At 71.9% G+C, this 114,578-nt stretch carries 99 protein-coding genes, 5 tRNA genes and 2 pseudogenes (2 of these 106 cut by a window edge); 27 read left to right on the plus strand and 79 right to left on the minus strand.

The window, feature by feature from the left end:
- The 9 genes from IE242_RS00220 to rpsB form a co-directional block, all read right to left on the minus strand.
- A protein-coding gene (locus IE242_RS00220) for an ABC transporter ATP-binding protein (RefSeq protein ID WP_189854059.1) crosses the window boundary here: on the minus strand, positions 1-688 show its 5' portion. 371 nt of this gene lie to the left of the window's left edge; 688 of the gene's 1,059 nt are visible here — the first part of the coding sequence; the start codon lies at positions 686-688; the stop codon falls past the left edge of the window.
- On the minus strand, positions 689-2,380 hold the full coding sequence (locus IE242_RS00225; protein ID WP_189854060.1) for an ABC transporter permease: 1,692 nt from the start codon (positions 2,378-2,380) through the stop codon (positions 689-691). It abuts the gene before it with no gap.
- Complete coding sequence (locus IE242_RS00230; protein ID WP_189854061.1) at positions 2,356-3,453, minus strand: thiamine ABC transporter substrate-binding protein; 1,098 nt, start codon at positions 3,451-3,453, stop codon at positions 2,356-2,358. Before IE242_RS00230 ends, IE242_RS00225 begins: the two co-directional genes overlap by 25 nt.
- A 251-nt stretch (positions 3,454-3,704) precedes the next feature.
- A complete protein-coding gene (rlmN, locus tag IE242_RS00235; protein WP_189854062.1) occupies positions 3,705-4,811 on the minus strand; it encodes a dual-specificity RNA methyltransferase RlmN in 1,107 nt (368 codons plus the stop codon).
- A 111-nt stretch (positions 4,812-4,922) separates the two neighbouring features.
- Entirely contained in the window at positions 4,923-6,050 is a 1,128-nt protein-coding gene (locus tag IE242_RS00240; protein ID WP_189854063.1) for a phosphatidate cytidylyltransferase, read from the minus strand.
- Positions 6,050-6,607 carry a ribosome recycling factor gene (gene frr / locus IE242_RS00245; RefSeq protein ID WP_189854064.1) on the minus strand — a complete coding sequence of 186 codons (558 nt, stop codon included), beginning with the start codon at positions 6,605-6,607 and terminating at the stop codon, positions 6,050-6,052. The genes IE242_RS00240 and frr overlap by 1 nt, the downstream gene beginning before the upstream one ends.
- Positions 6,608-6,764: 157 nt before the next feature.
- Positions 6,765-7,523: a UMP kinase gene (gene pyrH, locus IE242_RS00250; RefSeq protein ID WP_189854065.1), complete on the minus strand. Its 759-nt coding sequence runs from the start codon at positions 7,521-7,523 to the stop codon at positions 6,765-6,767.
- A 215-nt stretch (positions 7,524-7,738) separates the two neighbouring features.
- Entirely contained in the window at positions 7,739-8,575 is an 837-nt protein-coding gene (tsf, locus tag IE242_RS00255; RefSeq protein ID WP_189854066.1) for a translation elongation factor Ts, read from the minus strand.
- Positions 8,576-8,761: 186 nt separating this feature from the next.
- Positions 8,762-9,631 carry a 30S ribosomal protein S2 gene (gene rpsB, locus IE242_RS00260; RefSeq protein WP_189854067.1) on the minus strand — a complete coding sequence of 290 codons (870 nt, stop codon included), beginning with the start codon at positions 9,629-9,631 and terminating at the stop codon, positions 8,762-8,764.
- A gap of 274 nt (positions 9,632-9,905) precedes the next feature.
- Here rpsB and IE242_RS00265 point away from each other — a divergent pair, with 274 nt between their 5' ends.
- The gene (locus tag IE242_RS00265; RefSeq protein ID WP_229857920.1) at positions 9,906-10,607 is read left to right on the plus strand and encodes a M23 family metallopeptidase; all 702 of its coding nucleotides are present in this window, start codon (positions 9,906-9,908) and stop codon (positions 10,605-10,607) included.
- A 114-nt stretch (positions 10,608-10,721) separates the two neighbouring features.
- On the opposite strand, the gene IE242_RS00270 is transcribed toward IE242_RS00265, so the two are convergent.
- The 17 genes and pseudogenes from IE242_RS00270 to IE242_RS00350 all read right to left on the minus strand — a co-directional run bounded on the left by IE242_RS00270 (position 10,722) and on the right by IE242_RS00350 (position 23,959).
- Positions 10,722-11,279: a TetR/AcrR family transcriptional regulator gene (locus tag IE242_RS00270; RefSeq protein WP_189854069.1), complete on the minus strand. Its 558-nt coding sequence runs from the start codon at positions 11,277-11,279 to the stop codon at positions 10,722-10,724.
- A 94-nt stretch (positions 11,280-11,373) separates the two neighbouring features.
- Positions 11,374-12,210, minus strand: a complete 837-nt coding sequence (gene whiG, locus IE242_RS00275; RefSeq protein ID WP_189854070.1) for an RNA polymerase sigma factor WhiG — start codon at positions 12,208-12,210, stop codon at positions 11,374-11,376.
- A 272-nt stretch (positions 12,211-12,482) separates the two neighbouring features.
- Positions 12,483-13,691, minus strand: a complete 1,209-nt coding sequence (gene dprA / locus IE242_RS00280) for a DNA-processing protein DprA (protein ID WP_189854072.1) — start codon at positions 13,689-13,691, stop codon at positions 12,483-12,485.
- The gene (locus IE242_RS00285; protein WP_189854074.1) at positions 13,688-15,310 is read right to left on the minus strand and encodes a YifB family Mg chelatase-like AAA ATPase; all 1,623 of its coding nucleotides are present in this window, start codon (positions 15,308-15,310) and stop codon (positions 13,688-13,690) included. The genes dprA and IE242_RS00285 overlap by 4 nt, the downstream gene beginning before the upstream one ends.
- Entirely contained in the window at positions 15,310-15,681 is a 372-nt protein-coding gene (locus IE242_RS00290; protein ID WP_189854076.1) for a YraN family protein, read from the minus strand. The genes IE242_RS00285 and IE242_RS00290 overlap by 1 nt, the downstream gene beginning before the upstream one ends.
- Positions 15,682-15,809: 128 nt before the next feature.
- Positions 15,810-16,118, minus strand: coding sequence for a DUF2469 domain-containing protein (locus tag IE242_RS00295; protein WP_003965949.1), 309 nt, complete (start codon positions 16,116-16,118; stop codon positions 15,810-15,812).
- 55 nt (positions 16,119-16,173) lie between these two features.
- Positions 16,174-16,671, minus strand: a complete 498-nt coding sequence (locus tag IE242_RS00300) for an NUDIX hydrolase (RefSeq protein ID WP_229858292.1) — start codon at positions 16,669-16,671, stop codon at positions 16,174-16,176.
- A 61-nt stretch (positions 16,672-16,732) separates the two neighbouring features.
- Entirely contained in the window at positions 16,733-17,479 is a 747-nt protein-coding gene (lepB, locus tag IE242_RS00305) for a signal peptidase I (protein WP_189854078.1), read from the minus strand.
- 82 nt (positions 17,480-17,561) lie between these two features.
- Positions 17,562-18,572 (minus strand): signal peptidase I, encoded by a 1,011-nt coding sequence (lepB, locus tag IE242_RS00310; protein WP_189854080.1) that lies wholly within the window; start codon positions 18,570-18,572, stop codon positions 17,562-17,564.
- Positions 18,460-19,539 (minus strand): annotated as a pseudogene (gene lepB, locus IE242_RS00315) (signal peptidase I); the annotation flags it as partial. The pseudogene lepB (IE242_RS00315) and the gene lepB (IE242_RS00310), both read right to left, overlap by 113 nt.
- Positions 19,532-20,374, minus strand: coding sequence for a signal peptidase I (lepB, locus tag IE242_RS00320; protein WP_189854082.1), 843 nt, complete (start codon positions 20,372-20,374; stop codon positions 19,532-19,534). The pseudogene lepB (IE242_RS00315) and the gene lepB (IE242_RS00320), both read right to left, overlap by 8 nt.
- 46 nt (positions 20,375-20,420) lie before the next feature.
- Positions 20,421-20,771, minus strand: a complete 351-nt coding sequence (gene rplS / locus IE242_RS00325; protein WP_189854084.1) for a 50S ribosomal protein L19 — start codon at positions 20,769-20,771, stop codon at positions 20,421-20,423.
- A 135-nt stretch (positions 20,772-20,906) separates the two neighbouring features.
- Complete coding sequence (gene trmD / locus IE242_RS00330) at positions 20,907-21,740, minus strand: tRNA (guanosine(37)-N1)-methyltransferase TrmD (protein ID WP_189854086.1); 834 nt, start codon at positions 21,738-21,740, stop codon at positions 20,907-20,909.
- Complete coding sequence (rimM, locus tag IE242_RS00335; protein WP_189854088.1) at positions 21,740-22,303, minus strand: ribosome maturation factor RimM; 564 nt, start codon at positions 22,301-22,303, stop codon at positions 21,740-21,742. The genes trmD and rimM overlap by 1 nt, the downstream gene beginning before the upstream one ends.
- 82 nt (positions 22,304-22,385) lie before the next feature.
- Complete coding sequence (locus IE242_RS00340; protein ID WP_003973401.1) at positions 22,386-22,625, minus strand: RNA-binding protein; 240 nt, start codon at positions 22,623-22,625, stop codon at positions 22,386-22,388.
- A 2-nt stretch (positions 22,626-22,627) separates the two neighbouring features.
- A complete protein-coding gene (gene rpsP, locus IE242_RS00345) occupies positions 22,628-23,053 on the minus strand; it encodes a 30S ribosomal protein S16 (protein ID WP_030577749.1) in 426 nt (141 codons plus the stop codon).
- A 309-nt stretch (positions 23,054-23,362) separates the two neighbouring features.
- Entirely contained in the window at positions 23,363-23,959 is a 597-nt protein-coding gene (locus IE242_RS00350; protein ID WP_189854091.1) for a hypothetical protein, read from the minus strand.
- Between the two features lie 585 nt (positions 23,960-24,544).
- Here IE242_RS00350 and IE242_RS00355 point away from each other — a divergent pair.
- Entirely contained in the window at positions 24,545-25,405 is an 861-nt protein-coding gene (locus IE242_RS00355; RefSeq protein WP_189854093.1) for a class I SAM-dependent methyltransferase, read from the plus strand.
- Between the two features lie 169 nt (positions 25,406-25,574).
- On the opposite strand, the gene ffh is transcribed toward IE242_RS00355, so the two are convergent.
- The 5 genes from ffh to nsdA all read right to left on the minus strand — a co-directional run bounded on the left by ffh (position 25,575) and on the right by nsdA (position 33,389).
- On the minus strand, positions 25,575-27,137 hold the full coding sequence (gene ffh / locus IE242_RS00360) for a signal recognition particle protein (protein ID WP_189854095.1): 1,563 nt from the start codon (positions 27,135-27,137) through the stop codon (positions 25,575-25,577).
- A 158-nt stretch (positions 27,138-27,295) separates the two neighbouring features.
- Positions 27,296-29,749: a [protein-PII] uridylyltransferase gene (locus IE242_RS00365; RefSeq protein ID WP_189854096.1), complete on the minus strand. Its 2,454-nt coding sequence runs from the start codon at positions 29,747-29,749 to the stop codon at positions 27,296-27,298.
- A 32-nt stretch (positions 29,750-29,781) separates the two neighbouring features.
- Positions 29,782-30,120 carry a P-II family nitrogen regulator gene (locus IE242_RS00370; protein ID WP_030577740.1) on the minus strand — a complete coding sequence of 113 codons (339 nt, stop codon included), beginning with the start codon at positions 30,118-30,120 and terminating at the stop codon, positions 29,782-29,784.
- A complete protein-coding gene (locus IE242_RS00375; protein ID WP_189854098.1) occupies positions 30,117-31,502 on the minus strand; it encodes an ammonium transporter in 1,386 nt (461 codons plus the stop codon). Before IE242_RS00375 ends, IE242_RS00370 begins: the two co-directional genes overlap by 4 nt.
- Positions 31,503-31,904: 402 nt before the next feature.
- Positions 31,905-33,389, minus strand: a complete 1,485-nt coding sequence (gene nsdA / locus IE242_RS00380; protein ID WP_189854100.1) for a transcriptional repressor NsdA — start codon at positions 33,387-33,389, stop codon at positions 31,905-31,907.
- A 446-nt stretch (positions 33,390-33,835) separates the two neighbouring features.
- Here nsdA and IE242_RS00385 point away from each other — a divergent pair, with 446 nt between their 5' ends.
- Positions 33,836-34,492, plus strand: coding sequence for a bifunctional DNA primase/polymerase (locus IE242_RS00385; protein ID WP_189854102.1), 657 nt, complete (start codon positions 33,836-33,838; stop codon positions 34,490-34,492).
- A 149-nt stretch (positions 34,493-34,641) separates the two neighbouring features.
- Here IE242_RS00385 and ftsY read toward each other — a convergent pair whose 3' ends face one another.
- The 5 genes from ftsY to IE242_RS00410 all read right to left on the minus strand — a co-directional run bounded on the left by ftsY (position 34,642) and on the right by IE242_RS00410 (position 42,872).
- On the minus strand, positions 34,642-35,841 hold the full coding sequence (gene ftsY, locus IE242_RS00390; RefSeq protein WP_189854104.1) for a signal recognition particle-docking protein FtsY: 1,200 nt from the start codon (positions 35,839-35,841) through the stop codon (positions 34,642-34,644).
- 613 nt (positions 35,842-36,454) lie between these two features.
- Positions 36,455-37,873 (minus strand): sugar porter family MFS transporter, encoded by a 1,419-nt coding sequence (locus tag IE242_RS00395; RefSeq protein WP_189854106.1) that lies wholly within the window; start codon positions 37,871-37,873, stop codon positions 36,455-36,457.
- Positions 37,874-38,189: 316 nt separating this feature from the next.
- Positions 38,190-41,744 (minus strand): chromosome segregation protein SMC, encoded by a 3,555-nt coding sequence (gene smc, locus IE242_RS00400; RefSeq protein WP_189854108.1) that lies wholly within the window; start codon positions 41,742-41,744, stop codon positions 38,190-38,192.
- A 263-nt stretch (positions 41,745-42,007) separates the two neighbouring features.
- Positions 42,008-42,211, minus strand: coding sequence for a hypothetical protein (locus IE242_RS00405; protein WP_030577726.1), 204 nt, complete (start codon positions 42,209-42,211; stop codon positions 42,008-42,010).
- 379 nt (positions 42,212-42,590) lie between these two features.
- On the minus strand, positions 42,591-42,872 hold the full coding sequence (locus IE242_RS00410) for an acylphosphatase (RefSeq protein WP_189854110.1): 282 nt from the start codon (positions 42,870-42,872) through the stop codon (positions 42,591-42,593).
- 151 nt (positions 42,873-43,023) lie between these two features.
- Between IE242_RS00410 and IE242_RS00415 the strand changes: the two genes are divergently transcribed.
- Entirely contained in the window at positions 43,024-44,016 is a 993-nt protein-coding gene (locus IE242_RS00415) for a CAP domain-containing protein (protein WP_189854112.1), read from the plus strand.
- A gap of 82 nt (positions 44,017-44,098) precedes the next feature.
- The gene (locus IE242_RS00420; protein ID WP_189854113.1) at positions 44,099-44,536 is read left to right on the plus strand and encodes a winged helix-turn-helix transcriptional regulator; all 438 of its coding nucleotides are present in this window, start codon (positions 44,099-44,101) and stop codon (positions 44,534-44,536) included.
- On the opposite strand, the gene mutM is transcribed toward IE242_RS00420, so the two are convergent.
- From mutM to recG, 8 genes are all read right to left on the minus strand, one after another.
- Positions 44,509-45,393, minus strand: a complete 885-nt coding sequence (mutM, locus tag IE242_RS00425; RefSeq protein WP_189854115.1) for a bifunctional DNA-formamidopyrimidine glycosylase/DNA-(apurinic or apyrimidinic site) lyase — start codon at positions 45,391-45,393, stop codon at positions 44,509-44,511. The genes IE242_RS00420 and mutM overlap by 28 nt on opposite strands.
- Before the next feature lie 184 nt (positions 45,394-45,577).
- Entirely contained in the window at positions 45,578-46,393 is an 816-nt protein-coding gene (rnc, locus tag IE242_RS00430; RefSeq protein WP_189854117.1) for a ribonuclease III, read from the minus strand.
- Between the two features lie 19 nt (positions 46,394-46,412).
- Positions 46,413-46,586 (minus strand): 50S ribosomal protein L32, encoded by a 174-nt coding sequence (gene rpmF / locus IE242_RS00435; protein WP_003951102.1) that lies wholly within the window; start codon positions 46,584-46,586, stop codon positions 46,413-46,415.
- A 2-nt stretch (positions 46,587-46,588) separates the two neighbouring features.
- Entirely contained in the window at positions 46,589-47,242 is a 654-nt protein-coding gene (locus IE242_RS00440) for a YceD family protein (RefSeq protein WP_189854119.1), read from the minus strand.
- 188 nt (positions 47,243-47,430) lie between these two features.
- On the minus strand, positions 47,431-48,567 hold the full coding sequence (locus IE242_RS00445; RefSeq protein ID WP_189854121.1) for a F0F1 ATP synthase subunit B: 1,137 nt from the start codon (positions 48,565-48,567) through the stop codon (positions 47,431-47,433).
- 98 nt (positions 48,568-48,665) lie between these two features.
- Entirely contained in the window at positions 48,666-49,145 is a 480-nt protein-coding gene (coaD, locus tag IE242_RS00450) for a pantetheine-phosphate adenylyltransferase (RefSeq protein ID WP_189856254.1), read from the minus strand.
- Positions 49,146-49,171: 26 nt separating this feature from the next.
- Positions 49,172-49,759, minus strand: a complete 588-nt coding sequence (rsmD, locus tag IE242_RS00455) for a 16S rRNA (guanine(966)-N(2))-methyltransferase RsmD (RefSeq protein WP_189854123.1) — start codon at positions 49,757-49,759, stop codon at positions 49,172-49,174.
- 90 nt (positions 49,760-49,849) lie between these two features.
- Positions 49,850-52,075: an ATP-dependent DNA helicase RecG gene (gene recG, locus IE242_RS00460; RefSeq protein WP_189854125.1), complete on the minus strand. Its 2,226-nt coding sequence runs from the start codon at positions 52,073-52,075 to the stop codon at positions 49,850-49,852.
- Positions 52,076-52,243: 168 nt separating this feature from the next.
- Here recG and IE242_RS00465 point away from each other — a divergent pair, with 168 nt between their 5' ends.
- The gene (locus IE242_RS00465; RefSeq protein ID WP_189854127.1) at positions 52,244-54,082 is read left to right on the plus strand and encodes an HSP90 family protein; all 1,839 of its coding nucleotides are present in this window, start codon (positions 52,244-52,246) and stop codon (positions 54,080-54,082) included.
- A complete protein-coding gene (locus IE242_RS00470; protein WP_229857934.1) occupies positions 54,079-57,093 on the plus strand; it encodes a tetratricopeptide repeat protein in 3,015 nt (1,004 codons plus the stop codon). Before IE242_RS00465 ends, IE242_RS00470 begins: the two co-directional genes overlap by 4 nt.
- A gap of 45 nt (positions 57,094-57,138) precedes the next feature.
- Here the strand turns inward: IE242_RS00470 and fakA are convergent, their stop codons facing one another.
- Positions 57,139-58,887: a DAK2 domain-containing protein gene (gene fakA / locus IE242_RS00475; protein WP_189854129.1), complete on the minus strand. Its 1,749-nt coding sequence runs from the start codon at positions 58,885-58,887 to the stop codon at positions 57,139-57,141.
- Between the two features lie 309 nt (positions 58,888-59,196).
- On the opposite strand from fakA, the gene rpmB reads away from it, so the two are divergent.
- The 3 genes from rpmB to IE242_RS00490 all read left to right on the plus strand — a co-directional run bounded on the left by rpmB (position 59,197) and on the right by IE242_RS00490 (position 63,764).
- Positions 59,197-59,382 carry a 50S ribosomal protein L28 gene (rpmB, locus tag IE242_RS00480; protein ID WP_003993230.1) on the plus strand — a complete coding sequence of 62 codons (186 nt, stop codon included), beginning with the start codon at positions 59,197-59,199 and terminating at the stop codon, positions 59,380-59,382.
- A gap of 114 nt (positions 59,383-59,496) precedes the next feature.
- Complete coding sequence (locus IE242_RS00485; RefSeq protein WP_189854131.1) at positions 59,497-62,514, plus strand: AfsR/SARP family transcriptional regulator; 3,018 nt, start codon at positions 59,497-59,499, stop codon at positions 62,512-62,514.
- A 35-nt stretch (positions 62,515-62,549) separates the two neighbouring features.
- Positions 62,550-63,764: an FAD-dependent monooxygenase gene (locus IE242_RS00490; RefSeq protein WP_189854133.1), complete on the plus strand. Its 1,215-nt coding sequence runs from the start codon at positions 62,550-62,552 to the stop codon at positions 63,762-63,764.
- On the opposite strand, the gene thiD is transcribed toward IE242_RS00490, so the two are convergent.
- Together thiD and IE242_RS00500 are read right to left on the minus strand one after the other, a co-directional pair.
- Positions 63,730-64,545, minus strand: coding sequence for a bifunctional hydroxymethylpyrimidine kinase/phosphomethylpyrimidine kinase (gene thiD, locus IE242_RS00495; RefSeq protein ID WP_189854135.1), 816 nt, complete (start codon positions 64,543-64,545; stop codon positions 63,730-63,732). The genes IE242_RS00490 and thiD overlap by 35 nt on opposite strands.
- A gap of 32 nt (positions 64,546-64,577) precedes the next feature.
- Positions 64,578-65,543, minus strand: coding sequence for a thiamine-phosphate kinase (locus IE242_RS00500; protein WP_189854137.1), 966 nt, complete (start codon positions 65,541-65,543; stop codon positions 64,578-64,580).
- A gap of 221 nt (positions 65,544-65,764) precedes the next feature.
- On the opposite strand from IE242_RS00500, the gene IE242_RS00505 reads away from it, so the two are divergent.
- Both IE242_RS00505 and IE242_RS00510 read left to right on the plus strand, forming a co-directional pair.
- Positions 65,765-65,998, plus strand: a complete 234-nt coding sequence (locus tag IE242_RS00505; protein ID WP_030577692.1) for an Lrp/AsnC family transcriptional regulator — start codon at positions 65,765-65,767, stop codon at positions 65,996-65,998.
- Between the two features lie 20 nt (positions 65,999-66,018).
- A complete protein-coding gene (locus tag IE242_RS00510) occupies positions 66,019-66,501 on the plus strand; it encodes a DUF3515 domain-containing protein (RefSeq protein WP_189854139.1) in 483 nt (160 codons plus the stop codon).
- A 91-nt stretch (positions 66,502-66,592) separates the two neighbouring features.
- On the opposite strand, the gene IE242_RS00515 is transcribed toward IE242_RS00510, so the two are convergent.
- The 3 genes from IE242_RS00515 to IE242_RS00525 all read right to left on the minus strand — a co-directional run bounded on the left by IE242_RS00515 (position 66,593) and on the right by IE242_RS00525 (position 69,803).
- Positions 66,593-67,750 (minus strand): D-alanine--D-alanine ligase family protein, encoded by a 1,158-nt coding sequence (locus IE242_RS00515; protein WP_189854141.1) that lies wholly within the window; start codon positions 67,748-67,750, stop codon positions 66,593-66,595.
- Between the two features lie 194 nt (positions 67,751-67,944).
- Positions 67,945-68,955 carry an NAD(P)H-dependent glycerol-3-phosphate dehydrogenase gene (locus tag IE242_RS00520; RefSeq protein WP_189854142.1) on the minus strand — a complete coding sequence of 337 codons (1,011 nt, stop codon included), beginning with the start codon at positions 68,953-68,955 and terminating at the stop codon, positions 67,945-67,947.
- A complete protein-coding gene (locus IE242_RS00525; protein ID WP_189854144.1) occupies positions 68,952-69,803 on the minus strand; it encodes a lysophospholipid acyltransferase family protein in 852 nt (283 codons plus the stop codon). The genes IE242_RS00520 and IE242_RS00525 overlap by 4 nt, the downstream gene beginning before the upstream one ends.
- Before the next feature lie 182 nt (positions 69,804-69,985).
- Between IE242_RS00525 and cofC the strand changes: the two genes are divergently transcribed.
- Both cofC and IE242_RS00535 read left to right on the plus strand, forming a co-directional pair.
- Positions 69,986-70,624 carry a 2-phospho-L-lactate guanylyltransferase gene (cofC, locus tag IE242_RS00530; RefSeq protein ID WP_189854146.1) on the plus strand — a complete coding sequence of 213 codons (639 nt, stop codon included), beginning with the start codon at positions 69,986-69,988 and terminating at the stop codon, positions 70,622-70,624.
- 9 nt (positions 70,625-70,633) lie between these two features.
- A complete protein-coding gene (locus tag IE242_RS00535; RefSeq protein WP_189854148.1) occupies positions 70,634-70,837 on the plus strand; it encodes a hypothetical protein in 204 nt (67 codons plus the stop codon).
- Positions 70,838-71,133: 296 nt separating this feature from the next.
- Here the strand turns inward: IE242_RS00535 and IE242_RS00540 are convergent, their stop codons facing one another.
- From IE242_RS00540 to leuC, 4 genes are all read right to left on the minus strand, one after another.
- Complete coding sequence (locus tag IE242_RS00540) at positions 71,134-71,793, minus strand: HU family DNA-binding protein (RefSeq protein ID WP_189854150.1); 660 nt, start codon at positions 71,791-71,793, stop codon at positions 71,134-71,136.
- Between the two features lie 138 nt (positions 71,794-71,931).
- Positions 71,932-72,162, minus strand: a complete 231-nt coding sequence (locus IE242_RS00545; RefSeq protein WP_189854152.1) for an SCO5555 family protein — start codon at positions 72,160-72,162, stop codon at positions 71,932-71,934.
- A 343-nt stretch (positions 72,163-72,505) separates the two neighbouring features.
- Entirely contained in the window at positions 72,506-73,099 is a 594-nt protein-coding gene (gene leuD / locus IE242_RS00550; RefSeq protein WP_189854154.1) for a 3-isopropylmalate dehydratase small subunit, read from the minus strand.
- Positions 73,100-73,105: 6 nt separating this feature from the next.
- Positions 73,106-74,536, minus strand: a complete 1,431-nt coding sequence (gene leuC / locus IE242_RS00555; protein WP_189854156.1) for a 3-isopropylmalate dehydratase large subunit — start codon at positions 74,534-74,536, stop codon at positions 73,106-73,108.
- 223 nt (positions 74,537-74,759) lie between these two features.
- On the opposite strand from leuC, the gene ndgR reads away from it, so the two are divergent.
- Positions 74,760-75,476, plus strand: coding sequence for an IclR family transcriptional regulator NdgR (gene ndgR, locus IE242_RS00560; RefSeq protein ID WP_030577649.1), 717 nt, complete (start codon positions 74,760-74,762; stop codon positions 75,474-75,476).
- Between the two features lie 134 nt (positions 75,477-75,610).
- Here ndgR and IE242_RS00565 read toward each other — a convergent pair.
- The 11 genes and pseudogenes from IE242_RS00565 to IE242_RS00615 all read right to left on the minus strand — a co-directional run.
- Positions 75,611-75,808: pseudogene (locus IE242_RS00565) on the minus strand (monooxygenase family protein); the annotation flags it as partial.
- Between the two features lie 148 nt (positions 75,809-75,956).
- Positions 75,957-76,029: transfer RNA gene (locus IE242_RS00570), tRNA-Glu, on the minus strand.
- 29 nt (positions 76,030-76,058) lie between these two features.
- Positions 76,059-76,130: transfer RNA gene (locus IE242_RS00575), tRNA-Gln, on the minus strand.
- 20 nt (positions 76,131-76,150) lie between these two features.
- Positions 76,151-76,223 (minus strand) — tRNA-Glu (locus IE242_RS00580).
- Between the two features lie 29 nt (positions 76,224-76,252).
- Positions 76,253-76,325: transfer RNA gene (locus tag IE242_RS00585), tRNA-Glu, on the minus strand.
- A 41-nt stretch (positions 76,326-76,366) separates the two neighbouring features.
- Positions 76,367-76,441: transfer RNA gene (locus IE242_RS00590), tRNA-Gln, on the minus strand.
- Between the two features lie 93 nt (positions 76,442-76,534).
- Positions 76,535-77,269 carry an HAD family hydrolase gene (locus IE242_RS00595; protein WP_189854158.1) on the minus strand — a complete coding sequence of 245 codons (735 nt, stop codon included), beginning with the start codon at positions 77,267-77,269 and terminating at the stop codon, positions 76,535-76,537.
- 50 nt (positions 77,270-77,319) lie between these two features.
- The gene (locus tag IE242_RS00600; protein ID WP_189854160.1) at positions 77,320-78,003 is read right to left on the minus strand and encodes a DUF4241 domain-containing protein; all 684 of its coding nucleotides are present in this window, start codon (positions 78,001-78,003) and stop codon (positions 77,320-77,322) included.
- A 134-nt stretch (positions 78,004-78,137) separates the two neighbouring features.
- Entirely contained in the window at positions 78,138-79,613 is a 1,476-nt protein-coding gene (gene gltX / locus IE242_RS00605; RefSeq protein ID WP_189854162.1) for a glutamate--tRNA ligase, read from the minus strand.
- Positions 79,606-80,382, minus strand: coding sequence for a fumarylacetoacetate hydrolase family protein (locus tag IE242_RS00610; RefSeq protein ID WP_189854164.1), 777 nt, complete (start codon positions 80,380-80,382; stop codon positions 79,606-79,608). The genes gltX and IE242_RS00610 overlap by 8 nt, the downstream gene beginning before the upstream one ends.
- A 321-nt stretch (positions 80,383-80,703) precedes the next feature.
- Positions 80,704-80,889, minus strand: a complete 186-nt coding sequence (locus IE242_RS00615; protein WP_189854166.1) for a hypothetical protein — start codon at positions 80,887-80,889, stop codon at positions 80,704-80,706.
- Between the two features lie 600 nt (positions 80,890-81,489).
- Between IE242_RS00615 and IE242_RS00620 the strand changes: the two genes are divergently transcribed.
- From IE242_RS00620 to IE242_RS00655, 8 genes are all read left to right on the plus strand, one after another.
- Entirely contained in the window at positions 81,490-85,443 is a 3,954-nt protein-coding gene (locus tag IE242_RS00620) for a sensor histidine kinase (RefSeq protein ID WP_189854168.1), read from the plus strand.
- 9 nt (positions 85,444-85,452) lie between these two features.
- Positions 85,453-85,866: a roadblock/LC7 domain-containing protein gene (locus IE242_RS00625; RefSeq protein WP_030577622.1), complete on the plus strand. Its 414-nt coding sequence runs from the start codon at positions 85,453-85,455 to the stop codon at positions 85,864-85,866.
- Positions 85,867-85,967: 101 nt separating this feature from the next.
- A complete protein-coding gene (locus IE242_RS00630; RefSeq protein WP_189854170.1) occupies positions 85,968-86,366 on the plus strand; it encodes a DUF742 domain-containing protein in 399 nt (132 codons plus the stop codon).
- Positions 86,347-86,922 carry a GTP-binding protein gene (locus IE242_RS00635; protein ID WP_189854172.1) on the plus strand — a complete coding sequence of 192 codons (576 nt, stop codon included), beginning with the start codon at positions 86,347-86,349 and terminating at the stop codon, positions 86,920-86,922. The genes IE242_RS00630 and IE242_RS00635 overlap by 20 nt, the downstream gene beginning before the upstream one ends.
- 426 nt (positions 86,923-87,348) lie before the next feature.
- Positions 87,349-90,585, plus strand: a complete 3,237-nt coding sequence (locus IE242_RS00640) for a sensor histidine kinase (RefSeq protein WP_189854174.1) — start codon at positions 87,349-87,351, stop codon at positions 90,583-90,585.
- A gap of 10 nt (positions 90,586-90,595) precedes the next feature.
- Complete coding sequence (locus IE242_RS00645; protein ID WP_004983065.1) at positions 90,596-91,009, plus strand: roadblock/LC7 domain-containing protein; 414 nt, start codon at positions 90,596-90,598, stop codon at positions 91,007-91,009.
- 96 nt (positions 91,010-91,105) lie between these two features.
- Positions 91,106-91,687: a DUF742 domain-containing protein gene (locus IE242_RS00650; RefSeq protein ID WP_189854176.1), complete on the plus strand. Its 582-nt coding sequence runs from the start codon at positions 91,106-91,108 to the stop codon at positions 91,685-91,687.
- The gene (locus IE242_RS00655) at positions 91,668-92,258 is read left to right on the plus strand and encodes a GTP-binding protein (RefSeq protein ID WP_189854178.1); all 591 of its coding nucleotides are present in this window, start codon (positions 91,668-91,670) and stop codon (positions 92,256-92,258) included. The genes IE242_RS00650 and IE242_RS00655 overlap by 20 nt, the downstream gene beginning before the upstream one ends.
- 129 nt (positions 92,259-92,387) lie before the next feature.
- Here the strand turns inward: IE242_RS00655 and IE242_RS00660 are convergent, their stop codons facing one another.
- The 4 genes from IE242_RS00660 to IE242_RS00675 all read right to left on the minus strand — a co-directional run bounded on the left by IE242_RS00660 (position 92,388) and on the right by IE242_RS00675 (position 97,608).
- A complete protein-coding gene (locus IE242_RS00660) occupies positions 92,388-92,582 on the minus strand; it encodes an acyl-CoA carboxylase subunit epsilon (RefSeq protein WP_189854180.1) in 195 nt (64 codons plus the stop codon).
- Between the two features lie 58 nt (positions 92,583-92,640).
- Positions 92,641-94,224, minus strand: a complete 1,584-nt coding sequence (locus IE242_RS00665) for an acyl-CoA carboxylase subunit beta (protein WP_189854182.1) — start codon at positions 94,222-94,224, stop codon at positions 92,641-92,643.
- Between the two features lie 154 nt (positions 94,225-94,378).
- Entirely contained in the window at positions 94,379-96,760 is a 2,382-nt protein-coding gene (locus tag IE242_RS00670) for a polysaccharide lyase 8 family protein (protein WP_189856258.1), read from the minus strand.
- Positions 96,761-96,804: 44 nt separating this feature from the next.
- Positions 96,805-97,608: an SDR family NAD(P)-dependent oxidoreductase gene (locus IE242_RS00675; RefSeq protein ID WP_189854184.1), complete on the minus strand. Its 804-nt coding sequence runs from the start codon at positions 97,606-97,608 to the stop codon at positions 96,805-96,807.
- Between the two features lie 177 nt (positions 97,609-97,785).
- Between IE242_RS00675 and IE242_RS00680 the strand changes: the two genes are divergently transcribed.
- Positions 97,786-98,664: a DMT family transporter gene (locus tag IE242_RS00680; RefSeq protein ID WP_189854186.1), complete on the plus strand. Its 879-nt coding sequence runs from the start codon at positions 97,786-97,788 to the stop codon at positions 98,662-98,664.
- A 51-nt stretch (positions 98,665-98,715) separates the two neighbouring features.
- Here IE242_RS00680 and IE242_RS00685 read toward each other — a convergent pair whose 3' ends face one another.
- The gene (locus tag IE242_RS00685; protein ID WP_189854188.1) at positions 98,716-99,996 is read right to left on the minus strand and encodes a glycosyltransferase; all 1,281 of its coding nucleotides are present in this window, start codon (positions 99,994-99,996) and stop codon (positions 98,716-98,718) included.
- Positions 99,997-100,163: 167 nt separating this feature from the next.
- Here IE242_RS00685 and IE242_RS00690 point away from each other — a divergent pair, with 167 nt between their 5' ends.
- Complete coding sequence (locus IE242_RS00690; RefSeq protein WP_189854190.1) at positions 100,164-100,784, plus strand: YceI family protein; 621 nt, start codon at positions 100,164-100,166, stop codon at positions 100,782-100,784.
- Positions 100,785-100,866: 82 nt separating this feature from the next.
- Here IE242_RS00690 and IE242_RS00695 read toward each other — a convergent pair whose 3' ends face one another.
- The 4 genes from IE242_RS00695 to IE242_RS00710 form a co-directional block, all read right to left on the minus strand.
- Complete coding sequence (locus IE242_RS00695; protein WP_189854192.1) at positions 100,867-102,243, minus strand: hypothetical protein; 1,377 nt, start codon at positions 102,241-102,243, stop codon at positions 100,867-100,869.
- 206 nt (positions 102,244-102,449) lie between these two features.
- Positions 102,450-104,054 (minus strand): citramalate synthase, encoded by a 1,605-nt coding sequence (gene cimA, locus IE242_RS00700; protein ID WP_189854194.1) that lies wholly within the window; start codon positions 104,052-104,054, stop codon positions 102,450-102,452.
- 460 nt (positions 104,055-104,514) lie between these two features.
- The gene (locus tag IE242_RS00705; protein WP_189854196.1) at positions 104,515-105,603 is read right to left on the minus strand and encodes a branched-chain amino acid aminotransferase; all 1,089 of its coding nucleotides are present in this window, start codon (positions 105,601-105,603) and stop codon (positions 104,515-104,517) included.
- 306 nt (positions 105,604-105,909) lie between these two features.
- A complete protein-coding gene (locus tag IE242_RS00710) occupies positions 105,910-106,953 on the minus strand; it encodes a 3-isopropylmalate dehydrogenase (RefSeq protein ID WP_189854198.1) in 1,044 nt (347 codons plus the stop codon).
- Between the two features lie 174 nt (positions 106,954-107,127).
- Between IE242_RS00710 and IE242_RS00715 the strand changes: the two genes are divergently transcribed.
- Positions 107,128-108,801: a purple acid phosphatase family protein gene (locus IE242_RS00715; RefSeq protein ID WP_189854200.1), complete on the plus strand. Its 1,674-nt coding sequence runs from the start codon at positions 107,128-107,130 to the stop codon at positions 108,799-108,801.
- 20 nt (positions 108,802-108,821) lie between these two features.
- Here IE242_RS00715 and IE242_RS38500 read toward each other — a convergent pair whose 3' ends face one another.
- The 4 genes from IE242_RS38500 to IE242_RS00730 all read right to left on the minus strand — a co-directional run bounded on the left by IE242_RS38500 (position 108,822) and on the right by IE242_RS00730 (position 112,860).
- The gene (locus IE242_RS38500; protein ID WP_268249413.1) at positions 108,822-108,953 is read right to left on the minus strand and encodes a hypothetical protein; all 132 of its coding nucleotides are present in this window, start codon (positions 108,951-108,953) and stop codon (positions 108,822-108,824) included.
- Positions 108,954-109,240: 287 nt separating this feature from the next.
- Positions 109,241-110,173, minus strand: a complete 933-nt coding sequence (locus IE242_RS00720; RefSeq protein ID WP_189854202.1) for an alpha/beta fold hydrolase — start codon at positions 110,171-110,173, stop codon at positions 109,241-109,243.
- 90 nt (positions 110,174-110,263) lie between these two features.
- Positions 110,264-111,895, minus strand: coding sequence for an L-glutamate gamma-semialdehyde dehydrogenase (gene pruA, locus IE242_RS00725; protein ID WP_189854203.1), 1,632 nt, complete (start codon positions 111,893-111,895; stop codon positions 110,264-110,266).
- A 38-nt stretch (positions 111,896-111,933) separates the two neighbouring features.
- Positions 111,934-112,860, minus strand: a complete 927-nt coding sequence (locus tag IE242_RS00730) for a proline dehydrogenase family protein (RefSeq protein WP_189854205.1) — start codon at positions 112,858-112,860, stop codon at positions 111,934-111,936.
- 163 nt (positions 112,861-113,023) lie between these two features.
- On the opposite strand from IE242_RS00730, the gene IE242_RS00735 reads away from it, so the two are divergent.
- Positions 113,024-114,310, plus strand: a complete 1,287-nt coding sequence (locus IE242_RS00735; protein ID WP_229857935.1) for a PucR family transcriptional regulator — start codon at positions 113,024-113,026, stop codon at positions 114,308-114,310.
- 15 nt (positions 114,311-114,325) lie between these two features.
- Here IE242_RS00735 and IE242_RS00740 read toward each other — a convergent pair whose 3' ends face one another.
- Positions 114,326-114,578 carry the end of a TetR/AcrR family transcriptional regulator gene (locus IE242_RS00740; protein ID WP_189854209.1) on the minus strand. 341 nt of this gene lie beyond the right edge of the window, so only the last 253 of its 594 coding nucleotides appear in the window; its start codon lies off the right edge, out of view — the gene reads right to left on this strand; the stop codon is at positions 114,326-114,328.

Here is a 114,578-nt window from a genome sequence, read left to right on the forward strand (position 1 = left end):
GGGGCGTACCGGACTGGGCGATCCGCCCGTCCCGCATCACCACGACCCGGTCGGCGAGCGCGAACGCCTCTCCCTGATCGTGCGTGACGGCCAGCACGGTGGTACCGAGCCGCCCGAACAACTCCCTCAGCTCCACGACCAGCCGCTCCCGCAGCGACCGGTCGAGCTGGCCGAGCGGCTCGTCCAGCATCAGCAGCCGGGGCCGGGGAGCGAGCGCCCGCGCCAGCGCCACCCGCTGCTGCTCGCCCCCGGAGAGGGACGCGACGCCCCTCCGTGCGGCGCCCGGCAGCCCAACGAGCTCCAGCAAGTCCCGTACGCGGTCGTCCTGTTCCGCGCGCGGGAAGCCGTGCATGCGTAGCCCGAACGCCACATTGCCGTCCACGTCCCGCTGCGGGAACAGCTGGTGGTCCTGGAACATCAGGCCGACCCCGCGCCGGTGCGCCGGCACCCGCGCCTGGTCGCGCCCGTCGAGCGACAAGCTCCCGGAGTCGAGGGGCTGCAGCCCGGCCACCGCCCGCAGCAGCGTCGACTTGCCGCTGCCGCTCGGCCCGAGCACACACACGATCTCGCCCTCGGCGACGCCCAGGTCCACGGCGTCGAGCACGGGCCGCCCGTCGAACCGTACGGTCGCGCGCTCGAGGCTCAGCAGACTCTGCGGGCTCTGCGGACTCTGCCGACTCTGCGTCATCTAGAACTCTCCCGTCGCACCTGCACGAGACGGAACCCGCAGCCGCTCCAGCACCAGCAGCGCCACCGCGCACACCACCATCAGAATCGTCGACAGGGCCATCGCCTGCCCATAGTTGAGATCACCGGGCCGCCCGAGCAGCCGTGCCACGGCCACCGGCAGCGTCGGGTTGTCGGGCCGCGCGATGAACACGGTCGCCCCGAACTCACCGAGCGACACCGCGAAGGCGAACCCGGCCGCGATCAGCAGCGCCCGCCGCACCAGTGGCAGATCCACCTCCCGCCACACCCGCCACGGCGACGCCCCGAGCACGGCCGCCGCCTCCCGCAGCCGCGTGTCCACGGCCCGCAGCACCGGCAGCATGGTCCGTATGACGAAGGGGACGCCCACCAGCGCCTGCGCGAGCGGCACGAGGATCCACGAGCTGCGCAGATCCAGCGGCGGCTCGTCCAGCGCGATCAGGAACCCGAATCCGACGGTCACCGCCGACACGCCGAGCGGCAGCATGAGCAGCGCGTCGAACCCGCGGACCAGCCGGCCCGCGCCCCGGCGGGCCAGGGCCGTGGCGGCGAGCCCACCGATCACCACCGCGATGGCGGTGGCGGCCAGCGCGTACCGCAGCGAATTGCCGACCGCCTCGATCGGCGCCACCAGGAAGATCCCACCGTCGTCGTTCGTCAGGGCCTCGTAGTAGCCGAAGCCGGGCGCGCCGAACGAACGCTCGACGAGCACGGCGAGCGGCAGCACCACCAGCAGGACCACGGTGCCGAGGACCCCGGCGAGCAACGCCCACTGCCCCGCGCCACGCGGCCGCCGCGCGGTCACCGAGGCGTCCACCAGTCGCAGCGCGGTCTCCCGCCGCCGTACGGTCCAGGCGTGCACGGCGAGGATCGCGCCGACGGCCGCGAACTGCACGAGCGTCAGCACGGCGGCCGTGGAGAGGTCGAAGATCTCCGAGGTCTGCCGGTAGATCTCCACCTCCAGCGTGGCGAACGTGGGCCCGCCGAGGATCTGCACCACACCGAACGACGTGAAGGTGAAGAGAAAGACCATGAGCGCGGCCGCCGCCACCGCCGGGGCGAGCGCGGGCAGGGTCACTTTCCGCCAGGCCGCGAACCGGGAGGCGCCGAGCATCCGCGCGGCCTCCTCCTGGCGCGGGTCGAGCTGCGACCAGAGCCCGCCGACGGTACGGACGACGACCGCGTAGTTGAAGAACACATGGGCGAGCAGGATGGCCCAGACGGTGGTGTCGAGCCGTACGCCCCACAACTCGTCGAGCAGTCCGCCGCGCCCCAGCAGTGCCAGGAAGGCGGTCCCGACGACGACGGTCGGCAGCACGAACGGCACGGTGACGACCGCCCGCAGCACCTGCTTGCCCCTGAACTCGAAGCGCGCGAAGACATACGCGCCGGGCAGCGCGATCAGCAGCGTGAGGGCCGTGGAGGCGAGCGCCTGCCAGACGGTGAACCACAGCACATGCCGGACACCGGACTCCGCCAGCACGTCCCCGATCCGCCCGAACTGCCAGACCCCGTCGACATGCAGCCCGCGCGCGACGATCGCGGCGACGGGGTAGGCGAAGAAGAGCGCGAAGAACGCGACCGGCAGGACCATGAGCCCCAGCCGGACCGCGCTCGAACGCGAGACCGCTCTCGCGGCCCGGGACCTCACTTCAGTACGAGCGACGTCCACGCCTTGACCCACTCGTCACGATGCTCGGCGATCACGTCCGGTGCCATGGTCTCCGGGTCGTCGACCTCGACGCTGTACTTCCGGTAGTCCTCCGGCAGCTGCGCGCCCTCCCGTACGGGGTCGACGAACATGTTCATCGGCATGTCCTCCTGGAAGGTCTTGCCGATCATGAAGTCCAGCAGCGCCTTGCCGCCCTCGGGGTTCGCCGCGTTGCTCAGCAGCCCCGCGTACTCGACCTGCCGGAAGCAGGTGCCGGTCGCGACGCCGGTCGGCGCGGTCTTCGGCTGCGGGTCGGAGAAGATCGCCTCGGCGGGCGGCGAGCTGGCGTACGAGACGACGAGCGGCCGGTCGCCCCCGGCCTTCTTCCCGCCGGCGGACCCGGAGAACTCCTCGTTGTAGGCCTGCTCCCAGCCGTCGACGACCTTCACGCCGTTGGCCTTGAGCTTCTTCCAGTAGTCCTGCCACCTCTCGTCCCCGTACTGCGCGGCGGTGCCGAGGAGGAAGCCGAGACCCGGCGAGGAGGTGGAAGCGTTCGAGGTGACGAGGAGGTCCTTGTACGCGGGCTTGACGAGATCGTCGAAGGAAACCGGCGGATCGAGCTCGTGCTCGCTGAAGTACGCCTTGTCGTAGTTGACACAGATGTCGCCCGTGTCGATGGCCGTGACCCGGTGCTTGTCCTGATCGGCACGGTACTCGGACAGAACGGACTCCGCGTCCTTCGCCTCGTACGGCTGGAAGACCCCGTTGTCGAGGGCCCGCGACAGCAGGGTGTTGTCGACACCGAAGAAGACGTCGCCCTGCGGGTTGTCCTTGGTCAGGACGGCCTTGTTGACGGCCTGCCCGGCGTCACCGTCCTTCAGCACCTTGACCTCGTACCCGGACTCCTTCTCGAACTCCTTCAGCACGCCCTCGGAGGCGACGAAGGAGTCATGGGTGACGAGCGTGACGGTCTTGGAACCGCCACCGCTCCCGCCGTCACCTTCGCCGGAACCGGACGACCCGCACGCGGCCAGCGTCGTGACGAGACCCAGGCCGACGACGACGGCCGTGCACGTCCTGGTGGTGATGCTCACTGAATTCTTCCTCCTGGGGGTGACCAGGAAGAGACGCGGCCCTGCCCGGGGACCTCGCGGGTTCCCGGGCAGGGCGCAACAGCTCGAGTGGTGACCGATCTCCCTACCCAGAATGACCTGGGCGAGGTTCAGAGGGTCTGCGGTCGCTCCCGCACTCTCAGCGCTGTGGCGCTCCCCTGTCGGAATATGAAGATGTGTGTACGCCGGTCAGCGTACCCCTTGACCGGACAATGGCTGGTAGTGACTGCTGCCTACCGCTCGGTGGCCGCCAGCTGGCCGCACGCGCCGTCGATCTCCTGCCCGCGGGTGTCCCGGATGGTCACCGGCACCCCGTGGGCGGCGATGGCCTCCGCGAACGCCTTCTCGTCCTCGGGCCGCGAGGCGGTCCACTTGGACCCGGGCGTCGGGTTCAGCGGAATGAGGTTGACGTGCACGGGCTTGCCCTTGAGCAGCCGGCCGAGGCGGTCACCGCGCCACGCCTGGTCGTTGATGTCCCGGATCAGCGCGTACTCGATGGACAGCCGCCGCCCGGACCTGGCCGCGTACTCGAACCCGGCGTCCAGCACCTCGCGCACCTTCCACCGCGTGTTCACGGGGACGAGCGTGTCACGCAGCTCGTCGTCCGGGGCGTGCAGCGAGATGGCGAGGCGGCACTTGAAGCCCTCGTCGGAGAAGCGGTGGATGGCCGGGACCAGTCCGACGGTGGACACGGTGATACCGCGCTGCGACAGCCCGAGCCCGTCCGGCTCAGGATCGGTCAGCGCGCGAATGGCGCCCACGACCCGCTTGTAGTTGGCGAGCGGCTCACCCATGCCCATGAAGACGATGTTGCTGAGCCGCGCCGGACCACCGGGGATCTCGCCGTCCCTGAGCGCCCGCATCCCGTCCACGATCTGGTGCACGATCTCGGCGGTCGACAGGTTCCGGTCGAGCCCGGCCTGGCCGGTCGCGCAGAACGGGCAGTTCATCCCGCAGCCGGCCTGCGAGCTGATGCACATGGTGACCCGGTCCGGGTAGCGCATCAGCACGGACTCGACGAGCGTGCCGTCGAAGAGCCGCCAGAGGGTCTTGCGGGTGGTCTCCTGGTCGGTCGACAGATGGCGGACGACCGTCATCAGCTCGGGAAGCAGTGCCTCCTGGAGCTTGGCGCGGGAGGAGGCGGGGATGTCGGTCCACTGCTCCGGGTCGTGCGCGTACCGCGCGAAGTAGTGCTGTGACAGCTGCTTCGCACGGAACGGCTTCTCGCCGACCGCGGCGACCGCCTCCTTGCGCTCGGCGGGCGTGAGGTCAGCGAGATGCCGCGGCGGCTTCTTGGCTCCGCGCGGCGCGACGAAAGTGAGTTCTCCGGGCTTAGGCATGGCCTTACCAGTGTCGCAGACGAACGCGGAAGGGCCCGCCGCCCTGTGGACAACGAGCCCCTCACCCGACCCTCACGCACAAAAGCGCAGGTCAGACGCCTGCTAAACGGGTCAGCCCGCCCCCACGAAGGCCACCAGCAGCAGCCACACCACCGGAGCCGTGGGCAGCAGTGAGTCGAGGCGGTCCATGATTCCGCCGTGGCCCGGCAGCAGGGTGCCCATGTCCTTGATGCCCAGGTCACGCTTGATCATGGACTCGCCGAGGTCGCCGAGCGTGGCGCTGGCCGCGACCGCGAGGCCGAGGAGCAGGCCCTGCCACCAGGTGCCGCCGTCGATCAGGAACTGCATGGACAGCGCGCCCGCGACCATGGCGAAAGCGATCGCGCCGAGCAGGCCCTCGCGGGTCTTGCCCGGGCTGATGCGCGGGGCGAGCTTGCGCCGGCCGAAGCGCCAGCCGACCGCGTACGCGCCCGTGTCGCTGACGACCGTCAGCAGCAGGAAGACCAGGACCCGCCACGGGCCGTCGTCCGCGGTGAGCATCAGGGCGACGAAGGTGGCCAGGAACGGTACGTAGAAGGCGGCGAAGAGCCCGGCCGTGACGTCCTTGAGGTAGCCCTCCGGAGTCTCCGTCATACGCCAGACGAGAACCGCGAGCGCGGTGAGCGCCATCGCCACCCAGGCGCCGTCCGGGCCCCGTACGTACCCGGCGACGACCATCGCCGCACCGCCCACCGCGAGCGGTACCAGGGGCGCCTTGATGCCCTTGCGCTCCTGGAGACGCGTCGTCAGCTCCCACAGGCCCACCACCACGGCGACCGCTATGACACCGACGAACACGGCCTTGACGACGAACAACGACGCGACGATCACCGCACCGAGTCCCAGCCCGACCCCTATCGCGGCGCCCAGGTCCCGGCCCGCGCTCTTCTTCTGCGGGGCGGGCTGCGGGGCGTCGGGCGGCATGGGCTCCGGCTCCTGCGGCGCCGCCCTGTGGGGCTGGGGCTGCGCCTGCGGCGTGTCGTCACGGAACAGGGGGCCACCCAGCCGGGCGGCCCCCCGGTCGTCATCCTGGTTCCCGCCATGCGCGGGGACGTCGGGCACGATGGGCATGGGCCGAGTCTGCTGGGCGTCATGCGCATCGTACGCGGGACCCGCCGGGGCAGCCCCCTGAACAGGTCCTCGGTCGGACGGCCCCCAGTACCCGGCGTGTGGCGGGGCCCCCCAGGAAGAGTCGTTCATCAGACCTCGAGCAGCTCGGCTTCCTTGTGCTTGAGGAGCTCGTCCACCTGGGCGACGTACTTCGCGGTGGTGTCGTCGAGTTCCTTCTCCGCGCGGCGGCCCTCGTCCTCGCCGACCTCGCCGTCCTTGACCAGCTTGTCGATGGCGTCCTTGGCCTTGCGGCGGACCGAGCGGATGGACACCTTGGCGTCCTCGGCCTTGGTCTTGGCGACCTTGATGTAGTCGCGACGGCGCTCCTCGGTGAGCTCGGGGAACACCACACGGATGATGTTGCCGTCGTTGCTGGGGTTGACGCCCAGGTCGGAGTCACGGATCGCCTGCTCGATATTGCGCAGCGCGCTCTTGTCGAACGGGGTCACGACGGCCATGCGCGGCTCCGGCACCGAGAACGAGGCCAGCTGGTTGATCGGCGTCAGCGCACCGTAGTAGTCGGCCACGATCTTGTTGAACATCGCCGGGTGCGCACGGCCGGTGCGGATCGCGGCGAAGTCCTCCTTGGCGACCACGACGGCCTTCTCCATCTTCTCCTCGGCTTCGAGGAGGGTCTCTTCGATCACCACTTGCTCCTGCGTGTCTTGAGTAGGCCCGGCTGCTGTTCTGAGGTTCAGGGTCGGCGGCCGGCTGCGTCGCGTCTTATTCCTGCACGGTTCCCGACCGGCAGGACATTGTCCATCCCCCGGTCAGGGTCCGTCCCCCGGGCAGGGGGCCAGTCGGTCAGGCCCGGCCGCCCTGGTCGCCCACGAGAGTGCCGATCTTCTCACCCTTGACGGCCCGAGCGATATTGCCCTCCGCCAGAAGCTCGAACACGAGGATCGGCAGCCTGTTGTCCCGGCACAGGGTGATCGCGGTGGCGTCGGCGACCTTGAGTTCGCGGGTGATGACCTCGCCGTAGCCGAGGGAGTCGAACTTGACCGCTTCCGGGTTGGTCTTGGGGTCGGAGTCGTAGACGCCGTCCACACCGTTCTTGCCCATCAGCAGTGCCTCGGCGTCGATCTCCAGGGCGCGCTGGGCGGCGGTGGTGTCGGTGGAGAAGTACGGCATGCCCATACCGGCACCGAAGATGACCACACGGCCCTTCTCCAGGTGGCGGACGGCGCGCAGCGGGATGTAGGGCTCGGCGACCTGGCCCATCGTGATGGCGGTCTGCACGCGGCTGTCGATGCCCTCCTTCTCCAGGAAGTCCTGGAGCGCGAGGCAGTTCATCACCGTGCCGAGCATGCCCATGTAGTCCGAGCGGGCCCGGTCCATGCCGCGCTGCTGGAGTTCGGCGCCGCGGAAGAAGTTGCCGCCGCCGATGACGACCGCGATCTGCGCGCCGTCCCGGACGACGGCCGCGATCTCGCGGGCGATGGCGTGCACCACGTCGGGGTCGACGCCCAGGCCCCCGCCGCCGGAGAAGGCCTCTCCGGACAGCTTCAGCAGAAACCGGCCGCTCACTTTGCCGTCGTCGCTCTTCTGGGCCTTGGTGGTCATGGGAATCTCGCCTCTTTTACGTGTCGCACATACGAAGAAGGCCATTGCCGATGGGGTGTGGTTCGCATCCCATACGCGGCAATGGCCTCCTCGTCAGATCTGCTGTCGTCCGCCACGCGCGCGTGCGCCGCGGCATACGCGAACGGTGCGGACGACTGCTGTCGACGACCCTAGCGGGGTTCCCCCGAGGGTCGTGCGTCGATCGCGGTCCGGACTCAGATGCCGACCTTGATGCGCGAGAAGCGCTTCAGGGTGACACCGGCCTCGTCCAGCACCTTCTGAACGGATTTCTTGTTGTCGAGCGCGTACGGCTGACCGAGCAGCGTGGCGTCCTTGAAGAAGCCGTTGAGACGACCCTCGACGATCTTCGGCAGGGCGGCCTCGGGCTTGCCCTCGGCGCGGGTGGTCTCCTCGGCGACACGGCGCTCGGTCTCGACGACCTCGGCCGGGACGTCCTCCTTGGAGAGGTACTTCGGCGCGAAGGCGGCGATGTGCTGGGCGACGCCCTTGGCGACCTCGGCGTTCGGCTTGTCGAGCTCGACGAGGACACCGATCTGCGGGGGCAGGTCGGGCATGGTGCGGTGCATGTACGCGGTCACGAAACCGTCCGCGAACTGCGCGAAGCGGTCCAGGACGATCTTCTCGCCGAGGTTGGCGTTGGCCTCGTCCACGAACGCCTGGACGGTCTTGCCGGCCTCGATCTCGGAGGCGAGCAGCGCCTCGATGTCGGCCGGGGAGGTCTTGGCGACGTGCTCGGCGATGGCCTGGGCCACGGCCTGGAACTTCTCGCCCTTGGCGACGAAGTCCGTCTCGCACTTCAGCTCGACGATGACGCCGGAGGAGTTGTCGTCGGCGAGGACGGAGACCACGGCGCCGTTCTCGGCGGAGCGGCCCTCGCGCTTGGCGACGCCCTTCTGGCCCTTGATCCGAAGCGCCTCGACGGCCTTCTCGACGTTGCCCTCGGCCTCGTCCAGCGCCTTCTTGCAGTCCATCATGCCGGCGCCGGTGAGCTCGCGGAGCTTCTTGACGTCGGCGGCGGTGTAGTTCGCCATGAGTCTGTGAGTCTTTCTCGAAGTCTGGAAGATCGGAGATCTACGGGGTCTGGGATCCACAGGAAGCCGTGGATCCCTGACACTCCGCCGACCTACAGGTGAACGGCGGGAGCGATGAGCGGAACCTCCCATGCCATCGTGGCGATGGGGACCGTGTCACCGCTCCCGCCGTCAGCACTCTGAGGGTCAGGCCTGCTCGGCGTCGGCGGCCGGAGCCTCGGCGGCCGGGGCCTCGGCCGGCTGCTCGGCCTCGGCGGCCGGGGCGGCAGCCTCGGCGTCCGCCTTCTTCTCGCCCTTGAGCAGGTCGCGCTCCCACTCGGCGAGCGGCTCGCCCTGGGCCTTCTCGCCCTCGCCCTTACCGGCGCCGGAGCGGGCGATGAGGCCCTCGGCGACGGCGTCGGCGATCACGCGGGTGAGCAGGGTGACGGAGCGGATGGCGTCGTCGTTGCCCGGGATCTTGTAGTCGACCTCGTCGGGGTCGCAGTTGGTGTCGAGGATGGCGACGACCGGGATGTTCAGCTTCCGGGCCTCGCCGACCGCGATGTGCTCCTTCTTGGTGTCCACGATCCAGACGGCGCTGGGCACCTTCTGCATCTCGCGGATACCACCGAGGGTCTTCTCCAGCTTGGCCTTCTCACGCGAGAGGACCAGGAGCTCCTTCTTGGTCAGACCGGAGGACGCGACGTCCTCGAAGTCGATCTGCTCGAGCTCCTTCAGGCGCTGCAGACGCTTGTAGACGGTCGAGAAGTTGGTGAGCATGCCGCCCAGCCAGCGCTGGTTGACGTAGGGCATGCCGACGCGCGTGGCCTGCTCGGCGATGGCCTCCTGCGCCTGCTTCTTCGTGCCGACGAACATGACCGTGCCGCCGTGGGCGACGGTCTCCTTGACGAACTCGTAGGCGCGGTCGATGTACGACAGCGACTGGAGCAGGTCGATGATGTAGATGCCGTTGCGCTCGGTGAAGATGAAGCGCTTCATCTTCGGGTTCCAGCGACGGGTCTGGTGACCGAAGTGGACGCCGCTCTCCAGCAGCTCCCGCATCGTGACGACGGCCATGGCCGTTCTCCTTGGGTTTCTCGGTTGTGCCGCGGGTGCCGGACGGCACTCGCGCCTGACGCCCGCGGTGCGCCGAGCCACATAAGGACCGAGGGGCGCGGATACGGGCCACGAAAGCGGCCTCGTACCGGGGCGTGCGAAGTCGACCCGGTGGCCCGGGTCGCCATCAGAAGTGTACGGGACCCGCGAGGCACCGGGTGACGCCGATATCCACAAAGGGCCGGTACTCCACAGATCGCGGCCGTGATCGGTCCGTCCGCGCCACCGTTGTCGCATGCGAGCGAAACGATGTGTGCGAGCGGCGCAGAGGGTGCCGGGCCTGCTGCTGGGCATGGCCGTCGTGGTCCTCGGGGTGTTCCCGCCGGGGGTGACGGACCGGGCGGGCGGGGGTGAGGCCGGTGGTGCACGGGTCCGGGCCGTGGAGGTGGTGGGGAGGGCGGAGGCGGCCGGTCCGGCGGAGCCCGTGCCTCCTGGACCGCCGGGGAACGATGCGGTGGTGCCCGCCGTCGGCCGTGCCTGGCCCGTGGGCGCCGGGGGCCCGCGGCCTCGGGTCGTACGGGGCTGGGAGCCGCCGGCGACGCCGTACGGCCGGGGGCACCGGGGGGTGGATCTCGCGGCGGTCCCGGGCGCCCGGGTACGCAGCGCCGTACCGGGCCGGGTGGCGTTCGCGGGCCGGGTCGCGGGGCGCGGGGTGGTGTCGGTCGAGCTGACGAGGACGGGCGAGCCGCCGCTGCGGACGACCTTCGAACCGGTCCGGGCGTCGGTGGAGAAGGGCGACGAGGTGGCGGCCGGTGACGTTCTGGGCACGCTGGAACCGGTCTCGTCCCACTGCCCGTCGCCCTGCCTCCACTGGGGTCTGCTGAGAGCCGACGCCTACCTGGACCCGCTGTCCCTGCTCCCGCCGTGGCTCCTGCGCGTGGGGCCGTCCCGGTTGCTGCCGGTGGCCGGGGTGCCGGAACCGGCACGTCGGGCGTGACTCCGGCCGACGTGCACGCGGACCGGCCGGACCTGACCGGCCGGACCTGACTGCCCTGACCGACCGACCAGACCCGACCGCCCGGACTGACCGACCAGACCCGACCGCCCGGGCTCAGCCCAGGACCCCCCGCAGGGCCATCGCCACCGCCGCGTCGGTGATCGCCCCGGGGTCCTCCGCCGCGCCGAGCTCGATGCGCCGCACGGCCGCGTCGACCACGCCCTGGAGCAGCATCGCGGCCAGCCGGGGCTGCGCGTGCTCCATGGCCACCAGCGCCTCGACGATCATGGCGACGAGACCGCCGTGGGCCGCGCGGATCTTCTCCCGGGCACCCGCGTCCAGCTCGCTCGCCGAGATCGCGACGACGGCCCGGTGCCGCCGGTCCCCCACCAGGGCCAGCTGCTGCCGTACGTATGCCTCGACCTTGCCCTCGGGGGTGTCCGCCGCCGCCATGGCCGCCTCGACCTCCGCCGCCCAGACGGGGAAGTCGACCTCGCAGAGTTCCTCGACCACGGCGGCCCGCGAGCGGAAGTACTCGTAGACGGACGACCGCGCCAGTCCCGTGCGCTCGGCGAGCGCCGGGAACGTCAACGCCTCCGTCCCGCCCTCGGACAGGAGGGAGCGCGCAGCGTCCAGCAGGGCGGCGCGCTGCATCGAACGGTGCTCGGCCACAGAGGCCGCTCGAATCCTTGGCACGTCAACCACTTTACGGACGGTTCACCGGCGGCGGGAGCCGCCCGGTCCGACGGACCGGTGCCGGGCCGGATCAACGGCCGAAACTCGCCAGCTTCGCGCGTAGCTGGAGCACGGATTTCGTGTGGATCTGACTGACCCGGCTCTCGGTCACCCCGAGCACATTGCCGATCTCCGCGAGCGTGAGGCCCTCGTAGTAGTACAACGTGACGACGGTCTTCTCGCGCTCGGGGAGCGTGTTGATCGCCCGCGCCAGGAACCGCCGCAGTTCCCGGTCCTCGGCGACCTCCACGGGGTTGTCCGCGGCGGTGTCCTCCAGGGTGTCCATCAGGCTCATCCGGTCGCCGCCCTCGCCGCCGACGTGCAGCAGCTCCTCCAGCGCCACGACGTTCGCCAGCGACAGCTGGCTGAACACGGCGTGGAGTTCGTCCACCGCGATGCCCATCTCGGCGGCGACCTCGCTCTCGGACGGGGTGCGCCGCAGCCGCGCCTCCAGGGTCGCGTAGGCCCGCTCGACGTTGCGCGCCTTCTGCCGCACGGAGCGCGGGATCCAGTCGAGCGCCCGCAGCTCGTCGATCATCGCGCCCCGGATCCGGGTGATCGCGTACGTCTCGAACTTGATCTCGCGGTCGATGTCGAACTTCTCGATCGCGTCAATCAGCCCGAACACTCCGGACGACACGAAGTCGGCCTGTTCGACATTGGCCGGCAGACCGACGCTCACCCGGCCCGCGACGTACTTGACCAGGGGCGAGTAGTGCAGGATCAGCTGCTCGCGCAGCCGCTCGTCACCCGTCGCCTTGTAGGAGCGCCACAGCTCGTCGAGCGTCGCGGGGGCCGGAGGGCGCACGTCGACGCGGGCGGCGGGGGGAACTGCCGCCCGATCGGACCCGGAGGTGTGCTGGGGCATTCGTCGCCTTGTGCCGTTCTGCCGTGAACTGGTGATGCCTGCGCGAGGTGTCGGGGTGGTGCCGAGTTGCCGCCTGCGTGGGGATTCACGTGAGCGTAGCGTGACTGGAGCGTCGCGGTGCGCGAAGAGGACGGGAACCCCCGTGCGCAGATTCGTTCCGGCGGGCGCCCCGCAGGCTCACGCCCCTCGCGTTGCGCGACCCCCGTGAAGCGTCAACTCCCGCGAGCCGCCGGGCTGTCGGAGCGGTCGCCCGGACGGCCGAACACGCCCGGTCAGCACCTCCCCCGATCCGATGAGACGGAGATCATGGCCTGGCGTGTCAACTTCCAGCCGTCGCCGTGTCGTTCGACGTAGCCGAGCGAGCGGAGTTCGTACAGTCTCCCGACCGCGTCGTCCAGCGTCGTGCCGGCGCCGCGGGCGATCTCCCCGGCCGCCGCGGTCCGGCGGGCGGGGACCGCTGCGAGCACGTGGCGGGCCTCGGGGTCGAGCAGGTCCCGGGGCAGCACCGGGCCCCGCCGGTCGGGCGCCAACTCACCCATCTCACCGACCAGTTCGGCGATCTCGGCGGCGTCGGTGACCAGCACCGCGTCGCCGCGCAGCAGTTCGTGCACACCCGCCGACAGCCCGCTGGTCGCCGGTCCGGGCACGCCCATCGTGAAGCGTCCCAGCCGCTGTGCCGCGCGGGCCGTGGCGAGTGCGCCGCTGCGGTACGCGGCCTCGACGACCACGGTGCCGCGGGTGAGCGCGGCGATGACCCGGTTCCTCAGGATGAACCTGCTGGGCGTGGGGTGCTCCCCCGGCGGCAGCTCCCCCACCACGAGTCCCTGCTCCGCGATCCTGCCGATCAGCTCGGTGTGCCCACGGGGATAGGACCGGTCCACCCCGCAGGCCAGTACGGCGACGGTGGCGCCGCCGGCGCCCAGAGCCCCGCGGTGGGCGGCCGCGTCCACCCCGTAGGCCCCGCCGGACACGACGACCCAGCCCCGTTCGGCCAGGCCCGCTCCCAGCACCGCCGCCATGTGGGCCCCGTACTCGGTGCAGGCCCTGGCCCCGACGACGGCGACGGACCGCAGGGCCCACATCCGCAGGTTCGCCCGCCCCCGCACCCACAGCCCGATGGGCCGCGTGTCCCCCAGGTCGTCCAGCTGCCCGGGCCACTCCCCGTCCCCGGGACAGACGAACCGTGCGCCGGCCTGCCCCGCCTGTGCCAGGTCCTGCTCCGGATCGGCCCGCCGGGCTCGGGCCCGCAGACCGGCCCACCGCCTCTCCGACGCCCCGGGCAGCGGCCCGTCGTCCCTGGTGAGCCGTCGCACCACCGCGCGGGCACCGAGCTCCCGCAGCCACCGCCCGCCGAGTTCGTCCCCCGGTTCGACGACCCGGGCGAGGAAGATCCGGTCGAGCCGCTCGCCGGTGGGAACGCGGTGGGATGCGGGGCCCTCGTCCCCCGGCTCCTCCTCGCCCGTGCCGGCCGCACGGCTCATGACAGCGCCCCGATCGCCATCGGCACCCCGCGCGGGACCCCGGTCCGCAGTTGCAGGGCGAGCGCGACGTCCACGCTGTCGGGGCGGTCGTGCCCCACGAGGTCCGCGACGGTCCAGGCGACCCTCAGCACCCGGTCCAGTCCGCGTGCGGTCAGCACCCCGCGTTCCAGGCCGCGTTCGGCCTCGTCCATCGCGCCGGGTGCCGCGTGCCACCGACTGCGCAGCTCCCGGCCGGGGATCTCGCTGTTGGTCCGCCAGGGGGTGCCGGCCAGCCGCAGCGCCGCCCGCTCCCTGGCCACCCGGATCCGGTCGGCGACCACCGCCGTGGGCTCACCGCGCGCACCGCGCTCCGTCAGCTGCGCGCGCGTGACACGGTCGACCTCCACCCTGAGATCGACGCGGTCGAGCAGAGGACCGGAGAGCCGCGCCTGATAGCGGCGGACGGACGCGGGCGGGCACTCGCACAGCTCCTCCTTCAGCGAGAACCGGCCACACGGGCACGGATTGGCGGCGAGCACCATCAGGAACCGCGCCGGGAAGCGCACCACACCCGCACTGCGGGCGATCACCACATGCCCGCTCTCCAGGGGCTGCCGCAGCGCGTCCAGCACCTGGCCGCTGAACTCGGGCGCCTCGTCCAGGAAGAGCACTCCACGATGAGCGAGGGACACCGCTCCCGGCCGTGCGATGCCCTGCCCCCCGCCGACGAGCGCCTGCATGGTGGCCGAGTGGTGGGGGGCGCAGTACGGCGGCGTGTCGACCAGCGGCTTGCCCGCGGGCAGCAGGCCCGCCACCGAGTGGACCGCCGTGACCTCCAGCGACTCCTGACGGGTGAGCGACGGCAGGACGGCCGGGAGACGCTCGGCGAGCATGGTCTTGCCCGCGCCCGGCGGCCCCTGCAGCAGCAGATGGTGCCCGCCGGCCGCGGCGACCTCCACGGCGGTCCGGGCCGGGAGCTGGCCGACGACGTCGGCGAGGTCGTGTCCGTGGTCGTGCTGTGCGGCGCCCGCGCTGTGCATGCCCGTGGCGGCACCCACACCGGGCATGCGCAGGCCCGCCATCAGCGGGTCCGGGCGGCCGTCGTCCGGCTCCTCGTCGGGTACCGGTTCGTCCGTGAGTACGGCGATGAGCTGGCGCAGGCTCCGTACGCCCAGCACGGAGACACCGGGCACCAGCGCGGCCTCCGCCGCGGCGCACTCCGGGACCACCACCTGCTCGTAGCCCGCGTCCGCGGCGGCCAGCACGGCGGGCAGGATGCCGCGCACCGGCCGCACCCGGCCGTCGAGCCCCAGCTCCCCGATCATCACGATGTCGGCGAGCACCTTCGGATCGATCCGCTCGGCGGCACCGAGGACGGCGCACGCCACGGCGAGATCGAATCCGCTGCCCGCCTTGGGCACCGACGCGGGGCTGAGCCCCACGGTCAGCTTCTTCTGGGGCCACTCGGCGCCGGAGTTCACCACCGCCGCCCGCACCCGGTCCCTGCTCTCGGTCAGGCTCTTGTCGGGCAGCCCCACCAGGGTGAAGGCCGCGATGCCCGGCTCCAGGTCGGCCTGGACCTCCACGAGCACGCCCTCGACGCCCACGAGCGCCACCGAGCATGTACGGGCGAACCCCATCAGGCCGCCCCCCTGACGTGTTCCACGACGGGCGCGCCGCGGTCGGGGAGCGACACCCCGACGACGTCGACACGGACGCCTCCCGGTGGCGCTGCTCCGTGTTCCTGCAGCCAGCGTTCGGCCAGGCCGCGCAGACGTTCCGCCTTGGCGGGCGTCACCGCGGCCATGGGGTGTTCGAACGATCCCGCCCTGCGGGTCTTGACCTCGCAGACGACCAGCGCGTCACCGTCACGCGCCACGATGTCGATCTCGCCGGTCCGTCCGCAGCGCCAGTTGCGCTCCAGGACCGTCATCCCCGCCTCGGCCAGCCGTCGTGCGGCCAGCTCCTCGCCGTACCTGCCGAGTGCACCGCGTGCCTGGGACGTGTTCATGTCGGCACCACCTCCGGCGCCAACACTGAGGGCTGATCGGCCCACCGTGGGATCTTGGTGGACACGTCAGGGGTTGGGGAAAACTCGCTCACCCATTCGGGTGAAGAGGGCCTCCCCGCGTCAGCCGGTCAGCCGCCCGGCAGCTCCAAATCGCTCTTGTTGAGCTCCTCAATGTTCACGTCCTTGAACGTGAGGACGCGCACCTGCTTGACGAACCGGGCCGGTCGGTACATGTCCCACACCCAGGCGTCCGCCATCGACACCTCGAAGAACACCTCTCCCTGGACCGAGTGCACCTGCATCTCATAGTCGTTGGTCAGATAGAAACGCCGCTCGGTCTCGATCACGTATTTGAACAGCCCGACGACATCTCGGTACTCCCGGTAGAGCTTGAGCTCCATCTCGGTCTCGTACTTTTCGAGGTCCTCGGCGCTCATGGCATGTTCCCCTTCAGCCGTGCGTCCCCCTATTGTGCGTCAGCCCCGTGAGCCCCTAGACGATTTCCGTGTCGAGGATCTCGGGCCTGGCCGGAGGACCGTCGTCGAGCAGCCTGCGCAGCAGCTCGGCGAGTCTGGTTGGATACACCGTCTCATGTGACCGGGTCAGTTCCTGACACGTCCACCAGCGCGATCCCACGACGCTGCGGCGCTCCAGGTCGGTCAGCCCGGCGGCCTCGGTCACGGTCTGGCTGGTACGGGCCAGGTAGTACCACTCGTCCTGGTTCCAGCGGCGTCCCGCGAACGGGAAGGAGCACTTCCGCCGCCACAGCACGGGGCCGAGCTCGACGTCGGTGATGCCGGTCTCCTCGGCGAGCTCCCGCAGGGCGGCCTCCTCCCGTGTCTCGTCGCCCTCCAGTCCGCCGCCGGGGGTGAACCACCAGTCGTCCGCCGGATCGTCCGGCTCGTGCCCGTGCAGCAGCAGAATGCGCTCCCGCGGGTCGAGGAGCACCACCCGGGCCACCTTGCGCACACCGTCCCTGGACGCCTCCAGTTCGGCGGCCGCCTGCTCGGCCCCGGGCCGACCGTCGCCGCCCCCACCCTCGTACGGCACCTCAACGGACACTGGCGGACTCCTTCCGGGTCGCGCGGGCCCGCCCGCCCAGGCGCCCCGCGATCGATCCGTACGCTCCGCCGCCCAGCACGAGCACCGCGCCGACCACGATCGCCACCGTGACCGGTCGCAGCGGCCCGGGAGAGGACAGCGGGCCGAGAACCTCGAAGCCGGCGGGGCGGGCCAGCATGCCGTCCATGGGCCACACGACGGCGTCGACGCGCGCGTCCACGGCGGTGCGCGGCACCGTGCCGCTGCCGGCCTCCGTGAGGTGTGCCGTGGAGTCCAGGGAGCCTCTGCGCTCGTCACCCAGGAGGAACAGCCGCCCCTCGGGGACCGTGATCTCCGGGATGCCCATCACCTCGGCGGCCTGACCCGAGGGGAGATACGGTTCTTCGATCTGCTTGCCGTTGACGGTCAGCTGGCCCTTCGTGCAGCACGCCACCGTGTCACCGCCGACCGCGACGACCCGCTTGACCATGGGCGTGTCGCCCCAGCTCTTCTCCTTGAAGACCACGACGTCGCCACGCCGGATGTCGGCGTCGTCGACGTGCTCGGCCAGGATCCGGTCCCCGGCCGCGATGGTGGGGGCCATGGAGTCGGTCGGGACGGTGTACGGCCGGTAGACGAGTGCGGCCCACCCGAAACCGCCGAGGAAGAGCACACAGCCGAGGGCCACGGCCAGCCCCGACAGCACGCTGCCGAGCCGTCCGCGGCCCTCGTCGTCACGGTGTGTCGTCCCGCTCATCCCAGTGCTCCCCGGTCTCGGAGGATCGACCTCCCCCGCCTCGTACCGGGGGCGTGGAAGATCGGAGATCCGGGACGGCACCCTACCCGGCGGTACCGCTGCCAGAAACCCTCCCGCCGGCGGCGGTGAGGAGGCGGCGCCGACGCCAGAACACCAGCGGCACCGCGCCCGCGAGACCCAGCGCACCGGGGGCGGCGGCGCTCAGATCCTGGTCGAAGGTGTCGGGAACCGGCAGCGTGGCCCAGCGAGTGGGCGGCCAGGCGATCACGATGGCACGGCCCACGACGTTGTCCACGGGCACGAAGCCCTCGTTCTTGTCGCTCTGGTGGTAGCGGGAGTCCAGCGAGTTCTGCCGGTGGTCACCCATGACCCAGATTTTGCCTTCGGGCACCGTCACCTTGAACTGACCACCCTGGTCGTCCACGGTGCACGGAGTGTTGCCCGGGTAGACGTACGACTCGTCGAGCGCCTTGCCGTTGACCTTCAGCGGACCCGTGCCGTTGCACTCGACGGTATCGCCCGCGACCCCGACGACCCGCTTGATCAGGTCCTTCTCCTCGGCGGACGGCATCAGGCCGATCCAGCTGAGCACCCGCTGCACGGGGTTGGGCTGGGGCGTGGGCTCGCCGGCCAGCCATCCGTCGGGGTCGTTGAAGACGACGACCTCGCCGCGCTCCGGCTCGGAGCCGAACCACGGGGTGAGCTTGTCGACCAGGACCCGGTCGCCCTGCTGGAGGGTGTTCTGCATGGAGTCCGAGGGGATGGAGAACGCCTGCACCAGGAACGTCTTGATCAGCAGCGCGAGAACGAGTGCGATACCGATCAGGAGCGGCAGCTCCTTCCAGAAGGAGCGCGGCTTCTTACCGGGTTCCTCCGCCTCCCCGTCGCCCGGGGTGTCCATGGTGTCCGGGGTGTCCGTACCCCCCGGGGGGTTTTTCCCGGAGCCGGGGGAGACGCCCTGGCCACCGGGGCCTTCCGCGCTCCCGGAACTCACGCCGTCCTTCGCGGCCGGGGAAGCCGCTGCGTCGGGCCGCTCCGGCCGCTCCTCGGGGCCATCCTGTCCGGACCGTGCGCCGACCGCCACGTCCCCCACATCCACTCCTCACTCCGTACCGCCGCCCGCGCCGCATCCGGAGCAGGCCCACCACTCCCATAACGAGCGGGAGTTCCGCAGGGGTCGGGAGCGGGATCAATTCGTTCGGATCCGCGGAGGCCACCCTATGCGACGTGCCCAGGGCGGTAGCCGACCCGTCGGGCACGGTCGCGAACGTGTCCCGCTGCTCCAGGCCGCTCCAGTGACCGATCGGCCAGCCGATGTAGACGGCGCGGCCGACGACGGCCTCCTCGGAGACGGTGCCGTTGTACTCGTCGGCGCGGTGGTAGCGGGAGTCGGCGGAGTTGGCGCGGTGGTCGCCCATGACCCAGAGGCGGCCCTGGGGCACCGTCACCTCGAACTTGATCTCCGACGGTACGTTGTCGGAGTGGACGTAGGACTCGTCCAAGGGCGTGCCGTTGACGGTGACGCGTCCTTGGGCGTCGCAGCATTTGACGGTGTCGCCGCCGACCGCGACGACCCGTTTGATCAGGTCCTGTTCGTCGTCGGAGGGAAGCAGCCCGATGAACTGCAGGCCCTCCTTGACCTGCTTGACCACGACGGGGTCGTCCTGGGGGGCCGTCGTCTGGTCGCCCTGGAGCCAGCCGCCGGGGTCCTTGAACACGACGACGTCCCCGCGCTGCGGCTTGGAGCCGAACCACGGGGTGAGCTTGTCGACCAGGACCCGGTCGCCGATCTGGATGGTGTTCTCCATCGAGCCCGACGGGATCACGAAAGCCTGGACGAGAAACGTCTTCAGGACCAGGGCTATGAGGACGGCGACACCGACGAGGAGCGGGATCTCCTTCAGAGCCGAGCGGCGCCGTCGTCGTTTGATCTTGCGGGCGAGCTTGCGCCGTTCGACGCGGCTGGGTCGGGCGGCGCCACCGGCCCGGCGGGAGCCGGTGGGCAGCAGGTTGTCGGCGGGGCCGCTCGCGCTCCCCCGCGGCTTGCCGCGACTACCCATGGGCACCGCCCGGGGCGGGCACGCGCGCGTAGGCGTCGGGACGGTCGATTCCGGTCCAGCGGCCGAGGGGCCAGGCGATCCAGTCGGCCCTGCCGATGACCCGGTCCACGGGGATCATGCCGCCGCCGGGCGACCCCAGATGGTCGCGGGAGTCGCTGGAGGCGCTGCGGTGGTCGCCGAGGACGAACAGGGTCCCGTCCGGCACGACCACGTCGAAGGGCACGTCCGACGGGCTGTCCCCCGGATACAGAAACGCCGACTCGTCGACCGACCGGCCGTTCACCTCGAGCTTCCCCTCCCTGTCGCAGCAGACCACGTGGTCTCCCCCCACGCCGACGACACGCTTGACGTAGTCGGCGTCCCCGAAGCGGCCGGTGCCGTCGAACACGACGACGTCTCCACGCTGCGGCTCAGAACCGAAACGGTACGCCAACTTATTTACGAGGACGCGGTCCCCGATCCTCAATCGGCTCTCCATGGAACCGCTGGGAATCTGGAACGGCTGGAGCACGAAGGTGCTGAACAGCAGCAGGAACAGCAGGCAGACCAGGGCGGTCAGGGTGATCCGCCCGCCCGGGACCCAGTCGGCGACCCGGTCCACCCACGAGAAACGCGACCGTCCCTCACGCGTCCCCGGTCCCGAGGGCTCCTCGGATGCCTCCGAGAAGCCCTCGGGGGCGTCCGAGCCGGTCCCGGGGCCGTCCGAGATGGTCTCGGCACTGCCCGGGTCCTGCTCGGGACCGGCCGTCACCGGCCCGGAGTCGTCCGGGCCGGCCTCGGCCTCAGGGGTGCGGAAGGAGCGGTCGCGCTCCACGTGCTGTGCTTCGGTGTCCATCGGAGCCGCATGCTATCCGGCCCGGCCGGGACACCTGAGCGTGCGCTCAGTTCTCGCGCTTCTCCTTGATCTTCGCCGCCTTGCCGCGCAGCTCGCGCAGGTAGTACAGCTTGGCGCGACGCACGTCACCGCGGGTGACGAGCTCGATCTTCTCGACGATCGGGGTGTGCACCGGGAAGGTGCGCTCGACGCCGACGGAGAAGGAGACCTTGCGGACCGTGAAGGTCTCGCGGACACCAGCGCCCTGGCGGCGGATCACGACGCCCTTGAACTGCTGCACACGGGAGCGGTTGCCCTCGATGACGCGGACGTGGACGTTGACGGTGTCACCCGGGCGGAAGGCCGGGATGTCGTCGCGCAGCGACGCGGAGTCGACGGAGTCGAGCAGGTGAGACATTTCGTCTGCTTTCTTCGCTGATGCCACAGGTCATCAACGGGAACTAGATGTTCGATGAGAGTGTCGTGCGAGTCGGGTCGGGCGTCGTTTCCCCCTGCGGCAGGGGCGCACACCGGACGGACGCACAACAGCGGTCTATTCTTCCACGCCCTCTGGCCTGCGCCAAAATCGGCTGTGCGGCTCCCCCTCGGGGTCCGGTGCCCAGCCCAGGATAGAAAGCATCTCGCGGTCCTTCTTGTCGAACGCCTTGGGATCGCAGCGCTCGATCAGGTCGGGCCGATGGAGGGTCGTACGCATCAGGGCCTGGTCCCGGCGCCAGCGCGCGATCTTCCCGTGATGGCCGCTGAGCAGCACGTCGGGGATACCGCGCCCGCGCCACTCGGGCGGCTTGGTGTAGACCGGCCCCTCCAGCAGATTGGCCATGGCGCCGGGCGCGAAGGAGTCGTCCCGGTGGGACTCGGCGTTGCCGAGGACGCCCGGCAGCAGGCGCGCCACGGCTTCCGTGACGACCAGTACGGCCGCCTCGCCGCCGGCGAGGACGTAGTCGCCGATGGACACCTCGTACACGGGCATACGGGTGGCGTACTCGTCGATGACCCGGCGGTCGATGCCCTCGTAGCGGGCCGGGGTGAAGATCAGCCACGGCCGCTCGGAGAGTTCGACGGCGAGTTCCTGGGTGAAGGGGCGGCCGCTGGGTGTGGGCACGACCAGCACCGGCGTGTGGGAGCCCGTCTCGTAGCCGTCAGCGAGGACGGAGTCCAGCGCGTCGCCCCAGGGGTCGGTCTTCATGACCATGCCGGGGCCGCCGCCGTAGGGGGTGTCGTCGACCGTGTTGTGCCGGTCGTACGTCCAGGCGCGCAGATCGTGCACGTGCACATTCAGCTGCCCGCGCACGCGTGCCTTGCCGACGAGCGAGACGTTCAGGGGTTCCAGGTACTCGGGGAAGATCGTGACGACGTCGAGCCGCATCACGCCTCGTCCCCCGAGGCCTCCGAGGAGTCGCGGGACGAGGCGATCTCCGCGCGGTCGTCGATCAGACCGGGCGGCGGGTCGATCACCGCGCGCTGCTCCGCGAGGTCGATCTCCGTGACGATCTCCTCGACGAACGGCACGTAGACCTCGCTGCCGTCCGGACGCTCCACCACGAACAGGTCCTGCGAGGGCAGGTGGGAGATCTCCGTGATCCGGCCGACCTCCCTGCCGTCCACGGTCACCACGTCGAGGTCCATCAGCTGGTGGTCGTAGTACTCGTCCTCGCCCTCGGGGAGTTCCTCCGGGTCGACCTCGGCGATCAGGAGGATGTTGCGCAGCGCCTCGGCGCCGTTGCGGTCGCGCACCCCCTCGAAGCGCAGCAGGAGACGGCCGCTGTGGACGCGGCCGGTCTCGATGGTCAGCGGTCCGGCCGCGGCCGGGTCGGTGGCCAGGACGGCGCCGGGCGCGAGCCGCAGTTCGGGCTCGTCGGTGCGTACCTCGACGGTGACCTCGCCCTTGATTCCATGGGCACGGCCGATGCGAGCGACTACCAGCTGCACTTGCTCGATTCTCCTGATCTACGACCACGGGCCGGGGACGGCCCAGTGGCCCTCCCCGGCCCGAGCCGGTGCGGTGTTTGCGTCAGCGGACGTGATCCACGTCGACGAGGTCGACACGGACACCGCGACCGCCGATGGCGCCCACGACGGTGCGCAGGGCGCGTGCGGTGCGGCCGTTGCGGCCGATCACCTTGCCGAGGTCGTCGGGGTGGACCCGGACCTCCAGTACACGCCCGCGGCGCAGGTTGCGCGAGGCGACCTGCACATCGTCAGGGTTGTCGACGATGCCCTTCACGAGGTGCTCGAGAGCCTCCTCGAGCATGCTCAGGCCTCGGTCGACTCAGCCGCGGACTCGGCGGCGGCCTCGTCCTTCTTGTCGGCCTTCTTCTTCTGGGTGATGGCCTCACCCTTGCCCTCGTCGTCGCCGCCGAGCGCCTCGAAGGACGGACGGGTCGACTTCGGCTCGGCCACGAGCAGCGGCGCCGGGGCGGGCTCGCCCTTGAACTTCTGCCAGTCGCCGGTCTTCTTGAGGATGGCGAGCACGGGCTCGGTCGGCTGGGCGCCGACACCGAGCCAGTACGCCACGCGCTCGGCGTCGACCTCCATCACCGACGGGTTGTACGTCGGGTGGTACTTGCCGATCTCCTCGATGGCCCGGCCGTCACGGCGGGTGCGGGAGTCGGCGACGACGATGCGGTAGTGAGGCGAACGGATCTTGCCCAGACGCTTCAGCTTGATCTTGACTGCCACGGGAGTGGTGTCTCCTGGTCTTGACGTGGTTGGGCACGGCGGATGCGCCGCGTGGGGTTGCGGTACCCGAGTGCCCGATGGACGCGTCAGCCGGAGGAGAGAGGGATCCTGTGCGGCTGTCGAGTACAGCTAGCCATTGTGCCACATCCCGGCGGCCGGCTCCCGCCGCGGGTGCGCCCACCCATGCCTGACGGGCACCCGGCTCGCCGGGTGCCCGTACCGCCGTGCGTCGCGCGCGGGGACCGTTCCCCGGGTGTCGCGGCCGCGTACGGCTGCCACGAGCAGCCGTCGGTACCGGCCCCGCCGCGCTCAGCCCGCCGCCGCGCCGACCACCTCGGGGATGCGGAACGGCTTGCCGCACCCCCCGCACACGATCGGCGCCTGCGCCAGCACGGACGGGACGACGCGGACGTTGCGTCCGCAGTCGCAGACCGCCTTCACCCGGACTCCGCCCCCGGAGGAGCCGTGCCGGGCGGCCGGGCCGCGGAACGAACGGGCGGTGTCGGCGGCGGTCGCGGCGGTGTGCGCCTTCAGCGCACGCTGGAGCCGCTCGATCGTCGGGCGGTAGCGCCGCTTCGCCTCGGGGTTGAGCGTGACCAGTGAAAAGCCGCTGCTGGGATGCGGTTCCTCGGGGTGGTCCAGGCCCAGCTCCTCGGCGATCGCGAGGAATCTGCGGTTGTGGTACCGGCCGGCGCGGGACGTGTCACGCACCCCGCGCGCGGCGGCGATGCCGTGGACTGCCTCGTGAAGCAGTCGTTCGAAGGAGAGCTCGTGCCCGCACGCGGACGACGACTCCCCGATCAGGGACTCAGGGGCGGCTAGATCCGGCAGCTCGGGGTGGTGCCGCTGAATGTCGGCCCACGCCTGCGCCAGCTCTGCGGCGAGTACAGGTGGTGTCGTGCTCACGTAATGACAACGAGCCTGAGTCCCGCTGTGTTCCTATTCCGGGGCATCTCAAATAATTTGCACGTACCCGTCAGTTGCCGCTGATGCGTCCTGACGAGGGCGGGTGCGCTGATCTGCGGAGAAGCCTCACAGCTCCGCCCAAGGGGGTACGTAGCAGTACGTACGCCCGGCGCGTACGCGGCGCCCGCGCGCGGGGGCGACCGGAAGGGCCGGCTGCGCAAGAGGCGTTTCGGCCGCACTCGCGGCGGAACGGGTCGTGTCGGCCGGTACGCGCCACGACGGCGACGTTACCTGGTGCACCATCGGCCCCCGGCACCGACCCGCCCCGGAAAGCCGTCGGGCCGTCGGCCGGGTGGGGCGACGGGTCCCCGGCATGGCGCGATGGTACGGGTCCACGTTGCCGGAATGTGAATTCTCACTACCGTCGAACCCATAGCAGGCACTTCGCAAACCTCACCCCACAGCCCCTGGACTCCGCGACGGGCACGGAGTTTCCTGGCATACGGGGGAAGTGCGAGCGCACTGCACGGGGGGCTGCGGAACCGGACACAGTGGCAACTCTCGGCCGATTGGGGCGCTTTCGATATGACACCTACGCTCGTGCGGCAGCACTTACCTCGCGCGGGGGCGACGCCCCGCGTGGACCGGTGTGCACGCGCGCGTGACTGGGCCGAAATCCAGGAGCGGATGCTCGTTCCCCTCTACGAGGCCGTCTATGAACGGCTGGAGGTGGGGTCCGGTACACGCCTGCTCGGGCTCGGCTGCGGATCAGGGCTCGCGCTGCTGATGGCGGCGTCCCGCGGGGCCGTGGTCACCGGTGTCGACGCGTCGTCCCCGGAACGGGTGGCGCTCGCGCGGGAGCGGCTGCTGCCGGAGACATGGGGCACGCGCGCGCGGGCGGACGCGCGGATCTTCGACGGCGCCCTGGAGAACCTGGCCGAGGCACCCGGCGAACTCCCGTACAACCTCGTCACCGCCTTCGAGCCGATCGGCTGTGTGGCCGGGGACTCGGAAGGGCTGGGCGAACTGCTCGCCGCGGCGACTCCGCTCGCCGCACGGGGAACGCCGGTGGTCCTGGTGGGCTGGGGCCCGCCGGAGCGGTGCGTCGCGTCCTCGGTGCTCCGCGTCGCCACGAAGCTCGCCGACCCGCTGCGCAGCACCCGGGGCTGGCGCCCCGCCCTCCGGGACGACCTCGAGGAGGTCGCCCAGCGCGCCGGCCTGCGTCCCGACGGCTCCGGACGGGTGGCGTGCCCGTTCGGCTACGCGGACCTGGACAGCGCCGTACGGGGGCTGCTGTCGACGGGGTTCTTCGACGCCGCCATCACGGCCACGGACCAGGCCCAGGTCGACAAGGAGCTGGCCGAGGCCCTGCACACCCACAAGCGGCGCGACGGCACGGTGTGGATGCCGAACGTGTTCCGGTACCTGATCGCGCGGACGCCCTGAATTCCACGGCTTCCCGAGCCCCCTCCCGGGGCCGGACTCCGCCACGCGTCGCGTCACGGAAACGGTCCCGGCCGCCCGTACCGGGACACGTACGGGCGCCATGCGTGCGTACGACGCCGGGGAGCGTCCCCGGCGTCGTACCGGGCCCGTCATGTCCGGGCCGCGGGCATCAGCCCATGAACTTCTTGAACTCGTCCGGCAGTTCGAAGTCCTGACCGCCCTGCTGGCCCGGCAGGCCGAACGCGCCACCGGGAGCACCGCCCTGGGCGGCGGCGGCACGGCGGGCGGCCTCCTCCTGCTCCTGCTGCTTGCGCTTCATCGGGTTGCCGGAGCGCTGCTTGCCCTTGGCCTTCTTCGGCTGCTTCTTGGTGCGGCCGGGACCGCCACCCATGCCCGGGATCCCGGGCATGCCCGGCATACCGCCGCCCTGCGCCATGCGGGACATCATCTTGCGGGCCTCGAAGAACCGCTCCACCAGGTTCTTCACGGCGCTGACCTCGACACCGGAGCCCTTGGCGATACGGGCCCGCCGCGAGCCGTTGATGATCGTCGGGTCCGTGCGCTCGGCGGGAGTCATCGACTTGATGATGGCCGCCGTACGGTCGACGTCACGCTCGTCGATGTTGTTGATCTGCTCCTTGATCTGGCCCATGCCCGGGAGCATGCCGAGCAGCTTGGAGATGGAGCCCATCTTCCTGACCTGCTCCATCTGGGCCAGGAAGTCGTCCAGGGTGAAGTCCTGGCCCTTCTTGGACGCCAGCTTGGAGGCCATCTTCTCGGCCTCTTCCTGGCTGAACGTCTTCTCCGCCTGCTCGATCAGGGTGAGCAGGTCACCCATGTCGAGGATGCGGGAGGCCATCCGGTCCGGGTGGAAGGCGTCGAAGTCGTCGAGCTTCTCACCGTTCGACGCGAACATGATCGGCTTGCCGGTCATGTGGCGGATCGACAGAGCGGCACCACCGCGGGCGTCACCGTCGAGCTTGGACAGCACCACACCGTCGAAGCCGACACCGTCACGGAACGCCTCGGCCGTGTTGACCGCGTCCTGACCGATCATCGCGTCGACGACGAACAGGATCTCGTCCGGGCTGACCGCGTCACGGATGTCCGCGGCCTGCTGCATCATCTCCTGGTCGATGCCGAGGCGGCCGGCGGTGTCCACGATGACGATGTCGTGCACCCGGGACTTCGCGTACTCGATGGAGTCCTTGGCGACCTTGACCGGGTCGCCGACGCCGTTGCCCGGCTCGGGCGCGTAGACGGCGACACCCGCGCGCTCGGCGACCACGCTGAGCTGGTTCACCGCGTTGGGGCGCTGGAGGTCGGCGGCGACCAGCAGCGGGGAGTGGCCCTGCTCCTTGAGCCACCTGCCGAGCTTGCCCGCGAGGGTGGTCTTACCGGCACCCTGGAGACCCGCGAGCATGATCACGGTCGGGGGCTGCTTGGCGAAGCGCAGGCGTCGGGTCTCGCCGCCGAGGATGGTGACGAGCTCGTCGTTGACGATCTTGAGGACCTGCTGGGCCGGGTTGAGGGCCTTGGAGACCTCGGAGCCGAGCGCCCGCTCCTTCACGTTCTTGATGAACGCGCGGACCACCGGGAGGGCGACGTCGGCCTCGAGCAGCGCGATACGGATCTCGCGGGCCGTGGCGTCGACGTCCGCCTCGCTCAAGCGTCCCTTGCCGCGCAGGTTCTTGAAGGTCGCTGAGAGGCGATCGGAGAGGGTATCGAACACGGCGACGTCGGTCCTCGGAGTCGGGGGCGTTTTGGGCTGCCCTCCAGGGTATCCGGCCCCGCAAGCAATTCGTCCCCGCCCGCTGCGTTCAGCGGACGGGGACGGCCGCCACACCCGACGGGACGGGATCCGGCCAACACCTGGCGGTGGCCCCGAGGTCACCCCCGCAACATCTCCTCCAGCCTCCGCGCCACCGCCGCGGCCTCCTCCCCCGGCAGCGGCACGCCCTCGTGGCCGGTGACGTAGAAGGCGTCCACCGCGTTCGCCCCCAGCGTCGACACATGCGCACTGCGCACCCGTACCTCCGCCTCCTCCAGCGCCCGCCCGATGCGGTGCAGCAGTCCGGGCCGGTCCTGGGCGCGGACCTCGATGACCGTGGCGTGCCGGGAGGCGGCCGGGGCGACCGTCACCCGGGGCGGCGGGGCCACGACGCCCCGGCGCCGCGGATACGCCGCGTCGCGCTCGGCCAGGCGCCCGGCGATGTCCAGCGATCCGTCCAGCGCCCGGACGAGGTCGGCGCGCAGCCGGTCGGCCCGGGGCAGGGAGCCGTACTCGGCGGCCACCCGCCAGTTCAGGAGCAGTACGGAGCTGTCGACGGGGTCCGGCAGGTCATGGGCCCTCAGTTCGGCCGTGCGGACGGTGAGCCGGTGCACGGCCAGGACGCCGGCCACCACGGGCAGGACGCCCGGCTGGTCCGGTACCGCGATGAGCAGTTCGACACCGAGGGGCTCCGGTTCGCCGGACGGCTCCTCCTCGTCCTCCCCGGGCGGGTCGGTCTGCGCGCGCAGGGCCAGTACGGGACCGCCGGTGCGGAACGCCTCGACGGCGAGCCGTTCCTGCTCGGCCGTGGGCGCGGTGGCCTCGGGGTCCTCGGGGACGTCGCCGGAGAGTACGGCGGAGACCCGCTTGACCAGGTCGGCCACGAGCGAGGCGCGCCAGGAGGACCAGGCGGCCGGGCCGGTGGCCAGGGCGTCCGCCTCGGTGAGGGCGTGCAGCAGCTCCAGGGTGCCCTGCGAGCCGACCGCCTCGGCGACGGAGCGGACCGTCGCCGGATCGTCCAGGTCGCGGCGGGTCGCCGTCTCGACGAGGAGCAGATGGTGGCGGACGAGCGTGGCGAGCACGGTCACGTCGTCGCGGTCGAAGCCGATCCGGGCGGCCACGTCCTTGGCGATGATCTCGCCGGCGGCGGAGTGGTCGCCCGGCCAGCCCTTGCCGATGTCGTGCAGCAGGGCCGCCACCAGGAGGAGGTCGGGGCGGTGGACGCGGCGGGTGAGCTCGGAGGCCCGTACCGCCGTCTCGATCAGATGGCGGTCGACGGTCCACAGGTGCACGGCGTTGCGCTGGGGGCGGCAGCGCACCCGCTCCCAGTCGGGCAGCAGCCGGGTGATCAGGCCCTCGGCCTCCAGCGCCTCCCAGACCTCCACCGTGGGCCGGCCCGAGCCGAGCAGGGTGACCAGCTGTTCGCGGGCCTCGGCGGGCCAGGGCGTGGGCAGCGGGCGGGCGGCGGCCGCGATCCGGCGCACCGCGTGCAGGGAGAGCGGCAGGCCCGCCTGGGCGGCCGCGGCGGCCGCGCGCAGGGGGAGCACCGGGTCGCGCTCCGGGCGTGCGGTGCGGGCGAGCACCACCTCGCCGTCCTGCTCGACGACGCCCTCGGCGAGCGGGGAACGCTCGGGGACCGGTTTGCCGCCCCCGATCAGGGCGCGCAGTCGCGGCCGCGCGGCGCGCGACCGCAGCACCCGTCCCACCTCGCGCCAGGTCACGTCGCTGGCGTACGAGATGACGCGGGCGGCCTCGTACACCTGGCGCAGCAGGGTGTCGGCGTCGAGGAGGCCGAGTTCGGCGGCGACCTGGTCCTGTTCCTGGAGGGCGAGCCGGTCGGTGGCGCGGCCGGTGGCGAGGTGGAGGGCGTCGCGTACGTCGAGGAGGCGGCGCCGGGCGTCGGCGAGTCCCTCGCGGGGGGCGTCGGCGAGCCAGGAGGCGGCGACGGCGCGCAGGGCCGTGGCGTCTCTGAGGCCGCCGCGGGCCTCCTTGAGGTCGGGTTCCAGCAGGTACTGCAACTCGCCCTGTCGCTCGGCGCGTTCGGCGCACAGCTCCTGGAGCTGGGGGAGGCGTTTGGGGGCCTGGTTGCGCCAGTCGGCCAGGACGGCCGTGCGCAGGCCGGCGGTGAGACCGAGGTCGCCCGCGAGGTGCCGGGCGTCCAGCAGGCCGAGCTGCACCTTGAGGTCGTCGGCGGCGGTCCTGCGGGCCTCGGCGGGGGTGCGCACGGAGTGGTCGAGGGCGAGGCCCAGGTCCCACACCGGATACCAGATGCGGTCGGCGAGGGCGGCGACCGCGGCCGGGTCGCCGCCGTCGTGCAGGAGCAGCAGGTCGAGGTCGCTGCGTGGGGAGAGCTCGCCGCGCCCGTAACCGCCGACGGCGACCAGGGAGACGCCGCGCGGTCCCGCGGCGCCGGCGTCGAAGAGGCCCGCCAGCCAGTCGTCCGTGAGCCCGGAGAGGGCGGTACGGCGCGGCGGCCCGGACCGCGCCCCCTCGGTGAGGAGGCGCAGCCGGGCCGCCGCGTAACCGCCGGGTCCCGAGTCCTCTGTTTCCTTCGTCGTGTCCGTACTCGTCACCCGGCGACTCCCGTCTCTCTCGGACGTCCTGCTCAGAGCGCGTCCGGACCGCGCTCGCCGGTCCGCACCCGGACGGCTGTCTCGACCGGGACCGCCCAGACCTTGCCGTCACCGATCTTGCCGGTACGGGCCGCCTTGACCACGACGTCGATCAGCTGTTCGGCGTCGTCGTCCTCGACCAGAACCTCGATGCGGATCTTGGGGACGAGGTCGACCGTGTACTCGGCGCCGCGGTAGACCTCGGTGTGTCCGCGCTGCCGGCCGTAGCCGCTGGCCTCGGTGACGGTCAGGCCGTGGACTCCGAAGGCCTGGAGGGCTTCCTTGATCTCGTCGAGCCGGTGCGGCTTCACGACGGCGGTGATGAGCTTCATGCGTCCACCTTCTTGCTCGCGGCCTTGTCGCTCCCGGCCTTTTCGCTCCCGGCCTTCTTGCTCTCGGCGTCCACGACCGGGGCCGGGACCGCCGTGCGGGCCGTGCCGCCGCCCGCTCCGCTGAAGTCGTACGCGGTCTCGGCGTGCTCGGTCTGGTCGATGCCCGTGATCTCGTCGTCCTCGCTGACCCGCATCCCGAGCGTCTTGTCGATCAGGAAGGCGAGGACCGCGGAGGCGATGAGGGAGTAGGCGAGGACACCGGCGACACCGGCGCACTGCTTCCAGAACTGGTCGAGGCCGCCGCCGTAGAAGAGGCCGGCCACGTCGGACTGGCCGCCGCCGGTGGCGAAGAAGCCGATGAGCAGGGAGCCGACGATTCCGCCGACCATGTGGACGCCGACGACGTCGAGGGAGTCGTCGTAGTTGAACCGGTACTTCAGGCCGACGGCCATGGCGCACAGCACACCGGCGATGGCGCCGACGGCGATCGCGCCGAGCGGGGAGACCGCACCGCCGGCCGGGGTGATGGCGACGAGGCCCGCGACGGCGCCGGAGGCGGCACCGAGGGTGGTGAACGCGCCGTGGCGGATCTTCTCGTAGGCGAGCCAGGCGAGGACCGCGGAGGCGGTGGCGACCTGGGTGTTGACGAACATCAGCGCGCCGACGCCGTCGTCGTTGCCGAGCCACGAACCGGCGTTGAAGCCGAACCAGCCGAACCACAGCAGACCGGCGCCGAGCATCACCAGCGGGAGGCTGTGCGGGCGCATCGGGTCCTTCTTGAAGCCGACGCGCTTGCCGATGACCAGGATGACGGCGAGCGCCGCGGCACCCGCGTTGATGTGGACGGCCGTTCCGCCGGCGAAGTCGATGACGCCGAGTTCGAAGGCCCAGCCGCCGGCGCCCCAGACCCAGTGGGCGACGGGGAAGTACACGACGGTCGCCCACAGCGCGATGAACAGCGCCCAGGCGGTGAACTTCACCCGGTCCGCGAGGGCGCCGCTGATCAGGGCGGGCGTGAGGACCGCGAACATCAGCTGGAAGACGGCGAAGACGTAGACGGGGATGGTGTAGCCGTCCCAGAGCTCCGTGATGCCGATCCCGCTGAGCCCGACGTAGTCCGAGGACCAGCCGATGAGGCCGCCGGAGTCGGTACCGAAGGCGAGGGAGAAGCCGTACAGCACCCACAGGACGGTGACGATGCCGAGGCTGATGAAGCTCATCATCAGCATGTTCAGGGTGCTCTTGACGCGGACCATGCCTCCGTAGAAGAAGGCCAGGCCCGGCGTCATGAGCATCACCAGGGCGGAGCAGATGAGCATGAATCCCGTATTGGCGGCAGACAGGGTCGGCGTGTCTGCGGCCAGGGTGATGGCTGGTGCCATCGGCGTCTCCTCGTCGTTGGTACGGCCCCGTGCGGGCGAAGCCTCGAGCCGGATGGAGGGGTGGGCCGGTTATGAGCCACGAGACTGTCGCAGCGCCGTTTCGGTCGACGCCCCTCGATGTTTCGCCGCAGTGACGAAGGCGCCCTGTCTGTTACGCGTCGATGAACCGCCGGATGCGGGCGGCGTCGATCGTTATCGTGGCGCAACCTTCGGTGGAGCGCCCGTCGTCACCGGTTCCCGTGCCCCGGCGCAGGGCCGGTCGGGGCAGGGGCGGCGAGGAGCCCGGGGCCCTGTACGACAGGGTCCGGCCGCGGCGGCCATCCGATGACCTGGCGATGGGGGAGCCGAGTCGGGTAGTCGGGATGGCCGGCCGCGGCCGGGGTCTCGGGTCCGGGGACCGGTTCAGACCGCTTCGGCGGTCTCGGGCAGGTGAACGGCGAGCTGGTCGGTGAGCTCCGACACGTCGGCCAGATCGCCGAAGTCGCGCACGGCTGTGTCGACGGTCTTCCGGATACGGGTGTTGACCCGCTCGGAACGTACTTTTTTGGCCTCTGCCATGGCCTGCCGGGCGAGGACGGTGCTCTGCTCGGGCTCGCGCTGCAGCAGGTGCACGGTGGCCATGCCGATGAGGTTGAGCGCGTACGACCGCTGGTGTTCGGCGTCCTGGGCGAACAGCTCGACGGCCCGGCGCATCAGGGGCTCGGCCAGGGAGGCGTACGTGGGGCTGCGGCCCGCCACATAGGCGAGGTCACGGAAGGAGTGGGAGTTCTCCCCGTACAGCTCGGCCTCGGAGAAGAAGCGGATCCAGTCGGGCTCCGGCTCGTCCCAGTCCGCGGCGTCGGCGAAGGTGTCCTCGGCCATCCGGACGGCCCGCTTGCACTTGCCGGGCTGGCCCATGTTGGCGTAGGCGCGGGCCTCCATCGCATACAGCATGGACTGGGTGCGCGGACTCGCGCAGTCGCGGCTGCCGTACTGCGCGAGGTGGATGAGTTCCAGCGCGTCGTCGGGCCGGCCGAGGTGGATCATCTGCCGGCTCATGCTGGACAGGACGTACGAGCCGAGGGGGCGGTCGCCGGCCTCCTTGGCGGCGTGCAGGGCGAGCACGAAGTACTTCTGGGCGGTGGGCTGGAGTCCGATGTCGTAGCTCATCCAGCCCGCCAGCTCGGCCAGCTCGGCGGCGACCTTGAACAGCCGCCGGGTGGTGGCCTCCGGCTGGGGCTCCTGGAGCAGGTCCGTCACCTCGTGCAGCTGACCCACGACCGCCTTGCGGCGCAGGCCGCCGCCGCACTGGGCGTCCCACTGGCGGAACATCACGGTGGTCGACTCCAGCAGGTCCAGCTCGGGCTTGGACAGCTTGCCGGGACGGCGCGAGGCGGATGCGGTCTCGCGGTCCTCGCGCGGTACGGGCGGTGAGGGCACGAGCCAGCGCTGCATCGGCTCGATGAGGGACGGCCCCGCCGAGAGCGCCAGCGAGCTCCCGAGGAAGCCGCGCCGCGCCAGCATCAGGTCGCTGCGCGAGAACTCGCCGATCAGCGCCACGGTCTGCGGGCCCGTCCAGGGCAGGTCGACCCCGGAGGTGGACGGTGACTGGTGGGCGGCGCGCAGTCCCAGGTCCTCGACGGCGACCACACAGCCGAACCGCTCGGAGAACAGCTCGGACAGGATGCGCGGGATCGGCTCGCGAGGGTTCTCGCCGTCGAGCCAGCGGCGCACGCGGGACGTGTCGGTGGAGATGTGATTGGCCCCCAGTTGGCGGGCCCGGCGGTTCACCTGCCGGGCGAGCTCGCCCTTGGACCAGCCGCTGCGCACGAACCACGAGCCCAGGAGCTCGTTGGGGCGCTTGTCAGCGTGTGTGGCGTGTGATCCGCTTCCGCCGTTGCCGCCCACTGGAACGCCCCCATCCCTGAAACCACTTGTGCGCCGTGTGCGCCCAGGCCTACCAGAATGCCGGTCCCCACTGTCTCGCGTCCGGTGGTTCTCACCCCCCGAACGGGAACTCGACTTGCCTCCGGCATACCCGTGAGTGCATGCGTCCCCAGGACTCGAGTGCTCAAAGTAATCCTACGATCACCCCTCCAGCCATGGCGGTTCCGGAAACGCCACCATTCGCCACCCCTTCGAATGAACTCACGATCGCCTCCGCACGATTCACTGGACGCATGACAGCCGGGGAGCGGACGGAGCGACGCACTCAGAGGCGCGCGCACTGCGCCGCACCACCCGGACTACGACCGAGCGCCAGGCGAACGAGCGTTTTCGACGGGAAGAAGACTCTGCGTCACTATTCATCTCCGCTGCGTAACCATCGGCGCGCCGGATCCGTTGGAGGGGGTATGGGCTTCACGATCGTCGGCATCCGGGAGATGCGATCCGGCTCTCGCCGACGCGGCCGCTCGTCGGACTGCACCGCCGTGGCGGAGTTCACCGGACTGTGGGGATGGGACGTCGTGCCCGGCGCACGAGCGGCGACGGGGGTGTGCTCGTGCGGCCGGGCGAACTGCGACGCACCTGGGGCCCATCCCCTCGGCTTCGCCTCCCCGGTGCCCGCGGGTGCCACGCTCGACGAGGTGACGGAGGCATGGCAGGAGGTCCCGGGCGCCTCGATCATGCTGCCGGTGGGCCGCGCGTTCGATGTGATCGAGGTGGCGGAGGCCGCCGGGCGCCGGGCACTGGTCCGGCTGGAGCGCATGGGCCTGCCGCTGGGCCCGGTGATCGCCACCCCGGAGGGCCGCGCCCAGTTCCTCGTCGCCCCGGGCGCCGCGGCCGAGATCGACCAGTTGCTGTACCGCATGGGCTGGGACGACCCGTCCGCCCTCGACCTGCGCGGCCTGGGCCCGGGCACGTACGTCACGGCCCCGCCCTCGGACCGCGGCGGCCTGGGTCCCGCGCGCTGGCTCCGCTCCCCCGCCCTGGACTCGGCCACGAAACCCCCGGCGGCCCGCCTGCTGCTGGGCACCCTGGCGTACGTGGCGCACCGGTCGCGCGCGTAGCCGGTATCCGTGGCGCCGCCGTACCGATGGCGCCGCCGCCGAACTCATCGGCACAGGCCTCGTGCCGCACACACAGCGCGGCGCGCCGTACACAGCGAAGCGCCCGTCCCCGACTGCGTGGGGGGACGGGCGCTCCTCGACGCGCGCGGTCAGTCTCCGATAAGCGCATCCACGAACGCTTCCGGCTCGAACGGCGCCAGGTCGTCGGCGCCCTCTCCCAGACCGACCAGCTTGACCGGCACGCCCAGCTCGCGCTGCACGGCGACCACGATGCCGCCCTTGGCGGTGCCGTCGAGCTTGGTCAGCACGATGCCGGTGATGTCGACGACCTCGGCGAAGACCCGGGCCTGGATGAGGCCGTTCTGCCCGGTGGTGGCGTCGAGCACGAGCAGCACCTCGTCCAGCGGCGCGTGCTTCTCCACGACCCGCTTGACCTTGCCCAGCTCGTCCATGAGACCGGTCTTGGTGTGCAGCCGGCCCGCCGTGTCGATGAGCACGACGTCGGCGCCGATCTCCTTGCCCTCCTTGACCGCGTCGAAGGCGACGGAGGCGGGGTCGCCGCCCTCGGGGCCCCGTACGGTGTGGGCGCCGACGCGCTCGCCCCAGGTCTGGAGCTGGTCGGCGGCGGCGGCGCGGAAGGTGTCGGCGGCGCCGAGCACGACGCTGCGGCCGTCGGCCACGAGGACACGGGCGAGCTTGCCGGTGGTGGTGGTCTTGCCGGTGCCGTTGACGCCGACGACCATCACGATGCCCGGCTTGCCGGTGTCGGGCTCGGTGCGCACGGCGCGGTCCGAGTCGGTGCCGACCAGGGTCAGCAGCTCCTCGCGCAGCAGTCCGCGCAGTTCCTCGGGCGTACGGGTGCCGAGCACCTTCACCCGCTCGCGCAGCCGCTCGACCAGTTCCTGGGTGGGCTGCACGCCGACGTCGGCGGTGAGGAGGGTGTCCTCGATCTCCTCCCAGGTGTCCTCGTCGAGGTGCTCCCGGGAGAGCAGCGTGAGGAGACCCTTGCCGAGCGCGTTCTGCGACCGGGAGAGCCGGGTGCGCAGCCGTACCAGACGGCCGGCGGTCGGTTCGGGGATCTCGATGACGGGGGCGGGCGGCTCCTCCACGGCGACGGGTGCCGTCGCCGTGGCGTCGGGGAGGTCCACCTCCTCGATGGTTCTGCGCGCTTCGTCGCGCGGCGTCTCGGCCTCTTCGCCGACGTGCGGCTCGGCCGGAGGGGCGGTGATGTCGGGCGCGGCGGGCGGCGGCGGGGGCAGCTGCTTCTTTCTGCGGCTGCCGATGACGAGCCCGCTGAGCGCGCCGAGCACGACCACGGCGATGACTACAGCAAGGATGACGATTTCCATAACAGCCCCAGTATGGCGTGGCCGCCCGCTCGGCTGTTCGTTGTACGCGCGGGGTCAGGGCCCGCCGGGCCGGCCTCTCCGGGGAGTGGCACGGGTCGGGGCACCGGGGGACCGGCTGCCGGTCGTCGTTCGCCTGCGCGGACACGCCCGGGGGGCTCGGCGGATGTCCTGCGGCACGCGACGCCGCGTACCCGTATACAGGCCGGGCGGCGGGCGCGCACAGCATGGTCACGCGGTCGGCACGGATCGGTCGCCCCACGTCGCGCTGCGGCCGGACGAGGACATCGCCGTCACCGGCGACGGTGACGGCGGTGGGCGTGCTCTGTTCACGGCGCACCGGGCGCTGGCGCATGCCGGGGCTGCCGCTCCACCCCCGGCACACAGGTGCCGGAACGGTCTGTGGCTCCTGCCAGGAGAGGGTAAGGACCGCCGTGGCCCGGCCGGAGTCCGGTCCGTCGGTGACCCGCGGCGCAGCGAGCACACGGCGGCACCCGGACCGTGAACCGAAAAGGCCGCCGCCCCGGCCCGGTCGGTGCCGGGGCGGGGCGGCGGACGGTGCGAGGAGAGGGGCAGCGGGGACTTGGCCCGTCTCCTCGGGCTCGGTGGACGGGCGTCAGCCCATCTCCTCCAGTGCCTTGCCCTTCGTCTCCTTCACGAACTTGAGCACGAAGGGGATGGAGAGCGCGGCGAAGATCGTGTAGATCATGTAGGTCACGGAGAGGTTCCAGTCGGCCAGCGACGGGAAGCTCGCGGTGATGGCCCAGTTGGCGATCCACTGCGCGGAGGCGGCCACGCCCAGGGCGGCGGCGCGGATCCTGTTCGGGAACATCTCGCCGAGCATGACCCAGACGACCACACCCCAGGACAGGGCGAAGAAGAGGACGAACACGTGGGCGGCGACCAGGGCGACCCAGCCCTGCGTGGCGGGCAGCTTGCCGTCGACCAGGTCGTAGCTGAACGCCCAGGCCTCCAGCGCCAGGCCGATCACCATGCCGACCGAACCGATGATCGCGAGCGGCCTGCGGCCGATGCGGTCCACGAAGATCATCGCGATGATGGTGCCCACGATGTTGATGATCGACGTCGTGAACGAGTACAGGAACGAGTCCGTCGGGTCGACACCGACCGACTGCCACAGCGTCGACGAGTAGTAGAACGCGACGTTGATGCCGACGAACTGCTGGAAGACCGACAGTCCGATACCGATCCAGACGATCGGCTTGAAGAAGAAGGTGCCGCCGAGCAGGTCCTTGAAGGTGGACTTGTGCTCGCTCTGCATGTGGCTCTTGATCTCGTCGACCCGGGCGTCCAGGTCGACGTTCTTGCCCTCGACCTCGGCGAGCACCTCACGGGCGCGCTCGACGCGGCCGACGGAGATCAGGAAGCGCGGCGACTCGGGGATCGCGAAGGACAGCAGCCCGTACAGGATGGCCGGGATGACCATGACACCGAGCATGACCTGCCAGGCCTCGAGGCCCATCAGCTTGCCGCGCTGGTCGCCGCCGGCGGCGTTCAGGATGCCCCAGTTGACCAGCTGGGAGACGGCGATGCCGACGACGATCGCGGCCTGCTGGAAGGAGCCGAGCCGGCCGCGGTACGCGGCGGGGGCCACCTCGGCGATGTAGGCCGGGCCGATCACGGAGGCCATACCGATGGCGAAGCCGCCGACGATCCGCCAGAAGGCCAGGTCCCACAGGGCGAAGGGGAGTGCGGAGCCGACGGCGCTGATGGTGAACAGCACGGCGGCGATCTGCATGCAGCGGATGCGGCCGATGCGGTCGGCGATACGGCCCGCGGTGGCGGCGCCGATGGCGGAGCCGATCAGCGCGATGGCGACGACCTGGGCCAGCGCCGCGGAGCCGATGTCGTAGCGGTCCCGGATGGCTTCGACGGCGCCGTTGATCACGGAGCTGTCGTAACCGAAGAGGAAGCCGCCCATCGCCGCCGCCGCCGCGATGAAGATGACGTGGGAGAGATGTTCGGGGTGTGCGCCCCGGGCTCCTGACTGGGGTGCCTGCGCTGTGCTGGTCACGTGAACTCCTCGGGCCACCGGCAACGCTGCCGGGGTGGGGTGAGCCCTTCGGGTGACGGAGTTGGCGACACCTGAAGGTAAAAGCAACGTTGCAGAGACTATGCCTTCAAGTTTCGAAGTCAAGAGGTTGTGGATGTGACTATCTCGACGACTTACGAAGACATTGTGTTCAAGTCTTGAAGAGATAGGGATCACACAGCTCTCTTGCCAGCCCCGTGTGCCCCTCAGATGCACGGGCAACCGTGCCCAGACCGAGACTTGGTCGAAAGAGTCGAAAGAAGAGACGCCGTACGACGCCGTACAGCCGGAACCGGCGTCAGCGCAGCCGCTGGCTGATGACCTTCGAGACCCCGTCGCCCTGCATGGAGACGCCGTACAGCGCGTCGGCAACCTCCATCGTGCGCTTCTGGTGGGTGATCACGATCAGCTGCGAGGCCTCCTGCAGCTCCTGCATGATCCGGATCAGCCGCTGCAGATTGGTGTCGTCGAGCGCGGCCTCGACCTCGTCCATCACATAGAACGGGCTGGGCCGCGCCTTGAAGATCGACACGAGCAGCGCGACAGCGGTCAGCGACCGCTCCCCGCCGGACAGCAGCGACAGCCGCTTGACCTTCTTGCCCGGCGGCCGCGCCTCCACGTCGACGCCCGTGGTGAGCATGTTGTCGGGATCGGTGAGAACCAGGCGCCCCTCACCTCCCGGGAACAGCCGGCCGAACACCCCCTCGAACTCCCGGGCCGTGTCCCGGTACGCCTCGGTGAAGACCTGCTCGACGCGCTCGTCGACCTCCTTCACCACCTGGAGCAGATCGGCACGCGTCTTCTTCAGGTCCTCCAGCTGCTCGCTGAGGAACTTGTGGCGCTCCTCCAGCGCCGCGAACTCCTCCAACGCGAGCGGATTGACCTTGCCGAGCTGCTGGTACGCCCGCTCGGCGGCCTTGAGCCGCTTCTCCTGCTCGGCGCGGACGAAGGGCTTCGGCCGGTTGCGCGGGTGCTCCGGGTCCTCGGGCAGTTCCTCGCCGTCGGCGGGCGGCGAGGGCGGTACGGGCTGGTCGGGGCCGTACTCGGCGACCAGCCCGGCCGGCTCGACGCCGTGCTCCTCCAGCGCCTTGGTCTCCAGCTGCTCTATCCGCAGCCGCTTCTCGGCGCCGAGCACCTCGCCCCGGTGGACGGAGTCGGTGAGCTTGTCCAGCTCGGCCTTGAGGTTCCGGCCCTCGGTGCGGGCCAGGTCGAGCTCCTGCTCCCGCCGGGCCTTGGCGGCCTCGGCGGCGGTGCGCTCCTCGTCGGCGCGGACGAGCGAGACCTCGACATGGGCGAGCAGCTGTCGGGCGCCGGACGCCACGGCCTGCGCGACGGCCGCCTCGTGCCTCAGACGCGCCCTGCGCTGCTCGGCGCGCGCCCGCGCCTCGCGTTCGGCGCGCGCGGCCCGGTCCAGGGAGTCGGCCCGCCCCACGAGCCCTTTGACGCGCTCCTCGTGCGTACGCACCTGGAGCCGGGCCTCCATCTCCGTCTGCCGCGCGTTGGCGCCGTCGGCGGCGAGCCGGTCCCGTACGGAGGTGTCGGGTTCTTCCTCCACCGGGATCTCCTCGGCGACGGCGAGCCGTTCGGCCAGTTCCTCGGCCTCCGCCACCGCCCGGTCGAGGGCCTCCTGGGCGCGGGCGGCCGCCGCCGTGCCGCGCTCGGCCTCCCCGGCGGCGCCACGGGCCTGCCCGGCCAGCCGCCCGAGCCGCTGGGCCACGGCCGACTTCTCCCGCTCGGCCGCGCGCCGACGCTCCCCCAGCTCCTCGACCAGCGCGGCCCGCTCCCCGCGCAGCTCGCCGGCCCGGGCCTGCGCCTCGGTCAGCTCCGCGCAGCGCACGGCGAGCTCCTCCAGCTCGGCCGCCGCCTCGTCCACGGAGGCCTGCACCTCCAGCAGACTGGGTGCCCCGGCGGACCCGCCGTGCGCGAAGTGCGCGCCGAGCACATCGCCCTCGGCGGTGACGGCGGTGAGCTCGGGCCGCGCGTAGACGAGGTCCTCGGCGTCCTCCAGGGTGCCGACGACGACGATTCCGCGCAGCAACCGCCGTACGGCGGGCATCAGTTCCGACGGACCCCGCACGAGGTCGGCGGCGTAGTGCACCCCGTCCACGGGCGGTTGCGCGGGTACGTCGTCGGGGGCGCCCGCGAGCAGCAGGGCGGCCCGTCCGGCGTCCTGCTTGCGCAACAGGCGAATCGCTTCGGCGGCGGACGACGGTGTCGTCACCGCGACGGCGTCGGCCGCCGCACCGAGGGCCGCGGCGAGCGGGACCTCGTGGCCGGGCGTCACCGTCAGCAGCTCGGCGGCCGGGCCGAGCAGTCCGCCGAGGCGGTCCTTCGCACCCAGCAGCGCGCCCGTGCCGTCCTTGCGGCGCAGCCCCGAGGCCAGGGCCTCGTGGCGGGCCTGGGTGGCGGCCCGCCTGCGCTCCGCCGCGGTGACCGCCTCGCGGGCCGCGGTCAGGGCGGACTCGGCCTCGGCGAGCTCTGCCCTGGCCGCCTCGTGCCGCTCGGCCAGTTCCGCGTCCCCGGCGTCCAGGCCGTCGACCTCCGCCTGCAGCGCCTCGTACTCCTCCTGGGCCGTGACGGCACGTTCCTGCGCCTCGTCGCGGGCGGCGGCGAGGCGGTCGATCTCGGCCTGGGCGGAGGCGGCGCGGGAGCGGGCCGCGCCCACCTGCCCGGTGAGGCGGGCGAGCCCCTCGCGGCGGTCGGCGATGGCGCGGGCGACGTCCTTCAGCCGGCGTTCCTCGGCGGCGAGCTCGCGCTCCAGCTCGGCCCGGTGGGCGACGGTGTCCTCCAGGGCGTGCTGCGCCGCCTCCAGCATCGCTTCGAGCTCGGCCTCCTGCTCGCGGACGCGGGCGGCCTCGCGCTCCAGGTCCTCCGGGTCGCGGCCGCGCCGCTCCTCGGGGGGCGCGGAGGTGGCGCTCTTCACCCGGGCCTCGGCCAGCGAGATCGTGCCGCGCACCCGCTCGGCGAGCTGGGAGAGTCCGTACCAGGTCTGCTGGGCCCGCTGCAGACGCGGGGCCAGCCGCCGTACCTCGTCCTCCAGCTGCGCCTCCCGCTGGAGCGCCTTCCGCAGCTCCGCCTCGGCGGTCTCCTTGCGCTCCTTCAGCGCGGCCTCGTCGGCGATCTCCGCCTGGAGCGCCGTACGCAGCCGTACGAGGTCGTCGGCGAGGAGGCGCAGCCGGGCGTCGCGGAGGTCGGCCTGGATGACGGCGGCCCGGCGCGCGACGGCGGCCTGCCGGCCGAGCGGTTTGAGCTGGCGGCGGAGCTCGTCGGTGAGGTCCTGGACGCGGGCGAGGTTGGCCTGCATCGCGTCCAGCTTGCGCAGCGCCTTCTCCTTGCGCTTGCGGTGCTTGAGGACGCCGGCCGCCTCCTCGATGAAGGCGCGGCGGCCCATCGGGTCGGCGTGCAGCACGGAGTCGAGCTGGCCCTGGCCGACGATGACGTGCATCTCGCGGCCGATGCCGGAGTCGGAGAGCAGTTCCTGGATGTCGAGGAGACGGCAGGTGTCGCCGTTGATCTGGTACTCGCTGCTGCCGCCACGGAACATGATCCGCGTAATGGTGACCTCGGCGTACTCGATGGGGAGGGCCCCGTCGGAGTTGTCGATGGTCAGGGACACCTCGGCGCGGCCGAGCGGCGGGCGCCCGGTGGTGCCGGCGAAGATGACGTCCTCCATCTTGCCGCCGCGCAGCGACTTGGCCCCCTGCTCGCCCATGACCCAGCTCAGGGCGTCCACGACATTGGACTTGCCCGAGCCGTTCGGGCCGACGACGCAAGTGATGCCCGGCTCGAAGCGCAGCGTGGTCGCCGACGCGAACGATTTGAAGCCGCGCAGGGTCAGGGCCTTGAGGTGCACGCCGTCGGACTTTACCTTCCGGCTTCTCGAACGGCGGCGGCTCCGCACGGCACACGCCACGCGTCGCACGTTTACGCGTCGGGTATCAGTCCCTGAACACTCGGTTTCGCGCAGGAACGTGCAGGGCACATCAGACGAAAGGGCGAAGGACACGCGGGGACAAAGAGGAAGGGACGCCGAAGAGGCGTCCCTTGCAGATCTGACAACAACTTAGCGGTTGAATCGAGCCGCCCAACCACTGCTGTCGTTGTGCCATGCAGTGGTCAGGTGAGCGCAGGCTCCGCCTGGTGTGCGTCGATGCTCTCGACAAGCGAGTCGTGAGAAGCGGCAGCCGTCAGCGCGTCGTTCTCCGCCTGGATTCGTACGAGCTCCGATTCCAGGTCCTGTACACGCTGCTGGAGCCGTCGCATCTCGGCGAGGAGTCGCGGGTCGGAGCCGCCGACGTAACCGAGAAGCGCCTTTGCCATGATGGATGGTCCTCCGCACTGAGTGACCGACCGAAGCGGTGTGGGTCGTGAGGGAATCGCACCCGGGGTGCTTGGCACTCTTGAGTTTGCTGCCGTTCATCCATGCCAAACAGCCAAGGTGCGCGGGGCTTTCAGCGTCTCACCAAAAAGTTTGACGGTCAACACGATCACGCCCCGCATTGACGGGCAACCCGGGCGCGCGCGGCCGGAACAGGCGGCGCTGCGTCTCCTGCGGGGCCCCTGGGACCGGGGAGATCGTTCTTCACCGCGGAGCCTGCCACGACACGCGCTTCTTGGCAACCACCAGGCGCTTTTCACTTCGGGCGGATGCCGGGGGCATGTTCCGCCCCCTCCGCCCCGCCGGGCGCGTCGCCGTCGTTCACCGGATGGCGAAGCCTTCGTATCCGCCGCGGGGTGTGTCCCAGATCTCCGTGACCCCGTCCACGCGCCCGGGCGTGTCGTCACCCTGGAGCCAGTCGAGCAGCGCCTCGCAGCTCTCGCGCGGGCCCTCCGCGACCACCTGGACGCGGCCGTCCGCCAAATTGAGAGCAAAACCACTCAGGCCGCCGGTCTCCAGCGCCCTGGCCCGCGTGAACCAGCGGAAACCCACGCCCTGGACGTGTCCGCGTACCCAGGCGACCAGCCGTACATCTTCGTTCATGGCTGCACGTTAACGGGCCAATGTCTCGGGGATCACTCCCTCCCCCTGCGTCATGCTGTACCGTCCGGACGCAATGAATCTCATATGAAACTCACTCATTCGTGTGAGTTCAGTGAAAGACATTGACCGTAAGGTCGAGGAAGGCCAGGACATGGGACGCCACCGACGCTCCGCCGCCGGCCGCGCCGCCACGGGCCGCGCCACCGGGACCGTGCACACCGGCGACGCCCCCGCCCAGGAGTACGGCCCGGAGAACCTGTACGGCTTCGCCCCCGTCCTGGAGGCCGAGCCCGAGCCGCGCGGACGGCGCTCGCACCGTAAGCAGAAGAAGGCCGTCACGCCCGTGCGCACCGGCCTGCTGGGAGTCTCCGCGGCCGTCGCCCTGGGCACTGTCGCGGTGACCACCGGCGTACTGCCCGGCGGCGACACGTACACGGTCAGCGGTGGCGGCACCGCCGACGACACGGTCCAGCCGGCCACCTCGCCGTCGGGTCTGGAGACCCCGCAGGGCGGCTCCCGGGGCTCCGCCGACGACCGTGAGGACGAGTCCGCGAGCAGCCGCGACGGCGAGCGCGAGGCGTCGCCGTCCGCTTCCCCTTCCTCCCCCTCGCAGACCACTCCCTCCTCGGAGCCGTCCGACGAGCCGTCGTCCGAGGCCCCGGAGACCGAGGAGAAGGAGAAGACCGAGAAGCCCTCCGAGAAGGCGACGGGCAAGCCGGAGAAGTCCAAGAAGCCGGAGAAGACCGTCCCGGTCGACACGTCCGCGGAACAGCAGGCCGCGGCCGAGGTGCTCAAGCTGGTCAACGAGGAGCGGGCCACGGCGGGCTGCAGCCCGGTGGCGGCGAACAGCGCGCTGTCGCAGCTCGCCTCCGCGTTCAGCGAGGACATGGCCGCGCGCGACTTCTTCGACCACACCGACCCCGACGGCGACAGCCCCTGGGACCGTGCGGCGGCACTCGGCATAACCGACCTGGGCGGCGAGAACATCGCCCGCGGCCAGGCCACGGCCGAGGCCGTGATGGAGGCCTGGATGAACAGCCCCGGCCACCGCGCGAACATACTGAACTGCGACTTCAAGACCCTCGGCGTCGGGGTGCACATGGGTGAGGGCGGGCCGTGGTGGACGCAGGACTTCGGGTACTAGGCGGACACCTCTGTATGGCATGGCGCTAACCGGCGGTTAGCGCAAACTTCTGGCAAGCGCTGTGCCGCAGTACTCTCACCATATGGACAGCACAGCGCAGGCGGCCGCCCGCCCGGAGGGTGCCGGGAGTAACGACGGTCCACTCGGCGATCCGCTCCCGTTCGACGTGTTCGCCAGGCACTGCCCCTCCCGCGGCACCCTGGAGCACGTGACCGGCCGCTGGGGCGCCCTGACGCTGGGCGCGCTGCACGAGGGCTCTTTCCGGTTCAACGCGCTGCGCCGCCGCGTCGACGGCGTGAGCGAGAAGATGCTCTCCCAGACTCTGCACGCCCTGGAGCGCGACGGCCTGGTGCACCGTGAGGCCCGGCCCACCAACCCGCCCCGCGTCGACTACACGCTCACCCCGCTGGGCCACGAGGTCGCAGAGCGTCTGCTGTCCCTGATCCGCTGCGTGGAGGACCGCATGGACGACGTACTGCGGGCCAGGGAGCGTTACGACGAGACGCGCGGCGGCCGCTGACAGCGCGGGCAGTAGTAGCTTGACCGGTTCATCCACGCCCGCCGCCGCATCGGTGTGGCGCACCTGCGGCAGGGCAGCCCCTCGCGTCCGTACGCGTCGAGCGAGCGGTCGAAGTAGCCCGACTCTCCGTTGACGTTCACATACAGGCTGTCGAAGCTGGTGCCGCCCACGGCCAGGGCCGCGTTCATCACGTCCCGCGCGTGGCCCAAGAGTTCCAGGGTGCGCGGCCGGGTGAAGTTCGCGGTCGGTCGCTCATAGTGGATACGGGCGCGCCACAGCGCCTCGTCCGCGTAGATGTTGCCGACACCGCTGATCAGGGACTGGTCCAGCAGGGCCCGCTTGATGGTCGTCCGCTTGCGGCGCAGCGCCCGGTGGAACGCCTCGTCGTCGAAGAGCGGGTCGAGGGGGTCGCGGGCGATGTGCGCGATGACGTCGGGCAGCCCGTCGGGGGTCGTGTCGTGCAGCGACAGGCCGCCGAAGGTGCGCTGGTCGACGAAGCGAAGCTCGGTGTCGCCCGCGGCGGTAGCCGCTGATGTCAGCGTGTCGGTGAAGCGCACGCGGATGCGCAGGTGCTTCTCGTCGGGCGCGGTGTGCGGCTGCACCAGCAGCTGGCCGCTCATCCCGAGGTGGGCGAGCACGGCGGCACCCGAGTCCTCGACCGGCAGCCACAGGTACTTGCCGCGCCGGCTCGGCTCGCCGATGCGGCGGCCCTTGAGACGGTGCGCGAAGTCATCGGCGCCGGCCAGGTGGCGGCGGATCGCGCGCGGGTGCAGGACCTCGACGTCGGCGACGGTCCGATGGGCCACCCAGCGTTCCAGTCCGCGCCGTACGACCTCTACCTCGGGCAGTTCGGGCACGGGGACTCCTCGGACAGGTGGGGGGTGAGTGGGGTGAGGGAACGACCGGGCGTGCGCGCGGGAGCGCCCTTCGGTGGCCCGCCCTTCGGTGACCGGCTGGAGCGGCACCGCCACGGCACTCACCGGGCGTACGCCGGAGCCCCCGCCGGACGACCGGTCCGGCGGGGGCTCCGCGCAGTGCGGGTCAGGCCTTCGCGGCGCCCGAGGGGGCGTCCGCGGTGCCTTCGGCGCGTTCGGCGGCCTCCGCGGCCGCTTTCGCGCGCTCGTCCGCCGCGGAGCGGATCGCACGCCAGGCGGACTCGGCCGCCTGCTGCTCCGCTTCCTTCTTGCTGCGGCCGGTGCCGGTGCCGTACGAGACGCCTCCGACGCGGGCGGCAGCAGTAAAGGTCTTCTCGTGGTCGGGGCCGGTCTCCGTGACCAGGTACTCGGGCACGCCGAGCCCTTCGGTCGCGGTGAGCTCCTGGAGACTGGTCTTCCAGTCCAGGCCGGCACCGAGGTTCGACGACTTCTCGATCAGCGGGTCGAACAGGCGGTGCACCAGTTCGGAGGCCGCGTCGAGCCCCTGGTCGAGATAGACCGCGCCGATCACCGCTTCGAGGGTGTCGGCGAGGATCGACGCCTTGTCCCGGCCGCCCGTGCCTTCCTCGCCCCGGCCGAGCCGGATGAAGGAGCCGAGTTCGAGCCCGCGGCCCACCTCCGCCAGCGCACGCGAGTTGACCACCGCGGCCCGCAGCTTGGCCAGCTGGCCCTCGGGCAGGTCGGGGTGGGTGCGGTACAGCGTGTCCGTGACCACCAGACCGAGCACGGAGTCCCCGAGGAACTCCAGGCGCTCGTTGGTGGGCAGACCGCCGTTCTCGTACGCGTAGGAACGGTGGGTCAGCGCACGCACCAGAAGGGCGGACTCGACCTGGTAGCCGAGCCGCCCTTCCAGAATCGTGTGGGACGAGGCTGTGTTGTCCGCCCTCTTCCTGGCGCTGGAGTCCGCCTTGGCGTCAGACATCAGACCTCTCACCAGCCACTCAGACTTCGAGGACCTGGCGCTTGTTGTAGGTGCCGCACGACGGGCACGCGATGTGCTGCTGCTTGGGCTCGTGGCAGCGCTCGCACGCAACCAGGGTGGGGACCGCAGCCTTCCACTGCGACCGGCGGTGGCGCGTGTTGCTGCGCGACATCTTCCGCTTCGGAACAGCCACGGCTACTTCTCCTGCTTCTCGTCGACGCCCGCTTCGGCGCCGCTCATCTCGTCCTTCTCGCCGTCTTCGAGTGAACCGGCGAGTCCCTGCAAAGCCGCCCAACGGATGTCGACGGCGTCATGGTGGTGGTCCGGGTCGTCCGCGAGCCGGGCTCCGCACTCGGAGCACAGGCCGGGGCAGTCGTCCTGGCACACCGGCTGCATCGGCAGTGCGAGCACCACCGCATCGCGCAGCACGGTTTCGAGGTCGAACAGGCCGTCCTCGAGAAAGAGCCTGTCCTCGTCTTCTGCGGATCCCTCGGCGTCGTCGGCCGGTTCCGCCTTCACGCGGCCCCGGTCGTCGGCGTCAGGGTACGAGAACATCTCCTGGAAGTCCGCTTCGAGCTCCAGCCCGAGCGGCTCCAGACACCTTACGCACTCCCCCTCGGCCCGTGCACGGGCGGTGCCTGTGACAAGCACCCCTTCCATGACCGACTCAAGGCGGAGTTCGAGCTCCACCGGGGCGCCCTCAGGCACTCCGATGACGTCCTGGATACCGAGATCCTTGGGGGCGTCGACCGTGCGGGCCAGGCGCTGCAGCGCACCAGGACGCCGCCCCAGCTCGTGTGTGTCGAACACGAGGGGATTGCGGTGGTCAAGGCGGGCGTTCAGGGCCATTCCTGCTCTCGGTCTTCGCAGCTCGGTGAAGTACCGCTGCCCCGGTGTCCCGGGCAGCGCTCGATCGCGGGTGTCTTCGCAGGCAGCGTGAACGCACGCGCGACCGAAGAGACAGGATACTGGACCTTTCGCTCTCGGCCCAATCCGGTGCGGGCCGGCCGGTCAGGACAGCGGCCGGCGGACCGTGGTCACTGGCCGCCGCGGCCCTGCTCGTACTGACGCAGCTGCTCGGCACTGATCATGCTGGTGTCGAAGAGGCTCGTCTCGTCGAGCGCGTAGCCCTGGTGCTCCTGTCCCTGGTGAGCCTGTCCCTGGTGGGCCTGTCCCTGGTGGGCCTGGTCCCCCTGCGGGGTCCGGCTCGGGTCGTACGCCGGCTGCTGCGGGTACGCCGCGTACGGGTCGGCCTGCTGGTAGCCGTACGGGTCGGCCTGCCCCGTGTACTGCTGCTGGTAGCCGAACTGGTCCCCGTACTGCTCCTGCTGCTGGTACGCGTAGGCGTCCTGCTGGTGCTGGGCGTACTGCTCCTGGGCGGGGAGCTCCGGGGTCCGGAGCGCGTCCGGGGCTCGGGGCGTGTCCGGGGTCCGGGCGGGCGCGGGGGCGGCGGCGAGCGCGGCGAGGTCGGCCAGGTAGTCGGCGTCGCTGGTGTGCTGCTTCGGGGTGCCGTCGTCGTTCAGGGCGAGGGCGCCGAGGTCGTCGGTGGCGATGCGGCCGTGCAGCTTCTCCCGGCCCCGGCCCACGGCCTCCAGCGTCTTGGCGAGGACCGCCTCGAAGGCGCCGAGCTTGGCGTCCACGTACGCGTCGGCGTCGCGGCGCAGGGTCTCGGGGTCGTGGCTGCGCTCGGGGGCGTCCTCGTCCTCGTACCCGTTCTCGTCTATGCCGGGGCCGGTGCCCAGGAGCTTCTCGCGGCCGCGGCCGACGGAGCCGAGGGTCTTGGTGAGGACGACCTCGAAGTTGGCGAGCTTGGAGTCGACGTAGTCGTCGGCCTCCGCGCGGACCTCCTCCGCCTCCCGGCGGGCCTCGTCGAGGATGCGGTCGGCCTCGGCCTGCGAGCGGCGGGCGACCTCGGTGTCGGAGATCAGGGAGCCGCGCTGGGCGTGCGCGCTCTCGATGATCCGCTCGGCCTCCTGGCGGGCCCGCTCGACCATGTGTTCGCGGTCGCCGATCAGTTCCTGCGCCTCGGCGAGGGAGCCGGGCAGGGCCGCGCGCACCTCTTCGAGCAACGAGAGCAGTTCGGCGCGGTTGACCACGCACGAGGCCGACATGGGCATGCCCCGGGCGCCGGAGACGACCGTGACGATCTCGTCGAGCTTCTTCTGCACGTCCACCGTGTGCTCGCCACTCTCTGCAGATGTGTTGGAGACGGACGGGTCGACTGTACGGCCACTCGCGCCCCGCCCGGCACCGGATGGCCCCTTGCCGGGACTCAGTCCCGGCCGAAGCGCTCGCCCAGGGCTTCCAGGACCACCGGGGGCACCAGGTGGGAGACATCGCCGCCCCAGGCCGCGACCTCCTTGACCAGGGAGGACGACAGGAAGCTGTAGGTCGGGTTGGTGGGGACGAAGAGGGTCTCCACACCCGAGAGGCCGTTGTTCATCTGGGCCATCTGGAGCTCGTAGTCGAAGTCGCTGACCGCGCGCAGGCCCTTGACGATGGCCGGAATGTCGCGCTGCTTGCAGAAGTCGACGAGGAGGCCGTGGAAGGCCTCGACCTGTACGTTCCCGTACTCGGCGGTGACCTGGCGGATCAGCTCGATCCGCTGGTCGATCTCGAACAGGCCCTTCTTGGACTTGTTGATCATCACCGCGACGTGGACGACGTCGTACAGCTTCGCGGCGCGGGCGATGATGTCGAGGTGTCCGTTGGTGATCGGGTCGAACGACCCGGGACAGACGGCGCGGCGCAACTGAGGTCCCTCGCTCTCCGGTCCGGTCATCGTGCGTCTTCGCACGTAGAGGCGGCGCGACCGTACCAAAGCGTTCCCTCGCCGTAGCGACGGGCCCGGAGTGCCTCGAACCCCTCCGGCCACCGGAATTCACCGCCCCTGGTGCTGCGCTCCACGGTGACCAGGGCGTCCGCCGCGAGCCAGCCCCCGGTGCGGAGTGTGAGCAGAATCTCCCGGAGATCGTCGTCCGGGACCGCGTACGGCGGGTCGAGGAAGACGATGTCGTACGGCGTCGCCGGCGCCGGGGTCTGGATGATCTGCTCCGCTTTGCCCGCTCTGACCTCGGCGCCGGGGAGGCCGATGGTGCGGACGTTCTCGCGGACCGTGCGGGCGGCGCGGGCGTCGGCCTCGACGAGCAGGGCGTGGCCGGCGCCCCGGCTGAGCGCCTCCAGGCCGACGGCGCCGGAGCCCGCGTAGAGGTCGAGGACGCGCTCGCCGTCGAGGGGGCCGCCGAGCAGGGACTCCCAGGTGGAGAAGAGGCCCTCGCGCGCCCGGTCGGAGGTGGGGCGGGTGCCGCTGCCTGGCGGGACGGCCAGACGGCGCCCGCCGGCCAGGCCGGCGATCACGCGGGTCATCTTCTCGGTCCTTGTCCGTGTGGTGTGGCGTGGGGCCCTGTCCGTCCCAGTCTGGCAGCCGGTGCCGTGGGAGGGCGCCGTCACCCCTTGTCATCCCTTGTCGAGGTACTGCTCGCGCTCCTCGTCCAGCAGGGCGTCCAGGGCCGTGCGCAGGCCGGGAAGGCGCGTCAGGTCCGGGTCGGCGGCGACCACGGCCGCGGCCTCCTCGCGGGCCTCGGCGATGACCTCCTCGTCCTCGATGACGGCGAGCATGCGCAGCGAGGTACGGGCGCCGGACTGGGCCTGGCCGAGGACGTCGCCCTCGCGGCGCTGCTCGAGGTCGATGCGGGAGAGCTCGAAGCCGTCGAGGGTGGACGCGACCGCGTTGAGGCGCTGACGGGCCGCACTCGCCTCGGGCATCTCGGTGACCAGCAGACAGAGACCGGCGGCGGAGCCGCGGCCGACCCGGCCGCGCAGCTGGTGCAGCTGCGAGACACCGAACCGGTCGGCGTCCATGATCACCATCGCGGTGGCGTTCGGGACGTTGACGCCGACCTCGATGACGGTGGTCGCCACCAGGACGTCCGTCTCGCCCGCGGCGAAGCGGCGCATCACGGCGTCCTTGTCGTCGGGCTGCATGCGTCCGTGCAGGACCTCGACCCTCAGGCCTTGGAGGGGGCCCTTGGAGAGCTGGTCGGCCACGTCGAGGACGGCGAGGGGCGGGCGCTTGTCCGCATCCCCTTCCGGTGGCGACTTCTTCTTTTTCGGGTCGTCCTCCTCGTCCCCGATACGGGGACAGACCACATACGCCTGATGGCCGTTCCCCACTTCCTCCCGCACCCGCTCCCACGCGCGCGCGAGGAAGTGCGGTTTGTCGGCGGCCGGGACGACATGGCTGGCGATCGGCGAGCGGCCGGCGGGCAGCTGGTCGAGGACGGAGGTCTCCAGGTCGCCGAAGACGGTCATGGCGACCGTGCGCGGGATGGGCGTGGCGGTCATGACCAGCAGGTGCGGCGTCCGCCTTTCCCCCTGGGAGTGCCCCTTGCCGCGCAGGGCGTCGCGCTGCTCGACGCCGAAGCGGTGCTGTTCGTCCACCACGACCAGGCCGAGGTCGTGGAACTGCACCTTGTCCTCGATCAGCGCGTGCGTGCCGATGACGATGCCGGCCTCGCCGGTGACGAGATCCAGCAGCGCCTGGCGGCGGGCGGCGGCGCCCATGGAACCGGTGAGCAGCACGACCTTGGTGGCGTGTTCGCTCCCGCCGAGCATGCCTCCCTCGGCCAGCTCGCCCATCATCTCGGTGACCGACCGGTGGTGCTGCTGGGCGAGCACCTCGGTGGGCGCGAGCATGGCCGCCTGGCCGCCCGCGTCGACGACGGCGAGCATGGCGCGGAGGGCGACCATGGTCTTCCCCGAACCGACCTCCCCCTGCAGCAGCCGGTGCATCGGGTGCTCGGTCGCCAGGTCGCCGAAGATCTCCGCCGAGACCTTCCGCTGGCCCTCCGTGAGCGTGAAGGGCAGCTTGGCGTCGAAGGCCGTGAGGAGGCCGTCGGGGGCGGGCCTGCGGGCGACGGCCGGGAGCTGGGCGTCGGCGTGGCGGCGGCGGGCCAGGGCTACCTGGAGGACGAAGGCCTCATCCCACTTCAGGCGGGTGCGGGCGTCCTCGACGTCCGCCTTGGTGTGCGGGCGGTGGATCTTCAGCAGGGCCTCGGGCAGCGAGACCATGCCCCGGCCCTCGCGGAGGGAGTCCGGCAGCGGGTCGATCGCCTCCTGGGCGCTCGGCAGGACCGTCTGGACGGCCTTGGCGAGCTTCCAGGACTCCAGCTTGGCGGTGGCCGGGTAGATCGGGATCAGGGCGCCCGCCCAGCTGTCGACCGTCTCGGCGGCGTCCTCCGTGCCGCCGCGCAGCAGCTCGTACGCCGGGTGGGCGAGCTGGAGGCGGCGGTTGAAGACGGAGACCTTGCCGGCGAAGAGGGCGCGGGTGCCGGGGAGGAGCTCCTTGTGGGGTTTGTGCACGCCGTTGCCGAAGAAGACGAGCTGGAGGCGGCCGCTGCCGTCCGTGATGGTGACTTCGAGGCGCTGGCCCTTGCCCCGTGGGGCCTTGGCCGAGGCGAACGTGTGCAGGCGGGCGTCGGCGACCTGGGCGACCACCGTGACGTGCTCGTCCATGGGCAGGTCGGCGAGGTGGGTGAGCCGGCCGCGCTCCTCGTACCTGCGGGGATAGTGGTGGAGTAGGTCGCCGACGGTGTGCAGGCCGAGGTGCTCGGCCATCACCTTCGCGGTGGCGGGGCCGAGCACCTTCTTCAGTGGTTCTTCCAGTGCGGGCACGAGATCCATTGCACACCACGGCACTGACAATGCCGTATACGTCCGGGGAATCCGCTGGTCAGGCGGGTAGTTCGCGGCCTAGGATGACGCCCTTACGGCCATCCCCCGCGGTCACCGCCCCACCGGCCCGCCCGACCCCGCGCCGTCGACCGTCCCCCAGCCCACGGCGCCGTGACGATGGATTCCCAGACCTCACAGTCATCCCAGGCACCACAGTCACCCCACACGTTCCAGGTCGACCTGCGCGGTCTGGTGGACCTGCTCTCCCATCACCTCTACTCCAGTCCCAAGGTCTACCTGCGCGAACTGCTCCAGAACGCCGTGGACGCGATCACCGCCCGGCGCGCGGAGCAGCCCGGCGCGCCCGCCACCGTACGGCTGTACGCGGAGGACGGCGCGCTGCGCGTGGAGGACTCCGGCATCGGGCTCACCGAGGCGGACGTCCACAGCCTGCTCGCCACCATCGGCCGCAGCTCCAAGCGGGCCGACGGGCTGGAGTCGGCGCGCTCGGAGTTCCTGGGGCAGTTCGGCATCGGGTTGCTGGCGTGTTTCGTGGTCGCCGAGCGCATCCGGGTCGTCAGCCGCAGCGCCCGTACGCCCGACGCGCCGCCCGTGGAGTGGACGGCGAGCGACGACGGTTCGTACACCGTGCGCACGCTCGGCCAGGACGCCCGTACGGAGCCGGGTACGACCGTGCATCTGGTGGCGCGGCCCGGGGCGGCCGACTGGCTCGCGCGCGGGCGGGTCCTCGCGCTGGCGCGGGACTTCGGCTCACTGCTGCCGTACGACGTGCGCGTGGGCGAGGAGGCGGTCACCGCTCTGCCGGCGCCCTGGGACCGCGCCCATCCCTCGCCCACCGCGCGGCGGGTGGCCCTCGCGCGGCACTGTCACGACCTGTTCGGCTTCACCCCACTGGACTCGATCGACCTGGACGTGCCGCTCGCCGGGGTCCGGGGCGTGGCCTATGTGCTGCCGTCCGCGGTGAGCCCCGCCCAGCGCGCGGGCCACCGGGTGCACCTGAAGGGGATGCTGCTCACCGAGCGGGCCGAGCAGCTGCTGCCGGACTGGGCGTTCTTCGTGCGCTGCGTCCTCGACACCGACAGCCTGCGGCCCACCGCCTCGCGCGAGTCGCTGTACGAGGACGAGACCCTGGTGGCCGTACGGGAAGCCCTCGGCGAGCGGATCCGGTCCTGGCTGACCGGGCTCGCGGCGGGCGATCCGGAGCGGCTCGCGGCGTTCCTGTCGGTGCACCACCTGGGCGTGAAGTCGCTGGCGCGGCACGACGCGGAGATGCTGCGCACGATGCTGCCGTGGCTGCCCTTCGAGACGACGGACGGGCGGCTGTCCCTGGAGGAGTTCGCGCAGCGGCACCCGATGGTGCACTTCACGCGGACCGTCGAGGAGTACCGGCAGGTCGCGCCCATCGCGTCCGCGCAGGGCGTCGGCGTGATCAACGGCGGTTACACGTACGACAGCGAGCTGGTCGAGGCGCTGCCGTCGGTGCGTCCGGGGACGGTGGTCGCCGAGCTGGACGCCGACACGGTGACCGCGCACCTGGACGCCGTGGACCCGGCGGAGGAGCTGGCGCTGACGGGTTTCCTGTCCGCCGCGCGGGCCGCGCTCGACCCGCTGGGCTGCGACGTCGTCCTGCGGGCCTTCCATCCGCTCTCGGTGCCCGCGCTGCATCTGGACGACCGGGCGGCCCGGCACGAGCAGGCACGCGCCGAGGCGGAGGAGCAGGCCGACGACCTGTGGGCGGGCATCCTCGGTTCGCTGCGGGGCAGCGCCCCCCGCGCGCGGCTGGTGCTCAACCACCTCAACCCGCTGATCCGCAGGATCGGTTCCCTCAAGGATCCGGAGCTGATCGGCACCGCCACGGAGTCCCTGTACGGACAGGCCCTGCTGATGGCGCAGCGCCCGCTGCGGCCCGCGGACTCCGCGCTGCTGAACCGGGCGTTCATCGGCCTCCTGGAATGGGCCACCCACACCGAGTCCGGGGAGGACGGCCGCCGATGAGCGGGATCAGCGAGATGGGCGGTATCGCCGACTTCGACGAGCTGCGCGGGGCGATGGCGGAGAACTACGAGCAGCCGGAGGGCCCGGCCCGTAACGCGCGCGCGGAGCACCTGCTCGCCCAGGCCGAGAAGCTGGGCATTCCGCTCGCCGTGATAGAGGCGCTCGGGCACCAGCTGAAGGTCTACAACTACAGCTCCGAGAAGGACAAGATGTTCGTCCCCTTCGCGCGTCTGCTGCGCATGTGGGACGAGCGCCCCGAGGACTTCGACGAGTACGAGACCCACTCCCTGCACTGGGTCTTCAAGTGGATGTCGGCCGGCATGCTGAACCAGCCGCACATCCCGCTCGCCTCGATCGAGAAGTGGCTCGGCGAGATGGAGCGCCGCTACCGGCTCGCCGGGCACTCCGAACGGGCCGTGCGCAGCGCCGAGTTCAGCGTGGCCGCGCACATCGGCGACATCGGGCGGGCCGAGCGGGCGTACGCCGCGTGGCTGGCGGCCGACCGGGACAGCATGGCCGACTGCCACGCCTGCGAGCTGCACGGGCAGGGCTGGTGGCAGGTGCGGCGCGGCGACGACGCCGAGGCGCTGCGGCTGTGGGCGCCGGTGCTGGAGGGCGAGTACACGTGCGCCCACGAGCCGCACACGGTGCTGGCGTCCTCCCTGCTGCCGCTGCTGCGCCTGGGCCGCCCGGACGAGGCCCGCGCCCACCATCTGCGCGGCTTCCGGCTCGTGCGGGCCATGGAGAGCATGCGCAGCGCCTACGCGGACCACCTGGAGTTCTGCGCGCTGACCGGCAACGAGGCTCGCGGGCTGGAGCTGCTCGCCCAGCGCCCCACGTACTTCACCGACGGCGGGGACCCCCGCAGCAAGCTGAACTTCATGGCCGTGGTGGCCCTCCTGATGGACCGCCTGGTGGAGCTCGGGCTGGGCGGGCAGACGGTGCCCGGCCCTCCCGGCCGCGCCTGGACGGCACGGGAACTGGCCGACCACGCGCGCGAGGAGGCGCGGAGGCTGGCCGCGCGCTTCGACGAGCGCAACGGCACGTCGTACGTGGGCGCGCGCGCCGAGGAGCGCATGGCCCGGCGGCCGCTGGTGGACCGGCTGCCGCTCGGTGTGCGCTCGTCCGCGCGGGTGCCGGTCCCGGCGCCGAGGCCGCCGGCGCCCGTGGAGTCCACGGGATCCACGGCACCGGATGCCGCCCCGGATCTGCCCGCGCTGCTCTCCGAGGCACGGCAGCTCTCCGGGGTGCTCCACCCGGACGCCGTCGAGGCCTGGGCCGCGGTGGCACGGGCCGCGCGGGCCGAGGGCGCGGACCTGGCCGCGTACGACCGCGCGGAGATCGCCGACCACGAGGCGATGGGCCGCGGCCCCGAGGGGCTCGCCCTCTTCGCGCGCGCGGCCGAGCTGTACGAGGAGGCCGGCGATCCGGGGGAGGCGCTGGCGGCACGCGCGCGCGGGGCGTCCGTCCGGGCCTTCACGGGTGACACCGGGGCGGCCCTGGAGCTGATCTCCGAGCCCTACGAGCGGATCCTCGCGCTGTTCGCCGGGGACGGCACGGGCGTACGGCAGACGGCGTCCGTGCTGATGGCCCGGGCGCGCATCCTGATGCAGCGGCTGGACGACGCCGGGGAGGACGGGGCGGCCGACGGCGAGGGCGCCGTAGCCGCCGCCGAGGAGGCCGTGCGAGAGCTGCTGGCCCTCGCCGAGCCGCACACCGCCGACGTACGGCTGGCCTCGCGGGTCGCCGAGGCGCGGGGCATGCTCGGGGAGCTGGCCGCGCGCACCGGGGACGTGGCGGCCGCGGCGGAGCTGATCGCCGAGTCCGTGCGGACGTACCTGGCGGCCGGGCTGCCCTGGTTCGCGGTGGAGCAGGAGGCGCGGCTCACCCGGGCCGCACGGCACCTCGGGGACCTGGAGACCGCCGAGCGTGCGGCCCGGGACGCGCTGGAGCACGGCGGGCCGTTCCTGGAACCGGCGGGCCACGCCCAGCTCCACCTCCAGCTGGCCGAGGTGCTCGGCGTCACCGGGCGGTTCGGGCCGGCGGCGGAGCACGCCCTGGAGGCCGCGCACTGGGCCGACGAGGCGGGCGAGGGAGCGGCCCTGGGCGCGTGGGCGCGGCACCAGCTCGGTGGCTTCCTGCTGCGGCAGGGGCGGTGGGCCGAGGCCGCGGAGGTGCTGGAGTCGGCGCTGCCCGACCTGACCGCGGTGACGCACGGCGACGGGACGATCGTGCAGACGCAGTGGTGGCTCGGCGAGTGCCTGACCGAGCTCGGGGAGCACAGGGAGGCCGCCGAGCGGTGGCTGCGGGCCGCCGACATCGCCCGGCACTGGCCCGAGCAGCGCGACCACGCCATGCTCGCCCACCTCGCCGCGGAGGCCCTCGGCAACGCGGAACTGCCCGCCGAGGCCGACCGCGCCTACACACGCGCGGGCGACCTGTGGCGCGACCTCGGCAACGTCCCCGGCCTGGTGCGCACCCTGCGTGCGCGGGCGTGGCTCGCGGCGCAGGGCGAGGGCGGCCTCGACCGGGCGCGGGAGCTGATGGCGGAGGCGGTACGGGAGTGCGAGGCCGCCCTGCGGGCCGTGGACGAGCCGGAGACCGTGGCATCCGAGGAGGGCGCGGAGCCCGGGGAGGCCGAGAGCATGCGGCAGCAGCTGCTCGCCGAGCTCGGCCAGTCGCACCGCCAGTTCGGCGACCTGGTCGCCCGCTCACTGCCGGACGACGCGGCCCCCGCCGAGGTCCGGCCGGTGTTCGAGGAGGCCCTGGCCCACATGGCGCGGGCGATCGACGCGTACGGCTCCCTCGGCGAGGTCGCCCGCGACCCGCGCACCGGAGCCGAGCTCGCGGCCGGCCGGCTGGAGGCGGACCTGCGCCGGCCCGCCGAGGCGTCGGCACGCGCGCGTGCGGTGCTGTCCGCGTACGGGGACCGCGACGACGCCGTCGCGCAGGCCCGGCGGGCGGAGGCCGAGCGGCTGCTGAAGCTGATGGAGGGGCAGGCGGAGGCATGACCTGCCGCTGGGGGTGCCCGTCTCTCGAACGAGCGCCCCCGGCGGCTACTCCACCCCGATCAGCAGCAACGCTCCCTGCCGCCCGCCCCGGTACACCACCGTGTCCACCGCAAGGTACGACTCCCGCACCCGGGCCTCCAGACGGTCCGCCACCGTCTCCGGCACCCCGTCGCCCAGAACCAGGGTGACCATCTCGCCGCCGGCGGCGAGCATGCGGTCGAGAACCGTCTCGGCGGTGGCCGTGACGTCGGAGCCGATGACGGCAACGTCGTCGTCGATCAGCCCCAGCACGTCACCGGCCTGGCAGATGCCCACCGACGTCCAGGACTGGCGCTCGGCGACGACGACCTCCGCGTGGCGGGTGGCGCCCGCGGCGGACGTCATGGCGACGACGTCCTCGTCGAAGCGGCGGCCCGGCTCGTGGACGGCGAGCGCGGCGATGCCCTGCACCGCCGAACGGGTCGGGATGAGCGCGACGCGCACGCCCTCCGCGCGCACCTGCTCCGCGGCGGCGGCCGCCGTGTGCCGCAGCTCCGCGTCGTTCGGCAGGATCACCACCTCGCGCGCGTGGGCACGCCGTACGGCCTCGACGAGTTCCCCGCTCGCGGGGGGCTCCCCCGGGCGGGCCGGCACCGCGGTGGCCCCGGCCTCCGCGTACAGCGCGGCCAGCCCCTCCCCCGGCACGACCGCCACGACCGCCCGAGCGGCCCGCTCCCGCGGCGCCCGTGCGGCGCCCGCCACATGCGCGTCCCCGGCCGCGAAGTGCGTGATCGCGATGCGGTACGGGCGCCCGGCCTCCACGCCCGCCTCCACGGCGGCCCCGGCGTCGTCGACGTGCACGTGGACGTTCCACAGCCCGTCCCCGCCGACCACGACCAGCGAGTCGCCCAGCGCGTCGAGCCGCTCCCGCAGCCGGGCCACGGCCGTGTCGTCCGCCTCCAGCAGGTAGATCACCTCGTAGGCGGGACCGCCCCCCTGGGGGCCGCCGTCCTCGCACATCTCATGCCGCGGCTCCGCCACGGCTCCCGCCGCCACCACGCGCGCGTGAGCGTCGGTGTCCACGGGTCCCGGGCCGGACGAGGTCACCGGCCTCGGCACCTCCCCGGTGAACGTCTGCACCAGCGCCGCCAGGACCGCCACCAGTCCCCGTCCCCCCGCGTCGACGACGCCCGCGCGCTCCAGCACGGACAGCTGCCCAGGGGTGGCCGCGAGCGCCGCCCGTGCCCCCTCGTAGGCCGCCCGCGCGACCGCCCCGCAGCCGTCCTCGGCCCCGTTCGCCGCCTCCGCGGCGTCGGCCGCGGCGGAGGCCACCGTGAGGACCGTGCCCTCCACGGGGTGGGCGACCGCCTCGCGCGCGGAGTCGGCCGCCTGACGGAGGGCCGTCCGCAGGGCGGGGCCGTCGATGTGAGGGTTCTCACCGTCGGCCGTCAGCACCTGCGCCATGCCGCGCAGCAGCTGCGCCAGGATCGTTCCGGAGTTGCCCCGGGCCCCGATCAGCGCGCCGTGCGCCATGGCCCGTACGGCCTCGGCGAGCGTGGGCTGCGTCACATCCGGGCCGGTCGTGCCGTCCGGCACTCCCCCGCCCGCGGTCCCGTGCCCCGCGAACACCGCCTCGACCGCCGCGACGGCCGACTCCACGGTCAGGTAGAGGTTCGTCCCGGTGTCCCCGTCGGCCACCGGATAGACGTTGATCGCGTCGATCTCCTCGCGGGCCCGCCCCAGCGCCTCCAGCGCGAGCCCGCACCAGGTGCGCACCGCGAGAGCATCGAGGAATGTCTGCGGCACCTGCGGCACCTGCGCCTCCTTGAGCTGCTGGACTGGACGCAGCGTAGACCCCTGTCAGGTGTCCGCCGGAAGAGGGCCGAAACAAAATGTGGAAGACACGGTGCGGACCGGGGCCGGGGAACGGGGCCGCGGGCGGCCGCCCGGTTCACCGTGGTAGTTTCGTTGTGCGGGAGCAGCCGTTGTATGCTGCTCCGGTTGCCCGATCCGATCGGGCCGTTCCCCTGGCAACGCCACTCAGATCCGATCCCTCAGATCTAGATCTCGATCCCGGCATGCCGGGATTAACCGTAAGTGCATCTGAAGTCTTTGGAGTGACCCGTGGCTGCCAACTGCGACGTCTGCGGCAAGGGGCCGGGCTTCGGCAACAACATCTCGCACTCGCACCGCCGTACGTCCCGTCGCTGGAACCCGAACATCCAGCGTGTGCGTACCGTGGTCGGCGGGACGCCGAAGCGCGTGAACGCCTGCACCTCGTGCATCAAGGCCGGCAAGGTCTCGCGCTGACGCACAGCTAAGCGCGCGGCCACGTCGGTTCGCTGCAGGGCCGGTCCACCTGATGGTGGGCCGGCTTTTTGCTGTACCTGACAAGAAGTGCGCACGCCCTGACAAGCTGGGCTCATGCGCTTCGGCATCCTGGGCCCACTGGAGGTACGCACCGACGACGGCACCCCCGTCGACCCCGGAGGTCCCCGCCCCCGCGCCCTGCTCACCCTCCTGCTCCTCGACGCGGGCCGCACGGTCTCCGTGGAGCACCTCATCGACGGCCTGTACGGCACCGAGCCGCCCGCCGGAGCCGCCAACGCCCTCCAGTCCCAGATCTCCCGCCTGCGCAGACGCCTGACCCCGCACACGGAGATCGAGGCCACGGCGACCGGCTACCGCATCGCCACCCCTCCCGACTCGGTCGACGCTCATCAGTTCGAACAGCTGTCCGCGGCCGGGCACGCCGCTCTCGCCGCCGGAGACCACCGGCAGGCCGCGGCCGTGCTCCGGGACGCACTCGCCCTCCGGCGCGGTCCGGCCCTCCCCGACCTCCCGGACGCGCGCGCCGAGCGGGAGCGGCTGGAGGAGCTCGGGCTCACCGCCGTACAGGACCGCATCGACGCGGACCTGGCGCTCGGCGGCGGCGCCGGACTCGTACCGGAGCTGCGGGCGCTGCTGTCCGGGCACCCGCTGAGCGAGCGGCTGTACGGGCAGCTGATGCGGGCCCTGCACGCGAGCGGGCGGCCCGCCGAAGCGCTCACGGTGTTCGAGGACGCCCGGCGCAGGCTCGCGGACGAGCTGGGCGCCGATCCGTCGCCCGAGCTGTCCGCGCTGCACCTGGAGCTGCTCCGGGGCAAGGGCCCCGGCCGGAGCCGCCTGCCGGTCCAGCTCACCCGTTTCGTGGGCCGGGAGGCCGAGCTGGGCCGGATCACCTCGGCGCTCGACGGCTCGCGCCTGGTCACGCTCACCGGCCCCGGCGGAGCGGGCAAGACCCGGCTCGCCGTCGAGGCGGCGGGCACCGCGACGACGCACGCCGACGTCTGTTTCGTCGAGCTGGCGCCGGTCACCGACGGCACCCGGATCCCGTACGCCGTCCTCACCGCGCTCGGCGTGCGCGAGGGTTTCCGCAGCCCGGCCGCCGACGGCACCGAACGGCTGCTGGCCGCTTTGGAGGACCGCGAACTCCTCCTCGTCCTCGACAACTGCGAGCACGTCGTCGAGGACGCCGCCCGCACCACCGCGCTGCTCCTCGGGGCCTGCCCCGGGGTGCGCGTCCTCGCCACCAGCCGTGAGTCCCTGGGGATCACCGGCGAGGTCCTGGTCCCGGTGCCGCCGCTCCCGCCGGAGCCCGCGGTCCGGCTCTTCCTGGACCGGACCCGGGCGGTACGCCCCGGTTTCGCCGGTCACGCGCGCGTGGGCGACATCTGCTCGGCTCTCGACGGGCTGCCCCTCGCCATCGAGCTCGCGGCGGCCCGGCTGCGCACCCTCACCCCCGACGAGCTGGCCGACCGCCTGGACGACCGGTTCCGCCTCCTCTCCCGCGGCGACCGCTCCAAGGCGCCCCGCCACCGCACCCTGCGTGCCGTCGTGGAGTGGAGCTGGGAGCTGCTGGACGGCGAGGAGCGGAAGCTCGCGGCCCGGCTGACGGTCTTCCCGGGCGGGGCCACCCTGGAGGCGGTCGAGGCGGTGTGCGCGACCCCGTACCCGGAGGACCTGTTGGCCTCACTGGTGGAGAAGTCCTTCTTGGAGGTGTCCGAGGGCCGCTACCGCATGCTGGAGACCATCCGGGCGTTCGCCGCCGGGCAGCGCGCGGACGACGACCGGCTGCGGGACGCCCACGCCGGGTACTTCCTCCGGCTGGCCGAGCAAGCGGAACCGTACCTGCGGGGCGGCGGGCAGCTGCCCTGGCTGGCCCGCCTGGACGCCGAGCGGGACAACCTGGACGCCGCCCTGCGCCACCTCGTCGCCACCGCTCCGGGGGACGCCCTGCGGCTGATGGCCGCCCTGTCCTGGTACTGGCGGCTGCGCGCGCCGCACGGTGAGCAGGTGCCCGTGGCGCGTGCCCTGCTGGCGGCGGTCGGCGGCACTCCGCCCCCGGGGCTGACCGAGGAGTACGCCCTGTGCCTGATGAACACCGTCACGGGCCGCGGTGACGACCCGGGCGAGGCCGACCGCGTCGCGCGCGGGTCCGCGCTCCTGCAGTCCCTGACCGAACCGCTGCGGCTGCCGTTCACGATGGTCCTGTGGTCGCTGGCGAGCGGCCCGCTGTACGCGGTGGACGACGAACTGCTCGTCCGCCAGATCGGTGCGGAGCCGTGGAGCCGTGCGCTGCTGGATCTGGGGCACGCCTACCAGGCGCAGTTCACGGGCGACGCCGTGGCCGCCGAGGCGGCCTTCACGCGCGCGCTGACAGGCTTCCGGGCGACCGGTGACCGCTGGGGCATGGCCAACTGCCTGGATCCGCTGGGCGGTTTCGCGGGCCGGCGCGGCGCGTACGACCGCGCCCTGGAGCTGCTCGACGAAGGGCTGGCGCACGTCCGGGAGCTGGACGCCCCCGAGGAGACCGCGGACCTGCTGCGTTCCCGGGCCACCGTGCTGCTGTACCGCGGTGACACCGAGGAAGCGGTGGCGGACTTCACACACGCCGCGGACCTGGCCCGTGCGGCGGGGGCCCCTGACAAGGTGGCGGCGGCCCGGCGCGGCCTGGGCGACGCGGCCCGGCTGTCCGGCGCCGAAGACACCGCCCACGCGCGCGTGCACTACGAGAGCGCCCTGGAGGCTTGTGCCGCGAACTGGTTCAGCGTCGGCGAGACGGTCCTGATCCTCATCGGCCTCGGCCGCACGGCGGCGGCCGAGGGCGACCTCGACCAGGCCCGGGACTGGTTCGCCCAGGCCCGCGCCCACGCCCTGGAGGTCCCCGACACCCTGGCCCTGGCGGCCGTCGCCGAGGCCCTGGCCTCCGTCGCCCCGCACCCCGAGCGGGCGGCCGAACTGCTCGGCGCCGCCGAGGGCCTGCGGGGCGCCCCGGCCGGGGGCGACCGCGACGTCGTACGCACAGTGGAGGACGTACGCGCGCGACTGTCGCCCGAGGCCTACGACAAGGCGTGCTCACAGGGCCGCGCCCTGCGGTCGGCGGCGGTCAGCGAACGGTAGGGGGACGGTCAGCGCCCGGGCCCAGGCTGCCGTGCATGACGAACACGACGCACCGCCTCGGCCACCTCACCGTCCTGATCTCCGGCGCCAGTGTCGCCGGTCCGGCCCTCGCGCTGAACCTCCTCCGGTACGGCGCCCGGGTCACCGTCGTCGAGAAGGCGCCGGAACTGCGCGGGGGCGGCTTCGCCGTCGACTTCCGGGGGCACGTCCACCGCAGGGTGCTCACCGAGATGGGGATCTGGGACGAGATCCACGCCCGCCAGACCCGTATGGGCCGCCAGATCGTCGTCGCCGCGGACGGCTCCCCGAAGGTGGACCTGCCGTCGGAGATGATGAGCGGCGACGTGGAGATCCTCCGCGGCGACCTCTCGCGGATCATGTACGAGCGCACCAGGGACCGCGTCGAGTACGTGTTCGGCGACTCGATCACCGCGCTCGACGACACGCCCGACGGCGTCGGCGTCACCTTCGAGAAGGGCCCCGCCCGCCGCTTCGACCTGGTGATCGGCGCGGACGGCCTCCACTCGAACACCCGCTCGCTGGTCTTCGGTGACGAGTCCCGCTACCTGCGCTTCTTCGACCACTACGTGGCCGGCTTCGACGTTCCGAACCATCTGGGCCTGGACCGCTCCGGCCGGGTCTACAGCGAGCCCGGCCGCGCGATCGCCCTCGGCAACTCCGACGGCGACCCGGACCGCGCGGGCGCGCTGCTGGTCTTCCGTTCCGAGCGGCTGTCGTACGACCGTCGGGACGTCGCCGGGCAGAAACGGATCCTCGCCGAGCGGTTCGCGGGGACGGGCTGGGAGGGACCGAACGTTCTGCAGGCGCTGGAGGCGGCCGGCGACCTGTACTTCGACGCGATCGCCCAGATTCACGTCGACCGGCTCACCAAGGGGCGGGTGGCGCTGCTCGGGGACGCGGGGTACGGAGCCACGATGGGCGGGATGGGGACCGGCGTGGCGGTCGTCGCGGCCTATGTGCTGGCCGGCGAGCTCGCCCTGGCGGGCGGGGACCACCGCACGGCGTTCGCCGCGTACGAGGCGCGGATCCGGGACTTCGCCAAGGGCTGCCAGAAGACCTCCGGCAACGCGGGCCCGTTCTTCGCGCCGCCCACCGAGCGGCGGATCCGCAGCCGTGACCGGATGTACCGGCTGCTCGCCTCCCGCCCGCTGGCGGCCTTCTTCAAGCGGCTCACCGAGAAGTCGGCGACCGCCATCAAGCTGCCGGAGTACCCGGGGTGCCCGGGGTGAGGGCCCACCCGTGATCCACCGGCCCGATCCCCCCGCCGAGGGCGAACCCGGCCGCGATGGCGCCCGTCACGTACTCCTTGGCCGCCGTGACCGCCTCCGGCACGCTCTGCCCCTTGGCCAGCCCGCAGGCCACCGCCGAGGCCAGCGTGCAGCCCGTGCCGTGGGTGTGCCGGTTGTCGTGGCGGGGAGCGCGCAGCCAGTGCTCCTCGGAGCCGTCGGTCAGCAGGTCGACGGCGTCACCGGCCAGATGGCCGCCCTTGATCAGCGCCCACTGCGGGCCGTACTCCAGCACGGCCGCCGCCGCCCGCCGCAGCTCGCCCTCCGACGTGACCCGGACGCCCGTGAGCTGGGCGACCTCGTCGAGGTTCGGGGTGGCGACCGTCGCCACCGGCAGCAGCTTGGTCCGTACGGAGTCCAGCGCGGACGACGCCAGCAGCGAGTCGCCGTGCTTGGAGACGCCCACCGGATCGACGACGACCGGCGCGTCCGTGCCCGCCAGCAGCTCGGCCACCGTCTCGACCAGCTCGGCCGAGGCGAGCATGCCGGTCTTGACGGCCTGCACCCCGATGTCGTCGACGACGCTGCGGTACTGCGCCCGGACGGCCTCCACGGGCAGTTCCCAGGCGCCCTGCACACCGCGGGAGTTCTGCGCCGTGACGGCCGTGAGCACGCTCATCCCGTGGGTGCCGAGCGCGAGCATCGTCTTCAGGTCTGCCTGGATGCCGGCTCCTCCGCCGGAGTCGGATCCGGCGACCGTGAGCACGCGCGGCGGTGCGGTCATGTCGTCCGTCATCCTCTGCAGCCCTCCCGCTGTCATGACTCGATGTCCCCGAAATGGTCCCAGCCGCCCTGGTGCGTCCAGGATGCCCCGTCGACCGTCACCTGGGGCAGCGCCGAGGGGTGGAGCACCTCGCCGATCACCTTCCAGCGGGCCGGCAGCTTCACGTCCGGCGGGAAGGTCGCCACGATGGCGTGGTCCTCTCCCCCGGTCAGCACCCACTGCATGGGGTCGACGCCGACGGCCTGCCCGATGTCGTACATCTGGGACGGGATGTCGATCGCGCCCGAGCGGATGTCGATGCGCACCTTGCTGGCCTCGGCGATGTGTCCCAGGTCGGCGATCAGCCCGTCGCTCACGTCGCACATCGCGGTGGCGCCGAGTCCGGCCGCGGCGGGGCCCGCGTGGTACGGCGGCTCCGGCCGTCTGTGGGCCTCCACGAAGGCGCGCGGCGAGCGGAACCCGCGCGACAGCACCGTGTACCCGGCGGCGGACCAGCCGAGCCAGCCGATCACGGCCACCACGTCGCCGGGCCGGGCGCCCGCCCTGGTCACCGGCTCGTGGTTGCGCAGGTCGCCGAGCGCGGTGATCGACACCGTGATCGTGTCGCCGCGCACCACGTCCCCGCCGACCACGGCCGCCCCGGCGACCTGGCACTCGTCGCGCAGTCCGTCCATCAGCTCGGTCGGCCAGGTGGCCGACAGTTCGGCGGGGACGACCAGGCCGAGCAGCAACGCGGTCGGCACGGCGCCCATGGCGGCGATGTCCGCGAGGTTCTGCGCCGCCGCCTTGCGCCCCACGTCGTAGGCCGTGGACCAGTCGCGGCGGAAGTGCCGCCCCTCCAGCAGGATGTCGGTGCTCGCCACGACCCTGCGGTCGGGCGCGGCCACCACGGCGGCGTCGTCGCCGGGGCCGACCCGGACCGCCGGGGTGGTGGTGAGCCGCGAGGTGAGCTCCCTGATGAGCCCGAACTCGCCGAGCTCGCCCACGGTGCCCTTCATCGTCGTACGTCCCCTTCTCTGGCCGCCCACTCCCCGTCGCGGGCCCTCGTGGTTCTCGGTGCGTCGCGGTCGGGCCGACCGCCGGCTTCCGTCGTGCGTGTGCCCCGGTGTGTACGCGTGTGTACGCCACGGCCCTCCCGGGTCTCCCCCCGGCGAGCTGCCACGCGATACCGTGGCGTCCCTTTCCCCCACATGATCCTCGTGGCCGCCCTGGAGGTTCCGTGGTACAGGCGTACATCCTGATCCAGACAGAGGTCGGCAAGGCGTCGACCGTAGCCGACACGATCAGTAAAATTCCTGGGGTCGTCCAGGCCGAGGACGTGACGGGTCCCTATGACGTGATCGTGCGCGCGCAGGCCGACACGGTCGACGACCTCGGCCGCATGGTGGTCGCGAAGGTCCAGCAAGTGGACGGCATCACCCGCACCCTGACCTGCCCGGTCGTGCACCTCTAGCCCCCGTCTACCCTTGGCCGGTGAACATCTTGCGTCATCGGCGTACCGGTCTGTCCGCTCTGGTGCTGCTGCTCGCCACGGCGGGCTGCTCCTCGGCGGACGACAGCGCCTCGGTCGCGGTTCCCAGCCCGGGCGCGAAGGCCACCGAGCTGTGCCAGGACCTGGACAAGGCGCTGCCGCGGAAGCTGGACGGTCTCGTCCGGGAGGATCCGGAGCCGCGATCCGCGCTGACCGCGGCCTGGGGAGGCTCGGCGATCATACTGCGCTGCGGCGTGCCGCGGCCCGCCGAGATGCTCGACCCCAAGGCGTCCACGAGCGAGGTGAACGGCGTGGCCTGGCTCGTGCAGGAGCAGGACGACGGCGGCTACGTCTTCACCACGGGTCTGCGGCAGGCGTACGTCGAGGTGCGGTTCAGCAAGGAGCAGGCCGCCACGGGCGCCGGTCCGCTCGTCGACTTCGCCGCGCCGGTGAAGAAGACGATCCCGGAGGGCATCGCCGACTGACCCGCGCCCCGTCACGGGGCGCGGGCGCCGGAGCACCGCGGCCGGCCACGGGGGACCCGCGGCCGCCGACACCGTACGTTCCGCGCAAGCGCTACCGCAGCCCCGTCGACCGGCGCAGCGCGGCCTGGATCAGCCGGTCCACCAGCTCCGGGTAGCCGATCCCGCTCGCCTGCCACATCTTCGGGTACATGGAGATCGGCGTGAACCCGGGCATGGTGTTGATCTCGTTGATGACGAAGTCGCCGTCCTCGGCGAGGAAGAAGTCCGCACGGACCAGTCCCTCGCAGGAGGCGGCCTCGAAGGCCTCGACCGCGAGCCGCTGGACCTCGGCGGTCTCCTCGGGCGTCAGCGGGGCGGGCACGACGCCGGGGGTGGAGTCGATGTACTTGGCCTCGAAGTCGTAGTACGCGTGAGCGTCCGGCGGCGGGATCTCCGCGGGCACGCTCGCGCGCGGGCCGTCCTCGAACTCCAGCACCCCGCACTCGATCTCCCGGCCGCGCACCGCGGCCTCGACGATGACCTTCGGGTCGTGCCGCCGGGCCTCCTCTATCGCGTCGTCGAGACCGGCGAGGGAGTCGACCTTGGTGATGCCGATCGAGGACCCCGCGCGCGCGGGCTTCACGAACAGGGGCCAGCCGTGGTCGCCCGCGAAGTCGACGATCTTCTTGCGGGCGGCGGACTGGTCCCGCTCCCACTCGCGGGGCCGGATCACCACGTACGGACCGACCTTCAGCCCGAACGAGGTGAACACGCGCTTCATGTACTCCTTGTCCTGGCCGACGGCCGAGGCGAGGACGCCCGAGCCGACGTACGGGACACCGGACAGTTCCAGCAGGCCCTGGAGGGTGCCGTCCTCGCCGTACGGGCCGTGCAGCACGGGGAGGACGACGTCGACCTCGCCGAGCGCCTTCGGTACCGCGCCGGGCTCGCTGTAGACGACCTCGCGGTTCGCCGGGTCGACGGGGAGGATCACCCCGCCCTCGCCCTCCTCGGTGAGCTGTTCGACCGTGGGCTGGCGCCGGTCGACGATCGCCATCCGGTCCGGTTCATCGGCCGTGAGCGCCCAGCGGCCGTCCTGGGTGATGCCGATCGGCAGGACGTCGTACTTCGTCCGGTCGATGGCGCGCAGGACGGCGCCGGCCGTGACCACGGAGATCCCGTGCTCGGAGCTGCGGCCGCCGAAGACGACGGCCACGCGCGGCTTGCGGGGCGGCTGCCCGGGGCTCTGGGGGAGGTTCTCGGTGCTCATATCGCGTTGAGAGTACCTGTTGGTAAAGGCCGAGTCAGCGCCACATCGGGCCGGTCGGCCGCGCGTCCCCGGTCGTCGCCCGGCGCCGTACGCTCCCGTCGTCCGGCGCCGTACGCCCTCGTCACCCGGTGTCGTACGCTCCGTCGCCGAGCGTCATGCGGGCGCCCGGCCGGTTCCCGGGCGCCCGGCGCCGGTCAGTGCCGCTCGGGCTTGGCGCTGCGCGACATCAGTTCCTTGACCGCGACGACCGGCGGCTTGCCCTCGTGGACGATCTCGACGACGGTCTCCGTGATGGGCATGTCGACGCCGTACCGGCGGGCCAAGTCCCGTACGGAGGTGCAGGACTTGACGCCCTCGGCGGTCTGCCTGGTGACCGCGATGGTCTCCTGCAGGGTCATGCCCTTGCCGAGGTTGGTGCCGAAGGTGTGGTTGCGCGACAGCGGCGAGGAGCAGGTGGCCACCAGGTCGCCGAGGCCGGCGAGCCCGGAGAACGTCAGCGGGTCGGCTCCCATGGCGAGGCCGAGCCGGGTGGTCTCGGCGAGCCCGCGGGTGATGAGCGAGCCCTTGGCGTTGTCGCCGAGGCCCATGCCGTCCGCGATGCCGACGGCGAGGCCGATGACGTTCTTGACGGCGCCGCCGAGCTCGCAGCCGACCACGTCGGTGTTGGTGTACGGGCGGAAGTACGACGTGTGGCAGGCGGCCTGGAGCCGCTGTGCGACGGCCTCGTCCGTGCAGGCCACGACGGCGGCGGCCGGCATCCGGGAGGCGATCTCACGGGCGAGGTTGGGGCCGGTGACCACGGCGACACGCTCCTGGCCGACCTTGGCGACGTCCTCGATCACCTCGCTCATCCGCATGGCCGAGCCGAGTTCGACGCCCTTCATCAGCGACACCAGCACGGTGTCCTCGGCCAGCAGCGGCGCCCACTCGGCCAGGTTGCCCCGCAGGGTCTGCGAGGGGACGGCGAGCACGGTGAAGTCGGCGCCGGCGGCGGCCTCGGCCGGGTCCGTGGTCGCCCGCACGGTGCGCGGCAGCTCGGCGCCGGGCAGGTAGTCGGGGTTCGTCCGGGTGGAGTTGACCGCCTCGACGAGCTCGGCCCGCCGCGCCCACAGGGTGACGTCGCATCCCGCGTCGGCGAGCACCATCGCGAACGCCGTACCCCACGAACCGGTGCCGAAGACGGCCGCCTTGACCGGCTTGCTCACGCGCCCCGCCCCTCTTCCTGTGCCCGTGGGCCCCTGTCCTGCCCGTCCATCCCGGCGGCGGTCCGGCCGCCGCCCGCGTACCGCTCGGCGCGGCCGCCCCCGCCGTTCCGCGCCGCCTCGGCGGCCCGGCGCCGCTGCTCGATACGGACCTGCTTCGGGTCGTACGGCGTCGCGGGCGCCTTCTCACCGCGGATGGTCTCCAGCTGCGCGGTGATGGCGGCCATGATCACCTCGGTCGCCTCCTTCAGCAGGTCCGGGGTCATCTCCTTGCCGTAGAAGCGCGAGAGGTCCACCGGCGGGCCCACCAGCACCTGGTGCGTCTTCCGGGGACGGATGCTGGGCTTCTTGGCGTACGGCGGCAGCAGCAGGTTGGCACCCCACTGGGCCACCGGGATCACCGGGCACCGGGTCTGCAGGGCGACACGTGCCGCGCCCGTCTTGCCGGTCATGGGCCAGCCGTCGGGGTCGCGGGTGAGGGTGCCCTCGGGGTAGAACGCCACGCACTCGCCGCGCTCCACGGCGTCGATCGCGGCCCGGAAGGCGCTGAGCGCGTCGGTGCTCTCGCGGTAGACGGGGATCTGCCCGGTGCCGCGCATCGCGGCGCCCACGAATCCCTTCTTGAAAAGCCCGCTCTTCGCGAGGAATCGCGGAACGCGCCCGGTGTTGTACTGGAAATGCGCGTACGCCAGGGGGTCCACGTGGGAATTGTGGTTCACCACGGTGATGAATCCGCCGTCGGCCGGAATGTTCTCCATTCCGCGCCAGTCCCGCTTGAGCAGCACCAGCAGCGGCGGTTTGCAGATGACCGCTGCGAAGCGATACCAGAAGCCGATTCTGCGGCGGGGCACGCGGACACCTTCCTCTAGAAATGTGGGGCCGGCGGCCCGGAAGCCGCACAAGTGTGGCCCCGCGCCGACGGTCTGTCGAGGACACCGTACGCCCCGGTGGGGGAACCGCCAGGGTGCCCAGGTCACGTCGCGGCGGGGCGTCCGGGTCACAATGGCCCCGACAAGGGAGGGACGGAGCGCTCGTGCGGTGGACCCTGGTGGTACCCCTGAAGCCCCTGGCTCGGGCCAAGAGCAGGCTTTCGGCGGCGGCCGGCGACGGGCTGCGCCCCGGTCTCGCGCTCGCCTTCGCCCAGGACACGGTGGCGGCCGCGCTGGAGTGCACGGCGGTACGGGATGTGGCGGTCGTCACGGACGACGCGCTGGCGGGCCGGGAGCTGGCCCGGCTCGGGGCGCGCATCGTCCCGGACTCGCCCGGGGCGGGCCTGAACGCGGCGCTGGTGCACGGGGCCGACGTCGTCCGCGCCACCCGGCCGGACTGCGCGGTCGCGGCCCTGAACGCCGATCTGCCGGCGCTGCGCCCCGCGGAACTGGCCCGGGTTCTCGACGCGGCCGCGGAATTCCCGCGCGCTTTTCTCGCGGACGCGGCAGCCGTCGGCACGACCCTTCTGGCGGCGGCTCCCGGTGCTGAACTGCGGCCGGCGTTCGGCGGGCGTTCCCGTGCCCGCCACCACGCATCGGGCGCCGTGGAACTGCTCTCCGACGCGGTGGCCTCCGTACGCCGGGACGTGGACACCGGCGAGGACCTGCGGGCGGCGCTGGCGCTGGGCGTGGGCCCGCGTACGGCGGCGGTGGCCGCGCGGCTGCTGATACCGGAACAGTAGGCTGCGGCCATGCAGGCGACCGCGTACACGTACGACCCCGAGACCCGCAGCGGGCAGGTGCTGCTCGACGACGGCACCCCGGTGTCCTTCGACGCGCCGGCGTTCGACGCGGGCGGACTGCGGCTGCTGCGGCCCGGGCAGCGGGTGCGCATCGAGACCGAGGGTGACGGGGCGTCCCGCCGGATCACCCTGATCACGCTGCAGACGTTCTGAGCTGCCGGCCGCCGCGCGGTGCGGGACTCACGGGTGCCCGCCGGCGCGCTCGGCAGCCCTGTGTATGGCCGGAAAGATCTTTCAGCGCGTGCCGCGGGCGTGTTGAACGGTCCCGCGCGCGACGGCCGCGCCGGCCGGGCCGAAGAGTGCCGCGAATACCGCGGGAAATGATCTGATGCGGGTCCGGTAAGTGCGACTGCAGAGTTTCTCAGGAATTCCCGAAAAACCCTGCGGACACGCCGCGGGCCGGAATCCCGAGGAGTCCGGCCCGGCGCGTGAGTGCCCTGCGCCCCTGCTTACCTGCTGCGGGCGGTGGTCTTCTTGGCGGCGGTCTTGCGTGCCGTCGTCTTCTTGGCGGGAGCCTTCTTCGCGGTGGTCTTCTTCGCCGGGGCCTTCTTCGCGGCGGCCGGCGTCGTCTTCGCCGGTGTGGCCTTCTTCGCCGTGGTCTTCTTCGCGGTCGCCGGCGTCGCCTTCTTCGCCGGTGTGGCCTTCTTCGCCGTGGTCTTCTTCGTGGCGGCGGCCGTCGTCTTCTTCGCCGGTGTGGCCTTCTTCGCAGCCGTGGTGGTGGCCTTCTTGGCGGCGGTCTTCTTGGTCGCGGCCTTCTTGACCGTCGCCGAAGCTCCGCCGGTCAGGCTGCCCTTGGGGGCCTTCCGCACCGCCACGTCGTTCTTCGGGAGCTTCTTCGAACCGCCCACCAGGTCCTTGAAGCCCTGGCCCGCACGGAAACGCGGCACGGAGGTCTTCTTGACCCGAACACGCTCACCGGTCTGCGGGTTGCGCGCGTACCGGGCGGGGCGGTCGACCTTCTCGAACGAACCGAAACCGGTGACCGAGACCCGCTGTCCGGCGACGACCGCGCGGACGATGGCGTCCAGAACGGCGTCCACAGCGTCGGCGGCCTGCTGGCGCCCGCCGAGCTTGTCCGCAATCGCTTCTACGAGCTGCGCCTTGTTCACGTCTTCCCCTTCGGAGACATCGCCAGAACGAATGTGTTCAAGCTTTTTCGCACGTTAGGCAGATATATACCGCAAATCAAACACGAAACGGGCTAATCACCCTTGTGCCGCAACGGACTCGAACCGCCGCGGAGTTCCTCAGCGGTCCTCCTCGGGGAATCGCCCCTCGTCGAGGTCCGTCATGAAGCTCTCCAGACGCCTTGCCGCACCGGCGAGATCGTGCTTGGCCGCGGCCGTAATGACCAGCAGCTTCCGGGTCAGCGCCATCCGTACGCCCTCCGGGACTTGCGATGCGCGCACTCTTGAGTGCGCTTCCTTGAGTTGGTCCGCGACCGCCGTATAGAGCTCGAGTTGGCCGTCGTGTTCCATGCACAGATTGTGCCATCTGGGGCGAGTTGTCGCCTGCGCAGGGGGCAACTGCCCTCTCCCAGAGGCATCTCAGGCACCTCTGTTCACTGTGGCACCGGGACTCGAGTACCCGTACAAGCACCCGCCCAACCAGGGCAGTTGACGAAATTCCCAGCCGTCGACACGCCGTTTCCGGGGCCGGACATGGCTGTACCCCCAACCGTCCACGATTGGGGGTACAGAGGGGTTTGCGGTGGCTGGAAATCATCCTTGTGCCGCAGCCGCCGGGGTCTTCTTCCCGGGGCGTCGCCGGTCAGTCACCGGTCCGGCATCAGCCCGGCACCGGCCCGGCACCGGCCCGTGTTCAGACCCGGAGCGTCCTCGGCTTGTACGAGGGCCGCTTGGCCTCGTACGCGGCGATGTCGTCCTCGTTCCGGAGCGTGATGGAGATGTCGTCGAGGCCGTTCAGCAGCCGCCAGCGGGAGTTCTCGTCCAGCTCGAAGGCGGCCGTGATGCCCTCGGCGCGCACCTCGCGGGCCTCGAGGTCGACCGTCACCTCGGCCTCGGGGTCCGCCTCGGTGAGCTCCCACAGGGCGTCCACGGTCTGCTGCTCCAGGACGACCGTGAGCAGGCCGTTCTTGAGTGAGTTACCGCGGAAGATGTCCGCGAAGCGGGAGGAGATGACGGTCTTGAAGCCGTAGTTCTGCAGCGCCCAGACCGCGTGCTCACGGGAGGAGCCGGTGCCGAAGTCGGGGCCGGCGACGAGCACCGAGGCGCCCTGCCGCTCGGGCCGGTTGAGCACGAACTCGGGGTCCTTGCGCCAGGCCTCGAACAGCCCGTCCTCGAAACCGTCCCTGGTCACCTTCTTGAGCCAGTGGGCGGGGATGATCTGGTCGGTGTCGACGTTGCTGCGGCGCAGCGGGACGGCCCGGCCGGTGTGGGTGGTGAATGCTTCCATGACTGATCAGACTCCAGCGGGCGCGGGGGTGTCGGCGTCGGCGAGGTCGGCCGGGGAGGCCAGATGGCCCAGTACGGCGGTGGCGGCGGCGACCTGCGGGGAGACCAGGTGGGTGCGGCCGCCCTTGCCCTGCCGGCCCTCGAAGTTGCGGTTGGAGGTGGACGCCGAGCGCTCACCGGGGGACAGCTGGTCGGGGTTCATGCCGAGGCACATGGAGCAGCCCGCGTGCCGCCATTCGGCGCCGGCCTCCTTGAAGACCACGTCCAGGCCCTCCTCGACCGCCTGCAGACCGACCCGCGCGGAGCCGGGCACGACCAGCATGCGTACCCCGTCGGCGACTTTGCGGTCCTTCACGATCGAGGCCGCGGCGCGCAGGTCCTCGATGCGGCCGTTGGTGCAGGAGCCCACGAAGACGGTGTCCACCTTGATGGACCTGAGCGGCTGTCCGGCCTCCAACCCCATGTACTCCAGGGCCTTTTCGGCGGCGAGACGCTCCGAGGCGTCCTCGTAGGAGGCCGGGTCGGGGACGGCGGCGGACAGCGGGGCGCCCTGGCCGGGGTTGGTGCCCCAGGTGACGAACGGCGACAGCGAGGCTGCGTCGATGACGACCTCGGCGTCGAAGACCGCGTCCTCGTCGGTGCGCAGGGTCTTCCAGTACTCCACCGCGGCGTCCCAGTCGGCGCCCTCGGGGGCGTGCGGGCGGCCCTTGAGGTAGGCGAAGGTGGTCTCGTCGGGGGCGATCATGCCCGCGCGGGCACCGGCCTCGATCGACATGTTGCAGATGGTCATCCGGGCCTCCATCGAGAGCTTCTCGATGGCCGAGCCGCGGTACTCCAGGATGTAGCCCTGGCCGCCGCCGGTGCCGATCCGCGCGATGATCGCCAGGATCAGGTCCTTGGCGGTCACGCCCTCGGGCAGCTCGCCGTCGACCGTGATGGCCATGGTCTTCGGGCGGGCCATCGGCAGCGTCTGGGTGGCCAGCACGTGCTCCACCTGCGAGGTGCCGATACCGAAGGCCAGCGCGCCGAAGGCGCCGTGCGTGGAGGTGTGGGAGTCGCCGCACACCACCGTCGTACCGGGCTGGGTCAGGCCCAGCTGGGGGCCGACCACGTGCACGACTCCCTGCTCGACGTCGCCGAGCGGGTGCAGGCGCACCCCGAACTCGGCGCAGTTCCTGCGCAGCGTCTCCAGCTGGGCGCGGGAGACCGGGTCGGCGATCGGCTTGTCGATGTCGAGGGTCGGGGTGTTGTGGTCCTCGGTCGCGATGGTGAGGTCGAGCCGCCGCACCTTCCGGCCGCTCTTGCGCAGACCGTCGAAGGCCTGGGGGCTGGTCACCTCATGCAGCAGGTGCAGATCGATGAAGAGGAGGTCGGGCTCGCCCTCGGCGCGCCGGACGACGTGGTCGTCCCAGACCTTCTCCGCGAGTGTCCTACCCATCGCTTTCCCTCCGGCCGGCCTGTCCGCGCCGGCCCAACTAGAGATCTTGGGGTGGCAGCGCCCGTCCCCCTGGGGCCGGTCCGGCCCCGTTCGGTCGAGTCGTCCGTTTCCGGGCGTGTGCCGCCATGCCCGTTCGGTCCTCGGGCCGCTGTGACTTCAAGAGTGGCGTGTTCCACCGAAAATTGAACTTGCGTTTCACAGAGTGAGACGCGAGTATCGTTGCATGGACAACAGTAGCGGCGTCGGCGTTCTGGACAAGGCAGCCCTTGTCCTGAGCGCTCTGGAGTCCGGTCCGGCCACCCTCGCGGGCCTGGTCGGCGCCACCGGACTGGCACGACCCACGGCCCACCGGCTGGCCGTGGCGCTGGAGCACCACCGCATGGTGGCGCGCGACATGCAGGGCCGTTTCATTCTCGGCCCGCGGCTGGCCGAGCTGGCCGCGGCGGCGGGTGAGGACCGGCTGCTCGCCACGGCGGGCCCGGTGCTGACCCACCTCCGCGATGTCACGGGCGAGAGCGCGCAGCTCTACCGCCGCCAGGGCGACATGCGCATCTGCGTCGCCGCGGCGGAGCGTCTGTCCGGCCTGCGGGACACGGTCCCGGTCGGCTCGACGCTGACGATGAAGGCGGGCTCCTCCGCACAGATCCTGATGGCCTGGGAGGAGCCCGAGCGGCTGCACCGCGGTCTGCAGGGGGCCCGCTTCACGGCGACGGCCCTGTCGGGCGTACGGCGCCGGGGCTGGGCCCAGTCCATCGGCGAGCGCGAGCCGGGCGTCGCGTCCGTGTCCGCACCCGTACGCGGCCCTTCCAACCGTGTGGTCGCCGCCGTCTCGGTCTCCGGTCCCATCGAGCGCCTGACGCGCCACCCGGGCCGGATGCACGCCCAGGCCGTCATCGACGCCGCCGCACGCCTCTCGGAGGCCTTGCGCCGCACCGGCTGACGCCGGTCCCGCACCTTCACCCACGCGTCTTCCGTACACCTCGGGGACGGTCGCCTCAACGCCGCGGCGGCCCCTCCCCGACGCACGCGCCCCTCCTCGGAGGGGCGCTTCTCATTTCTCCCGTGTCGTCCATGTCACGCCGGGCTCACGCCGGGCCGATCGGCTGCGCGGTCGCCGCGCCGGCCCATGGGCACGACGCCGGTGGCTCCGCCCAGGCCGTACTCGGGCATGTTCACGTACACCGACTCGTGACTCCCCGCCGGCACGACGTACGTCTCGTGCCAGAAGCCGACCTTCCCCTTTCCCTCGCGCAGCCGCCGGTTGAAGGCGGCCCGCCCACCGTGCTGTACGGACCGGTGCCGCTCAGCCTGCGCCGGCTCGCGGAGGCGGAGGGGTCGCGCCGCCGGTTCGGCGGGAGGTGACCGGGAGGGAAGGGGGACAAAGCGAAGGACCCTCCCGAGGGAGGGTCCTTCCGGTGTGTACCCCCGACCGGATTCGAACCGGCGCTACCGCCTTGAGAGGGCGGCGTGCTAGGCCGCTACACAACGGGGGCGTTGGATCATACGTTTCCGCAGATCCGAGCTGGTCTACCTGGACTCGAACCAAGACTAACTGAACCAGAATCAGTCGTGCTGCCAATTACACCATAGACCAATGTGGTTTAGACCAGTCAGTACCCCCGACCGGATTCGAACCGGCGCTACCGCCTTGAGAGGGCGGCGTGCTAGGCCGCTACACAACGGGGGCCCTAGCAGTTCCGAGGTGATCGGAACCAGTACCCCCGACCGGATTCGAACCGGCGCTACTGCCTTGAGAGGGCAGCGTGCTAGGCCGCTACACAACGGGGGCTTGCGGATGTGATCCGCGGGTGCAGATGCTGGTACATCTGCTGGCTGGCCTACCTGGACTCGAACCAAGACTAACTGAACCAGAATCAGTCGTGCTGCCAATTACACCATAGGCCACTGGAACGCAAGCCCCTGTGGGGATCTTGTTCTAGTTTCACGCTTCCGGGTCTCCGGCCTTTCGGCCCGCTCCCCGGCGGCGCAGAAAGAACATTACCCGAAGGAGGACGGGGCTCCAAAACGGGTATCCGCGCCAAGGATCGTCGGCAGTTCGGCCAGCGAGGCGATCCGGTGTGGTCCGACCGGCGGCACGTCCGGCGTGTACACGCCCGTACGGTCGATCCAGACCGAGAACAGCCCGGCCTCGGCGGCCCCCCGTCCGTCGATGTCCGGGTGGTCGCCGACGTACGCGACCTGGTGCGGGGGCAGGGCGAGCGCCTCGCAGGCGGCGTGGAAGGCCTGGGGGTCCGGCTTGGAGAAACCGAGGTCCGCGGCGCAGAGGATGGCCTCGAAGCGGTCATGGACGCCGAGGACGCGCAGCTTGCGGTCCTGGACGAGGAGGCTGCTGTTGGAGAGCACGGCGTGCCGGTGGCTGGTGGCGAGGGCCTCCAGGACGGGCAGGACGTCCGGGAAGAGCGCCCAGGCGCTCTCGTAGTGCCCGAGGTACCGCTGGAACCAGGCGTCGGCCTCCGCGTCCGTCAGGGCCGGCTCCCCCACGAAGGCCCGTACCCGGTCGCGGCGCTGCTCCTCGAAGGTGGCCTCGCCCGCCGCGAACCGCGCCCACTGCTCGTCGGTGATCTGCCGCCAGCGCGCGAGGGCCTGCTCCACGGTGTCGTACCCGTCGAGCAGGCCCTCGGCGGCCAGGTGCCCGCGCATGCCGGCCCGGTCGGCACTCGTGTAGTCGAAGAGGGTGTCGTCGACGTCCCAGACCACGGCCCGTATGTCCATGATCCGACGGTAGCGCGGGGGTGTGGGGCCCGTCCGCCGATTGCCGCCCGTCAGGCGGGGCTCCCGGTGGTTCCGGACGGGCCCGGGGCCACGAAGAAGTCCGTGAGGAAGCAGGTGACCTCGCCCGCGGACGAGCGGCCGATCCAGGTGGGGTAGGCACCGTCGCCCCAGCCGGATTCGAAGGCGGCCAGGGTGTGCCCGGTGGTGGAGGACGTGACCAGGTACGGGCCCGGGGACCGGTGGCTGCTGTCGAAGGCCCTCCACAGGGGCCCTTCGTCCTCGTGGGCGTCGGGGAAGGCCTCGTCGGCCGAGGCGTCGTAGAAGCAGCCGGTGCCGGAGTCGACGCCGTAGCCGTGGAACTCCTCCGCGCCGAGCGCGGCAGGGTCCTGATCGGAGGAGAGGGCCATTTCCCAGGCGGTGGCGGGCTCGTCGCGGATGACGAGGCGGGCGGCGGCCACCCGCAGGTCGGGCTCGTCGGTCGGGGAGTCGCCGGGCCAGGTGAGGGCCGCCACGGCCGCCTCGACGCGGTAGCGGCCGGGCTCGACCGCCACCGTGAAGGGCTCGGCGTCCCCCGTGCCCAGGTACATGAAGGGGTCGCACGCGGCGACCCGTCCGGTGGGAAGGTCCAGCACTCCGCCGTCGGACACGTGGATCACGCCGGTGGTCCCGTGCCTGCCGGTGAACGTGCTGCCGGGGGTGAACATCCAGGTGTGGTCGCGGGGGGACATCGGCATGACGGCGCCTTCCGGGTCAGGCGCGCGGGGACCTTGCGCGCCGGGTGAGCCGGAACGCTAGTGGGACCCACTGACAGGCGGGCGCGCGTGAGGGGCGGCGGCCGTTGTGGCCACCGCCCCTCACGCGCGCGTGCTTACGCCGTCAGCTTCGCCAGGGCCGCGTCGACGCGGGCCAGCGACTTCTCCTTGCCCAGGATCTGCAGGGACTCGAAGAGGGGCAGGCCGACGGTGCGGCCGGTGACCGCCACGCGGACCGGGGCCTGGGCCTTGCCGAGCTTCAGGCCGTGGGCCTCGCCGGCCGCCAGCACGGCCTCCTTCAGGGACTCGGGGGAGCTCCAGTCGGCCGCGTCCAGCTTCTCGCGGGCCGTGCGCAGCAGGGCGTCCGAGCCCTCCTTCATGGCCTTGGTCCAGGACGCCTCGTCGAAGACCGGCTCCGGCAGGAACAGGAAGTCGACGTTGTCCGTGATCTCGGCGAGGACCTTCAGGCGGGACTGCGCGTGCGGCGCGATGGTCTGCCACTTGGTCTCGTCGAAGTCCTCCGGCGCCCACGGGGCGACCGGCTGCTGGAGCCACGGCCGGCAGCGCTCGGTGAAGTCCTTCACGTCGAGCATGCGGATGTGGTCGGCGTTGATCGCCTCGGCCTTCTTCAGGTCGAAGCGGGCCGGGTTCGGGTTGACGTCCGCGACGTCGAAGGCCGCGACCATCTCCTCGATGGAGAAGACGTCCCGGTCCGCGGAGAGCGACCAGCCCAGCAGGGAGAGGTAGTTGAGCAGACCCTCGGGCAGGAAGCCGCGCTCGCGGTAGAGGTTCAGCGACGACTGCGGGTCGCGCTTGGAGAGCTTCTTGTTGCCCTCGCCCATCACGTACGGGAGGTGGCCGAAGGCCGGGATCTCCTTGGCGATCCCCAGCTCGATCAGCGCCCGGTAGAGCGCGATCTGGCGCGGGGTGGAGGAGAGCAGGTCCTCGCCGCGCAGGACGTGGGTGATCTCCATCAGGGCGTCGTCGACCGGGTTGACCAGCGTGTACAGCGGGGCGCCGTTCGCGCGGACGATGCCGTAGTCCGGGACGTTCTCCGGGGTGTACGTGATCTCGCCGCGGACCAGGTCCGTGAAGGTGATCGTCTCGTCGGGCATCCGGAAGCGGACGATCGGCTCGCGGCCCTCCGCCTCGTACTGGGCGACCTGCTCGGCGCTCAGCTCGCGGCAGTGGCCGTCGTAGCCGGACGGCTTGCCGGCGGCGCGGGCGGCCTCGCGGCGCTCCTCCAGCTCGGTGGTGGTGCAGTAGCAGCGGTAGGCGTGGCCGGCGTCGAGGAGCTTGTCGGCGACCTCCTTGTAGAGGTCCATGCGCTGCGACTGGCGGTACGGGGCGTGCGGGCCGCCGACCTCGGGGCCCTCCTGCCAGTCGAAGCCCAGCCAGCGCATCGAGTCCAGCAGCTGCTGGTACGACTCCTCCGAGTCGCGCGCCGCGTCGGTGTCCTCGATGCGGAAGACGAGAGTGCCCTGGTGGTGCCGGGCGAACGCCCAGTTGAACAGGGCGGTGCGGACCAGGCCCACGTGGGGGTTGCCGGTGGGCGACGGACAGAAACGTACGCGGACGGGTGCGCTAGCCACGCTTGACTACCTTGTTGGTGAGAGTGCCGATGCCTTCGATGGTGACGGCGACCTCGTCGCCGACAGCCAGGGGGCCGACCCCTGCCGGGGTGCCCGTGAGGATCACGTCGCCGGGAAGCAGCGTCATGGCCTCGGTGATGTTGACGATCAGGTCCTCGATGGAGTTGATCATCTCGCTGGTCCGGCCCAGCTGACGCTGCGCGCCGTTGACCGTGCACTGGATCGTGAGGTCGCTCGCATCCAGCTCCGTCTCCACCCAGGGGCCGAGCGGGCAGGACGTGTCGAAGCCCTTGGCCCTCGCCCACTGCTTCTCGCGCTTCTGGACGTCCCGCGCGGTGATGTCGTTGGCGCAGGTGTAACCGAAGATCACGTCCTTGACGCGCTCGCGCGGGACCTCGCGGCACATGCGGCCGATGACCACGGCCAGCTCGGCCTCGTGGTGCAGGTCCTCGGAGAAGGCCGGGTACTGGATGTCGTCGCCGGGGCCGATCACCGAGGTGGAGGGCTTGAAGAAGGCGAACGGGGCGTCGGGCACCTCGTTGCCGAGCTCCTTGGCGTGGTCCGCGTAGTTGCGGCCGAAGGCCACGACCTTGTTGGGCAGCACGGGCGGCAGCAGCCGGACCTTGCTCAGCGGGACCTTGGTGCCCGAGAGCTCGTACTCCGCGAAGGGGATGCCCTTGATGATGTCGAGCACGAGTTCGTCGGGCCGGTCGCCCTCGACCGCGCCGAACGCGACGTTCCCGTCGATGGAGAATCTGGCAATGCGCACGGGATCCCTGCGCCCCTCACTTGAGCCGGCTGGAGTCTGACGCTCCAGGCTAACGCGGCACAGGGTGGCGGCCCCGCGCATTACGGCCGCCCGGCCGCCGGGCGGCCGGCCTGCGCATGACGAAGGGCGCCCTGGACGTCTCGGGTGACGTCGGGGCGCCCTGCGGAGTCGTATGCGACCGATTGTGGTCGGTGCGTGACCGTTAGCCGTCGGTGCGTGACCGGCAGCCGTCGATTTCCGGTAGGACGGCACCGTCCGGGCGTCCGGCCGAGCGGGCGGGCGGGCGCCGCCGGTGCGAGCGGACGGCGGCCCGGAGCCGTACTACTCGGCCGCGAAGGCCTGGACCGGGAGCTCCATGAGGACGGTCCGCCGCGGGTTGGCGGTCCGGGAGGGGAGGTCGACGGAGTGCTCCAACTGCTTCGGCGCCAGCTCGTCGGCGTCGGTGAGGTGGGCCAGGGTCGTGCGCCGCGGGTTGGCTATGGCGCGGAACATCGTCGTCGTCTTCACTGCTGTACGTGACCTCGTGGGTGTGGGCGCCGGACGGGCTCACGAGCCGCCCAGGAAGCGCGGGTTGTCGGATTCGCCATCCCTGTAAAGCGTCAGGCTAAACATCCAATTCCCGGGGCAACTCGTGAAGATGACATGATCACTGTGTGAGTTTCCTCACTTACTAGTGAGCATTTCGGTCAATTCCGACCCTCAAGCCATCCCGGCGTAACGGACATTGCTCCTCTGAAGGGAGCATTCCGCTCCTGATCATGGCGACTGGGACACGTTGCCACCCTGGTCACCTCGTGGGTATACGCCCGTTATGCACAGGATCACCTTCCACACCTGGTGACGCATTCTGTACGTCGTGTCACGATGAGCCCAGGGTGACCCATTGGCCTTGTTGGAGATCCGGCACTGTGCTGGAATTCCACGGACCGCCGCGGGGAACAGCCGGCGCGCGAGGGGCGCAACGCAGCGCCGAGCAGCGGCGGGAAGGGGGAGGCAGCGCCGGTCACTCACGACCACCACGGGTGGCGCATTCAGGGCGCTCCCGACACGCCGACACCGTCTCGCCGTTCACACGGAGGGGCGCCTGGTCCAGAGGTTGCGACGCTAGTGCAGGGACGTTTCAAGAGGGATGGCAGCGCTTCGGCGGACCCGGAGCCGACCGGCGGGACCGACCGCGGTTCCTCGCCCCAGCACGCCCAGGCCCCGGGCGCGGCCGAGGCGGGCGACAGCGGCGAGCGTTCCGGGGCGTCCGGGGGCACGACGCCGTCCGCCGGGCCGAAGAACGGCACCGGCTCACGCATGGCCCTGCGCAACTGGCGCATCTCGACCCGTCTGGTGTCGCTGCTCGCGCTCCCCGTCGTCGCCGCGACCACGCTCGGCGCGATGCGCATCAGCGACAGCGTCGAGGACATCCAGCAGCTCGACAACATGCGGCTGCTGACGGAGATGACCAAGCAGGCGACCGAGCTCGCCGCCGCCCTCCAGTCGGAGCGCGACCTGTCGGCCGGTCCCCTCGCGCACGGCGCGTCGGCGGACGACTACACGGTCAAGGGCGTCCGCGACAAGACGGACACCGCCCGCAAGCAGTTCCTCAAGGCCAGCCAGGAGATCAACGACGCCGCCCAGGACGGCCGGCTCACCGGCGTCAAGGAGAGCCTCGTCGGCGTCGCGAGAGAGCTGATCCAGCTCAACGACATCCGCAGCAGCGCCTACGAGAACGAGAAGAACGCCACGCTCACCGTCGAGGCGTACCACCGGCTCATCAACCAGCTGCTCAACCTCTCCCAGGACATGGCGGAGGCCACCAGCAACCCGGAGATGATCCAGCGCACGCGCGCGCTCGCCGCGTTCTCCACCGCCAAGGAGTACGCCTCGGTGCAGCGCGCGATCATCGCCTCCGCGCTGCCGGCGAACAAGACCTCCTTCGGCGAGCTCTCCGAGAGCGACCGGCAGTACGGTCTCTCCGCGCTCACCAGCGAGGACTCCGAGCTCAACAGCTTCGGCACCATCTACGGCCAGGACGCGGCCGAGGAGCTGATGCGGCCCATCAGCGACGGCAACGCGACCATCAAGGCGGTCGACCTCTACGCCGACCGCGTCCTCAGTACCGAGACCGGTCTGCGTTCGCAGGAGAAGCGCTCCTACAAGGACTGGATCGACGCCGAGTCGGTCAAGATCCAGCAGATGAAGAACATCGAGGGCACGCTCCTCGACGAGATGGAGCAGACCGCCCGCCAGCTGCGCAGCGAGTCCGAGCGCGACGCGATCATCTCCGGTGCGCTGATCCTGCTGGTCCTCGGCATCTCGCTGGTCGGCGCGTTCGTCGTGGCCCGCTCCATGATCCGCTCGCTGCGCCGGCTGCAGGACACCGCGACCAAGGTCGCGGCGGACCGGCTGCCCGAGCTGGTCAAGCAGCTGTCCGAGTCGGACCCGCAGGACGTCGACACCTCCGTGGAGTCGGTCGGTCTGCACTCCCGGGACGAGATCGGCCAGGTGGCCGCGGCCTTCGACGACGTGCACCGCGAGGCGGTCCGCCTCGCCGCCGAGCAGGCCCTGCTGCGGGGCAACGTCAACGCGATGTTCACCAACCTCTCGCGCCGCTCCCAGGGTCTGATCCAGCGCCAGCTGTCGCTCATCTCCGAGCTGGAGTCCCGCGAGGCCGACCCGGACCAGCTGTCCTCGCTGTTCAAGCTGGACCACCTCGCGACCCGTATGCGCCGGAACGGCGAGAACCTCCTCGTCCTCGCGGGCGAGGAGCCCGGCCGCCGCTGGACCCGTCCGGTCCCGCTGGTCGACGTGCTCCGCGCCGCCGCCTCCGAGGTGGAGCAGTACGAGCGCATCGAGCTGGCCTCGGTGCCGGCCACCGAGGTCGCCGGCCGCGTCGTCAACGACCTCGTGCACCTGCTCGCCGAGCTGCTGGAGAACGCGACCTCCTTCTCCTCCCCGCAGACCAAGGTCAAGGTCACCGGTCACGCCCTGCCCGACGGGCGGGTGCTGATCGAGATCCACGACACCGGTATCGGCCTGTCCCCCGAGGACCTCGCGGCCATCAACGAGCGGCTCGCCGCGCCGCCCACCGTGGACGTCTCCGTCTCCCGCCGCATGGGTCTGTTCGTGGTCGGCCGCCTCTCGCAGCGCCACGGCATCCGCATCCAGCTGCGCCCGTCGGACTCCGGCGGTACGACCGCGCTGGTCATGCTCCCCGTCGATGTCGCCCAGGGCGGCCGGAAGCCCGCTCCGGGCAAGCCGGGCCAGGGCGGTCCCGGCGGCCCCTCCGGTGGTCCGGCCGCCGCGCAGGCCGCGGCCGGTGCCGCCGCCGCGCGCCGCGGAGGCGGGCTGCCCGGTGGCGGCGCTCCGGGTGGCAACCGTCTCGCCGGCGCTCCGCAGCGCGGGCAGGTGGGCGCCGGCCAGGGGCCGCGCGCCGCGCTGCCCGGCAGCGACCAGGGCGGGCGTCCGGGCGGGCCGCGCGGTCCGCAGGGCGGACCCGCCGTCCCGCCGCAGGGCCGGCCGGCGGGTGCCGGTGCCGGTGCGTTCGGCGGTCAGGCGCCGGGCGCCCCGCAGGACATGACGGCCGCCGGGACCGGCGCGCCGCAGAACTTCGACGACTCCGGGCGCCAGGGCGGCTTCGCCGGCGGCGGCTCCGGACTGCGCCAGGGCGGTTCCCTCGGCGAGGGCGGCTTCGGCGGGCAGCGCCAGGGCGGTCCGGGCCAGGGCGGTCGCGCCCAGGGTGGCCGGGGCGGCTTCGGTGACAGCGCCCCCGCCGGGGACCGTACGTCCGGGGCCGGCGCCCCGAAGCAGCGCCAGGAACGTTCCGGCAGGCGTCGGCCGCAGTTGCCGGGGCGCGGTGGTCCGCGCGCCGAGCTGCCCGGCGGCAGCGCGCAGCCGCGGACGCCGAGCTGGAGCGACGAGAACGCGCAGCCGCCGGTGCAGCGCGCCTCGCTGGACGCCCCCCGCGGCCACGAGGAGCCCGACGCCACCGCGCAGATGCCGCGGATCGACGACCGCCAGGGCCCGGGCGCGACCACCGAGATGCCGCACGTGGGCAACGACCGGGGTGCCGCCGGCACCGGCGAGTTCCCGCGTCCCGGGGCCGGGGCGCCGCACGCCGGGCTGCCGCAGCAGGGCGACGACGGGCAGTTCCGCCGTTCGGACATCTTCGGCGATCCCGGCGCGTCCCCGGCACAGAGCCGCTACCCCGCGCCCGGCCAGGGCAGCCCGCAGGACACCGGCCAGTACCCGGCAGCCGCTCAGGGCAATCCGCAGGAGACCGGCCAGTTCGCCGCGCCCGGCCAGGGCAGCCCGCAGGACACCGGCCAGTACCCCGCGCCCGCCCAGAGCCCGAACGGCACCGGTCAGTTCGCCGCCGCGGGCTACGGGAACCATCAGGACCCGTCCACCGCGGGCTACGGGAACCACCAGGACCCGTCCGCCACGGGCCAGTTCGAGCGGCCGCAGCCGAACGGCGGCGCCGACTTCGGCGCGCCCGGCCGGCCGGACCGGCAGCGTCCGCCGATGCAGCAGCGGTCCGCGCGGCCGCAGGCTCCCGAGGCCCTGCCGCCCGCGGCGGGTCCGGGCGACGGCCGGACGCCGCTGTACGACACCCTGGAGACCAACTGGTTCCGCCAGAACGGCCGCGCGGCGGACGCCGGGCAGAGCAACAACGGCCATGGCCAGGCCGATGCCGTTCGCGGTGACGCCGGGCAGGCCAATGGCGCGGCGCAGCCGCCGGCCCCCGCGGCCGACCCGCACCCGGCCGGCCAGGCCTCGGCGGGCTGGCGCACCTCCCCCAACGACGAGCTCGTCCGCCAGGCCGAGCGCGTCCGTCAGCCGTCGGCAGGCGGGATCACCACGTCCGGCCTGCCGCGCCGGGTACCGCGCGCGAACCTCGTGCCGGGCACGGCTCAGCAGCAACAGCACCACACCGGTCCGCAGGTCTCGCGCGCGCCAGACGACGTGCGCGGCCGGCTGACCAATCTCCGTCGGGGCATCGCGCAGGGTCGCCAGGCCGGTACCGGCCAGACCGGCAGTTACCCGAGCCCCACTCACCAGCAGGAGCGTTAGTTGAGCCAGATGAGCCAGGCGGCACAGAATCTCAACTGGTTGATCACCAACTTCGTGGACAACACCCCCGGGGTGTCCCACACCGTCGTCGTGTCCGCCGACGGACTCCTTCTGGCGATGTCCGAAGGCTTCCCGCGCGACCGCGCCGACCAGCTCGCGGCCGTCGCCTCGGGCCTCACCTCGCTCACGGCCGGGGCCTCCCGGATCTTCGAGGGCGGGAACGTGGCCCAGACGGTCGTGGAGATGGAGCGCGGCTTCCTCTTCCTGATGTCCATCTCCGACGGTTCGTCGCTCGCGGTCCTGGCCCACCCGGACGGCGACATCGGCCTCATCGGCTACGAGATGGCACTGCTCGTCGACCGCGCGGGCGCCGTGCTCACGCCCGACCTGCGTGCCGAACTGCAGGGCAGCCTGCTGCACTAGCTCCAGCTCGTCCCACGACCCCACACCGTCCGGCCGCCCCCGTCCCCCCACCGGCCCCGTCAGACGGCACGACTGACCCTGCTGTCCCGCCCGGAGGATCCATGACCCCGCCCACCGCTCATCATGATCCGTACGCCGAGCCGTACGGCGACGAGGGCGACCAGCCGCTGGTACGGCCGTACGCGATGACCGGCGGCCGGACCCGGCCGCGCTACCAGCTCGCCATCGAGGCGCTGATCAGCACGACGGCCGACCCCGCGGCGCTCATGGGGCTGCTCCCCGAGCACCAGCGCATCTGCCACCTGTGCCGTGAGGTGAAGTCGGTGGCCGAGGTGTCGGCCCTGCTGTCCATGCCGCTCGGTGTGGCACGGATCCTCGTCGCGGACCTGGCGGAGGCCGGACTCGTCGCGATCCACCAGCCCGGTGGCGACGAGAGCAACGGCGGCGCGCCGGACGTGACACTGCTCGAAAGGGTGCTCAGTGGACTTCGCAACCTCTGACGCGGGGAGGTCGACCACCTCCGCGAAGATCGTGGTGGCCGGCGGCTTCGGCGTGGGCAAGACCACGTTCGTCGGCGCCGTCTCGGAGATCAACCCGCTGCGCACGGAGGCCGTCATGACGTCTGCTTCGGCGGGCATCGACGACCTCACCCACACCGGGGACAAGACCACCACCACGGTGGCCATGGACTTCGGCCGCATCACCCTGGACCAGGACCTCATCCTGTATCTGTTCGGCACCCCCGGCCAGGACCGCTTCTGGTTCATGTGGGACGACCTGGTCCGCGGCGCCATCGGCGCCGTCGTCCTCGTCGACACCCGTCGGCTGGCCGACTGCTTCCCGGCCGTCGACTACTTCGAGAACAGCGGCCTGCCCTTCGTCGTGGCTCTCAACGGCTTCGACGGCCAGCAGCCCTACCAGCCCGAAGAGGTCCGCGAAGCCCTGCAGATCGGCCCCGACACCCCCATCATCACCACCGACGCCCGCCACCGCGCGGACGCGAAGAGCGCGCTGATCACGCTGGTGGAGCACGCGCTCATGGCACGATTGCGGTAAGACGTCCCGGACATCCCCGCCGTCCCGTACGCACCGTTGCACCGGCTTGCCCCGTCCGGATCCAGCATCCAAGTCGTCAGTGCCGTACGGAAGTTGCCGTAGTTACACGGATGCCGACTGTGTCGTTTGACACGGTCGGCATCGGTGTTCATAACGTTTCGACAGAGATATGCGGTGGTACGGCCACGCGTCGCGATCGGACGGTGCCACTCCGCTCACAAAGCTCCCGTCTTTTGCCGCGGCTCGCTCTTTATGACCGTTTTATTCGGGACTTACATCACGTGCAATCAGCGCTTTCCGGTGTTTGGAAGAGCGCAGGCTGACGTGCTGGAATGCCTGAACTGCCCAATAGTCAAAGACGTACTAGGGCCTGGAGTCACCCACGCGGCACGACGTAGGTGCCGGCGCCGAGAGGTTGTTGGTCGAGTGAGGCGAAGCAAGAACAGTCCCGAGCCGTCGGCGCGGGGCAACTTCACCCCGCCGCCGCGCGGGGCGGCACCCGCACAAGTGTCCGGCCCCGAGACGCCGGCCGCGGCCGCTCCCGGCGGCAGCGGAAACCGTCTCTCGCCGCGCAACTGGCGGGTGCCGACCCGGCTGAACGCGATCCTGCTCATACCCGTGCTCGTGGGCCTGGTCATGGGCGGCTTCCAGGTGAAGAGCTCGATCGACACCTGGCAGGAGGCCGAGGACGCGGAGAACACCGCCCGTCTCGTGCAGGCCTCCCTCGTCTACGCGAACGCCCTCTACAACGAGCGCGACCTCACCGCCGCTCCCCTGCTGCAGGGCAAGGGCCAGGACGACGAGACGGTCACCAAGGCCCGCGCGGCCAGCGACGAGGCCGCCGATGCCTTCGACGCCGCCACGAGGAGCATGCCGCAGAAGGACGGCCTGGAGCGCCGTCTGAAGATCTTCAAGAATGTCGAGCCCAACCTGGAGAAGCTGCGCGCGAACGCGTACACCTCCAAGCTCACCGGGGTGCAGACCGAGGAGGGTTACACCGAGGTAGCCCACCCCCTGATGGAGTTCGCCAACGAGCTCGGTCTCGGCACCGGCAACATCACCAGCTACGGCCGTGCGGTCTACGCGATCTCGCTCACCAAGGCCGCGCTGTCGCTGGAGCGCTCGATCGGCATGCACCTGCTGGTCGAGCCCGGTCCCGGCGCCGGCAGCCTGGCCAGCCAGCGCACCGCCCTCGCCTCGTACGCCTACCTCGAGCGCATCGCCATGGAGGAGTTCCTCGGAGGCGGCACCGAGGCCGACGCGCAGCGGCTCGACGAGGAGACCGCCGACGTCAAGGCCGAGGCCGCGGAGCTGGCCAAGAAGGCCAAGGCGGAGGCCGACGCCGCGGGCGAGGACTACGTGGCCCCGCCGGCCGACCCCACGGACATGGTCGCCGCGCTCGCGGGCCTGGACTCGACCCAGCCCGACGCCCGTGCCGCGCTCGCCGCGAAGGGCATCACGCCGGAGAACTGGTGGGCGGTCAACACCCTGAAGTTCGACGCCTACGGCGCGATCGAGTCAGACATGGCCGACGCGGCCGTGGCCGAGGCCGCGTCCATCGCCGACGACGCCAAGACGGACGCCTTCATCACCGCCGCGATCGTGGTGCTCGCCCTGCTCGCCGCGTTCATCATCGCCGGGCGCATGGCCCGCCAGATGAGCCGCTCGATGCGCCAGCTCCGCTCCGCCGCCTTCGGTGTCGCCGAGCAGCGTCTGCCGGCACTGGTCGACCAGCTCTCGCGCACCGACCCGGGCCGCGTGAACACCCGTGTCGAGCCCATCCCGATCCACACCACGGACGAGATCGGCGAGGTCGCCCGCGCCTTCGACCAGGTGCACCGCGAGGCCGTCCGGCTCGCCGCCGAGCAGGCCCTGCTGCGGGGCAACATCAACGCCATCTTCACCAACCTCTCGCGCCGCAACCAGTCGCTGATCGAGGGCCAGCTGACCCTCATCACCGACCTGGAGAACAACGAGGCCGACCCGGACCAGCTGGAGAACCTCTTCCGGCTGGACCACCTCGCGACCCGTATGCGCCGCAACGGCGAGAACCTCCTCGTCCTCGCGGGCGAGGAGCCCGGCCGCCGCTGGGACCAGCCGGTGCCGCTGATCGACGTGCTGCGCGCCGCCTCCTCCGAGGTGGAGCAGTACGAGCGCATCGAGCTGTCCGGTGTCCCCGAGGCCGAGATCCACGGCCGCGCCGTGACCGACCTCGTGCACCTGCTGGCCGAGCTGCTGGAGAACGCCACCACGTTCTCCTCGCCGCAGACCAAGGTCCGCGTCACCGCGACCCGGCTGCCCGACGGCCGGATCATGGTCGAGATCCACGACAAGGGCATCGGCCTGACCGCCGAGGACTTCGCGGACATCAACCACAAGCTGGCCAACCCGCCGACCGTCGACGCCGCGATCTCGCAGCGCATGGGCCTGTTCGTGGTCGGCCGGCTCTCCGACCGGCACGGCATCCGCGTCCAGCTGCGCCCCTCCGGCGAGCAGGCGGGCACCACCTCGCTGGTCATGCTCCCGGACGCCATCACCCACGGTGGCGGTGGCGAGCAGCAGCCGCAGGCGGACGAGTTCACGGTCTCGCAGATCATCCCGGAGCAGCAGACGTACCAGGCGCCCTCGGACCAGCTGCGGACGGCCGCGGAGCTCGGCTTCGACGACAGCCGCTACTCCGAGGTCCCGAACGACCTCCGCGGGCTGGACCCGGTCGGCCGCTCCCTGATGCGCGAGAACCGCCGCGCGGCCCTGGAGGCCCAGGCACAGCACGGCCACCCTGTCGAGAACCAGGCGAACCAGGCGGGCCAGGCGCACCAGGACACCCCCGAGGCCCCTGCGTACGGCGACGGCTTCGAGGCGGCCCAGCAGGCGTACGACACCGGCCAGACGCCTTACCCCGGCCGGCAGGCGGGCTACGACCAGCAGACGGCGTACGGCGAGCCGCAGCAGCCCGCGTACGACGACTCCTACTTCCCGCCGAACGGCGCCGTGCCGCAGGGCGAGTCCTTCCCCGCGACCAGCGCCTATCCCGGGCCCTCCTATGCGGAGCCGGCCCAGGACGAGGCGACCGGCACGCACGCCGCTCCGACCGAGTCGTTCCCCGCCTTCCAGGAGGCCTCCTACCGGGACGACTGGCCGCAGCAGGACGGCTACCAGGGCGGCTACCCGTCCGAGTACGCTCCGGAACCGGAATCTTCGCAGGCCGCTGACGTGAACGAGGCGGACCGCGTAGGCTTCGACCGTCCGGGACCGGCTCCCTCCACCGTCCACGAGCTGACCGACTCCGGGCTGCCGCGCCGCGGCTCCCCCGCGAACGGCGCCGGCCGGCAGCAAGGGTCGCAGGACCCGGCGGCCACGGGGGCGGACGGCGAGTGGCGTTCCGCCAACGACGAGCGGTGGCAGCAGGCCTCGCAGCTCCGTAAGCCCAAGGCGGGCGGAGTGACCTCGTCCGGCCTGCCGCGGCGGGTGCCCAAGGCCAATCTGGTCGAGGGGGCCGCCGCATCGACCCCCCAGGGAGGCCCACAGGTCTCCCGCGCCCCCGAGGATGTCCGGGGCAGGCTGAGCAACCTGCGCCGGGGAGTCCAGCGGGGACGCAACTCAGGCAGTGAAACGAACGGCCAGGGCTTCGGTCCTGACAGCACCTACAACCAGGAGCGTTAGTGTGAGCCCGATGAGCCAGGCGGCACAGAACCTGAACTGGTTGATCACCAACTTCGTGGACAACACCCCGGGGGTGTCCCACACGGTGGTGGTCTCCGCCGACGGACTCCTTCTGGCGATGTCCGAAGGCTTCCCCCGCGACCGCGCCGACCAGCTCGCGGCCGTCGCCTCCGGACTGACCTCGCTGACCGCGGGCGCCTCCCGGATCTTCGAGGGCGGCAGCGTGAACCAGACGGTTGTGGAGATGGAGCGAGGGTTCCTCTTCATCATGTCCATCTCCGACGGTTCGTCGCTCGCGGTCCTCGCTCACCCGGAAGCGGACATCGGCCTCATCGGGTACGAAATGGCGCTCCTGGTGGACCGTGCCGGTACGGTCCTGACCCCCGATCTGCGTGCGGAGCTCCAAGGGAGCCTTCTCAACTAACAGACAGACGGTGCGTTTTCGCGTCCCGTGGCCGTAAGGTTTCGGGACGCGGCTTCCACAGTGATGGATGCCCGGCACAGTCGGAGGAGGAGAAAAGTGGCAACACCCCCAGGCGGTTCGTCTTCGGGCAACTGGTCCTACGGCCCTGGCCAGGGTCAGGGCCAGGGTGAGCAGAACCGGTACAACTTCCCCTCCGCACCCAGCCAGCACCGGCAGCCGTACGCGCACCCGGGCCCCCAGGGGCCGGGGCAGTCGCCGTACGACCAGCCGCAGGCACCGCGCATCCAGCCCGTGCAGCCGCAACGCCGCACCCCTGAGCCGTCGCCCTCCGGGGCGTCGAACCCCCTGGTGCGCCCGTACGCCATGACGGGCGGCCGCACCAGGCCGCGCTACCAGCTCGCCATCGAGGCGCTGGTGCACACCACCGCGCAGCCGCACCAGATGCAGGGGCAACTGCCCGAGCATCAGCGGATCTGCAACCTCTGCCGAGAGATCAAGTCGGTCGCCGAGATCTCGGCGCTGCTGACCATTCCCCTCGGCGTGGCCAGGATCCTCGTCGCCGACTTGGCGGAGGCGGGCCTGGTCGCCATCCATCAGCCCGGCGGCGACGAGAACGCCGGTGGCCAGCCAGACGTGACACTGCTCGAAAGGGTGCTCAGTGGACTTCGCAAGCTCTAGCGGAGGGCCGGTTTCTCAGAGTCGCTCCACCACCTCCGCGAAGATCGTGGTGGCCGGCGGCTTCGGCGTGGGCAAGACCACGTTCGTCGGCGCCGTCTCGGAGATCAACCCGCTGCGCACAGAGGCCGTCATGACGTCTGCTTCGGCGGGCATCGACGACCTCACCCACACCGGGGACAAGACCACCACCACGGTGGCCATGGACTTCGGCCGCATCACCCTGGACCAGGACCTCATCCTGTACCTGTTCGGCACCCCCGGCCAGGACCGCTTCTGGTTCATGTGGGACGACCTGGTCCGCGGCGCCATCGGCGCCATCGTCCTCGTCGACACCCGCCGCCTCGCCGACTGCTTCCCGGCCGTCGACTACTTCGAGAACAGCGGCCTGCCCTTCGTCATCGCCCTCAACGGCTTCGACGGCCAGCAGCCCTACCAGCCCGACGAGGTCCGCGAAGCCCTCCAGATCGGCCCCGACACCCCCATCATCACCACCGACGCCCGCCACCGCGCGGACGCGAAGAGCGCGCTGATCACCCTGGTGGAGCACGCGCTGATGGCGCGGCTGCGCTAGCACCGCCGCACAGCACGACCAGAGGGGGAGCCCTCTCCGAACCGGAGAGGGCTCCCCCTTTCGTGTGCCGCTGCACGTGCCAAAGGGGCCCACCCGGCCGGGTGGGCCCCTTCACGGGGTCGTACGGGCTCAGCGCCAGCTGTGCGGGGCCCGGAAGCCGGACTCGCGTTCCAGACGGCGCCAGCCGGCCCGGTCGCGGCCGCGGTGGGCCGGGGCCGTCTCGGTGGGGCGGGCCGCCGCGCGGGCCATCAGGACGGCCGTGATGGCGGCGACCTCCTCGGGCCCTGCGTGGCCCCTCTCGACGCGGATGTCAGGGATGTTCATGAGGCTCGAGTCTCCGTGAATGAGGTTGCCGCGGAGCTACCGCGGGGGAACCGCCGCGTTACTGCGGGGGGTTGCCGTGCTTGCGGGAGGGCAGGTCGGCGTGCTTGGTCTGGAGCATGGCCAGGGACCTGATCAGGACCTCGCGGGTGCCGGCCGGGTCGATGACGTCGTCCACGAGGCCGCGCTCGGCCGCGTAGTAGGGGTGCATCAGCTCGGACTTGTACTCCTTGACCATGCGGGTGCGCATCGCCTCGGGGTCCTCGGCGTCGGCGATCTGCCGCCGGAAGATGACGTTGGCGGCGCCCTCCGCGCCCATCACCGCGATCTCGTTGGTGGGCCAGGCGTAGGTCAGGTCGGCGCCGATGGACTGGGAGTCCATGACGATGTAGGCACCGCCGTAGGCCTTGCGCAGGATCAGGGAGATCCGGGGCACGGTGGCGTTGCAGTAGGCGTACAGCAGCTTGGCGCCGTGCCGGATGATGCCGCCGTGCTCCTGGTCGACGCCGGGCAGGAAGCCGGGCACGTCCAGGAAGGTGACGATCGGGATGTTGAAGGCGTCGCACATCTGGACGAAGCGGGCGGCCTTCTCGGACGCCTCGATGTCCAGCACGCCGGCCAGGGTCTGCGGCTGGTTGGCGACGATGCCGACCACCTGGCCGTCGAGGCGGGCCAGGGCGCAGATGATGTTGCGGGCCCAGCGCTCGTGGACCTCCAGGTACTCGCCGTCGTCGACGAGCTCCTCGATCACCTTGGCCATGTCGTAGGGCCGGTTGCCGTCCGCCGGGACCAGGTCCAGCAGGACGTCGGAGCGGCGGTCGGCGGGGTCGGCGGACTCCGTCCGGGGCGGGTTCTCGCGGTTGTTCTGCGGGAGGAGGGAGAGGAGGTAGCGCACCTCGGCGATGCACGTCTCCTCGTCGTCGTACGCGAAGTGGCACACGCCCGAGGTCTCGGCGTGCACGTCCGCGCCGCCGAGGCCGTTCTGGGTGATCTCCTCGCCGGTGACGGCCTTGACCACGTCCGGGCCGGTGATGAACATCTGCGAGGTGTCGCGGACCATGAACACGAAGTCCGTCAGGGCGGGGCTGTAGGCCGCGCCGCCCGCGCACGGGCCCAGCATCACGCTGATCTGCGGGATGACGCCGGAGGCCTTGGTGTTGCGCTGGAAGATGCCGCCGTAGCCGGCGAGGGCCGAGACGCCCTCCTGGATGCGGGCGCCCGCGCCGTCGTTCAGGGAGACCAGCGGGGCGCCGGCCGCGATGGCCATGTCCATGATCTTGTGGATCTTGGTGGCGTGGGCCTCGCCCAGCGCACCGCCGAAGATCCGGAAGTCATGGGCGTAGACGAAGACCGTGCGGCCCTCCACCGTGCCCCAGCCGGTGATCACACCGTCCGTGTACGGCTTCTTGGCCTCCAGCCCGAACCCGGTGGCCCGGTGCCGGCGCAGCTGCTCGACCTCCTGGAAGGAGCCCGGGTCCAGCAGCAGCTCGATCCGCTCCCGCGCGGTGAGCTTGCCCTTGGCGTGCTGCGCCGCGGTGGCCTTCTCGCTCGGCCCGGCCAGCGCCCGCGCACGGATCTCGTGGAGTTCGGCCACACGCCCACGGGCATCCGTCGGTTCGCCCGGCGCCTCATCCAAAACGGTCATGTAGTGACTCTACGAAGCGGACTACCGAAAGCGGGCCGTCGACTCCGTACAGTCTCCGGCCCGTTTTCCTGGTAGCACTGAACAGAACCATTGTCGGATGCAGCCGATCCGACTGCTCAGAGAGGGTCCGGATTGTCGGGGTCACACAAAGTGGTCAGCCGAGAGACACCTCACATCGATGGGTCGCGCATACCTCCTCCGGAGTGACGCGCACCCGCAGCCGCCGTCCCGTCGCGATCACCTCGACCGACGGGTCGGCCCGTACGACGGCGCGTACGGGACGGTGCCAGACGACCTCCAGTGTCTCACCCGTACGTGGCGGTTCGCTCACACAGAGGGTGGCGGTACGGCCCCGGCTCCGGACGAGCACGCTCGCGGGCGCCGTGGCGGTCAGCGGGCCCGCCGTGCCGGGCGCCCAGAAGTTCACGGCCGTGAGGCCGAGCGGGCGGACGTGCACGGCCTGGCGGCGGGCGTCGTTGGCGAGGACGGCCAGCCAGTCGCGGTCGGCCGCGCGGGCGGCGACGCGGTCGCGTGGGGCGCCGGGCATCAGGACGTACACGTAGGACGCGGCCTCCGGGTCCGTGCCGTGGTCCAGCCAGAGGGTCTGCCAGCGGCGGGTGCGGCGCTCGGTCGTCCCGCCGGTGTTGATGCCGGACCAGGAGCCGGTTCGGTCCTCACGGAGTGTGCGCAGGTCGCCGCCGGAGGGGAGGATCCACCCGCCGTGGCCCGCCAGGTGGGCCCAGCCGCGCCGGACGGTGAACTCCTGCTCGCCGCCCTCGCCGAGGTTGCGGTTGTCGACCACCGTCTCGACCGGCACACCGTCCGCGCAGCTGATGCCCGCGCCCAGGCAGACGACGGAGTCCGCGAGACAGAACCAGGACTTGCGGGCCTCGAGCGTGGAGCCCAGGCCCCTCAGGTGCTGGCCGATCGCCGCGTACTCGCCGTCCGTGGTCCCGCCGACCCAGCGCACGTCGGGCTTGGGCGCGCCCCACTCGCCGCCCTCCTTGTCGGCGAGCCGCTGGGTGGAGACGGTCGTGCCGGGCAGGCGGTACCAGTCGACGGTGGGCCAGTACCAGTTCGTGTACTGGTCGCTCGGCTCCCCCGCCGGCCACCACAGCGTCATCCCCGCGCCGGTGTGCCAGCCGCGCGGGTTCTCGCCGTTGCCGCACTCGTAGTGGGCGATCCGGCCGGACGCCATGGCGATGTTCAGGGCGAACCCGGGGCGGCGGTGGACGGCGCGGTCCATGGCGGCGAACAGGTGGTGGCCGACGGGGTCGGCGGCGGGCGGCACCGCGGAGCCGGCGACGGCGTGCAGCCGGGCGAGCTCCGCGACGCCGAACTGCCGGGCCGTGAGGACCGGTGACACCGTGTCCCGCTCGATCCACCCCTTGATCCGCCCGTACCAGCGCTCGCGCTCGGCGGCGTCGGCGGCCTGGGCGAGCACCGCGATCGCGGCGATGATCCCCTGCCCGTGGACGTGGTCGCTACGCATGATCCCCTGGTCGTCGCCCTTGAGGAGGCCGCGGCTGATGGCCCGCCCGTTGACGCTGTCCATCACCAGGCCGTCGTGGATCAGCGGCGCGTAGGCGCGCTCCACGCTGTCGAGGACGATCTGCCGGTTCGGGTCGGTGACCTCCCAGTCCGACCCGGCGAGCAGCGCGAAGAGCCGTCCGAGGCCGTCGAGCAGGACCTGTCCGTACGTCCCCGAGTACGCGACCCACGTGTGCTGGACGAACGAGCCGTCGGCGTACAGCCCGTCTCCTTCGGTGACGTACGGGAACACCGGGGAGAGGGCGTCCCGGGCCAGCGCGATCTTCTCGGGGGCACGGCCGAGGATGCCGCGCAGGGCGACGGAGCGGCAGAGGTCGACGCGGTTGGCGCCGGTGGAGGTGCCCGAGTAGTCGCGGAGCATCGCGTCCGGGATGAAGTGGTCGACGGCCGCGCACACCGCCGCCCGCTGATCGTCCGTCAGGTGGTCGTGGAGGGCGGCCGTGATGTCCATGAGGAGGCGGGGGCTGCCGATCTGCCACTCCCACCAGTTGCCGTAGCGGGTGGTGGAGGGGTGGTAGACGGTCGCGGAGAGGTGGTCGAGCCCGCGGCTGACGTCCGCGAGGAGACCGGCGTCGGCGGTGAGTCCGGTGCCCTGCTGGACGTACGCCTGGGTCATCGTCCACAGACGGCTGTAGCTCCAGGTGATGCCGGAGGGCGGGTCGAAGGGGTGGCCGGGCCAGAGGGAGGTGGGCGTGGGGGCCATGGCGGCGCGGTACTCGCGGGCGAGGTCGCCGGTCCCGCGCAGGCGGGAGGCGTACGGTTCGGCCGCCGGGTCGTAGCCGGCGCCGAGCGCGAGGGTGAGCCAGCGGCGCCGGAGGGTGGCGTACGGGTCGTCGGCGGCGGCGTGCGCGGAGAGGGCTCCGGGCGGGCCGGACGCTCCGGTGACGGCCGGCACCAGGGCCGCCGCGAGGAGGACGGCACGGCGGGTGAGGGCCGGAAGGGCCCGGTGCGTACGGGGCGGAGGCACACGGCGCTCGGGAGTCATGGTCAAGCCCTCTACCACCGGAAGCGCCCCAGGGGAACGGGGCGTCAGCCGAAGCGGTGCAGCAGCCGCCGGTACAGCGCGGGAGAGACGCCGCGCACCCGGCCGGGCAGGGCCAGCCAGGACGGTACGAAGACGTCGTCGCGTCCGCGGCCGACCGCGTCCCAGACCGCGCCGGCGACCCGGGCGGGCGGCGTGAGCCGCGGCCGGGTCCGCGTGTAAGGGGCGCCGCGCCGGTCGAAGAAAGGCGTGTCCACGGGCCCGGGCACCACAAGGGTCACCCCGACCCCGGTGCCGCGCAGTTCCTGCCGCAGCGCCTCCGCGAACGCGGCCACCCCGGCCTTGGCCGCCGAGTACACCGCCTCGTCCCGTACGCCGACGCCGCCCGCGATCGATCCGACGAGGACGACCCGCCCCCGGCCCGCCGCCACCATCGAGGGCAGCACCGCCCGTACGAGGTGCAGCGTGGCGTTGAGGTCCAGGGCCAGCACCTGGTCGATGGCGGAGTGCGGCATGGCCACGAAGGGGCCGGCCCAGCCGATGCCCGCCCCGGCGACGAGGACGTCGATCCGGCCGGCCGCGTCCAGCGCGGACTCGGCGAGCAGCCGCGGACCGTCCGGGGCAGCGAGGTCGGCGGGCAGGACGACGGCCGACGTGCCCGCGGCCGTCTCCGCCAGCCGGCCCCGGTCCCGGCCGCTCAGCAGCAGCTGCCAGCCGCCCGCGGCGAACCGCCGCGCCGTGGCGGCGCCGATGCCGGAGGACGCGCCGGTGACGAGGACCACGCGCCGGTCCCGGGGTGCGGGCGGGGCGGCGCCCGGCCGGCCCTCGCGGGTGGTCCCGGTGGGTGTCACGGGAGCGTCCTCCTCCCCGCGCCGGGTGGTCCCGGCCGGCTGTCCCCGGCCCCGCGCCGGCTGCCCCCGACGCGGTCCGGCTTCCAGGACACCCCGCCTTGGAGGCCCTGGCGCCAGTTGTGCGGCCATTGGTGGGAACGGCCGGGGCCCCGGGCCGCCGCCGGGAACAGGACCCCCGTGCCGATCGCCGTCCTCGCCTCGCTCGCCGCGGGTGTCTGCTTCGCCGTCGCCGGGGTGCTGCAGCAGCGGGCCGCCGCCGCCCGGCCGGACGAGGAGGCGCTCTCACCGCGTCTGCTGGGCCGGCTGGCCCGGGATCCGCTGTGGCGGCGCGGCATCGCGCTGGCCGTGCTCGCGTACGGCTTCCAGTCCCTGGCCCTGGCCTTCGGGCCGCTCAGCCTGGTGCAGCCGCTGATCGTCGCGGAGCTGGTCTTCGCCGTGCCGTTGTCCGCGCGGCTGCACCGGATGCGGCTGGGCCCGAGGGAGTGGTGCGGCACGTGCGCGGTCGCCGTCGGGCTGGTTCTGGCACTGGTCTCCGCCCGTCCGCACGGCGGCCGTCCGGGAGCGGTGGGCCCGCTCTCCTGGCTGCTGGTCCTGGGCGGGACCGGTGTCCTGGTGTGCTGCGCGCTGACGGTCGCGCGGCTCGTGTCCGGCCCGTGGCGGGCGTCGGCGGTGGCGCTGGCGGCCGGCGCGGTCATGGGCGTGCAGTCGGTGCTGCTGGCCGCGACGGTGGACCGGCTCCGGCACGGGCTCCCCTACGCGCTCGCCGCCTGGCAGACGTATGCGCTGGTCGTCGCGAGCGTGGGCGGTCTGCTGCTGATCCAGAGCGCCTTCCAGCAGGGGCCGCTGGCGGCGAGCATGACGGTGCTCGACGCGGTGGAGCCACTGGTGGCCGTGACCGTGGGCACGGCCGTCTTCGGGGAGACCGTCCGCACGGGCTGGCCCGTCGGCGCGGTCACGGCGGCGGGCCTGGCCCTGGCGGCCGCCGGGATCGCCGTCCTGGACTCGTCACCGCTGATCGCCGCGCTGCACGGGCGTGGTCCGGACGGTCCGCTCTGACGGTCCGCCCCGGCGGTATGCCTCCGTGCCCGGCTTCGGCACCGTGCCCGCTCATGCGGCGGCGGTCGTGCGGGCGGAGGGCGACGGCGGGCTCCAGACGGGCAGCAGGTCCTCGGCGAGCACACGGTCCCAGGAGGGGTGAGTGGCGCGGGCGGTGGCCGCCGCCCGGGCGCGTACCGCGTCGAGCAGCGGGGGCCGGTCGACCAGCTCGCACAGGGCGTCCGCCCAGGACCGTACGTCGTCGGAGGGCACCACGATGCCGTCCCGGCCGGGCGCGTCGAGCCACTGGGTGGTGTTCGCACCCTCGGGGAGGACGACCGCGAGCCCGCTCGCCATCGCCTCGGCGACGACGTTGCCGCAGGTCTCGGTGCGGGACGGGAAGGCGAGGACGTCACACCCCGCGTACACCCGGGCCAGGCGGTCCTGGGGAAGCGTGCCGAGCAGGGTGACGTCCGCGCCGAGGGTCCGCCGGATCCTGCCCGCCTCCGCCCCCGCACCCGCCATGACCACGTGGGCGCTCCGCCCCCTCAGCCGCAGCAGCCGTGCGCTCTCGGCCAGCAGCGGCACCCCCTTGGAGGCGTCCAGCCGCCCGGCGAACAGGACCAGCGGCCGGTCCGCCGGCACCCCGTACTCCTGGGCGAGCCAGGCGCGGGCCGTGCCGTCGGGCCGGAAGCGCCGGTGGTCGGTGCCGCGCCGCAGCAGCGCGACCCGGTCCGCGCCGAGCGTCCGGGCGAGCTCGTCGCGGCCCGCGGGGGTGGGTACCAGGACCCGCTCGCACCGCCGCAGCAGCCGGTCGCGCCGCCGCCGCATCCAGGCCCCCGCCCGGTCCCCGGCCCAGTCGGCCGCCCACTCCGGCATCCGGCGCCCGGCCAGGTATCCGGTGTACACCGAGGCCAGTGCCGGGACGTCCGTGTGCACGGAGCCCACGACCCGCGGCCGGCGGGCGCCCCCGCGGGCCGTGTGCCGCGCGAGGAGGGCCGCCGTGGAGGCGAAGGCGAAGCTGTGGGTGAGGTGCCAGACATCGTGGCGCGGGAGCAGGGCGGCGAGGCGTGGGTGCCAGGGGGCCAGGTCGGTGGCGTCCTCCGCGCCGTCGGCCGATACCAGCGGGGCGGTACTGAGCACCGGCCGCAGCGTGACGAACCGGACGCGCGGCGACAGGGCCTCCGCCTGTTCGCGTTCTCCGAGGAAGTACACGGTCAGGTCCGGTCCCTGGACGCCGGACACGGCCTCGGGGAGCCTGGCGGCGCTCTCCGCGAAGCGCTCCCAGCACTTGACGTGGCCTCCCGCCGTGGCGCCGCGCACCAGCTCGACCAGGACCGCGACCGAGTACATGGGGCGGCGAGTACCACCTGCCCCACCGGTTCAACCGACTCGACCGGCCCAGCCAAGAAAGTTGAAAGTTGAACAGGAATAGGTCTACGGTGGGCCGTGTTCAGTTAATTGAACATTGAACGAACCGCCGGTTCGTCCCCAGCCCCCGCCCCCCCAAGGAGCACACCATGGGTATCTTCGGCCGCAAGAACTCCGCCGCCGCGAACACCGCCACCGCGACCCCGGCCGCCCCGGTCAGCCCCGACCTGGCCGCGCTGACCGGCGACTACACGATCGACCCCGCCCACACGACGATCGGTTTCGTGGCCCGGCACGCCATGGTCACCAACGTGAAGGGCGGCTTCCAGGACTTCTCTGGGACGCTGCACCTGGACGGCACCGACCCGTCGAGGTCCACGGCGTCCCTCGACATCACCATGGACAGCATCGACACGGGTTCCGCCGACCGCGACGGGCACCTGAAGAGCGCGGACTTCTTCCGGACGGACGAGTTCCCGACGATGACGTTCCGCTCGACCGGGGCGGAGGCCCTCGGCGGCGACGACTACCGCATCACCGGTGACCTCACCATCCTCGGTACGACGAAGCCGCTGACGATCGACCTGGAGTTCAACGGCTCCGCCAGGGACCCGTTCGGCAACGAGCGCGTCGGCTTCGAGGGCAAGGCGGAACTCCTGCGCTCCGAGTGGGGCCTGACCTGGAACGCGGCCCTGGAGACCGGTGGTGTCCTCGTCTCGGACAAGATCAAGCTGGTCTTCGACATCTCGGCGATCAGGAACGCGGGCTGAGCCCGCGGGGGGCCGCACCCGTCCCAGGCCCGCCGGGCGCGCCCGTCCTCCGTTCCGCGTTCTCCGCCGGAGGGCGGGCGCCTCAGAACCCGCCGCCGAAGTCGTTGCCGCCGCCCCCGAAGTCCCCGCCCCCGCCGAAGTCCCCGCCGCCGAAGCCACCCGTGAAGTCGCCGGTGTCGAAGTCCGCGCCCGAGACATCACCGCCCTCGAAGCCGCCGCCGAAGTCGCCGTACCCGGCGCCGTAGTCGGCCGCGTACGACGGGGTGGCCATCATGCTGCCGAGCAGGGTGCCGACCAGCAGGCCGGGCAGGATGCCGCCGCCGAAGTAACCGCCCGCCCAGGGGCCGTACGCCGGGCCCGCCTCCCAGTACGGGCGACGGCCCCAGCCCGTGTCCACCTCACGGACCATCGGGTCCCGGCCCTCGGCCAGGCGCGCCCGGTCCGCCGCGCAGACCGGCACCTCGCGTGGGGCGCCGCCCTCCGGCGTCCAGACGGCGTCGGCCACCGACGGGCCGTGGCGCGGGTCGAAGAAGCAGGGAGCCCGGCGTTCGGGCAGCGGCCGGCCCTCACGGCGCGCGGCCAGTACGGCGAGCGAGAAGCGACCGTCCTCCAGCGCCTGGGTGACCGCGCGTACGTCCTCGGGCCGCCGGGCGGCGGCCATCAGGGACTTGGCCTGCTCATAGGTGTCCAGGGCCCGTGCGTAGTCCGCGCGCATGGCGTCGTCGGCGCCGGGCTCGCCCGGACGGAAGTCGAGCCGGTCGAGTTCCTCGCCGAACGCCGTGATGTCCTCGTCCACCACCACGCGCAGCTTCTCCAGGGCGGCCCGCTGCTCCTCCTCCCGCTGGCGGCGGTTGCGCCGCACCAGCGCGTAGGCGCCGACGCCGCCCGCCGCGAGCAGCCCGCCCACGGTGGCCAGCGCGCCCACGTTCACGCCGGCGTCGGTCGAGGCGCCGTTCCAGGTGTTCGGGGCCGTGCCGCCGAGGTCGCTGCGCAGCGCGTCGTCGACGAAGTCGTTCAGCTGGGCCTTGGCGTCGCCCGACTGCTGGACCGCCGCCACCAGGTTGTCCACACCCTGGCGGGAGAGCACGCTGCTGTCGGCCGCGGCGGCGAACCGGTCCCCGAGCCGGATGCCGTACAGGCCGGTGATGCCCGTCTCGGTCCGCAGGTTGCGGAAGATGTTCTGCGTCGGCTGGTCCGCGGGCAGGACCGCCACGAAGACCGGCTTGTCCGCGTCCCTGATCTTGTCCGCGAGCGCCTCGGCGTCAGCCTGGGAGAGCTGGCCGGAGGCGGCCGGATCGACATAGACCGGGTCCTTGCGCAGGGCCTCGGCGACCGTGGAGAGGTCGGTGGCCGCCTGCGCGCCGGGGGCACCGACCGCGGTGACCGAGAGCACCGCCAGCGCCGCGGCGAGCGGCGCGATCAGCAGTCGGACGAGAGTTCGCAGCAGTGCAGCCCTCATACTTCGACGCTACCTCGCCAGGCGCACAACAGGACGAATCGTGCGCCGGATTAGTGCGCCGGATTAGTGCGGCGGCACGAAGTTCGACACGAGGTTCTGGAGCACGGGCCCCGTCAGGGAGGGGCCCCGGCGCGTGCGAGCGACACGCCGGGGCCCGTACGAAGGGCGCACCGCACAGCAGCCGTACGAAAGGCGCGCCGCCCGTCCTACTCCGCGGGCTCCACACCGGCCCGCAGCAGCCCGTACGTGTACGCGTCCTCCAGCGCCTGCCAGGACGCGGCGATCACGTTGTCGGCGACGCCCACCGTGGACCACTCGCCCACGCCGTCGGAGGTGGAGATCAGCACCCGAGTGGTGGACTGGGTGCCGTGCCTGCCCTCCAGGATGCGGACCTTGTAGTCGACCAGCTCCAGCTTGGCGAGCTGCGGGTAGATCTTCTCCAGGGCGACGCGCAGGGCGCAGTCGAGGGCGTTGACCGGGCCGTTGCCCTCCGCCGTGGCGACGATGCGCTCGCTCTTGGCCCACAGCTTGACCGTGGCCTCGTTGGCGTGGCTGCCGTCGGGGCGGTCCTCGACGATGGCGCGCCAGGACTCGGTGCGGAAGTAGCTGAGCGGCCGGCCCGCCACCTCCGCGCGCAGCAGCAGCTCGAAGGAGGCGTCGGCGGCCTCGTAGGTGTAGCCCTTGAGCTCGCGCTCCTTGACCCGCTCCACGACCCGGCCGACGAGTTCGCGGTCGCCGCCCAGGTCGACGCCGAGTTCCTTGCCCTTGAGCTCGACCGAGGCGCGGCCCGCCATGTCGGAGACCAGCATGCGCATGGTGTTGCCGACCTGCACCGGGTCGATGTGCTGGTACAGGTCCGGGTCGACCTTGATCGCGGAGGCGTGCAGTCCGGCCTTGTGCGCGAAGGCGGAGAGGCCTACGTAGGGCTGGTGCGTGGACGGGGTGAGGTTGACCACCTCGGCGATGGCATGCGAGATCCGGGTCATCTCGCGCAGCCGGCCCTCGGGCAGCACCTTCTTGCCGTACTTCAGCTCCAGGGCGGCGACCACCGGGAAGAGGTTGGAGTTGCCGACGCGCTCGCCGTAGCCGTTGGCGGTGCACTGGACGTGGGTGGCGCCCGCGTCGACGGCGGCGAGGGTGTTGGCGACGGCGCAGCCGGTGTCGTCCTGGGCGTGGATGCCGAGGCGGGCGCCCGTGTCGGCGAGGACGGTCGCGACCACGGCCTGGACCTGGGCGGGCAGCATGCCGCCGTTGGTGTCGCAGAGCACCACGACATCGGCGCCGGCCTCGGCGGCGGTCCGTACCACCGCCTTGGCGTACTCGGGGTTGGCGCGGTAGCCGTCGAAGAAGTGCTCGCAGTCGACGAAGACCCGGCGGCCCTCGGCGACCAGGTGGGCGACGGTGTCCCGGATCATCTCCAGGTTCTCGTCGAGCGTGGTGCGCAGGGCCAGCTCGACATGCCGGTCGTGGGACTTGGCGACCAGGGTGATCACTGGTGCGCCGGAGTCGAGGAGCGCCTTGACCTGCGGGTCCTCGCTCGCCTTGCCGCCGGCGCGGCGGGTGCTGCCGAACGCGACCAGCTGGGCGTGCCGGAAGCGGATCTCCTGCTGGGCGCGGGCGAAGAACTCGGTGTCGCGCGGGTTGGCGCCGGGCCAGCCCCCCTCGATGAAGCCCACGCCGAAGTCGTCCAGGTGCCGTGCGATGGCCAGCTTGTCCGCGACCGTGAGGTTGATGCCCTCGCGCTGCGCACCGTCGCGCAGGGTGGTGTCGAAGACGTGGAACGAATCGTCGAGCTCGCTGGTTTCGGTCATGGTTTTCTCGGCTCCTGTCATGGATCCCGTAGCGGGTCTCGGTCTAACCGGAATGACCGGCTCCGCCGTCCCCCAATGATCCCTCGCGCTCTTCTCCCGGCTGACGGTGGGCCAGGAAAACGAAAAACCCCTCGCGGGTGCGAGAGGTCTGCGCGCGGGTCGAGACGACGGTGTCCGCCCGTACCTGGTCGTACCGGACGGTCACTGCGGACCGGCGCGCCTGCTGCCAATAATCATGGCGAACGAGAGCACGGGCCGAGTCTGGCACAGTCCGTCCCCGCGTTCACCGCCCGTCTCATCATGCGAGCGGCACATGCCGCGTTCCGGACGCCGTACGACCACCTCACCGGGGGCCGTACGGCGCCGGGCGCATTTCGGAACGTCTGTGACTTCCGTGGAGGACGCGTCGGGGCCGCCCCGGACGAGAAGCCCGGGACGGCCCCGACGGTGACGACGATCCCTAGGCGAGCCGGCGCATCCAGCCGTGCCCGTCCTCCGCGGTGCCCCGCTGGATGTCGAGGAGCTTGTCGCGGAGCCGGAGGGTGACCTCGCCGGGCTCGCCGCCCGACTGCTGCCACTCGGCGCCGGCGCGCTTGACCGTGCCGACCGGGGTGATGACGGCGGCCGTGCCGCAGGCGAAGACCTCCGTCAGGGTGCCGTTCGCGGCGTCCTGCTGCCACTGGTCGACGGAGACGCGGCCCTCCTCGGCGGTGTAGCCGAGGTCACGGGCGACGGTGAGCAGCGAGTCGCGGGTGACGCCCTCCAGGATGGAGCCGGTGAGGGTCGGGGTGACGATGCGGTCGCCGTAGACGAAGTACAGGTTCATCCCGCCGAGTTCCTCGACCCACTTGTGCTCGACGGCGTCGAGGTAGCAGACCTGGTCGCAGCCCTTCTCGGCGGCCTCGGCCTGGGCGAGCAGGGAGGCCGCGTAGTTGCCGCCCGTCTTGGCGTCGCCCATGCCGCCCGGGACGGCGCGCACCCGGTCCTCGGAGACCCAGATGGAGACCGGCTTCACGCCGCCCGGGAAGTAGGCGCCCGCCGGGGAGGCGATCACGACGAACAGGTACTCGTTGGCCGGCCGCACCCCGAGGCCGACCTCCGTCGCGAACAGGAACGGGCGCAGGTACAGGGACTCCTCGCCGCCGTGCGCGGGCACCCACGCCTCGTCCTGCTGCACGAGGACGTCACAGGCCTCGATGAAGGTCTCGACGGGCAGCTCGGGCATGGCGAGCCGGCGGGCGGAGCGCTGGAAGCGCTCGGCGTTCTTCTCGGGGCGGAAGGTGGCGACGGTGCCGTCGGGCTGCCGGTACGCCTTGAGACCCTCGAAGATCTCCTGCGCGTAGTGCAGGACGTTCGTCGCCGGGTCGATGGAGAGCGGACCGTACGGCACGAGCTGGCCGTCGTGCCAGCCGCGCCCCTCGGTCCACTTAATCGTCACCATGTGGTCGGTGAAGTGGCGGCCGAACCCGGGATCGGCCAGGATCGCCGCGCGCTCCGCGTCGGAGAGCGGGTGGGCCGAGGGCTTGAGTTCGATCGTGGGCGTCGTCATGAGTGCTTGTCCTTCACCGGTCGTCGTGACGGGCCGCGCTCACGCCCGTACCGCCAGTGGTCAGTACTAGGAAGTCCGAGCATTCCCTCAATCCGCGGCTCCACGTCCGATTATCGCAAGAGGTGGACCATTGATGGTCCTCCCTCCCGGAGCGAAGCGGGAGCCCGGAGGAGAGACGGCGTGAACACGGCCCTTGGGGTGGCCCAGGGAGATTGATGGTGTCACCCGGCGAGGGCACCGAAAAGCCGCCGGGTGCGAGAAATGCGACCCGGCGGCTTCGAGGGGGAAGAGGGTGAGAAGCGCGGGTCAGCCGGCTACTCGTACGGCGAGGGCGTCGCCGATCTCGTCCGTCGAACGGGCGGGCTTGCCGACGCGGCCGGCGAGGTCCGCGGCGACGGCGTCCTCGATCCGGGCGGCCTCGTCCTCGTAGCCGAGGTGGCGCAGCAGCAGGGCGACGGAGAGGACCGTGGCGGTGGGGTCGGCCTTGCCCTGGCCGGCGATGTCCGGGGCCGAGCCGTGGACCGGCTCGAACATCGACGGGAATTCGCCGGAGGGGTTGATGTTGCCGCTCGCGGCGACGCCGATGCCGCCGGAGACGGCCGCGGCGAGGTCGGTGACGATGTCGCCGAAGAGGTTGTCGGTGACGATCACGTCGAAGCGCTCGGGCTGCGTGACGAGGTAGATCGTCGCCGCGTCCACGTGCATGTACTCGGTGGTGACCTCGGGGTACTCCGCGGCCACCTTGTTGAAGATGTTGGTCCACAGGTGGCCCGCGAAGGTCAGCACGTTGTTCTTGTGGATCAGCGCGAGCTTCTTGCGGGGGCGGGCCTGGGCGCGGGCGAAGGCGTCCCGGACCACGCGCTCGACGCCGAAGGCCGTGTTCACGGAGACCTCGGTGGCGACCTCGTGCTCGGTGCCCTTGCGGATGGTGCCGCCGTTGCCGGTGTACGGGCCCTCGGTGCCCTCGCGGACCACGACGAAGTCGATCTCCGGCTGGCCGGCCAGCGGGGTCTCGACGCCCGGGAGCAGCTTCGACGGGCGCAGGTTCACGTGGTGGTCGAAGGCGAAGCGGAGCTTGAGCAGGAAGCCGCGCTCCAGGACGCCGGACGGCACCGACGGGTCGCCGATCGCGCCGAGCAGGATGGCGTCGTGCTGCTTGAGCTGCTCCAGGTCGGCGTCGGTGAGGGTCTCACCGGTGGCGTGGTAGCGCCGGGCGCCGAAGTCGTACTCCTTGGTCTCCAGCTTCACATCCTGCGGGAGGACGGCGGAGAGGACCTTCAGTCCCTGGGCCACGACTTCCTGGCCGATGCCGTCACCGGGAATCACTGCGAGATCGATGCTGCGAGCCATGACGGCACCGTACTCCTTGTCCCAGGGGATGACACGGGGTGTCCGCGATCTGGACGAGCCATACGCGCCGTACGAGCCGTACGGGAGGCGGGGCGTCACCCTCGCGTCCATCCGTTGCCGCGCATTCACCCGCATGTCCGCCTGGAGTCGGGCCCCGCTGGGAAGTTCCGTTGCATGACTGTGTCTTCCCCCGGGGGACCGCCCGGCCTCCCCGTCCCGAACGTCGGCATTCCCGAGCGGCTCGCCCGGCGGCTCAGTATGCCGGAACAGTACGAGTACCTGCGCACGAAGCTGTCCCGGGAGGGGCTTTCCCGGTCGGGGCGGTCGGGGCCGTCGCGGCGCGCCGCGCTGCTGACGGCGGGGACCGCGGCCGGCGGGCTGCTGACCGGCTGCTCGGGAGCGTCCGGATCCGGCGGCCCGGGCGGTTCCGGGAGCGCCGCGGGCCCGGCCGCCGCGACCCGCTCCCCCGCGGCGGCGACCGGCCGGGTGCCCGGCCCGTTCGTCGTCCCGTTCGGGCGCCGGCTGGCCTTCGGCGCCGACCCGCGGACCCAGATGCGGATCTCCTGGCAGGTGCCCTTCGCGGTGCGGAAGCCGTACGTGCGCGTGGGCACGAAGCCGTGGGAGCTGAGCCGGAGGATCGAGGCCGAGGTCCGGGAGCTGCACACCCCGTCACTGTCCGGGAAACTGCCCGCGGTCGACCAGTACTACCTGCACGCGGCCCTCGACCGCCTCCGGCCCGGCACGGTCTACTACTACGGCGTCGGCCACGAGGGCTTCGACCCGGCCGAGCGCCTGGAGACGCTGGGGACCTTCCGTACGGCTCCCGCGCGGCCCGAGCCCTTCGTCTTCACCGCCTTCGGCGACCAGGGCGTCAGCTACGACGCGCTCGCCAACGACCAGGTGATCCTGGGCCGGGGCCCCGCCTTCCACCTGCACGCGGGCGACATCTGCTACGCCGACAGCAACGGCCGCGGCGAGGAGTCGGACGTGTACGACGCGCGCGTGTGGGACCAGTTCCTCGCGCAGACCGAGTCGGTCGCGAAGACCGTGCCGTGGATGGTGACGACCGGCAACCACGACATGGAGGCCTGGTACTCGCCGAACGGCTACGGCGGCCAGTCGGCGCGCTGGTCCCTGCCGGAGAACGGCTACGACCCGCGCCGCGCGCCGGGCGTCTACTCGTTCGTCTACGGCAACGTCGGCGTCGTCGCCCTGGACGCCAACGACGTGTCGTACGAGATCACCGCCAACCTCGGCCACTCGGACGGACGGCAGACGCGGTGGCTGGACCGGCGGCTGGGCGAGCTGCGCCGGGACGAGGCGGTCGAGTTCGTCGTCGTCTTCTTCCACCACTGCGCGTACTCGACGACGGCGGCGCACGCCTCCGACGGCGGTGTGCGCGACGCCTGGCTGCCCCTGTTCGCGCAGCACCAGGTGGACCTGGTGATCAACGGGCACAACCACGTCTACGAGCGCACCGACGCCATCCGGGACGGCGAGGTGGGCAGGCGGGTGCCGGTCGGCGCCTCGACCGACCCGACCCGGGACGGGACCGTGTACGTCACCGCGGGCGGCGCCGGCAAGGCCCTGTACAGCTTCCCCGAGGGCGTCGGGGACAGCTACGAGGGAAGGACCGACGACCTCGAGTCCGTCCGGTCGTACCGCTGGACGAAGTCGGGTGACCGCGCCCCGGAGACGGTGGAGTGGTCGCGGGTGCGCTACACCGGCTTCTCGTTCCTGTCCGTGGCCGCGGAGACGGGACCCGCGGCACGGCTGGAGGTGACGGCGCTGGCCCAGGACGGGACGCGGATCGACCACTTCGAGGTGCGGCGGGGCACCGGTGGGTGACGCGCGGCGGGACCGGGCTCTCAGTGGCCGGTCTCGCCGCCGTTGTCCCTGCGGTCGAGGGCTCGCTGGAGGGCGGCGGCGGCGTTCTTGCGGTCGGACTCGCTCGCGCGGGAGGTGTGGCGGACGCGGCGGCGGACGGTCGTCTCGGCCATGGGGCATCGACTCCTTCGGGGAGATCCGGGAGCACGGCAGATACGGCGGATACGGCGGATACGGCAGAAGAGGATGACGAGCCTCCCCCGCTGCCCCTTGAGGGCGCGGGCGGTGCCCCGAAGGGCGGGGAGCTGCGCGGCAGGGATTGCCTGCCCGGGGGCTTCCGGCTCGCGACCGTCATGCGCTTGATCCAGCGAGACGTTCGACTCCTACAAACATAGGTGACGTGGAAGTGCCTGTCTGCACAAATACTCGGGCTTCCTACTATCTGAGACAGTGCACTGAGTCACATGGGCCTGTCCGCGTCACCGCCGGACGCGCGGGCGCGCATCGGGACCGCACCACGCTGCGGCACCGTCCCGACCGCCTCCCGGAACCCCGCCGGATCCTCCACCCACGGGTAGTGCCCGGCGCCGGGCAGCACCACCCGGCGCACCCGCGGGAGGACCTCCGCCAGCGAGTCCACCGCCGGGCGCGGCCGGATGTCCCGGGCCCCGTCGACGACGAGCACCGGGAGGTCGAGCGCCCGGCAGGCGGCGTACAGCTCCGGGGAGCCAGAGGTGCGCTTCTGGTCGGCGCCGAGGGCCGCGTTGCACTCGAGGTTGACGGGGAACCAGGGGTCGGCCAGGCGCCCGGCGTGCTCCAGGGCCCGCTCCCCGTCCGCGAAGTCGGTGGACCACCGCAGGACGGCGCGCTCCCGCTCCTCCCGCCCGGACAGTCCCGTACGGCCCTCCAGCTCGCGCCAGCGGGCGAGCCGTTCGGGTTGCTCGCCGAGGCGGACGAGGAAGTTCTCCCGGTAGACGCCGTGCCAGTCGTCGACCGGCCCGATGCCCGTTCCGGCCACGTAGACGAGGGCGTCGACCCGCCCGGGGTGGGCCAGCGCGTAGTGCAGCGCCAGCCAGCCACCGAACGAATGACCGAGCAGCACCATCCGCTCCAGCCCGAAGTGCGCGCGCACGGCGTCCAGGTCGGCCACGAACCGCTCGGTCGTCCACGGCCCGGCACACGGCTCCGAGCGCCCGCAGCCGCGCTGGTCCCAGCGGTGCACCAAGGCCCGGTCGGACAGCAGTGCCGCCAAGTCCCCGAACATGTCCCACAGCCCCGGGCCGCCGTGGCACAGCACCAGCGGCGTCCCCCGGTCCGTCCCGGTTCTGCTCGCCCACAGCCGCGCTCCGTCGTCGGCGGTCACCTGCTCCGTGACTGTCCGCGTCCGCGTCATACGGACAGTCTGCGCGGGCGGACACGCGGACGGGCCAGGTCCTTCCGGAAGAACCGGAGGAAGACCTGGCCCGTGCGGTACGGCGGAACGTCAGCCCATGTGCGGGTACGCGTAGTCGGTCGGCGCGACCAGCGTCTCCTTGATGGCACGGGTCAGCGTCCAGCGCATCAGGTTCTGCGGGGCGCCGGCCTTGTCGTTGGTGCCCGAGGCACGGCCGCCGCCGAAGGGCTGCTGGCCGACCACGGCGCCGGTCGACTTGTCGTTGATGTAGAAGTTGCCGGCCGCGTAGCGCAGCTTCTCCATCGTGTACGCCGCCGCCGCGCGGTCGTTCGCGATGACCGAGCCGGTGAGCGCGTAGTCGGACACCGACTCCATCTGGGTCAGCATCTCGTCGTACTTCTCGTCCTCGTAGACGTACACGGCGAGGATCGGGCCGAAGTACTCGGTGGTGAAGACCTCGTTCTCCGGGTCGGTGCACTCGATGACGGTCGGGCGGACGAACCAGCCCACCGAGTCGTCGTACGTGCCGCCGGCGACGATCGTGCAGGACGCGTCGTCCTTGGCACGGTCGATCGCGGCCTTGTTCTTGGCGAACGAGCGCTCGTCGATGACGGCGCCGATGAAGTTCGACAGGTCGGTGACGTCACCCATGGCGATGCCGTCGACCTCGGCCGCGAACTCCTCCTTGAAGCCGGAGTTCCAGATGGAGGCCGGGATGTAGGCGCGGGAGGTGGCGCTGCACTTCTGGCCCTGGTACTCGAAGGCACCGCGGGTCAGGGCGGTCTTCAGCACCGCGCGGTCGGCGCTCGGGTGGGCGACGACGAAGTCCTTACCGCCGGTCTCGCCGACCAGACGCGGGTAGGAGCGGTACTTCTCGATGTTGTTGCCGACCGTCTTCCACAGGTACTGGAAGGTCTTGGTCGAACCGGTGAAGTGGATGCCGGCCAGGTCGCGGTGGTTCAGGGCGACCTCGGAGACCGCGATGCCGTCGCCGGTGACGAGGTTGATGACGCCCTTGGGCAGGCCCGCCTCCTCCAGCAGCTGCATCATCAGCACGGCGGCGTGGGTCTGCGTCGGGGACGGCTTCCACACGACGACGTTGCCCATGAGCGCGGGCGCGGTCGGCAGGTTGGCGGCGATGGCCGTGAAGTTGAACGGCGTGATCGCGTAGACGAAGCCCTCGAGCGGGCGGTGGTCCATGCGGTTCCACACGCCCGGCGCGTTGGCCGGGGGCTGCTCGGCCAGGATCTGGCGGGCGTAGTGGACGTTGAAGCGCCAGAAGTCGGCCAGCTCGCACGGGGTGTCGATCTCGGCCTGCTGGGCGGTCTTCGACTGGCCGAGCATGGTGGAGGCGGCCAGCGTCTCGCGCCAGGGGCCGGAGAGCAGCTCGGCGGCGCGCAGGATGATCGCGGCGCGGTCGTCGAAGGCCATCGCGCGCCAGGCCGGGGCGGCGGCGAGGGCGGCGTCGATGGCGTCCTGGGCGTCCTGCTGCGTGGCGTTGGCGTAGGTGCCGAGGCGGGCCTTGTGGTGGTGCGGCTGCACGACGTCGAAGCGCTCGCCACCGCCCATCCGCTTCTCGCCGCCGATGGTGCAGGGCAGGTCGATCGGGTTCTCGGCCAGCTCCTTGAGCTTGGCCTCCAGGCGGGCGCGCTCGGGCGAGCCGGGGGCGTAGCCGTGCACCGGCTCGTTGACGGGGGTGGGGACCTGGGTGACGGCGTCCATGTTTCCGTGACTCCTTAACTGAGCGGTGAGGGTCGGGCTCAGCCCTTGCTGACCATCGAGCGGAGGAAGAACTGCAGGTTGGCCGGCTTCTCGGCGAGGCGTCGCATGAAGTAGCCGTACCAGTCGGTGCCGTAGGCGGTGTAGACGCGCATGCGGTGGCCCTCGGCGGCCAGCCGCAGGTGCTCGTCGCCGCGGATGCCGTACAGCATCTGGAACTCGTACTCGTCGAGCTTGCGTCCGGCGCGCCGGGCCAGCTCCTGGGAGATGGTGATCAGGCGCGGGTCGTGGGACCCGATCATCGGGTAGCCCTCGCCCTCCATCAGGACCTTCAGGATGCGGACGTACGCCTTGTCGATCTCGTGCTTCTGCTGGTACGCGACGGAGGCGGGCTCCTTGTACGCGCCCTTCACCAGGCGGACGCGGCTGCCGGCGGCGGCGAGGCGGCGGGCGTCGTCCTCGGTGCGGAAGAGGTACGCCTGGATCACACAGCCGGTCTGCGGGAAGTCCTTCCGCAGCTCCTCGTGGATGGCGAACATCGAGTCGAGGGTGGTGTGGTCCTCGGCGTCCAGCGTGACCGTGGTGCCGATCTCGGCGGCGGCCTCGACGACCGGGCGGACATTGGCGAGGGCGAGCTCGTGACCGCCGGGCAGCGCCTGCCCGAACATCGACAGCTTCACCGACATCTCGGCGCGCTCGCCCAGCTCCAGCTCCTTGAGCCGGCCGATCAGCTCCAGGTAGGCGTCGCGGGCCGCGGTCGCCTGCTCGGGAGCGGTGATGTCCTCGCCGACGACGTCCATGGTGACCTCGAGGCCCTTGCCCGTGAGGTCGCGGATGACGGGGACGATGTCGCCGACGGTCTCACCGGGGATGAACCGGTCGACGACGGGCTTGGTCACCGGCGCCGCCGAGATCAGACGGCGCATCCGGTCGCTGCGCGACGCGGCAAGAATCACGGGACCCAGCACGGGGCACCTCCACAACATCCAGCAAAAGGCCGTGAACCCGACGATTCGGGTACGGCACGGAGAACCACCGTGAAACCTAAGGATCCCCCCGATCGTCGGCCATCGACAGCTGTCACGCATCCGTGCGCTGGATCTCAGACAGATGTATGAAGAGCGGACGGTGATGCGGGAGAATGACCGGGTGACGGACGTTTTCAGAGCGCGGGGAGCGGGCCGGGGCGACTACCAGGAGCTGGTCGACGAGATCTCCGGGCTGCTGGGCGCACCGGCCACGCTGGAGAACCGCGACTTCGAGCTGATCGCCTTCGGCGCGTACGACAGCGAGGGCGACCTCGACGAGTCGGCGCTCGACCCGGTGCGCACCCGCTCGATCCTGACGCGGCGTTCGACGGCGGCGGTGCGGGAGTGGTTCGAGGGCTTCGGCATCACCCGGGCGACGGCTCCGGTGCGGATCCCGCCCTCCCCGGAGGCGGGCGTGTACCGCGGCCGCATCTGCCTTCCCGTACGTCACCGGGGAGTCGTCCTCGGCTATGTGTGGCTGCTGGAGGACGGCGACCCGGGCCCCACCGGCGCCCAGCTCGACGCCGCCATGGAGGTCGCCTCGCGGATCGGCGCGCTCCTCGCGGACGAGGCCCAGGCGGGCGCGGACCTGACCCGGGAGCTGCGCGCGGTCCTCACCGCCGGGCCCGGCTGGCAGCGGGAGGCGGCGCTCACGGAGTTCCGCACGGCGCTCGGCCCCCGCGCGGACGGCGTCCACACGGTGGTGTGCGTGGCCCCGTGGCCGTCCGCCGACCCGGCGGGCGCCCCCTCGGTCCGTACGGTGCCGGGGGCGGTCGCCCTGTGCACGGTGCCGTGGGACGGGAGCGGTCCGGGTGGCTCCGGGCAGGGTCTGGCGCTGCTGGTGCGGCTGCGCTCGGCGGACGTGCCGCAGCCGGCGCACACGGCGGCGGCCCGGCTGCTGGAGCGCGCGGGCGCCGGACGCCGGAACGGCGGGCGTGCGGGCGGTGGGCGTACGAGCGGCGGGCGTGCGGACGGCGAGCGGACGGCGGCCGGTGTAGCGAACCCCCGTACCGGGCTCTCGGAACTCGGCACCGCCTGGCAGGAGGCAGCGGCAGCCGCCCGCGCCGCGCTGGCCGACCCCCGGCTCGGACCGGTCGCCGAGTGGGCCGCCGTCGGCCCGTACCGCCTCCTCACCGCCCTGCCCCCCGAGACGGCCCAGGACCCCGCCGTACGGCCCCTGCTGTCCCCCGCCCACCACGAACTCGCCCGCACGGCCGAAGTGTTCCTCGACCGCGCGGGCCAGGCGGGGCGCACGGCGACGGAGCTGGGCATCCACCGGCAGACCCTGTACTACCGGCTCTCCCGCGTGGAGCAGCTCACCGGACTGGACCTGGACAACGGCGAGGACCGGCTGCTGCTGCACATGGCCCTGAAGGCGGCGCGGCTGTAGGGCCGAAGGTGAGGCTCACTCCTCCGGCCGGGCCGCCGCCAGTACCTGGCGCAGCCCCTCGGTGAGCGCGTCCGCGTCGGGCGCGCTCTTGGAGTCGAAGGTCCACTGCGCGATGAGGCCGATCAGCAGGGTCGTGTAGAAGCGGCCGAGGGTGTCCACGGTCTCCTCCGGGACGTCCTCCTCCCGTCCGCCCATGAACATGGTGACGAGCCCCCGGTCGCCCTCCCGCTGGGCGAGCGCCAGGTGGTCGCGCACCTCGGGCAGCTGG

The organism is Streptomyces poonensis (assembly GCF_014650915.1).
Lineage (GTDB): Bacteria > Actinomycetota > Actinomycetes > Streptomycetales > Streptomycetaceae > Streptomyces > Streptomyces poonensis.

What these genes read in the sequence shown, in the direction of transcription:
- IE242_RS00735 (WP_229857935.1), top strand. Translation starts at nt 113,024, where the DNA reads ATGCGGGAGAATGACCGGGTGACGGACGTTTTCAGAGCGCGGGGAGCG.
- lepB (WP_189854082.1), bottom strand. Translation starts at nt 20,374, where the DNA reads ATGGACACCGAAGCACAGCACGTGGAGCGCGACCGCTCCTTCCGCACC.
- IE242_RS00240 (WP_189854063.1), bottom strand. Translation starts at nt 6,050, where the DNA reads ATGAACGACTCTTCCTGGGGGGCCCCGCCACACGCCGGGTACTGGGGG.
- IE242_RS00415 (WP_189854112.1), top strand. Translation starts at nt 43,024, where the DNA reads ATGGGACGCCACCGACGCTCCGCCGCCGGCCGCGCCGCCACGGGCCGC.
- IE242_RS00290 (WP_189854076.1), bottom strand. Translation starts at nt 15,681, where the DNA reads ATGAACACGTCCCAGGCACGCGGTGCACTCGGCAGGTACGGCGAGGAG.
- leuD (WP_189854154.1), bottom strand. Translation starts at nt 73,099, where the DNA reads ATGGAAGCATTCACCACCCACACCGGCCGGGCCGTCCCGCTGCGCCGC.
- IE242_RS00375 (WP_189854098.1), bottom strand. Translation starts at nt 31,502, where the DNA reads ATGGCACCAGCCATCACCCTGGCCGCAGACACGCCGACCCTGTCTGCC.
- IE242_RS00340 (WP_003973401.1), bottom strand. Translation starts at nt 22,625, where the DNA reads ATGCTCGAGGAGGCTCTCGAGCACCTCGTGAAGGGCATCGTCGACAAC.
- IE242_RS00470 (WP_229857934.1), top strand. Translation starts at nt 54,079, where the DNA reads ATGAGCGGGATCAGCGAGATGGGCGGTATCGCCGACTTCGACGAGCTG.
- pruA (WP_189854203.1), bottom strand. Translation starts at nt 111,895, where the DNA reads ATGGACGCCGTCACCCAGGTCCCCACCCCCGTCAACGAGCCGGTGCAC.
- trmD (WP_189854086.1), bottom strand. Translation starts at nt 21,740, where the DNA reads ATGCGGCTCGACGTCGTCACGATCTTCCCCGAGTACCTGGAACCCCTG.
- IE242_RS00420 (WP_189854113.1), top strand. Translation starts at nt 44,099, where the DNA reads ATGGACAGCACAGCGCAGGCGGCCGCCCGCCCGGAGGGTGCCGGGAGT.
- IE242_RS00490 (WP_189854133.1), top strand. Translation starts at nt 62,550, where the DNA reads ATGACGAACACGACGCACCGCCTCGGCCACCTCACCGTCCTGATCTCC.
- IE242_RS00595 (WP_189854158.1), bottom strand. Translation starts at nt 77,269, where the DNA reads ATGGACATACGGGCCGTGGTCTGGGACGTCGACGACACCCTCTTCGAC.
- IE242_RS00405 (WP_030577726.1), bottom strand. Translation starts at nt 42,211, where the DNA reads ATGGCAAAGGCGCTTCTCGGTTACGTCGGCGGCTCCGACCCGCGACTC.
- IE242_RS00265 (WP_229857920.1), top strand. Translation starts at nt 9,906, where the DNA reads ATGCGAGCGAAACGATGTGTGCGAGCGGCGCAGAGGGTGCCGGGCCTG.
- IE242_RS00715 (WP_189854200.1), top strand. Translation starts at nt 107,128, where the DNA reads ATGACTGTGTCTTCCCCCGGGGGACCGCCCGGCCTCCCCGTCCCGAAC.
- ftsY (WP_189854104.1), bottom strand. Translation starts at nt 35,841, where the DNA reads ATGGAAATCGTCATCCTTGCTGTAGTCATCGCCGTGGTCGTGCTCGGC.
- recG (WP_189854125.1), bottom strand. Translation starts at nt 52,075, where the DNA reads ATGGATCTCGTGCCCGCACTGGAAGAACCACTGAAGAAGGTGCTCGGC.
- IE242_RS00670 (WP_189856258.1), bottom strand. Translation starts at nt 96,760, where the DNA reads ATGACTCCCGAGCGCCGTGTGCCTCCGCCCCGTACGCACCGGGCCCTT.
- rnc (WP_189854117.1), bottom strand. Translation starts at nt 46,393, where the DNA reads ATGTCTGACGCCAAGGCGGACTCCAGCGCCAGGAAGAGGGCGGACAAC.
- IE242_RS00710 (WP_189854198.1), bottom strand. Translation starts at nt 106,953, where the DNA reads ATGGCTCGCAGCATCGATCTCGCAGTGATTCCCGGTGACGGCATCGGC.
- rpsB (WP_189854067.1), bottom strand. Translation starts at nt 9,631, where the DNA reads ATGGCCGTCGTCACGATGCGGGAGCTGCTGGAGAGCGGCGTCCACTTC.
- IE242_RS00695 (WP_189854192.1), bottom strand. Translation starts at nt 102,243, where the DNA reads ATGAGGGCTGCACTGCTGCGAACTCTCGTCCGACTGCTGATCGCGCCG.
- IE242_RS00500 (WP_189854137.1), bottom strand. Translation starts at nt 65,543, where the DNA reads ATGAAGGGCACCGTGGGCGAGCTCGGCGAGTTCGGGCTCATCAGGGAG.
- IE242_RS00630 (WP_189854170.1), top strand. Translation starts at nt 85,968, where the DNA reads ATGACCCCGCCCACCGCTCATCATGATCCGTACGCCGAGCCGTACGGC.
- IE242_RS00665 (WP_189854182.1), bottom strand. Translation starts at nt 94,224, where the DNA reads ATGACCGTTTTGGATGAGGCGCCGGGCGAACCGACGGATGCCCGTGGG.
- IE242_RS00370 (WP_030577740.1), bottom strand. Translation starts at nt 30,120, where the DNA reads ATGAAGCTCATCACCGCCGTCGTGAAGCCGCACCGGCTCGACGAGATC.
- pyrH (WP_189854065.1), bottom strand. Translation starts at nt 7,523, where the DNA reads ATGACCACCAAGGCCCAGAAGAGCGACGACGGCAAAGTGAGCGGCCGG.
- whiG (WP_189854070.1), bottom strand. Translation starts at nt 12,210, where the DNA reads ATGCCCCAGCACACCTCCGGGTCCGATCGGGCGGCAGTTCCCCCCGCC.
- IE242_RS00285 (WP_189854074.1), bottom strand. Translation starts at nt 15,310, where the DNA reads ATGGGGTTCGCCCGTACATGCTCGGTGGCGCTCGTGGGCGTCGAGGGC.
- dprA (WP_189854072.1), bottom strand. Translation starts at nt 13,691, where the DNA reads ATGAGCCGTGCGGCCGGCACGGGCGAGGAGGAGCCGGGGGACGAGGGC.
- IE242_RS00600 (WP_189854160.1), bottom strand. Translation starts at nt 78,003, where the DNA reads ATGCCGATGTCCCCCCGCGACCACACCTGGATGTTCACCCCCGGCAGC.
- IE242_RS00660 (WP_189854180.1), bottom strand. Translation starts at nt 92,582, where the DNA reads ATGAACATCCCTGACATCCGCGTCGAGAGGGGCCACGCAGGGCCCGAG.
- IE242_RS00485 (WP_189854131.1), top strand. Translation starts at nt 59,497, where the DNA reads ATGCGCTTCGGCATCCTGGGCCCACTGGAGGTACGCACCGACGACGGC.
- cimA (WP_189854194.1), bottom strand. Translation starts at nt 104,054, where the DNA reads ATGACCGAAACCAGCGAGCTCGACGATTCGTTCCACGTCTTCGACACC.
- tsf (WP_189854066.1), bottom strand. Translation starts at nt 8,575, where the DNA reads ATGGCGAACTACACCGCCGCCGACGTCAAGAAGCTCCGCGAGCTCACC.
- IE242_RS00690 (WP_189854190.1), top strand. Translation starts at nt 100,164, where the DNA reads ATGGGTATCTTCGGCCGCAAGAACTCCGCCGCCGCGAACACCGCCACC.
- IE242_RS00625 (WP_030577622.1), top strand. Translation starts at nt 85,453, where the DNA reads ATGAGCCAGGCGGCACAGAATCTCAACTGGTTGATCACCAACTTCGTG.
- IE242_RS00720 (WP_189854202.1), bottom strand. Translation starts at nt 110,173, where the DNA reads ATGACGCGGACGCGGACAGTCACGGAGCAGGTGACCGCCGACGACGGA.
- IE242_RS00295 (WP_003965949.1), bottom strand. Translation starts at nt 16,118, where the DNA reads ATGAGCGCCGAGGACCTCGAAAAGTACGAGACCGAGATGGAGCTCAAG.
- IE242_RS00355 (WP_189854093.1), top strand. Translation starts at nt 24,545, where the DNA reads ATGACACCTACGCTCGTGCGGCAGCACTTACCTCGCGCGGGGGCGACG.
- rlmN (WP_189854062.1), bottom strand. Translation starts at nt 4,811, where the DNA reads ATGCCTAAGCCCGGAGAACTCACTTTCGTCGCGCCGCGCGGAGCCAAG.
- IE242_RS00545 (WP_189854152.1), bottom strand. Translation starts at nt 72,162, where the DNA reads ATGGAACACGACGGCCAACTCGAGCTCTATACGGCGGTCGCGGACCAA.
- IE242_RS00535 (WP_189854148.1), top strand. Translation starts at nt 70,634, where the DNA reads ATGCAGGCGACCGCGTACACGTACGACCCCGAGACCCGCAGCGGGCAG.
- leuC (WP_189854156.1), bottom strand. Translation starts at nt 74,536, where the DNA reads ATGGGTAGGACACTCGCGGAGAAGGTCTGGGACGACCACGTCGTCCGG.
- rplS (WP_189854084.1), bottom strand. Translation starts at nt 20,771, where the DNA reads ATGTCTCACCTGCTCGACTCCGTCGACTCCGCGTCGCTGCGCGACGAC.
- IE242_RS00440 (WP_189854119.1), bottom strand. Translation starts at nt 47,242, where the DNA reads ATGGCCCTGAACGCCCGCCTTGACCACCGCAATCCCCTCGTGTTCGAC.
- ndgR (WP_030577649.1), top strand. Translation starts at nt 74,760, where the DNA reads ATGGACAACAGTAGCGGCGTCGGCGTTCTGGACAAGGCAGCCCTTGTC.
- IE242_RS00515 (WP_189854141.1), bottom strand. Translation starts at nt 67,750, where the DNA reads ATGAGCACCGAGAACCTCCCCCAGAGCCCCGGGCAGCCGCCCCGCAAG.
- rsmD (WP_189854123.1), bottom strand. Translation starts at nt 49,759, where the DNA reads ATGACCCGCGTGATCGCCGGCCTGGCCGGCGGGCGCCGTCTGGCCGTC.
- IE242_RS00705 (WP_189854196.1), bottom strand. Translation starts at nt 105,603, where the DNA reads ATGACGACGCCCACGATCGAACTCAAGCCCTCGGCCCACCCGCTCTCC.
- lepB (WP_189854078.1), bottom strand. Translation starts at nt 17,479, where the DNA reads ATGAGCGGGACGACACACCGTGACGACGAGGGCCGCGGACGGCTCGGC.
- IE242_RS38500 (WP_268249413.1), bottom strand. Translation starts at nt 108,953, where the DNA reads ATGGCCGAGACGACCGTCCGCCGCCGCGTCCGCCACACCTCCCGCGCG.
- IE242_RS00685 (WP_189854188.1), bottom strand. Translation starts at nt 99,996, where the DNA reads ATGTACTCGGTCGCGGTCCTGGTCGAGCTGGTGCGCGGCGCCACGGCG.
- IE242_RS00410 (WP_189854110.1), bottom strand. Translation starts at nt 42,872, where the DNA reads ATGAACGAAGATGTACGGCTGGTCGCCTGGGTACGCGGACACGTCCAG.
- IE242_RS00465 (WP_189854127.1), top strand. Translation starts at nt 52,244, where the DNA reads ATGGATTCCCAGACCTCACAGTCATCCCAGGCACCACAGTCACCCCAC.
- thiD (WP_189854135.1), bottom strand. Translation starts at nt 64,545, where the DNA reads ATGACCGCACCGCCGCGCGTGCTCACGGTCGCCGGATCCGACTCCGGC.
- IE242_RS00385 (WP_189854102.1), top strand. Translation starts at nt 33,836, where the DNA reads ATGGGCTTCACGATCGTCGGCATCCGGGAGATGCGATCCGGCTCTCGC.
- IE242_RS00645 (WP_004983065.1), top strand. Translation starts at nt 90,596, where the DNA reads ATGAGCCAGGCGGCACAGAACCTGAACTGGTTGATCACCAACTTCGTG.